Annotated in this window: 106 protein-coding genes, 7 tRNA genes and 1 other RNA gene (2 of these 114 running past the window's edge); 65 read left to right on the top strand and 49 right to left on the bottom strand. The window is 70.8% G+C overall.

What is annotated here, in order from left to right; all coding sequences use genetic code 11:
• From F6B42_RS09140 to F6B42_RS09125, 4 genes are all read right to left on the bottom strand, one after another.
• Positions 1-316, bottom strand: partial view of a FecCD family ABC transporter permease gene (locus F6B42_RS09140; protein WP_150419307.1) — the beginning only. The gene continues 734 nt to the left of window position 1, outside the view; 316 of the gene's 1050 nt are visible here — the first part of the coding sequence; it begins with the start codon at positions 314-316; its stop codon lies beyond the left edge, outside the window.
• Entirely contained in the window at positions 313-1362 is a 1050-nt protein-coding gene (locus tag F6B42_RS09135; protein ID WP_150419306.1) for a FecCD family ABC transporter permease, read from the bottom strand. The genes F6B42_RS09140 and F6B42_RS09135 overlap by 4 nt, the downstream gene beginning before the upstream one ends.
• Before the next feature lie 25 nt (positions 1363-1387).
• Positions 1388-2428 carry an iron-siderophore ABC transporter substrate-binding protein gene (locus F6B42_RS09130; RefSeq protein ID WP_150419305.1) on the bottom strand — a complete coding sequence of 347 codons (1041 nt, stop codon included), beginning with the start codon at positions 2426-2428 and terminating at the stop codon, positions 1388-1390.
• A 162-nt stretch (positions 2429-2590) separates the two neighbouring features.
• Entirely contained in the window at positions 2591-3220 is a 630-nt protein-coding gene (locus F6B42_RS09125; protein ID WP_150419304.1) for a biotin transporter BioY, read from the bottom strand.
• 222 nt (positions 3221-3442) lie between these two features.
• Between F6B42_RS09125 and F6B42_RS09120 the strand changes: the two genes are divergently transcribed.
• Positions 3443-5041, top strand: a complete 1599-nt coding sequence (locus tag F6B42_RS09120; RefSeq protein ID WP_150419303.1) for an ABC-F family ATP-binding cassette domain-containing protein — start codon at positions 3443-3445, stop codon at positions 5039-5041.
• An 11-nt stretch (positions 5042-5052) separates the two neighbouring features.
• Here F6B42_RS09120 and F6B42_RS09115 read toward each other — a convergent pair whose 3' ends face one another.
• The 4 genes from F6B42_RS09115 to F6B42_RS15070 are packed head-to-tail and all read right to left on the bottom strand — an operon-like array spanning position 5053 to position 7075.
• Positions 5053-5997 carry an SURF1 family cytochrome oxidase biogenesis protein gene (locus F6B42_RS09115; RefSeq protein ID WP_150419302.1) on the bottom strand — a complete coding sequence of 315 codons (945 nt, stop codon included), beginning with the start codon at positions 5995-5997 and terminating at the stop codon, positions 5053-5055.
• Positions 5994-6215 (bottom strand): hypothetical protein, encoded by a 222-nt coding sequence (locus tag F6B42_RS09110; protein WP_150419301.1) that lies wholly within the window; start codon positions 6213-6215, stop codon positions 5994-5996. Before F6B42_RS09110 ends, F6B42_RS09115 begins: the two co-directional genes overlap by 4 nt.
• Positions 6212-6556, bottom strand: coding sequence for a DUF3099 domain-containing protein (locus tag F6B42_RS09105; protein WP_150419300.1), 345 nt, complete (start codon positions 6554-6556; stop codon positions 6212-6214). The genes F6B42_RS09110 and F6B42_RS09105 overlap by 4 nt, the downstream gene beginning before the upstream one ends.
• 42 nt (positions 6557-6598) lie before the next feature.
• The gene (locus F6B42_RS15070) at positions 6599-7075 is read right to left on the bottom strand and encodes a DUF4190 domain-containing protein (protein ID WP_150419299.1); all 477 of its coding nucleotides are present in this window, start codon (positions 7073-7075) and stop codon (positions 6599-6601) included.
• A gap of 135 nt (positions 7076-7210) precedes the next feature.
• Between F6B42_RS15070 and F6B42_RS09095 the strand changes: the two genes are divergently transcribed.
• Positions 7211-7921, top strand: coding sequence for a beta-ketoacyl-ACP reductase (locus F6B42_RS09095; RefSeq protein WP_150419298.1), 711 nt, complete (start codon positions 7211-7213; stop codon positions 7919-7921).
• A 36-nt stretch (positions 7922-7957) separates the two neighbouring features.
• Here F6B42_RS09095 and F6B42_RS09090 read toward each other — a convergent pair whose 3' ends face one another.
• From F6B42_RS09090 to glgC, 3 genes are read right to left on the bottom strand one after another with little or no spacing between them, the layout of a single operon-like run.
• Positions 7958-8650, bottom strand: a complete 693-nt coding sequence (locus tag F6B42_RS09090) for an alpha/beta fold hydrolase (RefSeq protein ID WP_150419297.1) — start codon at positions 8648-8650, stop codon at positions 7958-7960.
• 44 nt (positions 8651-8694) lie between these two features.
• A complete protein-coding gene (gene serB, locus F6B42_RS09085) occupies positions 8695-9330 on the bottom strand; it encodes a phosphoserine phosphatase SerB (protein ID WP_150419296.1) in 636 nt (211 codons plus the stop codon).
• 25 nt (positions 9331-9355) lie between these two features.
• Entirely contained in the window at positions 9356-10600 is a 1245-nt protein-coding gene (gene glgC, locus F6B42_RS09080; RefSeq protein WP_150419295.1) for a glucose-1-phosphate adenylyltransferase, read from the bottom strand.
• A 47-nt stretch (positions 10601-10647) separates the two neighbouring features.
• On the opposite strand from glgC, the gene glgA reads away from it, so the two are divergent.
• The 3 genes from glgA (at position 10648) to F6B42_RS09065 (ending at position 12968) form a co-directional block, all read left to right on the top strand.
• Complete coding sequence (gene glgA / locus F6B42_RS09075) at positions 10648-11841, top strand: glycogen synthase (protein ID WP_150419294.1); 1194 nt, start codon at positions 10648-10650, stop codon at positions 11839-11841.
• A gap of 9 nt (positions 11842-11850) precedes the next feature.
• The gene (locus F6B42_RS09070; RefSeq protein ID WP_150419293.1) at positions 11851-12636 is read left to right on the top strand and encodes an ABC transporter ATP-binding protein; all 786 of its coding nucleotides are present in this window, start codon (positions 11851-11853) and stop codon (positions 12634-12636) included.
• Positions 12637-12716: 80 nt separating this feature from the next.
• Positions 12717-12968: a type B 50S ribosomal protein L31 gene (locus F6B42_RS09065; RefSeq protein WP_018186539.1), complete on the top strand. Its 252-nt coding sequence runs from the start codon at positions 12717-12719 to the stop codon at positions 12966-12968.
• 98 nt (positions 12969-13066) lie between these two features.
• Here the strand turns inward: F6B42_RS09065 and F6B42_RS09060 are convergent, their stop codons facing one another.
• Positions 13067-13753: a trimeric intracellular cation channel family protein gene (locus tag F6B42_RS09060; RefSeq protein ID WP_150419292.1), complete on the bottom strand. Its 687-nt coding sequence runs from the start codon at positions 13751-13753 to the stop codon at positions 13067-13069.
• Between the two features lie 36 nt (positions 13754-13789).
• Here F6B42_RS09060 and recO point away from each other — a divergent pair, with 36 nt between their 5' ends.
• The 3 genes from recO to F6B42_RS09045 are packed head-to-tail and all read left to right on the top strand — an operon-like array spanning position 13790 to position 16083.
• A complete protein-coding gene (gene recO / locus F6B42_RS09055; protein WP_150419291.1) occupies positions 13790-14518 on the top strand; it encodes a DNA repair protein RecO in 729 nt (242 codons plus the stop codon).
• Positions 14519-14562: 44 nt separating this feature from the next.
• On the top strand, positions 14563-15366 hold the full coding sequence (locus tag F6B42_RS09050; RefSeq protein WP_150419290.1) for an isoprenyl transferase: 804 nt from the start codon (positions 14563-14565) through the stop codon (positions 15364-15366).
• 36 nt (positions 15367-15402) lie between these two features.
• Positions 15403-16083 carry a DsbA family oxidoreductase gene (locus tag F6B42_RS09045; protein WP_150419289.1) on the top strand — a complete coding sequence of 227 codons (681 nt, stop codon included), beginning with the start codon at positions 15403-15405 and terminating at the stop codon, positions 16081-16083.
• 6 nt (positions 16084-16089) lie between these two features.
• Here F6B42_RS09045 and F6B42_RS09040 read toward each other — a convergent pair whose 3' ends face one another.
• On the bottom strand, positions 16090-16590 hold the full coding sequence (locus F6B42_RS09040) for a glutathione peroxidase (protein ID WP_150419288.1): 501 nt from the start codon (positions 16588-16590) through the stop codon (positions 16090-16092).
• A gap of 57 nt (positions 16591-16647) precedes the next feature.
• Here F6B42_RS09040 and dusB point away from each other — a divergent pair, with 57 nt between their 5' ends.
• From dusB to F6B42_RS09015, 5 genes are all read left to right on the top strand, one after another.
• Positions 16648-17811 (top strand): tRNA dihydrouridine synthase DusB, encoded by a 1164-nt coding sequence (gene dusB, locus F6B42_RS09035; RefSeq protein WP_150419287.1) that lies wholly within the window; start codon positions 16648-16650, stop codon positions 17809-17811.
• Positions 17804-19174 carry a deoxyguanosinetriphosphate triphosphohydrolase gene (locus F6B42_RS09030; protein WP_150419286.1) on the top strand — a complete coding sequence of 457 codons (1371 nt, stop codon included), beginning with the start codon at positions 17804-17806 and terminating at the stop codon, positions 19172-19174. Before dusB ends, F6B42_RS09030 begins: the two co-directional genes overlap by 8 nt.
• Positions 19174-21033, top strand: coding sequence for a DNA primase (gene dnaG / locus F6B42_RS09025; RefSeq protein WP_150419285.1), 1860 nt, complete (start codon positions 19174-19176; stop codon positions 21031-21033). The genes F6B42_RS09030 and dnaG overlap by 1 nt, the downstream gene beginning before the upstream one ends.
• 137 nt (positions 21034-21170) lie before the next feature.
• Positions 21171-21941, top strand: coding sequence for an ATP-binding cassette domain-containing protein (locus F6B42_RS09020; RefSeq protein WP_150419284.1), 771 nt, complete (start codon positions 21171-21173; stop codon positions 21939-21941).
• Between the two features lie 72 nt (positions 21942-22013).
• Positions 22014-22086 (top strand) — tRNA-Asn (locus tag F6B42_RS09015).
• A 129-nt stretch (positions 22087-22215) separates the two neighbouring features.
• Here F6B42_RS09015 and glsA read toward each other — a convergent pair.
• Together glsA and def are read right to left on the bottom strand one after the other, a co-directional pair.
• On the bottom strand, positions 22216-23145 hold the full coding sequence (glsA, locus tag F6B42_RS09010; RefSeq protein WP_150419283.1) for a glutaminase A: 930 nt from the start codon (positions 23143-23145) through the stop codon (positions 22216-22218).
• Positions 23146-23149: 4 nt separating this feature from the next.
• Positions 23150-23716 (bottom strand): peptide deformylase, encoded by a 567-nt coding sequence (gene def / locus F6B42_RS09005; protein ID WP_150419282.1) that lies wholly within the window; start codon positions 23714-23716, stop codon positions 23150-23152.
• A 43-nt stretch (positions 23717-23759) separates the two neighbouring features.
• On the opposite strand from def, the gene F6B42_RS09000 reads away from it, so the two are divergent.
• Both F6B42_RS09000 and F6B42_RS08995 read left to right on the top strand, forming a co-directional pair.
• Complete coding sequence (locus F6B42_RS09000) at positions 23760-24749, top strand: DMT family transporter (protein ID WP_150419281.1); 990 nt, start codon at positions 23760-23762, stop codon at positions 24747-24749.
• Between the two features lie 35 nt (positions 24750-24784).
• Positions 24785-24858: transfer RNA gene (locus F6B42_RS08995), tRNA-Ile, on the top strand.
• 105 nt (positions 24859-24963) lie between these two features.
• On the opposite strand, the gene F6B42_RS08990 is transcribed toward F6B42_RS08995, so the two are convergent.
• The 3 genes from F6B42_RS08990 to F6B42_RS08980 are packed head-to-tail and all read right to left on the bottom strand — an operon-like array spanning position 24964 to position 28129.
• Complete coding sequence (locus F6B42_RS08990) at positions 24964-26523, bottom strand: tripartite tricarboxylate transporter permease (protein WP_150419280.1); 1560 nt, start codon at positions 26521-26523, stop codon at positions 24964-24966.
• The gene (locus F6B42_RS08985; protein WP_150419279.1) at positions 26511-27164 is read right to left on the bottom strand and encodes a tripartite tricarboxylate transporter TctB family protein; all 654 of its coding nucleotides are present in this window, start codon (positions 27162-27164) and stop codon (positions 26511-26513) included. The genes F6B42_RS08990 and F6B42_RS08985 overlap by 13 nt, the downstream gene beginning before the upstream one ends.
• Positions 27161-28129 carry a Bug family tripartite tricarboxylate transporter substrate binding protein gene (locus F6B42_RS08980; RefSeq protein ID WP_223878440.1) on the bottom strand — a complete coding sequence of 323 codons (969 nt, stop codon included), beginning with the start codon at positions 28127-28129 and terminating at the stop codon, positions 27161-27163. The genes F6B42_RS08985 and F6B42_RS08980 overlap by 4 nt, the downstream gene beginning before the upstream one ends.
• 156 nt (positions 28130-28285) lie before the next feature.
• Between F6B42_RS08980 and F6B42_RS08975 the strand changes: the two genes are divergently transcribed.
• Together F6B42_RS08975 and F6B42_RS08970 are read left to right on the top strand one after the other, a co-directional pair.
• Entirely contained in the window at positions 28286-29563 is a 1278-nt protein-coding gene (locus F6B42_RS08975) for a sensor histidine kinase (protein WP_150419277.1), read from the top strand.
• On the top strand, positions 29560-30312 hold the full coding sequence (locus tag F6B42_RS08970) for a response regulator (protein ID WP_223878425.1): 753 nt from the start codon (positions 29560-29562) through the stop codon (positions 30310-30312). Before F6B42_RS08975 ends, F6B42_RS08970 begins: the two co-directional genes overlap by 4 nt.
• A 13-nt stretch (positions 30313-30325) precedes the next feature.
• Here F6B42_RS08970 and F6B42_RS08965 read toward each other — a convergent pair whose 3' ends face one another.
• Positions 30326-30508, bottom strand: a complete 183-nt coding sequence (locus F6B42_RS08965) for a hypothetical protein (protein ID WP_150419271.1) — start codon at positions 30506-30508, stop codon at positions 30326-30328.
• A 162-nt stretch (positions 30509-30670) separates the two neighbouring features.
• Between F6B42_RS08965 and F6B42_RS08960 the strand changes: the two genes are divergently transcribed.
• Entirely contained in the window at positions 30671-31174 is a 504-nt protein-coding gene (locus tag F6B42_RS08960; RefSeq protein ID WP_150419263.1) for a DUF3145 domain-containing protein, read from the top strand.
• Between the two features lie 159 nt (positions 31175-31333).
• Here F6B42_RS08960 and F6B42_RS08955 read toward each other — a convergent pair whose 3' ends face one another.
• From F6B42_RS08955 to aceE, 6 genes are all read right to left on the bottom strand, one after another.
• Positions 31334-32572: a beta-ketoacyl-[acyl-carrier-protein] synthase family protein gene (locus tag F6B42_RS08955; RefSeq protein ID WP_150419256.1), complete on the bottom strand. Its 1239-nt coding sequence runs from the start codon at positions 32570-32572 to the stop codon at positions 31334-31336.
• Positions 32573-32624: 52 nt separating this feature from the next.
• A complete protein-coding gene (locus tag F6B42_RS08950) occupies positions 32625-32873 on the bottom strand; it encodes an acyl carrier protein (RefSeq protein WP_150419251.1) in 249 nt (82 codons plus the stop codon).
• Positions 32874-32947: 74 nt separating this feature from the next.
• Positions 32948-33949, bottom strand: a complete 1002-nt coding sequence (locus F6B42_RS08945) for a beta-ketoacyl-ACP synthase III (protein ID WP_150419245.1) — start codon at positions 33947-33949, stop codon at positions 32948-32950.
• A complete protein-coding gene (locus tag F6B42_RS08940; RefSeq protein ID WP_150419240.1) occupies positions 33946-34878 on the bottom strand; it encodes an ACP S-malonyltransferase in 933 nt (310 codons plus the stop codon). Before F6B42_RS08940 ends, F6B42_RS08945 begins: the two co-directional genes overlap by 4 nt.
• Before the next feature lie 83 nt (positions 34879-34961).
• Complete coding sequence (locus F6B42_RS08935; protein ID WP_150419239.1) at positions 34962-36164, bottom strand: PucR family transcriptional regulator; 1203 nt, start codon at positions 36162-36164, stop codon at positions 34962-34964.
• 8 nt (positions 36165-36172) lie between these two features.
• Complete coding sequence (gene aceE, locus F6B42_RS08930; protein WP_150419238.1) at positions 36173-38902, bottom strand: pyruvate dehydrogenase (acetyl-transferring), homodimeric type; 2730 nt, start codon at positions 38900-38902, stop codon at positions 36173-36175.
• Positions 38903-39039: 137 nt separating this feature from the next.
• On the opposite strand from aceE, the gene F6B42_RS08925 reads away from it, so the two are divergent.
• The 3 genes from F6B42_RS08925 (at position 39040) to F6B42_RS08915 (ending at position 41554) form a co-directional block, all read left to right on the top strand.
• Positions 39040-39113: transfer RNA gene (locus F6B42_RS08925), tRNA-Val, on the top strand.
• 1 nt (position 39114) lies between these two features.
• On the top strand, positions 39115-39846 hold the full coding sequence (locus F6B42_RS08920; RefSeq protein ID WP_150419237.1) for a zinc ribbon domain-containing protein: 732 nt from the start codon (positions 39115-39117) through the stop codon (positions 39844-39846).
• Between the two features lie 7 nt (positions 39847-39853).
• Entirely contained in the window at positions 39854-41554 is a 1701-nt protein-coding gene (locus F6B42_RS08915; protein WP_150419236.1) for a bifunctional 3'-5' exonuclease/DNA polymerase, read from the top strand.
• A gap of 24 nt (positions 41555-41578) precedes the next feature.
• Here the strand turns inward: F6B42_RS08915 and F6B42_RS08910 are convergent, their stop codons facing one another.
• Together F6B42_RS08910 and F6B42_RS08905 are read right to left on the bottom strand one after the other, a co-directional pair.
• Positions 41579-43303, bottom strand: coding sequence for a DUF4012 domain-containing protein (locus F6B42_RS08910; protein WP_150419235.1), 1725 nt, complete (start codon positions 43301-43303; stop codon positions 41579-41581).
• Positions 43304-43353: 50 nt separating this feature from the next.
• On the bottom strand, positions 43354-43992 hold the full coding sequence (locus tag F6B42_RS08905) for an LPXTG cell wall anchor domain-containing protein (protein ID WP_150419234.1): 639 nt from the start codon (positions 43990-43992) through the stop codon (positions 43354-43356).
• A 115-nt stretch (positions 43993-44107) separates the two neighbouring features.
• Between F6B42_RS08905 and rnpB the strand changes: the two genes are divergently transcribed.
• An RNA gene (gene rnpB / locus F6B42_RS08900) (RNase P RNA component class A) lies at positions 44108-44467 on the top strand.
• A gap of 126 nt (positions 44468-44593) precedes the next feature.
• On the opposite strand, the gene ppgK is transcribed toward rnpB, so the two are convergent.
• The gene (ppgK, locus tag F6B42_RS08895) at positions 44594-45418 is read right to left on the bottom strand and encodes a polyphosphate--glucose phosphotransferase (RefSeq protein ID WP_150419233.1); all 825 of its coding nucleotides are present in this window, start codon (positions 45416-45418) and stop codon (positions 44594-44596) included.
• A 79-nt stretch (positions 45419-45497) separates the two neighbouring features.
• Here ppgK and F6B42_RS08890 point away from each other — a divergent pair, with 79 nt between their 5' ends.
• Genes F6B42_RS08890 through F6B42_RS08875 form a run of 4 tightly spaced genes read left to right on the top strand, consistent with a single transcriptional unit; the run spans position 45498 to position 50996 of the window.
• Entirely contained in the window at positions 45498-45719 is a 222-nt protein-coding gene (locus F6B42_RS08890) for an SPOR domain-containing protein (protein WP_150419232.1), read from the top strand.
• Between the two features lie 34 nt (positions 45720-45753).
• Complete coding sequence (locus tag F6B42_RS08885) at positions 45754-47091, top strand: glutamine synthetase family protein (protein WP_150419231.1); 1338 nt, start codon at positions 45754-45756, stop codon at positions 47089-47091.
• Positions 47092-47095: 4 nt separating this feature from the next.
• Positions 47096-50086 carry a bifunctional [glutamine synthetase] adenylyltransferase/[glutamine synthetase]-adenylyl-L-tyrosine phosphorylase gene (locus F6B42_RS08880; RefSeq protein WP_150419230.1) on the top strand — a complete coding sequence of 997 codons (2991 nt, stop codon included), beginning with the start codon at positions 47096-47098 and terminating at the stop codon, positions 50084-50086.
• A gap of 10 nt (positions 50087-50096) precedes the next feature.
• Positions 50097-50996 carry a DUF808 domain-containing protein gene (locus F6B42_RS08875; RefSeq protein WP_150419229.1) on the top strand — a complete coding sequence of 300 codons (900 nt, stop codon included), beginning with the start codon at positions 50097-50099 and terminating at the stop codon, positions 50994-50996.
• On the opposite strand, the gene F6B42_RS14815 is transcribed toward F6B42_RS08875, so the two are convergent.
• Complete coding sequence (locus tag F6B42_RS14815; protein WP_191089318.1) at positions 50997-51152, bottom strand: hypothetical protein; 156 nt, start codon at positions 51150-51152, stop codon at positions 50997-50999.
• 135 nt (positions 51153-51287) lie between these two features.
• On the opposite strand from F6B42_RS14815, the gene F6B42_RS08870 reads away from it, so the two are divergent.
• Both F6B42_RS08870 and F6B42_RS08865 read left to right on the top strand, forming a co-directional pair.
• The gene (locus F6B42_RS08870; protein WP_150419228.1) at positions 51288-52079 is read left to right on the top strand and encodes an alpha/beta fold hydrolase; all 792 of its coding nucleotides are present in this window, start codon (positions 51288-51290) and stop codon (positions 52077-52079) included.
• Positions 52079-52747, top strand: coding sequence for an esterase/lipase family protein (locus tag F6B42_RS08865; RefSeq protein WP_150419227.1), 669 nt, complete (start codon positions 52079-52081; stop codon positions 52745-52747). Before F6B42_RS08870 ends, F6B42_RS08865 begins: the two co-directional genes overlap by 1 nt.
• Positions 52748-52759: 12 nt before the next feature.
• On the opposite strand, the gene F6B42_RS08860 is transcribed toward F6B42_RS08865, so the two are convergent.
• Both F6B42_RS08860 and glnA read right to left on the bottom strand, forming a co-directional pair.
• Positions 52760-53128 (bottom strand): hypothetical protein, encoded by a 369-nt coding sequence (locus F6B42_RS08860; RefSeq protein WP_150419226.1) that lies wholly within the window; start codon positions 53126-53128, stop codon positions 52760-52762.
• A gap of 138 nt (positions 53129-53266) precedes the next feature.
• A complete protein-coding gene (gene glnA, locus F6B42_RS08855) occupies positions 53267-54691 on the bottom strand; it encodes a type I glutamate--ammonia ligase (RefSeq protein ID WP_150419225.1) in 1425 nt (474 codons plus the stop codon).
• A 134-nt stretch (positions 54692-54825) separates the two neighbouring features.
• On the opposite strand from glnA, the gene F6B42_RS08850 reads away from it, so the two are divergent.
• Positions 54826-55260 (top strand): RDD family protein, encoded by a 435-nt coding sequence (locus F6B42_RS08850; RefSeq protein WP_150419224.1) that lies wholly within the window; start codon positions 54826-54828, stop codon positions 55258-55260.
• A gap of 44 nt (positions 55261-55304) precedes the next feature.
• On the opposite strand, the gene F6B42_RS08845 is transcribed toward F6B42_RS08850, so the two are convergent.
• The gene (locus F6B42_RS08845) at positions 55305-56015 is read right to left on the bottom strand and encodes a DUF4191 domain-containing protein (RefSeq protein WP_150419223.1); all 711 of its coding nucleotides are present in this window, start codon (positions 56013-56015) and stop codon (positions 55305-55307) included.
• A gap of 121 nt (positions 56016-56136) precedes the next feature.
• Between F6B42_RS08845 and F6B42_RS08840 the strand changes: the two genes are divergently transcribed.
• Positions 56137-57558, top strand: a complete 1422-nt coding sequence (locus tag F6B42_RS08840; RefSeq protein WP_150419222.1) for a hypothetical protein — start codon at positions 56137-56139, stop codon at positions 57556-57558.
• A 14-nt stretch (positions 57559-57572) separates the two neighbouring features.
• Here F6B42_RS08840 and sucB read toward each other — a convergent pair whose 3' ends face one another.
• The 3 genes from sucB to F6B42_RS08825 form a co-directional block, all read right to left on the bottom strand.
• Positions 57573-59318 carry a 2-oxoglutarate dehydrogenase, E2 component, dihydrolipoamide succinyltransferase gene (gene sucB / locus F6B42_RS08835; RefSeq protein WP_150419221.1) on the bottom strand — a complete coding sequence of 582 codons (1746 nt, stop codon included), beginning with the start codon at positions 59316-59318 and terminating at the stop codon, positions 57573-57575.
• A 64-nt stretch (positions 59319-59382) separates the two neighbouring features.
• Positions 59383-60750, bottom strand: a complete 1368-nt coding sequence (gene lpdA, locus F6B42_RS08830; protein WP_150419220.1) for a dihydrolipoyl dehydrogenase — start codon at positions 60748-60750, stop codon at positions 59383-59385.
• A gap of 2 nt (positions 60751-60752) precedes the next feature.
• Positions 60753-62219: a leucyl aminopeptidase gene (locus F6B42_RS08825; RefSeq protein ID WP_150419219.1), complete on the bottom strand. Its 1467-nt coding sequence runs from the start codon at positions 62217-62219 to the stop codon at positions 60753-60755.
• Positions 62220-62302: 83 nt separating this feature from the next.
• On the opposite strand from F6B42_RS08825, the gene F6B42_RS08820 reads away from it, so the two are divergent.
• From F6B42_RS08820 to F6B42_RS08800, 5 genes are all read left to right on the top strand, one after another.
• Entirely contained in the window at positions 62303-63226 is a 924-nt protein-coding gene (locus tag F6B42_RS08820) for a proteasome assembly chaperone family protein (protein ID WP_150419218.1), read from the top strand.
• 201 nt (positions 63227-63427) lie between these two features.
• On the top strand, positions 63428-64741 hold the full coding sequence (locus F6B42_RS08815) for an RNA polymerase sigma factor (RefSeq protein WP_150419217.1): 1314 nt from the start codon (positions 63428-63430) through the stop codon (positions 64739-64741).
• Positions 64738-65436, top strand: coding sequence for a coenzyme F420-0:L-glutamate ligase (locus F6B42_RS08810; RefSeq protein ID WP_150419216.1), 699 nt, complete (start codon positions 64738-64740; stop codon positions 65434-65436). Before F6B42_RS08815 ends, F6B42_RS08810 begins: the two co-directional genes overlap by 4 nt.
• Before the next feature lies 1 nt (position 65437).
• Positions 65438-66460, top strand: coding sequence for a sugar-transfer associated ATP-grasp domain-containing protein (locus F6B42_RS08805; RefSeq protein ID WP_150419215.1), 1023 nt, complete (start codon positions 65438-65440; stop codon positions 66458-66460).
• 46 nt (positions 66461-66506) lie between these two features.
• A complete protein-coding gene (locus F6B42_RS08800) occupies positions 66507-67514 on the top strand; it encodes a sugar-transfer associated ATP-grasp domain-containing protein (protein WP_150419214.1) in 1008 nt (335 codons plus the stop codon).
• Between the two features lie 69 nt (positions 67515-67583).
• On the opposite strand, the gene F6B42_RS08795 is transcribed toward F6B42_RS08800, so the two are convergent.
• On the bottom strand, positions 67584-67805 hold the full coding sequence (locus F6B42_RS08795; protein ID WP_150419213.1) for a DUF7455 domain-containing protein: 222 nt from the start codon (positions 67803-67805) through the stop codon (positions 67584-67586).
• Positions 67806-67985: 180 nt separating this feature from the next.
• Between F6B42_RS08795 and F6B42_RS08790 the strand changes: the two genes are divergently transcribed.
• Positions 67986-70055 carry a DNA gyrase/topoisomerase IV subunit B gene (locus F6B42_RS08790; RefSeq protein WP_150419212.1) on the top strand — a complete coding sequence of 690 codons (2070 nt, stop codon included), beginning with the start codon at positions 67986-67988 and terminating at the stop codon, positions 70053-70055.
• A 50-nt stretch (positions 70056-70105) separates the two neighbouring features.
• Here the strand turns inward: F6B42_RS08790 and F6B42_RS08785 are convergent, their stop codons facing one another.
• A complete protein-coding gene (locus tag F6B42_RS08785; RefSeq protein ID WP_150419211.1) occupies positions 70106-72565 on the bottom strand; it encodes a DNA gyrase/topoisomerase IV subunit A in 2460 nt (819 codons plus the stop codon).
• A 58-nt stretch (positions 72566-72623) separates the two neighbouring features.
• Between F6B42_RS08785 and F6B42_RS08780 the strand changes: the two genes are divergently transcribed.
• Complete coding sequence (locus F6B42_RS08780; RefSeq protein WP_191089316.1) at positions 72624-73751, top strand: alkaline phosphatase family protein; 1128 nt, start codon at positions 72624-72626, stop codon at positions 73749-73751.
• Between the two features lies 1 nt (position 73752).
• On the opposite strand, the gene sepH is transcribed toward F6B42_RS08780, so the two are convergent.
• Entirely contained in the window at positions 73753-74820 is a 1068-nt protein-coding gene (sepH, locus tag F6B42_RS08775; RefSeq protein WP_150419210.1) for a septation protein SepH, read from the bottom strand.
• Positions 74821-75049: 229 nt separating this feature from the next.
• Here sepH and F6B42_RS08770 point away from each other — a divergent pair, with 229 nt between their 5' ends.
• Entirely contained in the window at positions 75050-75343 is a 294-nt protein-coding gene (locus tag F6B42_RS08770) for a DUF4193 domain-containing protein (RefSeq protein ID WP_150419209.1), read from the top strand.
• A gap of 46 nt (positions 75344-75389) precedes the next feature.
• On the opposite strand, the gene F6B42_RS08765 is transcribed toward F6B42_RS08770, so the two are convergent.
• The gene (locus F6B42_RS08765) at positions 75390-75860 is read right to left on the bottom strand and encodes a DUF3093 domain-containing protein (protein ID WP_150419208.1); all 471 of its coding nucleotides are present in this window, start codon (positions 75858-75860) and stop codon (positions 75390-75392) included.
• A gap of 12 nt (positions 75861-75872) precedes the next feature.
• Here F6B42_RS08765 and dut point away from each other — a divergent pair, with 12 nt between their 5' ends.
• The 5 genes from dut (at position 75873) to dxs (ending at position 82800) form a co-directional block, all read left to right on the top strand.
• Positions 75873-76325, top strand: coding sequence for a dUTP diphosphatase (gene dut / locus F6B42_RS08760; protein WP_191089315.1), 453 nt, complete (start codon positions 75873-75875; stop codon positions 76323-76325).
• Positions 76322-76900 (top strand): DUF3710 domain-containing protein, encoded by a 579-nt coding sequence (locus F6B42_RS08755; RefSeq protein WP_150419207.1) that lies wholly within the window; start codon positions 76322-76324, stop codon positions 76898-76900. The genes dut and F6B42_RS08755 overlap by 4 nt, the downstream gene beginning before the upstream one ends.
• Complete coding sequence (locus tag F6B42_RS08750) at positions 76897-77670, top strand: DUF3159 domain-containing protein (RefSeq protein ID WP_150419206.1); 774 nt, start codon at positions 76897-76899, stop codon at positions 77668-77670. Before F6B42_RS08755 ends, F6B42_RS08750 begins: the two co-directional genes overlap by 4 nt.
• A gap of 167 nt (positions 77671-77837) precedes the next feature.
• Complete coding sequence (locus tag F6B42_RS08745; RefSeq protein WP_150419205.1) at positions 77838-80696, top strand: aconitate hydratase; 2859 nt, start codon at positions 77838-77840, stop codon at positions 80694-80696.
• A gap of 91 nt (positions 80697-80787) precedes the next feature.
• Entirely contained in the window at positions 80788-82800 is a 2013-nt protein-coding gene (gene dxs, locus F6B42_RS08740; protein WP_150419204.1) for a 1-deoxy-D-xylulose-5-phosphate synthase, read from the top strand.
• Positions 82801-82810: 10 nt separating this feature from the next.
• On the opposite strand, the gene F6B42_RS08735 is transcribed toward dxs, so the two are convergent.
• Positions 82811-83530 carry a TetR/AcrR family transcriptional regulator gene (locus tag F6B42_RS08735; protein WP_150419203.1) on the bottom strand — a complete coding sequence of 240 codons (720 nt, stop codon included), beginning with the start codon at positions 83528-83530 and terminating at the stop codon, positions 82811-82813.
• 65 nt (positions 83531-83595) lie between these two features.
• Between F6B42_RS08735 and pepN the strand changes: the two genes are divergently transcribed.
• The gene (gene pepN / locus F6B42_RS08730) at positions 83596-86112 is read left to right on the top strand and encodes an aminopeptidase N (RefSeq protein WP_150419202.1); all 2517 of its coding nucleotides are present in this window, start codon (positions 83596-83598) and stop codon (positions 86110-86112) included.
• A gap of 116 nt (positions 86113-86228) precedes the next feature.
• Here pepN and F6B42_RS08725 read toward each other — a convergent pair whose 3' ends face one another.
• From F6B42_RS08725 to F6B42_RS08710, 4 genes are all read right to left on the bottom strand, one after another.
• Positions 86229-88373, bottom strand: coding sequence for a 3-hydroxyacyl-CoA dehydrogenase NAD-binding domain-containing protein (locus F6B42_RS08725; protein ID WP_150419201.1), 2145 nt, complete (start codon positions 88371-88373; stop codon positions 86229-86231).
• A gap of 11 nt (positions 88374-88384) precedes the next feature.
• Complete coding sequence (locus F6B42_RS08720; RefSeq protein ID WP_150419200.1) at positions 88385-89599, bottom strand: thiolase family protein; 1215 nt, start codon at positions 89597-89599, stop codon at positions 88385-88387.
• Positions 89600-89671: 72 nt separating this feature from the next.
• Entirely contained in the window at positions 89672-90868 is a 1197-nt protein-coding gene (locus tag F6B42_RS08715) for a ribonuclease D (protein WP_150419199.1), read from the bottom strand.
• Entirely contained in the window at positions 90861-91451 is a 591-nt protein-coding gene (locus F6B42_RS08710; RefSeq protein WP_150419198.1) for a DUF3000 domain-containing protein, read from the bottom strand. The genes F6B42_RS08715 and F6B42_RS08710 overlap by 8 nt, the downstream gene beginning before the upstream one ends.
• Positions 91452-91476: 25 nt before the next feature.
• Here F6B42_RS08710 and F6B42_RS08705 point away from each other — a divergent pair, with 25 nt between their 5' ends.
• Positions 91477-92691, top strand: coding sequence for an alpha/beta hydrolase family protein (locus F6B42_RS08705; protein WP_150419197.1), 1215 nt, complete (start codon positions 91477-91479; stop codon positions 92689-92691).
• Here F6B42_RS08705 and F6B42_RS08700 read toward each other — a convergent pair.
• Positions 92639-93328 carry a dihydrofolate reductase family protein gene (locus F6B42_RS08700; RefSeq protein ID WP_223878424.1) on the bottom strand — a complete coding sequence of 230 codons (690 nt, stop codon included), beginning with the start codon at positions 93326-93328 and terminating at the stop codon, positions 92639-92641. The two genes, F6B42_RS08705 and F6B42_RS08700, sit on opposite strands and share 53 nt — an antisense overlap.
• Positions 93329-93385: 57 nt before the next feature.
• Between F6B42_RS08700 and zapE the strand changes: the two genes are divergently transcribed.
• From zapE to F6B42_RS08685, 3 genes are all read left to right on the top strand, one after another.
• Entirely contained in the window at positions 93386-94414 is a 1029-nt protein-coding gene (gene zapE, locus F6B42_RS08695; protein ID WP_150419196.1) for a cell division protein ZapE, read from the top strand.
• 166 nt (positions 94415-94580) lie between these two features.
• A complete protein-coding gene (locus F6B42_RS08690) occupies positions 94581-95849 on the top strand; it encodes an ammonium transporter (protein WP_150419195.1) in 1269 nt (422 codons plus the stop codon).
• Between the two features lie 102 nt (positions 95850-95951).
• A complete protein-coding gene (locus F6B42_RS08685) occupies positions 95952-96491 on the top strand; it encodes a type II toxin-antitoxin system PemK/MazF family toxin (RefSeq protein WP_150419194.1) in 540 nt (179 codons plus the stop codon).
• Positions 96492-96599: 108 nt separating this feature from the next.
• Here F6B42_RS08685 and F6B42_RS08680 read toward each other — a convergent pair.
• Positions 96600-96673, bottom strand: a tRNA-Val gene (locus tag F6B42_RS08680).
• A gap of 152 nt (positions 96674-96825) precedes the next feature.
• Between F6B42_RS08680 and F6B42_RS08675 the strand changes: the two genes are divergently transcribed.
• The 5 genes from F6B42_RS08675 to F6B42_RS08655 all read left to right on the top strand — a co-directional run bounded on the left by F6B42_RS08675 (position 96826) and on the right by F6B42_RS08655 (position 98064).
• Positions 96826-96897: transfer RNA gene (locus F6B42_RS08675), tRNA-Gly, on the top strand.
• 55 nt (positions 96898-96952) lie between these two features.
• A tRNA-Cys gene (locus tag F6B42_RS08670) sits at positions 96953-97023 on the top strand.
• Positions 97024-97050: 27 nt separating this feature from the next.
• A tRNA-Val gene (locus tag F6B42_RS08665) sits at positions 97051-97122 on the top strand.
• Between the two features lie 89 nt (positions 97123-97211).
• Positions 97212-97718 (top strand): glycine cleavage system protein R, encoded by a 507-nt coding sequence (locus tag F6B42_RS08660; protein WP_150419193.1) that lies wholly within the window; start codon positions 97212-97214, stop codon positions 97716-97718.
• A gap of 16 nt (positions 97719-97734) precedes the next feature.
• A complete protein-coding gene (locus F6B42_RS08655; RefSeq protein ID WP_150419192.1) occupies positions 97735-98064 on the top strand; it encodes a DNA alkylation repair protein in 330 nt (109 codons plus the stop codon).
• Positions 98065-98091: 27 nt separating this feature from the next.
• On the opposite strand, the gene F6B42_RS08650 is transcribed toward F6B42_RS08655, so the two are convergent.
• On the bottom strand, positions 98092-99255 hold the full coding sequence (locus F6B42_RS08650; protein WP_150419191.1) for an SLC13 family permease: 1164 nt from the start codon (positions 99253-99255) through the stop codon (positions 98092-98094).
• Positions 99256-99459: 204 nt separating this feature from the next.
• Here F6B42_RS08650 and thrS point away from each other — a divergent pair, with 204 nt between their 5' ends.
• From thrS to F6B42_RS08635, 3 genes are all read left to right on the top strand, one after another.
• A complete protein-coding gene (gene thrS / locus F6B42_RS08645; RefSeq protein ID WP_150419190.1) occupies positions 99460-101520 on the top strand; it encodes a threonine--tRNA ligase in 2061 nt (686 codons plus the stop codon).
• A complete protein-coding gene (locus tag F6B42_RS08640) occupies positions 101517-102074 on the top strand; it encodes an HIT family protein (protein WP_191089313.1) in 558 nt (185 codons plus the stop codon). The genes thrS and F6B42_RS08640 overlap by 4 nt, the downstream gene beginning before the upstream one ends.
• Positions 102075-102190: 116 nt before the next feature.
• Positions 102191-102787: a hypothetical protein gene (locus F6B42_RS08635; RefSeq protein WP_150419189.1), complete on the top strand. Its 597-nt coding sequence runs from the start codon at positions 102191-102193 to the stop codon at positions 102785-102787.
• Between the two features lie 93 nt (positions 102788-102880).
• Here F6B42_RS08635 and pdxY read toward each other — a convergent pair whose 3' ends face one another.
• Positions 102881-103732 carry a pyridoxal kinase PdxY gene (gene pdxY, locus F6B42_RS08630; protein WP_150419188.1) on the bottom strand — a complete coding sequence of 284 codons (852 nt, stop codon included), beginning with the start codon at positions 103730-103732 and terminating at the stop codon, positions 102881-102883.
• Positions 103733-103736: 4 nt separating this feature from the next.
• On the bottom strand, positions 103737-105071 hold the full coding sequence (locus F6B42_RS08625; protein WP_150419187.1) for an aminotransferase class I/II-fold pyridoxal phosphate-dependent enzyme: 1335 nt from the start codon (positions 105069-105071) through the stop codon (positions 103737-103739).
• Between the two features lie 84 nt (positions 105072-105155).
• On the opposite strand from F6B42_RS08625, the gene pdxS reads away from it, so the two are divergent.
• From pdxS to secF, 9 genes are all read left to right on the top strand, one after another.
• Entirely contained in the window at positions 105156-106052 is an 897-nt protein-coding gene (pdxS, locus tag F6B42_RS08620) for a pyridoxal 5'-phosphate synthase lyase subunit PdxS (RefSeq protein ID WP_150419186.1), read from the top strand.
• A gap of 4 nt (positions 106053-106056) precedes the next feature.
• On the top strand, positions 106057-106668 hold the full coding sequence (pdxT, locus tag F6B42_RS08615) for a pyridoxal 5'-phosphate synthase glutaminase subunit PdxT (protein ID WP_263405891.1): 612 nt from the start codon (positions 106057-106059) through the stop codon (positions 106666-106668).
• 9 nt (positions 106669-106677) lie between these two features.
• Complete coding sequence (locus F6B42_RS08610) at positions 106678-107436, top strand: YebC/PmpR family DNA-binding transcriptional regulator (RefSeq protein WP_150419185.1); 759 nt, start codon at positions 106678-106680, stop codon at positions 107434-107436.
• A 124-nt stretch (positions 107437-107560) separates the two neighbouring features.
• Positions 107561-108121 carry a crossover junction endodeoxyribonuclease RuvC gene (gene ruvC, locus F6B42_RS08605; RefSeq protein WP_150419184.1) on the top strand — a complete coding sequence of 187 codons (561 nt, stop codon included), beginning with the start codon at positions 107561-107563 and terminating at the stop codon, positions 108119-108121.
• 68 nt (positions 108122-108189) lie between these two features.
• On the top strand, positions 108190-108807 hold the full coding sequence (ruvA, locus tag F6B42_RS08600; RefSeq protein ID WP_150419183.1) for a Holliday junction branch migration protein RuvA: 618 nt from the start codon (positions 108190-108192) through the stop codon (positions 108805-108807).
• Positions 108800-109825 carry a Holliday junction branch migration DNA helicase RuvB gene (gene ruvB, locus F6B42_RS08595; protein WP_223878423.1) on the top strand — a complete coding sequence of 342 codons (1026 nt, stop codon included), beginning with the start codon at positions 108800-108802 and terminating at the stop codon, positions 109823-109825. The genes ruvA and ruvB overlap by 8 nt, the downstream gene beginning before the upstream one ends.
• A gap of 78 nt (positions 109826-109903) precedes the next feature.
• Positions 109904-110395: a preprotein translocase subunit YajC gene (locus F6B42_RS08590; protein WP_150419181.1), complete on the top strand. Its 492-nt coding sequence runs from the start codon at positions 109904-109906 to the stop codon at positions 110393-110395.
• A 45-nt stretch (positions 110396-110440) separates the two neighbouring features.
• A complete protein-coding gene (gene secD, locus F6B42_RS08585) occupies positions 110441-112159 on the top strand; it encodes a protein translocase subunit SecD (RefSeq protein ID WP_150419180.1) in 1719 nt (572 codons plus the stop codon).
• A protein-coding gene (gene secF / locus F6B42_RS08580; RefSeq protein WP_150419179.1) for a protein translocase subunit SecF crosses the window boundary here: on the top strand, positions 112159-112609 show its 5' end (the start). Its footprint extends 539 nt past the window's final position; the window shows 451 of its 990 coding nt (coding positions 1-451); the start codon lies at positions 112159-112161; its stop codon lies beyond the right edge, outside the window. The genes secD and secF overlap by 1 nt, the downstream gene beginning before the upstream one ends.

Genomic DNA, 112609 nt, shown 5'->3' with positions numbered 1-112609 from the left:
CGAGCGGGTTGCGCAGCATCGTCTGGAAGACGGCGCCGCCCATGCCGAAGCACAGCCCGGTGAGCAGCGCGACGGTCGCGCGGGGGAGCCGCAGCTCGCCGACGGTGAACGATGCGCCGGGCACGGTCTGACCGGTGATCACGCCCCAGACCTCGGCGGGGGTGTAGAAGGTCTGGCCGACCATCAGCGAGAGGAGGTAGGTGGCTGCGACCGCGATCGCGAGACCGCCGACGACGAGCAGCCGGCGTCGGCGCCGGCGCGCGCGTCCGCGCGCGACAGCGCCGAGGGTGGCCGGTGAGGGCACGGTGACGGTCACAGGGCACGCATCCTCTGCCGTCGGACGATCGCGATGAAGAAGGGTGCGCCGATGAGGGCGGTCACGATGCCCACCTCGATCTCCTGCGGGCGGGCGATCACCCGGCCGACGACGTCGGCGAGGGTCAGCAGGCCGCCGCCCACGACGGCGCTCACGGGCAGCAGCCAGCGGTGGTCCGGGCCGACGATCAGGCGGCAGACGTGCGGCACGATCAGTCCGACGAACCCGATCGGTCCGGCGACGGCGGTCGCCGCGCCGCACAGGATGACGGCTCCGGCGGCCGAGACGAGCCGTGCGATGCGGATCCGCTCGCCGAGGCCGGCGGCGAGCTCGTCGCCGAGAGCCAGCGAGTTGAGCGCGCCGCTGGAGCCGATGCAGACGAGGACGCCCACGAGGAGGAACGGGGCGACGAGGGCGATCTTCTCGAACGTCCCGCCGCCGACGCCGCCGATCTGCCAGAAGCGGAAGACGCTCATGACGTCGATGCGGGGGAGCAGGATCGCGCTGATGAGAGACGTGAAGGCCACCGCGGTGGCGGCGCCGGCGAGGGCGAGCTTGAGCGGGCTCGCACCGCCGCGCCCGAGCGAGCCGATGGTGTAGACGAAGACGGCGGCGACGGCGGCGCCGAGCATGGCCAGCCAGATGTAGCCGAAGGCACTCGTCACGCCGAAGAATGCCAGTCCGATGACGACGGCGAGGGAGGCGCCGCCGTTGATGCCGAGGATCTGCGGGTCGGCGAGCGGATTGCGGGTCACGCCCTGCATCACGGTGCCGGCGACGGCCAACGCGGCGCCGACCAGAAGGGCGAGGATCGTGCGCGGAACGCGCTTGGCGACCGCGGCGGCCGATGCGCTGTCGATGTCGCCTCGAAGCCCGTCGACGATGTCGCCGATGCCCACGGCGCGCGTGCCGAAGGTCACCGACAGCGCCGCGATGGCGGCGACGACCACGATCAGGATGACGAGCCAGACGGCCTTCCGCCGCCGCGAGTGGCGTCGAGAGGACGCTGTCGCGGCGGCGGGGGCCGGTGCGGTGAGGGTGCTCACGGCATCCGGATCGCGGGGGATCCGGTCACGAGGCGACCTTCTGCGCGGCAGCGCCGATGAGGTCGATGTACTCGGAGGTGAGTGCGTTCGGGATCGACAGCGGGCTGGGGTTCGCGGCTGCCGAGAGCGGCGCGTTGGCGATGGGCAGGATCACGACGGCGCCGTCGGCCACGGCGGGGATCCGCGAGAGCAGCGGGTCGGCCTGCATCGCCGCGAGCGTCGTGTCGTCGCCGTAGGTCACGAGCAGCTGGAGGTCGTCGAAGCGCTCGATCTCCTCGGTGCTGTTGGTGATCCAGAACTGGTCGGTGCTCTGCGACTGCTCGGCGACGGTCGACGCGGGCGTCAGCCCGAGGTCCTCGAGGAAGAGGGGGCGCGGGTCCTCGGTCGAGTAGAACCCGATCTGGCTCAGGTCGGTCGCGTCGAACGAGCTGAAGAGCGAGGTCTTGCCCGCGATGTCGGGGAAGGCGCCGGTGAGGTCGGCGAGGTGCGTCGTCAGGTCGGCGACGAGGGCCTCCGCCTCCGTCTCGAGCCCGAGCGCCGTGCCGTTGATGATCGTGAGGTCCTGCCAGCTCGTGCCCCACGCGACGTCGGGGTAGGCCACGACGGGTGCGATCTTGCTCAGCGTGTCGTAGTCCTGCTGGGTCAGTCCCGAGTAAGCGGCGAGGATGACGTCCGGCTGCGTGTCGGCGACGGCTTCGAAGTCGATGCCCTCGGCCTCGTCGAAGAGGACGGGGGTCTCGGCGCCGAGCTCGTCGAGCTTGTCCTTGACCCACGGCAGGATGCCGTCGCCGTCGTCGTCGCCCCAGGTGACGGCCGGCATGCCGACGGGCACGACGCCCAACGCGAGAGCGGCTTCCTGGTTGCCCCACGAGACCGTGGCGACACGGGTGGGCTTGCTGTCGATCGTCGTCTCGCCGAACGCGTGATCGATCGTGACGGGGAAGGCGTCGCCGGACGCACCGCCGTCTGCTGCGGGGGCGTCGGCGGGTGCGCTCGACGTGGCGCAGCCGGCGAGGAGAAGGGATGCCGCGGCGAGCGCGACGAGGGCGGTGCGAGTGCGACGCACGATGCCTCCAAGGGGCGGTGAGTAAGGGCAGGCTTACTTTACGTCGCGGGTGGCCATCGCGCGAATCCGCTGCAGTCGCGCTGAAGGTGGAGACGCCGACGGCCCCGGCCGCGGATGCGGCGGCCGGGGCCGTGAGGGAGGTGGCGGCGGTGCAGCGAACCGTCAGCGACGGGTGCGACGCTCCGCGAGGCGGACCAGACCCCAGGCCGCGGGGACCAGTGCGGCGGCCGCGGCCGCTTTGATGAGGCCGGGGACGATGAAGGGCCACACGCCGGCGTCGAGCACGCCCGCGAGGGTCACGTCGACTCCCGCGATGCCGAGCATGACCGCGAGGTAGGGGACGCCGATGAGGAACGGGATGATCGAGGCGGCGACGAAGCCGACGAAGGCGAGCACCGGCTTCCGGTCCCACGCGCGCTCGGCGAACCAGCCGGCGACGAAGGCCGCCGGGATGAAGCCGAGGACGAAGCCGAACGAGGGGAGCAGCGCGTAGGCGGGGCCGGCGGTGAGACCGGCGAAGACCGGCGCGCCGGCGAGACCCGCGAGCAGGTACGTCGTGAGGGCTGCGGCGCCGCGTCGGGCGCCGAGGGCGGCGCCGACGGCGATGACGCCGAGGGTCTGCCCCGTGATCGGCACCGGCCCGATGAAGAACGCGACCTTAGCCAGAAGTGCGACGAGGGCCGCGCCGGTCAGCACGAGGGCGACGTCGAGGGCTCGGGCCCGTGCGATGGCGGCGGGGCGGCCGAGGACGTCGGCGAGGACGCGACGAGAGGGGGCGCTGGCGATCGACATGGGGCTCCTTCGGGACGGGGGAGGGCCGAGAGGCGCCCTCGCTCGATCAGCCTATGGCTGGGCCTGCGGAGCGCTGGGTGTCGATTGTCGACAAAGCAACACGGGAATCGATGGAGGTCGTCGATCGTGCTGCGAGGCTTCCGGCGCGCGGGGCCGAGCGACCGGGGATAGGATGGGAGGCTGGCCGATCGGCCGCCTCTCCCCGACGAATGGACCTCTGCTGTGCTCTCCGTGCACGATCTCGAAATCCGCGTGGGCGCGCGAACGCTGATGTCGGACGTGTCGTTCCGGGTGACCGGCGGCGACAAGATCGGGCTCGTCGGCCGCAACGGCGCGGGCAAGACGACGCTGACGAAGGTCCTCGCCGGCGATCTGCTGCCCGCGGAGGGACGGGTCGACCGGTCGGGCGAGCTCGGCTATCTGCCGCAGGACCCGCGCTCCGGCGATCCCGAGATGCTGGCGCGCACCCGCATCCTCGACGCGCGAGGACTCGGAACCATCGCCGTCGACATGCAGACGGCATCCCTCGAGATGGCATCCGACGACGCGACGCTCGCCGCCAAGGCGATGCGGCGCTACGGCAACCTCATGGAGCGCTTCGAAGCCCTCGGCGGCTACTCCGCCGAGGCCGAGGCGGCATCGATCGCCCACAACCTGTCGCTGCCCGACCGCATCCTCGACCAGCCCCTCAAGACGCTCTCCGGCGGACAGCGCCGCCGTATCGAGCTCGCGCGCATCCTGTTCTCCGATGCGCAGACGATGATCCTCGACGAGCCGACCAACCACCTCGACGCCGACAGCGTCGTGTGGCTCCGCGAGTTCCTCAAGGGGTACAAGGGCGGGCTGATCGTCATCAGCCACGACGTCGAGCTCGTGGGCGAGACGGTCAACCGCGTGTTCTACCTCGACGCGATGCGCCAGGTCATCGACGTCTACAACATGAACTGGAAGAACTACCTGCGCCAGCGCGTCGCGGACGAGGAGCGCCGCAAGAAGGAGCGGGCGAACGCCGAGAAGAAGGCGACGTCGCTGCAGCAGCAGGCCGCGCGCTTCGGCGCGAAGGCGAGCAAGGCCGCCGCCGCCCATCAGATGGTCGCCCGAGCTGAGAAACTGCTCTCCGGCCTCGACGAGGTGCGCCAGGAGGATCGCGTCGCGAAGCTCCGCTTCCCGAAGCCGGCACCGTGCGGCAAGACGCCGCTCATGGCGTCGGGACTGTCGAAGTCGTACGGCTCCCTCGAGATCTTCACGGATGTCGATCTGGCGATCGATCGCGGTTCGAAGGTGGTCATCCTCGGTCTCAACGGTGCGGGGAAGACGACGCTCCTGCGCATCCTCGCCGGCGTCGACCAGCCCGACACCGGCGTCCTCGAGCCCGGCCACGGACTGCGCATCGGCTACTACGCCCAGGAGCACGAGAATCTCGACGTCGCACGCTCGGTGCTGCAGAACATGATGTCGTCCGCTCCGGACATCACCGAGACCGAAGCGCGCAAGGTGCTCGGCTCGTTCCTGTTCACCGGCGACGATGTGCTGAAGCCGGCCGGCGTGCTCTCGGGAGGCGAGAAGACGCGTCTGTCTCTCGCGACGCTCGTCGTGTCCTCGGCGAACATGCTCCTGCTCGATGAGCCCACGAACAACCTCGATCCGGCCTCCCGCGACGAGATCCTCGGTGCGCTCGCCCACTACGAGGGCGCGGTAGTCCTGGTCTCGCACGACGAGGGGGCGGTGGAGGCGCTCAATCCCGAGCGCGTCCTCATCCTGCCCGACGGCGTCGAGGACATCTGGGGCCGCGATTACCTCGAGCTGATCACGCTCGCCTGACCGCGGCCGCGTCAGCTCCGCGACGAGTCGAGGATCGCGTCCTCGTCCTGCATGTCGCGGTCGCGCTTGCCGCCACCGCGCCGACGCAGGCTCGGCGGGACCACGGATGCCACGACCGGCACGCGCGGCCGGTCCGCCGCGTCCGGGGCTCCCGTTCCGATGGAGGCGGACGAGGTCTTCGCGGGCGCGGTGTCCGCCATGGCCGCCGCCTCCGCCGCGTCCTCGCGACGGTGACGCACCTCGGTGCGGATCATGTACCAGATGAAGACGAAGCCCATGATGGCGAAGAGGATCCACTGGATCGCGTACGAGAGGTGCGGACCCGGGTCCTCTGTCGGCGTCGGGAGAGCGCCGGGAACCGTCTCGGGTGCGGGGTCCTCCGACACGAGCTGACCGTACGCCGAGGTGACCGTCTCGTCGCCGAGACCCGCCTCGGCGACGACCAGATCGAGGTTGATGGTCGGGACCTGACCCGCCGGGGCGGATCGACCCGACGTCGGGGCGGCCTCGACGGGCTTCAACCGTGCCACGACCGTCGCGGCGCCCGACGGCGGCGCCGGAACCGCTGCCGGGTCGGGGCTGTCGGTTGCGGGCGGTACCCAGCCTCGATCGATGACGAAGACGCGTCCGTCCTCGGTGCGGAACGGCACGAGCACCTCGAAGGCGGACGTGCCGCCGTGCGGACGGTTGCGCACGAGCACCTGCTGATCGGGCAGGTACTCGCCGACCAGCTCGACGGGGCGCCATTCGTCCGCGGGCGAGAACTCGCCGCCCGCGGCGATGAGATCGCCCACGGGTACCGGGGCGGCGTCGTAGTTCGCCTCGACCAGCGCGAGCTGCTCGCTGCGCGATTCGTTGCGTGTGAACTGCCAGTTCGACAGGAACGCGCAGGCGATCGCGAAGGCGACAGCCACCGCGACGTAGCCCGACCAGCGCAGCGCGGTGCGACCGTTCATCGCGGAGCCTCCGCCGGTCCCGATCCGGCACCGGCTCTCGCCTCGACGGCGACCGGGAAGTCGCGCGCGGCCAGGAACTCGCGCAGGTAGGCGACATGCTCGTCGCACGCCAGCCACACCTTGCGCCGATCGGGGGTGTGGATCCGGGGGTTCCGCCAGACGACCTGCCACGCGGCCGTGGCGCGGCATCCCGCACGGGAGCAGACGATCTCGCTCACTCGGGTCGTGTCTCGCGCACTTCGATCACGTTCGGTCGTTGCGGAAGCGGCTCGGCCGGGCGCGGCGGCTCGGCCGTCAGCGCCTGCAGGGGCGATTCCGCATCCGGCTCGTGGACGTCGTCGCCGACATTCGCGAGCACGACCGCGACGTAGGGGAGGAAGACCGCGCCGACCGCGAAGATCGCCGTCTGCCAGCCGTACGGCGTGATCACGACCATGAGGATGAAGCACACGACGCGGATCGCCATCATGATGAAGTACTTCGTCATGCGGCGATTCGACGAGTCGCGCGGCGCGCGCGGCAGCGACGTCGCGGAGGGGGTGCCGGTCTGGTGTTTCACGGTCCCTCCAGGGTACGCCCGCCGGAGGGTGCAGGGACGGGATCAGAACCCTGAGGAGTAGCTGCTGTAGCTGGAATCCTGCTGGACCGCCCATCCGATGAACGAGGCGAACAGGATGATGCCCAGCACGGCGAACGCGAGGCCCGCGTAGCCGATGATGAGGCCCGCGAGCGCCATCCCGCGGCCCTTCTCGGCCGTCCGCTTGATCTGCGCGAGCGAGATGTGGCCCATGATCACGCCGGCGATCGATCCGATGATCGGCAGGATGAAGACGATGCCCACGATCGACGCGATCATCGAGATGATCGCGAGCACGTTGGTCTTCTGCTGCTGGTAGGCGCCGTATGCACCGCCGTAGGCGGGGGCCGGGTAGGCGGCGGGCTGGTAGCCGCCGGCGGGAGCCGAGTAGCCGGAGGGCGGCGCCGATGCGTACGGCGGGGCCGCGGGCGGCGCCGGCGGGGTGTAGGGAGCGTCCCCGGAGGTCGGCTGCGGCTGCTGCGGCGGGTTGGTGTCGCTCACATCTGCTCCTTCTCGACGTTGCCGCCCAGCCTATCGGGGGAGCGGCGCGTGCCTCGTGCAGGTCGGAGAGCCGGGCGCCAGGGACGCTGCCCGCTAAGCTTGCCGGGTTCACCGCCCCCGTCCCTGGAGAGCTGCATGTCCGAGTCCCGCGTCGTCCTGGTCACCGGTGGAAACCGCGGCATCGGCCGCGCCATCGCCGAGCGCTTCGTCGCCGACGGCCACCGTGTCGCCGTGACCGCGCGGTCCGGCGAGGGCCCTGAGGGGACGCTGACCGTTCGAGCGGACGTCACCGACGCGGCCTCGATCGATGCCGCCTTCACGCAGGTCGAGAACGAGCTCGGCCCGGTCGAGGTCGTCGTGGCGAACGCGGGGATCACGAAGGACACGCTCCTGCTGCGCATGAGCGAGGACGACTTCGACTCGGTCGTCGCCACGAACCTGGGCGGCGCCTTCCGCGTGGTCAAGCGCGCCTCCAAGGGGATGCTGCGCGCACGCTGGGGCCGGGTGATCCTCATCTCCAGCGTCGTGGGCCTCTTCGGGTCGGCCGGCCAGATCAACTATGCGTCGTCGAAGGCGGGTCTGGTGGGTTTCGCGCGATCCCTCACCCGTGAGCTCGGCGCCCGCGGCATCACGTCGAACGTCGTGGCTCCGGGGTTCATCGAGACCGATATGACCGCCGCCCTCCCGGAGGAGACGCAGGCCGAGTACAAGCGGAGCATCCCCGCGGCCCGCTACGGCTCCGCGGCGGAGGTCGCCGGCGCCGTCGCGTGGCTCGCCTCCGACGACGCGGCCTACATCTCCGGCGCCGTCATCCCGGTCGACGGCGGCCTCGGCATGGGTCACTGACCGAGCGGCATCCTGACCTCGCGCCCGCGGGCGATCTCACCCGAGCGCATCGACGATCGCCCGCGTGAGGGCCTCGGGCTGCGAGAACTGCGGCCAGTGTCCGCTGCCGAGGCGCGTGACGGCGCGATCCTCGATCGCCTCGAACTCGCCGAGGAACGGCGGCCATCCCGCGAGCATGTCGAGCAGAGCGGCATCGTCGGCTGCTCCCGACAGCACCCGCACGGGAACGTCGAACCGACGCGCGTCCTCGAGCACGATGGCATCGGTGGGGACGCGCGCCGGCACGGTGTGCGTGCGCGCGGCCCAGCGCTCGCGCGTCGGTGCGTCGAGGTCGGCGACGTCGGGCTCGTCGAACGAGTCCCAGCCCGGGAAGGGGACGACGCCGTCCACGACCGGGAACTCCGATATCTCCGCTCCCGGAGCGGGTGGCACCGAATCGACCAGCACCACTCGGGCGACGCGGTCGGGCCGTGCCGACGCGGCGCCCCATGCGACGTTGCCGCCGCCGCTGTGGCCGACCAGGGCGACCGGCGCGGGCAGCTCGTCGATGCGAGCCACGACGTCGGCGATCCAATCGGCGAGACCGATGTCGGCGCTCTCGCTCGCCGTGGCTCCGACACCCGGAAGGGTGACGGGGTGGGGAGTGTGGCCGGCCGCTCGCAGACCGGGGACCACATCGTCCCACGAGGAGGCGTCGAGCCACAGGCCCGGGATCAGAATCAGTTCCATGGCGCCGACGCTAGACCTCGCCGCCGACATCCGACAGGGCGGCGTCAGGGCAGGAGCGGAATGAGTTCGCGCAGGTCGACCGGATCCACGACGAGGTCGGCCTGACGCCGTACGGCGGGCTTGGCGTTGAAGGCGACGCCGAGGCCGGCGGCCGCCAGCATCCGCAGATCGTTCGCACCGTCGCCTACGGCGATGGTCGAGCGCAGCGGGACACGTCGGTCGTCTGCCCACTCTCGCAGTGACGCGGCCTTGGCCTCGGCGTCGACGACGTCGCCCGAGACGGTGCCGTCCAGCCGGTCGTCCGCGACGGAGAGCCGGTTCGCCCGCCAGACGTCGACGCCGAGGTCCGGGGCGATCGTGTCGAGCACCTCGTGGAATCCGCCCGAGACGACGGCCGCCACGCCGTCGCGGGAATGGATCGCCTCGATCAGCTCGCGCGCGCCCGGGGTCGGCTCGACCCGCGCGATGACACGCGGGAACGCCGTCAGCGGCACGCCGCTCAGGGCGTGGACGCGGGAACGCAGGCTCGTCGCGAAGTCCACCTCGCCGCGCATCGCCGCCTCGGTCGCGGCTGCGACCTCGGCCCCGCGACCGGCCTCGTCGGCGATGAGCTCGATGACCTCGTTGCGCAGGAGGGTGGAATCGGCGTCGAAGACCACCAGGAAGCGGGGATGCGGCATCCCTCCACGCTAGCGGCCGGCAGGCTCAACGATCGACGCGGACGTTCTTGCCGACGATCGTGATGCCGCTGTCGGTGACGGTGAAGCCCCGGGCGATGTCGCGGTCGCGATCGACACCGACGGTCGCGCCGTCCTCGAGCACGACGTTCTTGTCGAGGATCGCTCGGTTCACCCGGGCGCCGGCGCCGACGCTCACGTAGTCGAACAGCACCGAGTCGGTGATCGTCGCGCCGCCGCCCGACAGGGTCCACGGACCCACGACGCTGCGCTCGAGGTGGGTGCCCGAGAGCACCGAGCCGAGCGAGACGATCGAGTCGATCGCGTTGCCCATCCGTCCGACGCTGTCGCGCACGAACTTGGCGGGCGGCGAGTTCACCGACTGCGAGTGGATCTGCCAATCGGTGTTGTAGAGGTTGAACACCGGCAGGGTCGAGATGAGGTCCATGTGCGCGTCGAAGAACGACTCGATCGTCCCCACGTCGCGCCAGTAGTTGCGATCGCGCGGGGTCGAGCCGGGGACGTCGTTGCGCTTGAAGTCGTAGACGGCCGCCTCGCCCCGGTCGACGAAGTACGGGACGATGTCGCCGCCCATGTCGTGGTTCGACGTCGGCAGCTCGCCGTCCGTCTCGACGGCCTCGATGAGCGCGTCGGTGTCGAAGATGTAGTTGCCCATCGAGGCGAGCACCTCGTGCGGCGAGTCGGGCAGGCCCGCGGGGTCCTGCGGCTTCTCGAGGAAGGCGCGGATCCGGGTGTCGTCGGCGGGGTCGACGTCGATGACACCGAACTGGTTCGCGAGCGAGATCGGCTGGCGGATGCCGGCCACCGTCGCGCGGGCGCCGGAGGCGATGTGCGCATCGAGCATCTGGCGGAAGTCCATGCGGTAGACGTGGTCGGCGCCGATGACCACGACGATGTCGGGCTTCTCGTCGTTGATGAGGTTCAGCGACTGCAGGATCGCGTCGGCCGACCCCGAGAACCACCGCTTGCCCAGGCGCTGCTGCGCCGGGACCGATGCGACGTAGGAGTCGAGGAGCGCCGACATCCGCCAGGTCTGCGAGACGTGTCGGTCGAGGCTGTGCGACTTGTACTGGGTCAGGACGACGACCTGGCGCAGGCCCGAGTTGATGAGGTTCGAGATCGCGAAATCGATCAGGCGGTACTGGCCGCCGAACGGCACGGCGGGCTTCGCGCGATCGGCGGTCAACGGCATCAGGCGTTTCCCCTCGCCGCCCGCGAGAACGATTCCGAAGACCTTGGGCGCTGCTGGCATGGCACCACACTAGGCCCGCGGATCGCTCCTGTACTAGCGTTCGAGCCATGCGTGTAGACATCGTCTCGAAGGAGTATCCTCCCGCGATCTACGGCGGCGCGGGGGTGCACGTCACCGAGTTGGTCCGTGCCCTCCGGGCGTCGCTCGAGGTGCGGGTGCGGGCGTTCGGCGCCGAGCGCGACGAACCCGGGACGACCTCCTACGACACCCCGGCCGAGCTCGCCGCTGCCAACCCCGCCGTCCAGACCCTCGGCGTCGACCTGGGCATGGTCGACGACATCGCCGGGGCGGACGTCGTCCACAGTCACACCTGGTACGCGAACTTCGCCGGTCACCTCGCGTCGCTGCTGCACGGCATCCCGCACGTCATCACCGCCCACTCGCTCGAGCCGCTGCGACCCTGGAAGGCGGAGCAGCTGGGCGGCGGGTACGCGGTCTCGAGCTACATCGAGAAGACCGCCTACGAGAACGCCGCCGCGATCGTCGCCGTGAGCGACGGCATGCGCCGCGACATCCTCCGCAGCTACCCGGCGCTCGACCCCGAGAAGGTCTCGGTCATCTACAACGGCATCGACGTCGAGTCGTGGCGTCCCGTCGACGACCCGGCCGTACTCGAGCGATTCGGCATCGATCCGACCCGGCCGTCGGTCGTGTTCGTCGGACGCATCACGCGCCAGAAGGGGCTGCCGTACTTCCTGCGCGCCGCGCGTCTGCTCCCGGCGGATGTGCAGGTCGTGCTGTGCGCCGGAGCGCCCGACACCCCCGAGATCATGGCGGAGGTGCAGGGCCTCGTGCGCGAGCTCCAGGCCGAGCGCTCGGGTGTCGTCTGGATCGAGGAGTTCCTGGCGCGCGACGAGCTGTGCGCGATCCTCACCGCGGCGACCACGTTCGTCTGTCCGTCGGTGTACGAGCCGCTCGGCATCGTCAATCTCGAGGCGATGGCCTGCGGGGCCGCCGTCGTCGGGACCGCGACCGGCGGGATCCCGGAGGTCGTCGTCGACGGCGAGACCGGGCGCCTGGTGCCGATCGACCAGCTCGAGGACGGCACCGGCACGCCGCGCGACCCCGAGCGGTTCGTCGCCGATCTCGCGGCCGCGCTCACCGAGGTCGTCAGCGACCCGGAGCGCGCACGGGAGTACGGACGCGCGGGGCGCGAGCGTGCCGCGACGGCTTTCAGCTGGCGCTCGATCGCCGACGAGACGGCCGCGTTGTACGCCAGGGTGGCGGGGGCCGGCCGCTAGGCTGGACGCATGCCGCAGGTCCTGGAGTTCTCCGACGTCGTCGTCCGCCGAAACGCCCGGAACATCGTCGACGGTGTCGACTGGGCGGTCTCGGACGACCAGCGCTGGGTCGTGCTCGGCCCGAACGGCGCCGGCAAGACCACGGTTCTCCAGCTGGCGGCGAGCCTGCTGCACCCGACGTCGGGCGTCGTCGAGATCCTCGACGAGCGCCTCGGCCGCACCGACGTGTTCGAGCTGCGCCCCCGCATCGGATTCGCCTCGTCGGCCATGGCCCGTCGCGTGCCCGCCGAAGAGACCGTTCTGGATGTCGTCCTCACCGCGGCGTATGCGGTCACCGGTCGCTGGCGCGAGGAGTACGAGGACATCGACGAGCGCCGCGCGATGCGCGTCCTCGCCGAGTGGAAGCTCGACGGATTGGCGGACCGGACGTTCGGCACCCTCTCCGACGGCGAGCAGAAGCGCGTGCAGATCGCGCGCGCCGTCATGACCGATCCCGAGCTGCTGCTGCTCGACGAGCCGACCGCGAGCCTCGATCTCGGAGCCCGCGAGGAGCTCCTGGGTCTGCTCGGCGGCTACGCCCGGGCGGCGAGCACCCCGGCCATGATCATGGTGACGCACCACGTCGAGGAGATCCCCGTCGGCTTCACGCACGTGCTCCTGCTGCGCGAGGGCGGCGTCGTCGCGGCCGGTCCGCTGGCGGAGGCCCTCACGGCCGAGAACCTCACGGCGACCTTCGGCACCCCCATCACGCTGAGCGAGGCGGACGGCCGCTACGCGGCTCGAGCCGCGAGCTGAAGCTGGTAAGATCGCTGGTTGGTGCGCCGCACCGCAGACCTTCGCCCTGGCAAAATCCAGGGCACCACGTGAGGAATCCCATGAAGACTGACATCCACCCCGAGTACCGTGCCGTCGTGTTCCGCGACCTCGGCTCCGGCGAGACCTTCCTGACCCGTTCGACGGTGTCCAGCGACAAGACGATCGAGCTGGACGGCGAGACCTACCCGGTCATCGACGTCGAGATCTCGTCCGCGTCGCACCCGTTCTACACGGGCAAGCAGCGCATCATGGACTCGGCCGGCCGCGTCGAGAAGTTCAACCAGCGCTTCAAGAACTTCGGCTCCAAGTAAGCCGTTCTTCGATCGAGGCCCCGCTCCGGCGGGGCCTTCGTCGTTCCCCGACGGCCCCGGTGCGGCCGCTCGTCCGCTGCGCGTCCGGGATTGACTCGTCAGGGCTTGACGATGGGGATCGACGAGGTCTCGACCGCGACCTTCCGGCGGTGCAGCGCCCGCTGCTCGGGGAGCGAGATGTCGAAGACGACGGCGAGCAGGCGGATGACGGTCGTGACGGCGATGCCGACGATCGCCGCGACCACGATCGGTGCGCCGAGAGCGGTCGCGCCGGCCAGGACGGCGCAGCCCACGGCGGCGGCGACGGCGTAGAGCGAGCCGACGTGCATGATCGCGACCGGGAGCCCCATGATGACGTCGCGCAGGATGCTGCCGCCGACCGCCGCGCACGATCCGATGAAGATCGCCGGGACGATCGGAAGGCCGAGCACGAGCGCCTTGCTGGTGCCGAACGCGCCGAACAGGCCGATGACGACGGCGTCGAGGCCGATGATCGCGGCGTTCAGGCGCTGGAAGATGTTCGACAGCAGCATCCCGACGAGAGCCGCCGACGTCGCCGTCATGAGGTACCAGTTGCTCTGCAGCGTCACCGGCGGGACCCCGAGCAGCAGGTCGCGGATGAGACCGCCGCCCATCCCGATCAGGATGCCGATGATGACGACGCCGAGCGGGTCGAGGCGCTGTCGACCGCGGAAGCCCGAGGCGAACAGCGCGCCCTGCACACCGCCGAGCCCCACGGCGGTGAGATCGGCCCAGAGCGGGATCACGAACTGCGGTTCCGTCACGGATCCATTGTCGCCGGTGCGCGGGATAATCGATGCGTGCCCACTTACCGCGACGAGGTCGTGATCCTCCGCACCCACAAGCTGGGTGAGGCGGATCGCATCGTCACGATGCTCAGCCGGCGCCACGGCAAGCTGCGGGGCGTTGCGAAGGGGGTGCGTCGGACCTCGTCGAAATTCGGAGCACGCCTGGAGCCCTTCATGGTCGCCGACGTGCAGATGTACAAGGGCCGTTCGCTCGACATCGTCCAGCAGGCCGAGTCGCTGGGGTCGTACGGGGCCGACATCGCCACCGACTACGACCGGTACACCTCGGCGTCGGCCATGGTCGAGGCCGCCGATCGTCTCAACGAGGCCGAGACGACGCCGCAGCAGTACCTGCTGCTCGTCGGCGGGCTCCGGGCGCTCGCCCGCGGCGATCACGACTCGCGCGCTGTGCTCGATTCCTATCTGCTGCGCGCGATGGCGCTCTCCGGGTGGGCGCCGTCGCTGCTGGCCTGCGCCCGGTGCGGCGTGGACGGGCCGCACGCGGGTTTCGCCGCTCCCCTCGGCGGGAGCGTGTGCGATTCCTGCGCGCCCGTCGGCTCGCCCCGGATCGCCGGCGAGACGGGCGATCGCCTCCGCGCGCTGATGGCGGGGGAGTGGGACATCGTGGATGCGGGCTCGCCGCACTCTGCGGCGTCGGCCTCCGGGCTCATCGCCGCCTATGCGCAGTGGCACCTCGAGCGCGGCATCCGATCGCTCGGCGCGATCGGCTCGATGCGCTGACGTGCGGGAGGTGGGCTGCGGCCGGACGGCTTAGGCTCGTCTCGATGAGCCCGAAGCCCTACACCCACCGCGACGCCGTTCCCTACCGGCCCCTCGACTGGACCGGCATCCATCCGCCCGCGTTCCCACGCGGCGGCGTGCCGAGCCACGTCGCGATCGTGATGGACGGCAACGGACGGTGGGCGAACCGGCGAGGGCTCACCCGCATCGAGGGGCACCGGGCCGGCGAGGAGGTGCTGCTCGACGTCGTGGCGGGCGCCATCCAAGCCGGGGTCAAGCATCTCAGCGTCTACGCGTTCTCGACCGAGAACTGGTCGCGCTCGCCCGACGAGGTCCGCTTCCTCATGGGGTACAACCGCGACGTCCTCCACCGGCGCCGCGATCAGCTCAACGAGTGGGGCGTCCGCGTGCGCTGGGCCGGCCGACGGCCGCGCCTGTGGGGGTCCGTGATCAAGGAGCTGCAGTACGCCGAGCAGCTGACGGCCGGCAACGACGTGCTGACGCTGACCATGTGCGTGAACTACGGGGGACGCCTGGAGATCATCGACGCGATGCGCGCGATGGGCGAGCAGATCGCCGCGGGACGTCTGAAGCCCTCGGCCATCAGCGAGAAGACCCTGCGCCGCCACCTCTACGTCCCCGACATGCCGGACGTCGATCTGTTCGTGCGCTCGAGCGGTGAGCAGCGCACCTCGAACTTCCTGCTCTGGGAGGCCGCCTACGCCGAGATGGTGTTCCTCGACACGCTGTGGCCGGACTTCTCCCGGACCGACCTCTGGGGTGCCATCGAGCTCTACCTCTCGCGCGATCGCCGCTTCGGCGGCGCGATCGACGTACCGACCTCCTGAGGAATACCGCCGGCGCGCTCGAGCGTTGCACCCCGTGTGACGGACGCAATCAAGATCGACGTGTGGAGCGACATCGCCTGCCCGTGGTGCTACATCGGCAAGCGGAACCTCGAGACGGGACTCGCGGCGACGGCGGAGGACCCCGACGCCCCGGTCGTGGAGGTGACCTTCCACTCGTTCGAGCTGTCGCCCGACACCCCCGTCGACTTCGACGGCGACGAGCTGGACTTCCTCTCGACCCACAAGGGGATGCCGCGCGATCAGGTGCGTCAGATGCTCGAGAACGTGACCGGGGTCGCGGCGAAGGCGGGTCTCGACTACCACTTCGACATCCTCAAGCACACGAACACCGTGAAGGCGCACGAGCTCCTGCATTTCGCCCGGGAGCACGGGCGGCAGAAGGAGATGACCGAGCGTCTGATGTCGGCGTACTTCACCGAGGGGAAGCACGTCGGCCGCATCGACGACCTCGTCGCCCTCGCGGCGGAGGTCGGACTCGATGCGGATGCCGCGCGCGAGGCGCTCGTGTCGGAGCGCCACCTCCCCGACGTGCGCGCCGATCAGGATCAGGCGCGCGCCTACGGCATCACGGGCGTGCCGTTCTTCGTGGTCGACGGCAAGTACGGCGTCTCGGGTGCGCAGCCGCCGGAGGCCTTCGCGCAGATCGCGCGCCAGGTCTGGTCGGAGCGTTCCGGGGCCGAGGTCGACGCCGGCTGACGCGGGTCAGCGGGGGAGGCTCGCCTCGATCGCGGCGATGACCTCGGGTGCATCGGGCTTCGTCTGCGGACGGAACCGGTGCACCTCACCGGACGGGGTCACCAGGAACTTCTCGAAGTTCCACATGACCGGTCCCTTCGCCCCCTCGGCGTTGCGCGCCTTCTTGAGCGCCTTGTAGACCGGGGCTGCGTGGGAGCCGTTGACGCGGATCTTATCCATGACCGGGAAGCTCACGCCCCACGTCATCGCGCAGTAGTCGAGGATCTCCTCCATCGACCCCGGCTCCTGTCCCATGAACTGGTTGCAGGGGAATCCGACCACCTGCAGACCGCGCTCGCCGTAGGTGCGCTGCAGCTGCTCGAGCTGCTCGTACTGCGGCGTCAGACCGCACTTGGAGGCCACGTTGACGACGAGCACGGCGCTGTCGCCGAAGTCGCCCAGCGTCGCGGGTGTGCCATCGGCGGTCGAGAAGGGGATGTCGCGGATGTCGGTGGTCGCATCGGTCACCTCCACAGGCTACGCCGCGCCGGGTACGGCAGCTCGTCCGTCTGGAAGAATGATCCGGTGAGTTCCGTCGTCAGCACCGCCCCGCCCCTGCGGATCGGTCCGCACACCCTCGACGCTCCCGTCGTGCTCGCGCCGATGGCGGGGATCACGAACACGGCCTTCCGCCGACTCTGCCGCGAGTACGGGGCCGGGCTGTACGTCAGCGAGATGATCACCACGCGCGCTCTCGTCGAGCGCAACGCGGCCACCATGCGCCTCATCACCCATCACGAGTCCGAGACGCCGCGCTCGATCCAGCTCTACGGCGTCGATCCGGCGACCACCGAGGCCGCCGTGCGGCTGCTGGTGGACGAAGACCGTGCTGACCACATCGACCTGAACTTCGGCTGCCCCGTGCCCAAGGTCACCCGCAAGGGCGGGGGAGCGGCGCTCCCGTGGAAGACCGGGCTGTTCCGCGACATCGTCACCCGGGCCGCTCGCGCCGCCGGCGACGTCCCGCTCACGGTCAAGATGCGCAAAGGCATCGACCTCGACCACCTGACGTATCTGGATGCCGGGCGCATCGCCGAGGACGCCGGCGTCGCCGCCGTCGCGCTCCACGCCCGCACCGCGGCGGAGTTCTACTCCGGGCAGGCCGACTGGTCCGCGATCGCGGCGCTCAAAGAGGCGGTCACGAGCATTCCGGTGCTGGGCAACGGCGACATCTGGTCGGCGGACGATGCCGTGCGGATGATGCGCGAGACCGGCTGCGACGGTGTCGTCGTCGGACGCGGCTGCCTCGGACGTCCGTGGCTGTTCGGCGATCTCGCGCGCGCCCTGGGAGCGCCGGGCTCGGCGGGTCCCGAGGTCGATGCGACCCTCGGCTTCGTCGCGCGGGCCTTCCGGCGGCACGCGGAGCTGCTCGTCGAGTTCTTCGACGACGAGGGCCGCGGCTGCCGCGACATCAGAAAGCACGTCGCGTGGTACTTCAAGGGCTACCCGGTGGGCGGCGACACGCGCGCGCGGCTCGCGACGGCATCCAGCCTCGACGAGATCGACGAGATCCTGGCGACCCTGGACCTCGCGTCGCCCTACCCGGGCGCGGCGGCCGAGGGTCAGCGCGGCCGCGCGGGAACGCCGAAGCGTCCCGCGCTGCCCGACCGCTGGCTCGAGTCGCGCGACCTGAACGCCGCCGAGACCACGGCGATCGCCGACGCGGAGCTCGAGAACAGCGGTGGCTGAGCTCACGAGCGGCGTCGGCGTCTCGGCGGGCCGGCCGACCGGGTACGACGATCACGACGCCGAACGATTCCACCCCGAGCAGCACCGCTCGCGCCGCGACAGCTTCGCGCGCGACCGGGCGCGGGTGCTCCACTCGGCGACCCTGCGCCGGCTCGCATCCAAGACGCAGGTGCTCAGCCCCGCGAGCCCCGCCGATTTCGCCCGCAACCGCCTGACGCACTCGCTCGAAGTCGCCCAGGTCGGTCGCGAGCTCGCGATCGCCTTGGAGCTCTCACCCGACGTCGTCGACACCGCCTGCCTGTGTCACGATCTCGGTCATCCCCCCTTCGGGCACAACGGCGAGCGCGCGCTCAACGACTGGGCCGCCGATATCGGCGGCTTCGAGGGCAATGCGCAGTCGTTGCGCATCCTCTCCCGCCTCGAGCCCAAGGTCGTCGACGCATTCGGGCGGAGCGCGGGGCTCAATCTCACCCGCGCGAGCCTCGACGCGACGTGCAAGTACCCCTGGACCGTCGAGCACGCCATCCCCGACCCCGGCGGGCGGCAGAAGTTCGGCGTCTATCCCGAGGACGAGGCCGTCTTCCGCTGGATGCGCGAGGGCGCGCCCGGTCGGCTGCGCTGCATCGAGGCCGAGGTCATGGACCTCTCCGACGACATCGCGTACTCGGTGCATGACTTCGAGGACGCCATCCTCAACGGCTACCTCGACCCGAAGCGTCTCGCCGACACCCGCGAACGGGAAGCGCTGCTGACGGCGATCCAGAGCTGGGTCGGCTACGGCTTCACGAAGGACGAGCTCGGCGATGCGCTGTACCGGCTGACCCGCCTGCCGGAATGGCTCGAGGAGTACGACGGCTCGCGCGCCGCGATGGCAAGGCTCAAGAACCTCACCTCCGATCTGATCGGGCGATTCGCACGCGCCGCGACGGCGGCGACGCGCGAGCACTACGACATCCCGGTGCTCACCCGCTTCCGGGGACGGGTGATCGTTCCGCGTGTCATCGAGGTGGAGATGGCCGTCCTCAAGGGCGTCATCGGGGCGTTCGTGGTCTCGATCGACGGGCGCAAAGGCCTCTACAAGGAGCAGCGCCGCGTGCTCGCCCGTCTCGCCGACGCCTTGATCGAGCGTCCGGAGAACCTCGACGCGCTGCACGCCGAGGACTTCGCCGCAGCGGTGACCGATGCAGCGCGCCGCCGCGTCATCGTGGACCAGGTCGCGACCCTGACGGATCGCTTCGCGATCGAATGGCACAGTCGCCTCGTCGGGCCCGTGGATCTGCGCGAGCTGGGACTGTGGTCGAGCGATGGACGGGCCACCGCCCCCAGTCATTTCGCGCTGCCAGAGCCCCTCGAGGGACTCTGATGGCACGCATCCGTCAGGCGGACGTCGAAGAGGTCAAATCGCGCACCAACATCGGAGACATCGTCGGTGAGCGCGTCGCGCTGAAGTCGGCCGGCGTCGGATCGCTCAAGGGGCTCTGCCCGTTCCACGACGAGCGCAGCCCGAGCTTCCACGTGCGGCCGCAGGTCGGGTTCTACCACTGCTTCGGGTGCGGCGAGTCGGGCGACGTCTACTCGTTCCTGCGCGCGATGGACCACCTCTCGTTCACCGAGGCGGTCGAGCGCCTCGCCGCGCGCATCGGCTATCAGCTGCACTACGAGGACGGCGCCCCCACCCCCGAGACCGGTGGCCGTTCGCGCCTGTACGCCGCACACACCGCGGCGGCCGAGTTCTACCGGTCCCAGCTGTCGTCGCCGGACGCGCAGCTCGCGCGCCAATTCCTCGGCGAGCGGGGCTTCGACGCGGGAGCTGCGGCTCATTTCGGGGTCGGCTATGCGCCGCAGGGGTGGTCGGCGCTGCGCGATGCGCTGCGATCGCAGGGGTTCAGCGACGAGGAGATGGTGAACGGCGGGCTCGTGTCGCGCGGTCAGCGCGGCGTCTACGACCGCTTCCGCGGCCGCCTGGTTTGGCCGATCCGCGACGTCGCGGGTCAGACGATCGGGTTCGGTGCTCGGCGCCTCTTCGAGGACGATCAGGGGCCGAAGTACCTCAACACCCCGGAGACCCCCATCTACAAGAAGGCGCAGGTGCTCTACGGACTCGACCTCGCCAAGAAGTCGATCTCCCGTGAGCGCCGCGTCGTGGTGGTGGAGGGCTACACCGACGTCATGGCCTGCCACCTCGCCGGCGTGACCGGCGCGATCGCGTCGTGCGGCACCGCCTTCGGATCGGACCACATCACCGTGCTCCGGCGGGTGATGGGCGACAGCGAAGGCAGCTCGGGCGAGGTCGTGTTCACCTTCGACCCGGATGCCGCGGGCCAGAAGGCGGCGCTGCGCGCCTTCGGCGACGAGAAGCGCTTCGCCGCCCAGACCTACGTCGCCGTCGCGCCGGAGGGACTCGACCCGTGCGATCTCCGCCTGGGCCGCGGCGACGGAGCGGTACGCGCCCTGATCGAGGCCAAGGCGCCGATGTTCGAGTTCGTCATGGACCAGAGGCTCTCGACCTACGATCTGTCCACCGTCGAGGGCCGCATCGGCGCGCTTCGCGCCGCCGCCCCGATCGTCGCCGACATCCGCGACTCCGCGTTGCGTCCCGGCTACACGCGGGTCCTCGCCCGCAAGCTGGGCCTCGACATGTCCGAGGTGCAGCCCGAGGTCGATCGCGCCGCCCGTCGCGGCAGCGACCCGGCGCCCGCTCGCGAGCGTTCACAGCACCGCGCGCCCGAGCCCGGCGCAGCGTCCGAGATGCCCGTCCGGGTGACCCTCGCGTCCCTCCCGCCGGCGCTCGAGCTCGAGAAGCGCGCCCTCATGGGTGTGCTGCAGTACGGCCATCTGCTCGACAAGCAGACGGTGGACGTCGCACTGGGCCTCCCGATGCCGCATCCCGGTCTCGAGGCGGTGCGCCAGGCCGTCTCGATGCAGCCCGATCTCACCCGACCCGGATGGACCTCGGCGGCCGTCGATGCGACGCGCGAGCCGTACCGGACGCTGGCGATCGAGCTCCTGACGGCCGACTTCCCGGCCGGAACCGAGCGCATCGCGCAGACCACGGCGACCGAGTCGCTGCGCGGCCTGCGGCTGCGGGCGCTCGATCGCGAGAAGGCCGAACTGCTCGGCGCGATGCAGCGGCTCGCCCCGGCATCCGACGAGTTCCGGCGCGTCGGGATCGCGCTCCGCGACATCGACGCCCGGCGCCGCGCGCTCATCGAGACCGAATAGCGCCGCTCCCGCGTCGGGCGCGGGTCCGGGCACCGCGCGCGGACATCCCCGCGCTCGACGCGCGACGGTGCGCCCGATCGCCCCGAGCGCCGGCGGCCGGGTGGCGCCCGGCGGTCGAAAGCGGCAGGATGAAGCGCATGTCCCGACGACCCGACGCGGAGATCGCCGTGCGCTGCGACGATCTGTCCATCGCACGCACCGGCGACATCGAGCGCGTCGTCGACGGCGTCAGCGTCACGGTGCGCGCCGGTGAGGCGCTCGCCGTCATGGGAGCGACGGGTTCGGGCAAGTCGACTCTCCTGTCGGTGCTGGCCGGCGCGGCTCCGGCGGAGGTCGGTGTCGTCGGGGGAGTCGCGGAGGTCGCGGGCATCTCGGCACGCAAGGGCGGGCGCTCGCGACGCATGCTCACGTACTACGCGGGTCACATGCCGCAGGCCGCCGGGGCGGCGTTGCCGGCCCGCCTCACGGTCGCCGAGGTGATCGCCGAGCCCATCACCTCCCGTGACCGCCGGGTCAGTCCCCGAGCCCTCTCGCTGCGCGTCGCCTCGCTGCTCGACGAGCTCCACCTGCCGCTCGGGGCAGCGTCGCAGTATCCGTACGAACTGAGCGCCGGGATGCGGCAGCGCGTCGCGCTCGCTCGCGCTCTCGTTCTCGATCCGAAGGTCTTCATCGGCGACGACCCCTACGCCAATCTCGACATCGAAGTGCGCATCGCCGCCCGCGAGGCGCTGCTGTCGCGGCGCGACGACACGGGCATGGCGATCGTCCTGGCCACCAACGACATCGAGACGGCCGAGGAGCTCGACGCGGCGGCACTCGTCCTCCACGGCGGCCGGCCGGTGGGCTACGGCGCCCGGGCATCCGAGCTGGCGTGGACGCCCGACGGGCACGGGCACCGCGTGTCGTGACCCGCCGGTGTTCGAAGCACCCCTGGAGCTTTGCTAAGATGGACGGGTTGCCCGGCGCAAGCGGGTGACTGATCCTCGGTAGCTCAATTGGCAGAGCAATCGGCTGTTAACCGATAGGTTCTTGGTTCGAGTCCAAGCCGGGGAGCGAGAGACTCGCGTCATCTACCGCGACTCTCACCGAAGGCCCGGGCTTCCACCCCGGGCCTTTACCTTTGGCCGGAGCCGCCGTGCGCCGCCCCGAGACGCGCTCGCGCGATGACGCGACGCGGGCGGGTCAGCCGAAGACGTGCAGCCCGAGATCAGCGGCGAGCGCTTCGCTCGCGAGCCGGCCACGCACGCTCGTCCCCTGCTCGTCCAGCGGTGGGCTGATGACGGCGGCGCCGAGGATCCCCGGCGCCGAGAGGACGATCGCACCCGAGACGCTGGACTTGGCCGGAACGCCGACCGACCGCATCCACCTGCCCGATCCGTCGTAGACGCCGCACGTCGCCATCACGGCGACGACGTCTCGCGCGACGGATGCCGGCACCACCCGCTCGCCGGAGACGGGGTTGACGCCGCCGAGGGCGAGGGTGGCGCCCATGACCGCGAGGGTCGCGGTGTCGACGAGGACGGCGCACGCGCTGGCATAGACGGCCACCGCGTCATCGGCGGTCGCGGAGAGCGTCCCCTCGGCGCGCATCAAGTGCGCGAGCGCGTGGTTGCGGTCGCCCAGCAGATGCTCGCTCCGCGCGACGTCGTCGTCGATGTCGAGCGGCCGCCCGGCGAAGGCGGAGAGGCCGGTTCGGATGCGGCGGATCCGGGCCGCCGGGTCGTCGCCGTCCACGAGGGCGCACGTCAGGATGGCGCCGGCGTTGACCATCGGATTGGGAGGCCGTCCGGTGTCGCTCTCGAGCTTGATGGCGTCGAAGGCCTCTCCGGTCGGCTCGATGCCGACGCGTCCGAGCGCCTCGCCGTCCGTGTCGACCAGCGCGAGGGCGAAGAGGAACGGCTTCACCGCCGATTGGATGCTGTAGGGCACATCGGCGGCCGCGCTGGCGCGTACGGTGCCGTCCGGCAGGGCGAGGGCGACCGCGCACAGGTCCGGATCGGCGTCGGCCAGCTGGGGGATGCTCGTGGAGCGCTCTCCCTCGCGCTCCGGGAGGAAGCGCTCACGGAGCGCGTCGAGGTCGTAGTCGTCCGGATCGACGCGCTCGGGGGACACGGGGTCAGGCGTCCAGATCGTCGACGCCCGGCATCCACGCGCTGCCCGGGCGTCCCCACCCGCGCTTCTTCGCGATCTTCTGCGTCGTCTTCCAGTCGCCGTCGTCGAGACGGTCGATGTAGAGGATCCCGTCGAGGTGGTCGAACTCGTGCTGCATGATGCGGGCACGCCATCCGTCGACGCGGAGCTCGACGCGTGCCCCCTCGAGGTCGGTGCCCGTGACCAGGACCTCGTCCGAACGGCGGAGCGGGAACCGCTCGCCGGGGAACGACAGGCAGCCCTCGGACTCCTCGTCGGGATCGGGGTCGCCCGGCTCCATCGGGCGCATCCACAGCTCGGGGTTGATGATCTCGCCGCGCCACGGTGCGCCGTCGTCGTCCTGGTAGGTGTAGACGTAGATCCGCAGTCCGACCCCCACCTGCGGTGCCGCGAGACCGACGCCGGGTGCGGCATCCATCGTGTCGTACATGTCGGCGACGAGCTGACGGATCTCGTCCGTGATCTCGGCGACGGGGGAAGCGGGAGCGTGCAGCACGGGATCGCCCATGATGCGAATCGGAAGAACGGCCACGTTTCGAGCCTAATCGAGCGAGTCCGGACGTTATGGTCGGTACGTGGTCCCCTTCGTCGCGTCCATCGAAGACGTCACCGATCAGCTCGTCGGCGTCTTCCGCGACCCCGCGATCCTCGTCGGCATCCCGCTCGCGCTCCTCGGAGCCGTCTTCATGTCGTTCGGGGCGCTGTACCAGCACCGGGGCGTGCAGAAGGTGGAGCGCCTGACCAGGTCGTCCGGGAGCGCGGGCCTGAGCGGGGCGCAGCTGTTCAGCCTGCTGAAGCGACCGTCCTGGGTCGTCGGAACGGTGATGCTCGGCCTCGCCATCGTGTGCCAGCTCGCCGCGCTCGCCTTCGCGCCGCTGATCCTCGTGCAGCCGCTCGGCGCCGTCTCGCTCGTGATCACGACGCTGCTCAACGCCCGCATCACGGGTGTGAAGCCCACGAAACGGTCCGTGCGCTCGATCATCGCGTGCGTCGGCGGCATCTTTGCCTTCGTCACGATCGCCGCGTTCGTGGCGACCGAGAAGCCGATCGACCAGGCGCAGCTGATCACGATCCTCGCGCTGCTCGCCGGCGTCCTGCTCATCTCGGGTGCGGTGTGGCTGCTCGTCCGCAAGGGCGCCAAGCCCCTGTTCTACATCGCCGCCTCGGGCATCATCTACGGCTTCGTCGCCACGCTCGCGAAGGTCGTCATCAAGCGGATCCAGGCCGGCGACTTCGAGTGGCTGACGCTGCTGTGCCTCGTCGCGCTCGTCGTCGCGACCGCGATCGGCGCGTACTTCGTGCAGACCGCCTACTCGGTCGGGCCGCCCGACCTCGTGATCGCGGGCCTCACCGTCATCGATCCCATCGTCGCCGTCATCATCGGCATCGTCATCCTGCAGGAGGCGGCCACGGCGCCGGTGGCCGCGCTCATCGGCTTCGTCATCGTCGGAGCGGTCGCCGTGTACGGCGTCACCTCGCTCGCCCGCAACCACCCGCAGGTCGTGCTCGACAGCCAGCAGCTGCCGATCCCGCGAGGAAGCGGCAAGCGACCCATCGAGGACTGACCCGGCGGGCGCACCGCGATAGGCTCGGTCTCCGAGGGGCGGTGGCCAAGCTGGTCAAGGCAGCGGGCTCATAACCCGACGATCGTGGGTTCAAGTCCCACCCGCCCTACCGCCGTCCGCGCTCCGCTTCGGTGCGGACACCGCGAGACGTCGACGGGCCCGGCGATCCGTTCGGATCAGCCGGGCCCGTCGACGCGTCGGGGCGTGCGTCGCGTCAGCGTGCGGGCCCGCCGACGCTCTCGCGATCGGGTGCTCCGGAGGGCGCCGCGTTCGTGCGGGCCCGGTGGCGCATGTGCTGCACCACGCTGACGGCGACGATGATCGCGAGCAGCGCGTAGAGCACCAGCGTGATGGGCGTCGACACGAGGATCGTCGGGTCGCCTTCGGAGACGGCCAGTGCGCGGCGCAGCTGCGTCTCGGCCATGGGACCGAGGATCGCCGCGATCAGCACCGGCGCGAGCGGCAGCGAGAAGTGACGCATGGCGAACCCGATGATGCCGATGCCGAGTGCCATCCAGAGATCGACCGTCCGCGAGGCGATCGCGTAGATGCCGAGCATCGCGACGACGGTGATGCCCGCGTACAGGTAGTGGCGGGGGATGAGCAGCAGCTTCGCCCACACGGCCGCGAAGGGCAGATTGATGATGAGCAGGATGATGAGCCCGAGGAACAGGCTCGCCAGCAGCGGCCAGACGAGGTCTCCCGAGCGTTCGAACAGCAGCGGCCCCGGCTGCATCCCATACTGCTGGAAGGCGGCGATCATCATGGCGGCCGTCGCCGAGGTCGGCAGCCCGAGCCCGAGCAGCGCACCCATCGCCGAGCCCGCTGTCGCGTTGCCGGCCGCCTCGGGGCCCGCGACACCCTGGATCGCGCCGCGCGTTCCGAAGTCGCGGTCGCCGCGGCGACGCGCGAGGCGCTTCTCGGTGCCGTACGAGAGGAAGGTCGGCACCTCCGAACCGCCCACCGGGATGGCGCCGAACGGAACGCCGAACGCGGTGCCGCGCAGGAACGCCGGCAGTGCCTGCCGCCACTCGCGCCGATTCAGCAGCGGCGAACCCGTCGGAGCGACGATCCTGCCGGGACCGCCCGAGCGGCGGATGTGCGTCGAGACGTACAGCACCTCGCCGATCGCGAGCAGACCGACCGTGATGACGATGATCGAGATGCCGTCGAACAGCACGGGGCTGCCGAGCGTGAAGCGCTCGGCTCCGGTCATCCCGTCGATGCCCACGAGGGCGAGGGCGAAACCGAGGCCGAGCGAGACGAGCCCGCGGACGACCGAGTCGGCGACGACCGCCGAGATCGCGACGAAGGCGAAGACCGCGAGGGCGAAGTACTCCGCGGGACCGAAGATCGTCGCGAGGCGCACGATGTAGGGCGAGAAGAACACCACGAGCACGCACGCGATCGTGCCGCCGATGAAGGCGCCGATGGCAGAGGTGCCCAGCGCCTTGGCGGCGCGACCGTCCTTCGCCATGCGATGGCCCTCGAAGGTCGTCGCGATCGCGGAGGAGTTGCCGGGGGTGTTCAGCAGGATGCCGGCGGTCGAGTCGCCGAACAGGCCGCCGAAGTAGATGCTCGCGAACATGATGAACGCGCCGGTCGGATCGAGGCTGAAGGTCACCGGCAGCAGCAGAGCGACGGCCATGGCCGAGCCGAGGCCGGGGAGCACGCCCACGGCCGTGCCGAGGATCGCGCCGATCACGAGGAAGAGGAGGTTCTGCGGCGTGAAGGCGACCGTGAAGCCGTCGAGCAGGTGGATCAGCTGATCCATGAGAGCACTCCTTCGAGGATGCCGGCGGGGAGCGGAAGACCGAGCCCAGCACCGAATGCGAGCTGCAGGATGGACGATGCGATGACCGCGACGCCGATGTCGAGGAGCGGACGGCGGCTGCCGAACGCCCACGCGAGGACCCAGAACAGGGCCGCCGCCGAGATGAGCCAGCCGAGGATCGGCAGCGCGACGATGAAGAGCGCGAGCGCCGCGACGACGATGAGGAGCGTCCGGACATCGAGTCCGCCGCGGTCGGAGGTCGCGGGCACCGTGACGGCTTCGGGGGAGACGACCCGGATCTCGCTCGTGGCGTCGATGCCGCCGAGGTCCTGCAGCATCTCGTCCGAGATCTCGGTCGGGTCCTCGGCGACGTGGCTGCGCTTCGGCGAGCGCAGGACGTCGATCGCGAGCGCGACGCCGACCGCGTAGAGGAAGACCGACACGAGGATCGGGAAGAACGTCGGCCCGGGGAAGGCCGCGCCCTCGGGCACCTCCATCGTCACCGTGCCGACGGTGAGGGCGCCGGCCAGGAGCAGCACTCCGGCGACGATGATCAGTTCGCTGCGGCCGGTGTACCAGCGCGGGAGGCGCTGCACGCGCAGCGCGCCCGTGGTCAGCGTCGGCGGTTCCTCGATGCTCACAGCCCGAGCTCCTTCACGATCTCTTCGGTGCGTTCGGTCTCTTCGCGCAGGAAGGTGTCGAACTCCTCGCCGACCATGAAGCTGTCGACCCAGCGGTTGCGCTCGAGCACCTCCCGCCAGGCCTCGGTCTCACGGAGCTCCGTGACGATCGCGATCAGCTCGTCGCGAACCTCGTCGGAGATGCCGGGCGGAGCGACGTAGCCGCGCCAGTTCGACATCTCGACGTCGACGCCCTGTTCGCGGAACGTCGGCACGTCGATGCCCTCGACGGGCTCGGCGGCCGACACCGCGAGGGCTCGGAGGTTGCCGGACTCGATCTGATCGCGGAACTCGTTGTACCCCGACAGGCCCGCCTGCGCGGTGTGCGAGAGGATCGAGGTCACGACCTCGCCGCCGCCGGGGTAGGCGAGGTAGTTGACGGATGCCGGGTCGGCGCCGACCTCGCGGGCGAGCATGCCGGCCAGCAGGTGGTCGATGCCGCCGAGCGAGCCGCCGGCGATCGCGGTGCCGCCGGGGTCGGCGGCGAGCGCCTCCGCGAAGTCGCCCAGGGTCTCGTACGGCGAGTCGCCGGGGACGACGAGGACGTTGAAGTCGTCGGCGAGGCGGGCGATCGGAACGACGTCCTGCAGGCTGACCTGGGACCCGTTGATGATGATGCCGCCGACCATGACGCCGCCGGTGATCATCATGAGATCGTGCCGGTCTCCCATCTCGGCGACCTGACCGAGACCGATCGTGCCGGAGGCGCCCGGCACGTTGACCACCTGCACACCGCCCACGATCCCCTCGGTGCGGAGCACCTGCTGACCCTCGCGGCCGAAGGCGTCCCAGCCGCCTCCGGGCGCCGCGGGGGCGACGAGGGTGAGTTTTGATCGCGGTGTCGCACCGCTGGCGGTTCCCGCCGTGCTGATCGCGGCTGTCGCGAACAGCGCGACCGCCACCACCCCGACGATCGTCCCGGTCATCACGCGTCGCATCTTCGCCTCTCCGCAGCGACCACGTCGACGCTGCACACGTGCGCAGTAGACTGGCAGATCTCTATCGCCGCCCACCCCTGCGGGCGGATTGCGCTCTTTGATGATCACGATGCGCTCTCTCATGACGACGAAGCGGAGGTGTCGATGACGACGTCGCCGGTGACCGGATCACCGGACGCGCGCACCCGCATCCTGCCGGTGCTGCTGCTCCACTGCCTCGTCGTGCTCACGTGCGTCCTCACGACGACCCTCATCGCGACCGCGGTGCAGGAGCGCAGCATCCGCGAGGCGACCGAGCGCCGGGTCCTGGACGTCGCGACCTCGCTCGCCGACCTCGAACAGGTCCGTGCTGCGCTGCGACTCGACCGCGCGTCGGCGACGGCCGAGCTGCAGCCGGTCGCCGACCTCATCGAGGAGGCGGCGGGTGTGGACTACGTCGTCGTGACGGATGCCGCCGGCATCCGCATCACCCATCCGACGCCCGACCAGCGCGGGCTCGTCGTCTCCACCGACCCGTCGGACGTGCTGGCGGGGCAGAGCTTCGTGGGCACGGAGACGGGGACCCTCGGCCCCACGCTGCGCGCGAAAGTCCCCGTGCTCGACGGGGACGCGGTCATCGGCACGGCATCGGTGGGGATCCTCGAGAGCGACATCGCGGCGGACTTCTCGAGCGCGGTCACGACGCTCATCCCGTGGGTGGTGGTGTCGATCCTCGTCGGCTGCGTCGTCAGCGCGGCGGCGACGACGGCGATGGGGCGGCGGGTGCGCGCCCTGGAGAACCGCGCCCGGTGGCTGCAGACCCAGCAGCAGGTCGCGGATGCCCTCCGCGATCAGACGCACGAGTTCCACACGCGCCTGCACGTCATCCGCGGCCTCGTCGCCGAGGGCGAGACGGATGCCGCGCTCGACTACATCGGCCGGGTGGCGCCGGTCACCACCGCTGCCGTCGGCGCCGGCGACATCGCCGATCCGGCGCTCCGAGCGGTGCTCGAGGCCGAAAGCGCGCGCCTGCGGGAACGTGGCGGCGCGCTCGCCGTGGACCCCCTCTCCGTCGTCCCGCGCGACAGTCTCGACGATGACGACATCACCGTGGTCGCAAACCTTGTGCGAAACGCCGTCGACGCCGCGTCCGCCCACGTCGAGGTCCTCGTCACGGCCGCCGACCGCGCCGTGCACGTCCGTGTCGACGACGACGGGCCCGGCGTCGCGCCGGCCGACGTCGCGCGCATCTTCCAGCGAGGCGCCTCATCGAAGGGCGCTCAGCGCGGCGTGGGTCTCGACCTCGTCCGCCGGCTCGTGAGCGCACGGGGCGGCACTATCACGGTCGAGCGTTCGGCCCGCGGCGGGGCCCGGTTCGTGGTCGACGCACCGCAGCACGAATCCCGTCCGCGCGATGCGCGCGACCGGGGGGTGACGCGGTGAGCGTCGCGGGAGGCGTGCGGGCGGGCAGCGACGGCGCGCCGGCCGCACGCATCCGCACGCTCGTCGTGGACGACGACGAGGCGGCGGGACGCTTGCACGCGGGCTACGTCGCAGCGCTCGAGGCATTCACGGTCGTCGCGCGGGTCGGGACGGGTGCGGCCGCCGCGCGGCTCGTCGCCGCGGGCGAGGTCGACCTGCTGCTCCTGGACATGAACCTGCCGGACTTCAGCGGCGTCGAGGTGCTCCGCCGCCTGCGAGCGACGTCGGGGACGCAGGTCGACGTCCTGGTGATCAGCTCAGCACGCGATCCTCTCACCGTGCGGCAGGCCCTGGCGGGCCACGTCGTCGGCTACCTCGTCAAGCCGTTCACGAAGGAGGCGCTGCTCGCCCGCCTCGCGGACTACGCCGCCGGCGCGGCGGAGCGCGTCGCCGAGACCGCCGTGCCGCTCGGTCAGGGTGAGATCGACGGTCTGCTGCGCGGCGCCGCGCCGACGGGAACGACAGCCGTGGTGGCGGCCGACGCGCCGCTGCCCAAGGGCATCGCATCGAGCACGCTGACCTCCGTCCGCGACGCGCTCGATCACCGGGAGGCCCGCAGCGTCCAGGATGTCGCCGCGCGCTCGGGCGCTTCGCGGCCGACGGCACGGCGCTATCTCGACCATCTGGTCCGAACGGGCGAGGTCGACGTCTCCCATCGGTTCGGGGGACGCGGCCGGCCCGAAGTGCTCTACCGGCTGGCGCCGGGCTGACCGCGCCGCCCGATCACGGGTGCGTGATCGATGGATCCTGCGGGAACGACGTGTTGTCGTCGGGGCCGGCCAGGTCGTCCTCGGCGCCCGCGCGCGCCGCGTCGGCCTTCACCTCGTCGCTCACCGCGTCGGTCGGTGCGCCGTCGTCGGCGTGCGCGTCGTCGGCATCCCGGTGGTGGGGGGTCGTGTCGCTCATCGGAGCTCCTCTCGTTCGTCCCAGGCTCCGCCGCGGCAGCCGATCGGACGACACGGTTGTGGTCCGCGCCGCAGATGGGCGATAATCGACGCGACAATCGAAGATGACGCCGGTGCCCGGCTCAGGTCGTTGGGGAAGACGAACCTGAAGAACGGAGCAGTCATGGCGACACCACACGCGCGCGGAGTGATCTACATCCACTCCGCGCCACGCGCGCTGTGCCCCCACCTCGAGTGGGCGGCGGGGCGCGCCCTCGGTCGTGCGGTGAACTTCGATTGGGACGACCAGCCCGTCCTGGAGGGCAGTCGGCGCGCGGAGTTCTACTGGGACGGCCCCGCCGGCACGGGTGCGGCGCTCGCGACCGCCATCCGCGGGTGGGAGCACCTGCGGTTCGAGGTGTCCGAGGACCCGACGCCCCGCAGCGACGGCGGCCGGTGGATGCACACGCCGAGCCTCGGCATCCACTACGCCCAGACCGATTCGTCGGGCAACGTCGTGATCGGCGAGGACCGGCTGCGGTACGCGATGGAGATCGCGGCCGGCGACGCTCTCGAGCTGCAGCGCGAGCTCGACGTCGCTCTCGGCTCGGCATGGGACGAGGAGCTCGAACCGTTCCGGCACGCCGGCGACGATGTGGCCGTGGTCTGGCTGCACAAGGTCGGCTGACCAGCGGACGGAGGCCCCGACTTCAGGCGGCTCCTGCGCCGGTACCGCAGCTCGGTGTTCGCACCCGGGAGGCGAGGAAGCGTACGCATCGCCTGACACGAGCGAAGCCCCCGGGATCCCGGGGGCTTCGCCATGTGCGCGCGGGCGCCGAACGGGCTGTCAGGCCGAACGGAACGCCACGACCGCGTTGTGGCCGCCGAAGCCGAACGAGTTGCTGATGGCCAGAAGATCGCCGGAGCCGAGGTCCTGGGTCTCGCCGGTCACACGGAACGGAACGGCGGGGTCCTGCTCCGTGATGTTGATCGTCGGGGGAGCGATCCGCTCGCGGAGGGCGAGGATCGTGAAGATCGCCTCCAGCGCACCCGTGCCGCCCAGGAGGTGGCCCGTCGACGCCTTCGTCGCCGACACCGGGATGTCGTCGATGCGGGAGCCGAAGACGCTCTTGAGCGCCTGATACTCGTTCGGGTCGCCGACGGGTGTCGACGTGGCATGCGCGTTGATGTGATCGACGTCGTCGGGCGAGGCGTCGGCCTGCTCGAGCGCGGCGCGGACCGCACGGGACGCGCCGGTGCCCTCGGGGTCGTTCGCGGTGATGTGGTATGAATCGGCGGTGACGCCGCCGCCGACGGCGTAGGCGTAGATCTTCGCTCCGCGCGCCTTGGCGTGCTCCTCGGTCTCGAGGATGAGGACGCCGGCACCCTCGCCCATGACGAAGCCGTCGCGGTCGATGCTGGTCGGCCGCGACGCGGTGCCGGGATCGTCGTTGCGACGCGACAGCGCCTGCATGGACGCGAAGGACGCCATCGTGATCGGGTGGATCGCCGACTCGGTTCCGCCCGCGATCACGACGTCGGCGAGCCCGTCCTGGATGTGCTCGATCGCATTCACGATCGATTCGGTGCTCGACGCGCACGCGCTCGCCACGGTGCGCGCGAACGCGCGCGCCGTGAAGTGCAGCGACAGGTTTCCCGCCGCCGCGTTGGGCATGAGCATCGGAACCGTCATCGGGAGGACGCGTCGCGCCCCCTTCTCGCGCAGGGTGTCCCACGCGTCCAGCAGCGTCCACACGCCGCCGATGCCCGTCGCGAAATCGACGCCGAGGCGATCGGGGTCGACGTCGGGGCTCCCGGCATCCGCCCACGCTTCCATCGCCGCGACCATCGCGAACTGCGACGCGGGGTCGAGCCGTTTCGCGACGGGGCGGTCGAGGATGGTATCGGGCCGCACGATCGCCTCAGCGGCGAACGAGACGGGGATCTGGTACTTCTCGATCCACTCGTGCTCGAGGGTGCGCGCGCCGGACCGGCCGGCCAGCAGGCCGTCCCAGCTCTCGGGGGCGGTGCCGCCCAGGGGCGACGACGCGCCGATACCGGTGACGACGATACGCGGGGTGCTCATTGTTCTCCTCGGTGAACCCCGGCGGGGGCGATGCGCCCCCGCCGGCATCGGGTTACGCCTGGTTGGACGTGATGTAGGTGACGGCGTCGCCGACGGTCTTGAGGTTCTTGACCTCTTCGTCGGGAATCGTGACGCTGAACTTCTCCTCGGCGTTGACGACGATCGTCATCATCGAGATGGAGTCGATGTCGAGGTCGTCGGTGAACGACTTCTCCAGCGCGACCTCGTCGGCCGAGATGCCGGTCTCGTCGGTGATCAGCTCGGCGAGTCCGGCGAGGACCTCATCGTTGGTGAATGCCATGGGTGTCTCCTTGTTTCTCTGGACGCGACCCGGGCGCGGGCCGCTGTTCAGTCTAGGCGGGGGCGTGCGGCGGATCAGGGAAGGACGACGACCTGCGCGCCGAAGACCAGACCCGCGCCGAACCCGATCTGCAGGGCGAGGCCGCCGCTGAGCTCGGGGTGCTCCTCGAGCAGGCGGTGCGTGGCGAGCGGGATGGATGCCGCGGAGGTGTTGCCCGTCGTCTCGATGTCGCGGCCGACCGCCACGGTGTCGGGCAGGCCGAGCTGCTTGGCGAACTCGTCGATGATGCGCATGTTGGCCTGGTGCGGGATGAACGCGGCGAGATCCGTGGCCTGGATACCGGCCTCCTCGATCGCGCGCCGCGCGACCTTGACCATCTCCCACACCGCCCAGCGGAAGACCGTCGGGCCCTCCTGACGGAGCGTCGGCCACGGAGCGGTGCCGTCGCGGAACTCGACGAGCGTGTGGTTCATGCCCACGGCATCCGCCTTCGAGCCGTCCGAGCCCCAGACCGTCGGTCCGATGCCGGGAGTGTCGCTCGGGCCCACGATGACCGCGCCGGCGCCGTCGCCCAGGAGGAACGAGATCGTGCGGTCGGTGGGGTCGACGATGTCGCTGAGCTTCTCGGCGCCGACGACGGCGACGTAGCGGGCCGCTCCGGCGCGGATGAGCGCATCGGCCTGCGTCACACCGTACGAGAACCCCGCGCACGCCGCGTTGACGTCGTACGCGGCCGCCGGGTTGGCGCCCACGCGATCGGCGACGATGGCCGACACCGACGGCGTCTGCTTCGGGTTGGAGATGGTGGAGACGATGACCGCGTCGACCTGCTCGGCGGGGACGCCGCTGCGCTCGATCGCCTCGGCCACGGCGTCGGCCGCGAGGTCGATGACGGTCGTGCCGGCATCGGCGCGCACGCGCGTCACGATGCCCGTCCGCTGACGGATCCATTCGTCGCTGGAGTCGATCGGGCCGACGATGTCGTCGTTGGGGACGGCGTTCTCGCCCCGGGCGGCGCCGTAGGAGTAGATGCGGGTGTGGGCCGGCCCGGTGGGCTGGCGGATCGCGGCGGTCATGCGTTGTCTCCGGAGATGAGGGCGGCGGCGGCGTCGAGGTCCGCGGGCGAACTGACGGCGACCGAGGGGATGCCGCGGAGCGACCTCTTGGCGAGGCCGACGAGCGTGCCGGCCGGGGCGAATTCGACGATGCCCGTGACAGCTCGGCTCGCGAAGGCCTCCATGCAGAGGTCCCAGCGGACCGGCGAGGCGATCTGAGCGACGAGGCGGGCGACGGCGTCGCGGCCGTCCGCGACGATCGCGCCGTCGCGATTCGACCACAGCGGAAGCGTCGGATCGGCGATCGCCGCGTCCGCCGCAGCGGCCTCGAGAGCCGCGACGGCGGGAGCCATGTAGTCGGTGTGGAACGCGCCGGCCACCGGCAGGGGGATGACGCGGGTCCGGGGCACCGGGTCGGACGCGAGGGCGTCGAGCGAGGCGCGGGCGCCGGCGGCGACGATCTGACCTCCGCCGTTGTAGTTCGCGGGGGTGAGGCCGAGCTCGTCGAGACGCGCGACGACGGCCTCCTGGTCTCCGCCGAGGACGGCGCTCATGCCGGTCTCGGTGAGGGCGGCGGCATCCGCCATCGCCCGGCCGCGGATGCCGACGAGGCGCATGCCGTCCTCGTCGCCGAGGACACCGGCCGCGACGAGCGCGGCGACCTCGCCCACGGAGTGGCCGGCGACACCGTCGGGGGTGAGGTCGGGCGCACCGTCACCGCGCCGGGTGAGTGCGGCGAATGACACGAGGCTCGCGGCGACGATGAGAGGCTGAGCGACGCGGGTGTCGCGGATGCGGTCGGCATCCCACGTCGTCCCAGCGGCGACGAGATCGAGCTCGGCCAGGTCGGAGTACCGCTCCAGGCGCTCGCGCACCCCGTCGAGCTCGAGCCACGGCTCGAGGAATCCGGGTGTCTGCGAGCCCTGTCCAGGGAACACGGCGATGATCACTGTTCCATCCTTCCGATTCTGCCCTCGGGACCTGTGGCGATCAGCGCACAAGAATCCCGCGGACGTTTGTGTCGACCGTACAGTCAGACCCGCCGGGAGGCGGGAGAGCGGCGCCGAGTGAGGTCGGTGCCGATCGATCCGAGGATGAGCGCCGTCTGCAGGATGAGCGCTTCGCGCGGGCCCGTCGCGTCCCATCCGATGACGTCCGAGACGCGCTTCAGGCGATAGCGCACGGTGTTCGGGTGCACGAAGAGCTCGCGCGCGGTGGCCTCGAGCGACCGGCCGTTGTCGAGGTAGCTCCACAGCGTCGTGACCAGATCGGTCGAGTGCGCGTGAAGCGGCCGGTAGATCCGGTCGACGAGGGTCGCCTTGGCGACCGGGTCCCCGGCCAGTGCCCGCTCGGGGAGGAGGTCGTCGGCGTCCACCGGCCGGGGTGCGTGGCGCCATGCGCCCGCGACGGCGAAACCGGCGAGCGCCGCACGCGCGCTCTGGCTCGCCTCGACCAGCGCGGTGACCGTCGGCCCGAGAACGAGGTGACCCGGGCCGAATCCCGGCTCGAGGCGACGTGCGATCTCCGAGAACGGCAGCTCGACGGTCGGTTCGGTGCGCCCGGACAGCTCGGCCCGCCCGATCACGAGCACGAGGCGCATACCCTGCACGCCCACGAGCACGTCGACGCCCATCTTGCGGGCGGCGCGGCGCAGCTGGTCGACGTCGAACTGCGGCGGGGTGGTGCCGACCAGGACGGCGACGGCGCCGTGGCCGTGCCAGCCGAGGGCCGCGATCCGGCTCGGCAGTTCGTCGTCGGTCTCGCCGGTGAGGATGGAGTCGACGACGAGCGCCTCGAGGCGCGCGTCCCACAGCCCACGCGCCTCGGCCGCGCGGGCGTAGACGTCGGCCGCTGCGAAGGCGACGTCCCGCGAATAGAGGAGGATCGCCTCCCGGACGTCATCGCCGCGCCCGGCGACCCGTTCCTCGGTCACCTCGACGGTGACCTTCACGAGCTGCAGGGTCTGGGTGAGACTGACGCTCCGCAGCAGCTCGCGCGGAGCCGCCGCGAAGATATCCGCGGCGATGCGCGGGGTCGAGGTGGGGTCCTCGTACCACTGGATGAACGACGTGATGCCCGCCTGCGCGACCAGCCCCACGGAGGAGCGTCGCGCAGGCGGCATCTCGGCGTACCAGGGGAGCGTGTCTTCCAACCGCTTGATCGTGGCGGTCGCCAGATCCCCTGAGATGCGACGGAGCCAGGTGAGGGTCTCCGCCTTCGTGCGTTCGTCGGTCACAGACCGGGTCAGCTCTCTCCGCCCGCGTTGCCGCTGGTGCCGGCGGTCACGTCGTGCAGACGGTACCGCTCGATCGCCTGAACGGAGAGGTTGCGATCGACGACGCCGTCCTGGGCCAGCGCCTGCAGCGTGCGGACGACGATCGAGGGCCCGTCGATCTTGAAGAAGCGGCGCGCGGCGGGGCGGGTGTCGGAGAAGCCGAAGCCCTCCGCGCCGAGCGTTGCGAATCGACGCGGGACCCACGGCCGGATCTGGTCCTGCACGGCGTGCATGAAGTCGCTGACGGCGACGACGGGGCCGTCGGAGTCGTTGAGCTTCTCCGTGACGAACGCGGTGCGCGGCTCGGCCTCGGGGTGGAGGAAGTTGTGCTCGTCGACGGCGAGACCGTCGCGGCGCAGCTCCGTCCAGCTCGTCACCGACCAGACGTCGGCGACGACGCCCCAGTCCTCGCGGAGGAGCTTCTGGGCCTCGTGCGCCCACAGCACACCCACGCCGGAGGCGAGCAGCTGAGCACGCGGCCCGTCGCCCTCGCCGACGCTGATGCGGTGGATGCCGCGGATGATGCCCTCGACATCGACGTCCTCCGGCTCGGCCGGCTGCACCAGCGGCTCGTTGTAGAGCGTGATGTAGTACATGACGTTCGGGTCGGGGTGGTTGCCGCCGTACATCCGCTCGATGCCCGAGCGGACGATGTGCGCGATCTCGTAGCCGTAGGCGGGGTCGTACGAGACGGTCGCCGGGTTCGTCGCGGCCAGCAGGTGCGAGTGTCCGTCGGCGTGCTGGAGACCTTCGCCGGTCAGGGTCGTGCGACCGGCGGTGGCGCCCATGATGAACCCGCGGGCCATCTGGTCGCCGGCGGCCCACTGGGCGTCGCCGGTGCGCTGGAAGCCGAACATCGAGTAGAACACGTACACCGGGATGAGCGGCTCGCCGTGGGTGGCGTAGGACGTGCCGACCGCGGTGAAGGCCGCGACGGCGCCCGCCTCGTTGATGCCGACGTGCAGGATCTGGCCCTGCGGGCTCTCCTTGTAGGCGAGCAGGAGCTCGCGGTCGACCGAGGTGTAGTTCTGACCGTGCGGGTTGTAGATCTTCGCGGTCGGGAAGTAGGCGTCCATGCCGAACGTGCGCGCCTCGTCCGGGATGATCGGCACGATGCGGTGGCCGAAGTCCTTCGCTCGGAGCAGATCCTTGAGCAGACGCACGAAGGCCATCGTGGTGGCGATCTCCTGCGTGCCGGATCCCTTCTTCGGCAGCGCGTACGAGGCGTCGCCGGGAAGGGTCAGGGGCGCGTGCGTCGTGCGTCGCTGCGGCAGGAAGCCGCCGAGCGCACGGCGACGATCGAGCATGTAGCGGATCGTCTCGTCCTCGGCACCCGGGTGGTAGTACGGCGGGAGGTAGGGGTTCTCCTCGAGCTGCGCGTCGGTGATCGGGATGCGCATCGAGTCGCGGAACTGCTTGAGGTTCTCGAGCGTCATCTTCTTCATCTGGTGGGTCGCGTTGCGGCCCTCGAAGTGATGACCGAGACCGTAGCCCTTGATGGTCTTCGCGAGGATGACGGTCGGCTGACCCTTGTGGGCGGCCGCCTGCTGATAGGCGGCGTACACCTTCTGGTAGTCGAGGCCGCCGCGGCGGAGCTTGCCCCAGATCTCGTCGTCGGACCAGTCCTTCACGAGGTTCGCGGTGCGCTCGTCGCGGCCGAAGAAGTGCTCGCGGATGAACGCGCCGTCCTCGGCGCGGTAGGTCTGGAAGTCGCCGTCGGGGGTCGTGTTCATCAGGCGCACGAGGGCGCCGTCCTGGTCCTGCGACAGGAGCTCGTCCCAGCCGCGGCCCCAGACGACCTTGATGACGTTCCAGCCGGCACCGCGGAAGTAGGCTTCGAGCTCCTGCACGATCTTGCCGTTGCCGCGCACCGGGCCGTCGAGGCGCTGGAGGTTGCAGTTGATGACGAAGGTGAGGTTGTCGAGTCCCTCGTTCGCCGCCACCTGGAGCTGACCGCGGCTCTCGACCTCGTCCATCTCGCCGTCACCGAGGAACGCCCAGACGTGCGAGTCGGAGAGGTCTTTGATCCCGCGGTTGGTGAGGTACTTGTTGTTCATCGCCTGGTAGATGGCGTTGATCGGGCCGAGGCCCATCGACACCGTCGGGAACTGCCAGTACTCCGGCATCAGACGGGGGTGGGGGTACGAGGGGATGCCGTCCGCCCCCTTCGACGCCTCCTGGCGGAATCCGTCGAGCTGGTCCTCGCTCAGCCGGCCCTCGAGGAACGAGCGCGCGTAGATGCCGGGGGAGGCGTGACCCTGGATGAAGATCTGGTCGCCGCCGGACGGGTGGTCCGGTCCGCGGAAGAAGTGGTTGAAGCCGACCTCGTAGAGCGACGCCGACGAGGCGTAGGTCGAGATGTGACCGCCGACGCCGATGCCGGGGCGCTGGGCGCGGTGAACGGTGACCGCGGCGTTCCAGCGGATCCAGCGGCGGTAGCGGCGCTCGAGCTCCTCGTCGCCGGGGAACTCCGGCTCGTTCTCGGGGGCGATCGTGTTGATGTAGTCCGTCGTCGGGACCTGCGGCACGTTCAGCTGCAGCTCGTGCGAGGCCTGGAGCAGGCTCAGCATGATCTCGCGGCCGCGACCCGAGCCCTTCGCGTCCACCAGCTGGCGGAGCGACTCCTGCCATTCCCCGGTCTCTTCCGGATCGCTGTCCAGGGCGTCCTGGGAGTACGGGTCTTGATCGTTGACAGTCACGGGCGACCTTTCTTCAATGGCAGATCGTGCCAGGTGATTCCCATGGGCGGCGCGCCGTTCGTTGTCGACGCGCGCGAGCACCACAGGACAGCCTACTCACGCTCAGGAGGGCGCGCGCTCTCGTAGACTCATCGCAGGGGCCTATAGCTCAGTTGGTTAGAGCACCTCGTTTACACCGAGGGGGTCGGGAGTTCGAGTCTCTCTGGGCCCACATGAACGCCACCCCCGCCGACCAGCTGCTGCTGCTCGATCTCGTCCGTCTCGACGCTCAGGCGCGCGGCGCCGAAGCGGCCAAGCGCAATCCCGCACAGGCCGCGCGCGTGAAGGAGCTGCTCGCGCAGCGGCAGGAGCTGTCGGTCGAGCTGACCCGCTTGCTCGGTCTCCGCGACGACGTGCAGGCCGAGCTCGGCCGCATCGTCTCCGACATCGGCGTCGTCGACGCGCGCGCTGCTCGGGACGAGCAGCGCCTGTCCGCGACCTCCAGCGCGAAGGATGCGCAGGGTCTCGAGCACGAGATCGCATCGCTGGCGCGTCGCAAGAGCGAACTGGAGGACGGACAGCTCGCCGCGATGGAGCGGCTCGAAGACCTCGAGACGCAGGTGCGGGCGCAGGAGGCGCTCGTCGCCGAGGTCAACGCGGAGGGCGGCCGGCTGAGCGCGGAGGGCAAGGCGGCCGTCGCGGACGCCGATGCGAAGCTGGATGCCGCGACCCGCGACCGTGCCGCCGTGGCCGCCCGGATCCCGGGCGAGCTGCTCGCACGCTACGAGACGCTCGCTCAGCGCACGCCCGGCGCCGGGCTGCTGCAGCGGCGGACCTGCGGCGGCTGTCACATGGAGCTGGCCGGCTCGGATCTGAAGGCGATCGGGCAGGCGGCCGCGGACGAGGTCGTCACCTGCCCGGAATGCGGGTGCATCCTCGTGCGCACCGACGAATCCGGTCTGTGATCCGCCGATGACCTCCCCGCGCGCCCGGTGGCGCGCGGTCGGGAGAGCCGGCGGCGGCATCCGCCTCGGCGAGATCGATGCCGCCGGTCGGCTCCGGGACGAGCGCGACGCGCGAGCCGCGGACCTCGCGGCCGAGGTCGCCGCCGACCCGGAGGCCCGATGGGTCTGGTCCGACACCGGCTCCTGGTATCCGCAGCTGCTGGCGGCGGGCGTCCGCGTCGCGCGGTGCCACGACCTGCGACTGTGCCACGCGATCCTCCGCTCCAGCGTGCTCGTCGGTGACGACGCGTCGACGCTGCGTGAGGCGACCGCCTGGGACGAGCCGCCGCCGGAGCCGGACGGCCGAGGCCAGGCGCTGTTCGACCTCGATGGAAGCGCCGCCGGCGTGCCGCATGATCTGCGCGAGGTCGCGGCGGAGTTCGCGCGGCAGAACGCCGCTCTCGAGGGGGCGAGCGAGCCGGCTCGCCTCCGCCTGCTGCTCGCCGCCGAATCGGCGGGCGCCCTCGTCGCGGCCGAGATGCACGCTGCGGGCGTGCCGTGGAGCCGCGGGGTCCACGACGGCATCCTGACGCAGGCGCTCGGTCCGCGGCCCCGCACGGGCGAGCTGCCCGCGCGGCTGGCAGCCCTCGCGGAGGAGGTGCGCGCCGCTCTCGGCGATGCTGGCGCGAGCCTCGACTCGCAGCCGCGGCTGCTGCGCTCGCTTCACCGTGCCGGGGTCTTCGTCGACTCCACGAGCCGATGGGAGCTCGCGCGTCACGAGCATCCCGTCGTCGCGCCGCTCCTCGCGTACAAGAAGGCGATGCGCCTGCTCACCGCGAACGGCTGGGCCTGGATGGACGAGTGGATCCCGCGCGACCGGTTCCGCCCCGTCTACGTCCCCGGCGGCGTGGTGACCGGTCGCTGGGCGTCGTCGGGCGGCGGTGCCCTTCAGCTCCCGCGCCTGCTGCGCCCGGCCGTTCGAGCGGACCCCGGGTGGCGTCTCGTCGTCGCCGACGTGGCTCAGCTCGAGCCACGCATCCTCGCCGCGATGGCGGGCGACCTCGCCCTCGCCGATGCCGCGCGCGGCACGGACCTCTACGCGGGGATCGTGAGCCGCGGCATCCTCCCGACGAGACAGGACGCGAAGATGGCCCTCCTGGGGGCGATGTACGGTGCGACGACCGGCGACAGCGGCCGGCTCGTGCCGGTGCTGCGTCGCGCGTATCCGCGCGCCATGGGTCTCGTCGATGCGGCCGCACGGACCGGTGAGAGCGGCGGTGTGGTCCGGACCGTGCTCGGACGCTCCTCACCGCGGCCGTCGGAGGCCTGGCGCGACGTGCAGAGCGGAGCGTCCGACGAAGGGGCCGATGAGCGCACCGCGGCTGCGGCGCGGTCGTTCGCGCGCGAGCGCGGGCGGTTCACCCGCAACTTCATCGTCCAGGGAACCGCGGCCGAGTGGGCGCTGGCGTGGCTCGCGGACGTGCGGACCCGCTTGGCGGCGCTGCCGTCGGCGACGTCGGGCAGCCCCGCCGACGGCGTCGCCGACCGGGCGCATCTGGCCTTCTTCCTCCACGACGAGATCATCGTGCACACGCCCGAGGAGCAGGTGGATGCCGCCGTCGCCGCCGTGCGCGACGCGGCCGCCACCGCGGGGCGGCTGCTCTTCGGCGGCTTCCCGATCGATTTCCGGCTCGATCTGCGGGTGTCGGAGTCGGCGGATAAGGACTGAATCGATCCTCCGAGGTCGCGCGCTTCAAAGGCACTGCCCCACGCTCGCGACCGAGCCGACGTCGCTGAGCAGCGGCGTGTGAACGAGCGTCGGTTCGACCGGGTCGGCGTCGGGCGCGACGAAGCGGAACTGGAGCGTGCTGGTCGCGCCCGGAGACAGCGTGACGCGGGCGGCGCTCGTCGGCAGGCCGCCGTCGACGACGAGACGCGAGGGCACGCTGTCGCCGTCCTGCGCCACGGCGCCGAAGAACCAGCCCTCCGGTGCGACGGCGGCGACATCGGTGACGAGGTCGCCCGGCGACGCCGGGTTGTATCCGCCGGTCATGCTCGGCGGGTACGTCGCGGCCTCGGCGGGCGCCGTGTTCGTCAATCGGACGGTCACCGAGACCTCGTCGCGATCGTCGCCGCGGCAGTTCGAGACGGTGGATCCGACGTCCATGCGGAGCCAGGAGTCGAGTTTCGCCGTCGTCGCGTCGTTGAGGAGGACGGCGAAGGCGTCCTCGCCCGCGGCGAGCTGGCGCGCGCGCATGCCCGCGACCGCTGATCCGTCGAGGTGGCGCTGGACGGCCGGGTCGGGGCTCCAGATGCTGATGCGTCCGGCACCGAGCGCCTCGCCCAGGCCAGAGATGAGGGCGCGGGCATCGAGCGGGCCGCCGAGCGCGCGCTGCACGACGGCCGTGGTGACACCGCGCTGGTAGACGCTCTGCTCCGGGCCGGACAGGTCGAGATACGGCTTCACGAGCAGCGTGTCGATGAGGCTGTCGGCCGTGAGCGACGTACCGTCCTCCAGCGCGACGGGACCAGTGGCCGCGAGCAGCGTCCGCAGCACGATCGGGTCGATCGAGACGACGGCGTCGGGTGCGCGGTCGGAGTGCCGAGACCACCATGCCGAGAGCAGCTGCGCCGACAGCGAGAAGTCGGCGGTCATCGTCGCGTTCTGCACGTAGGTGCCGACGACATCGCCGTAGAGGGCGCGCGTGGTGTCGGGGATCTCCCCGACGGGTTCGCGCGACACCGGGAAGTCGCCCGAGTCGACCTGGTCGGCCAGTGTCACCGTGCCCCGGTCGAAGGTCACGAGCAGGAAGCTGCCGGTGAGCCCGCCACCGGAGCGCAGTTCGGCCGAGTTCTGGAGCGCGACCAGCACGCTCCGCGGACCGTCGGCTCCCAGCATCCCCGGCACCCACTGCGCCGCGTCCGCGGCTCCCGCAAGCCAGGACGCGACCGGGGTGACGGTCTCGTCGAGTTGGGCGACCCCGTCGCGAACAGGACCGAGCAGGGCGTCCGTGTCGATGGTGTCGATGGTGGCTGCCGCGCGCCCCGCGCTCGCGGACGCGTCGTCGAGGAGCGGCCCGGCGTCGGCGAGCAGCGTCAGCGCCGTCGACAGGTCCAGCCCGCCCGAGAGCGTCGATCCGAGGTCCGACGCCAGCAGCGGCTGGGCGCCCGACCCGAGCTCGGCGACGGATGCCGCAGCCAGCCGCACCGCGGCGGCGTTCGGGCCGATGCCGGGCAGCACCTCCGCCGCACGCCATACCGGGTCATCGGTCAGCGAGCGAGCCGCCTCGGCGTGCGCCGTCGCCTCGGTCACAGCCTGACGCAGCGCGGGCAGGTCGCGTTCGGCGGCGGCGCGCTGGACCTGCGCAGCCGACGCGCGCAGGGCGCCGAGCTCACGCGCGGCGAGCGCGCCGCGCACGCCCAGCCACGCGACGACCGCGACGAGGACGAGCGCCACGACGGCGCACGCGAGGACCACAGCTCGTCGCCGTGCCCCCGGCCGCGTCGCGCGAACCGGGATCGCCACCGTCAGGACCGGCGGCGGCGGGCGACGACGAGACCGGCGCCCGCGAGGACGGCGAAGGCTCCGACGCCCGCGACGGCGAGCGGCATCGCCGGGTTCGACCCGGTCGCCGGCAGCTCGCCGGCGACCGCCGCGGCGGAACCGCGCGGCGCGGTGGCGCAGTCCGGCGACGACATCGGGTAGTGCAGCGGCACCGCCAGCGACGGGCTCGCCTGGAGCGTGGCGGTGATGTCGCCGCGGGTCCACGCGTAGCCGCCGTCGGTCGGCACCCACGTGCCGCCGCGCTGCTCCCAGCCGGGCCAGCCGTTGCCGCGCCCGTTCTCGTCGACGCTGGCGCCGGGCCACAGAACACGCCCCTGGAGCCGGCCCTCGTCGAGGGAGCCGAGCGGCACCGTCACGGAGTTCGCGCCGTCGGCGAGCACCAGGGACACCGGCGCGGACTGGTCGGCCGCCGGGCCGTCGGTCAGGACGACATCGAACGAGATGTAGGCCGCGTCGTCACGACAGGCCCCGGTCGCCACCGAGCCGGCGAGGCTCGGCTCTCCCGGATTCGGCGGGGCATAGGTGTCTCCCGCGCTCGCTGCGGCGAGCGGAGACGATGCCAATGCACCGATCAGGACAGCAAGAAAAACAGTGCTACGCATAGCGCCCTCCCCAATGGGCTCTTCGACGTCGACTCCCCAGAAGACGTCAGTGGCCACACGCTAGCACTCGCCGACGGTCGGCGCGAGCGGCGCGCGGTAGACTCGGCAGCGCGAATGGGTCGGCTGGACGGTCGCGTGGCGGGTCTCCCGCACCGAGGAACGTCCGGGCTCCACAGGACAGGACGGTGGGTAACGCCCACCCGGAGTGATCCGCGAGACAGTGCCACAGAGAGCAGACCGCCGGCGTCCGCGCCGGTAAGGGTGAAAGGGTGGTGTAAGAGACCACCGGGGTCGTGGTGACACGATCCGCACGGTAAACCTCGTCCGGAGCAAGGTCAGACAGGGGATGCAGACGCGGTCCGCCGAGTCCCCGGGTAGACCGCTGGAGCGGCACGGCAACGTGTCGCCGAGAGAGATGGCCGTCCACGGGGCTCACGCCCCCGGACAGAACCCGGCGTACAGGCCGGCCCATTCGCACCGCCGGCCCGGCCGTGCGAGCTTCGGGCGCACTTGCGCGCGTGGGGCGCGGGTATTTCCGCGCCCCACGTCAGAAAGTGCGCCGCATCCGCCACCGCATCCGGCAGCGGCAGCCGGGCCCGCCTCAGTGGGCGGTGCGGTCCGCGAGGTCCTCGGTCGTGTCGTCGAGGATGCCGCGGCGCTCGCCCGCCAGCGCGAGTGCGGCAGCGCCGATGATGCCCGCGTTGTTGCGGTGCACCGCCGGCACGATGTCGGTCTTCAGGTCGAGGAGCGGCAGGAACTTGTCGGAGTGCTTCGAGACGCCGCCGCCGACGATGAAGAGGTCGGGGGAGAAGAGGAACTCGATGTGGCTGTAGTACCACTGCAGCCGTTCGGCCCATTCGGGCCAGCTCAGCTCGTCCCGCTCCATCGCCGAGTACGCGGCCCAGGCCTCGGCATCCTTCCCGTGCTTCGCGCGGTGCACGTGGCCGAGCTCCGAGTTCGGGATGAGCACCCCGTTGTAGATCATCGCCGAGCCGATGCCGGTGCCGAGGGTCGTCAGGATGACGAGGCCGTCGCGGCCCTGCGCCGCGCCGTAACGCATCTCGGCCACTCCGGCGACGTCGGCGTCGTTGGCGAAGTGGATCTGCCGGCCGAGACCGTTCTCGAAGAACGTCTCGGCTTCGAAGTCGATCCAGCTGTCCGAGACGTTCGCGGCCGACAGGGTGCGGCCGTTCTTCACGATCGCGGGGAAGGCGACGCCCAGCGGCACGTCGGCGGCATCCGACACCTCGAGTCGCTGCAGCACCTCGCGCACCGCTCCGAGGACGTCGTCGGGCTCGGCGCCGCGCGGGGTCGGGACCTTGATCCGGTCGGTCAGCAGCTCGCCGGTGGACAGGTCGACGACCGCCCCCTTGATGCCGGTTCCGCCGATGTCCACGCCGACGGCCCGCGTCGCATTCGCACTCATGCGCCCAGCCTATCGAGCGCGGTGCGAGCGCCATTAGGCTCGGGCTGAGCGCCCACCTCCGGCGCAGACGGGAGCGGTCATGACAAGCGGTGACGGCGAGTTCTGGTACAACCTCAGCACCCACGAGGTCGAGCGCGGCAAGCAGTCGCCGGGCGCCGATCGAGCCGGCCCCTTCGCGACCGCCGAGGAGGCGGCCCGAGCGCCGCAGATCCTCGTCGAGCGGTCTCGTCAGTGGCAGGAGGACGAGGAGCACGAGGACGAGTGGGGGACCCCGCCGTCGGGCGGCGGCGCGCGCCAGTAGTCTGGTCTCTGAACCCTGTCTCGGAGAGGACGCGATGGACAAGCAGCGGGACTTCGTACTGCGCACGATCGAGGAACGGGGCGTCAAGTTCGTCCGCCTCTGGTTCACCGACGTGATCGGCACGCTGAAATCCGTCGCGATCGCCCCGGCCGAGGTCGAGGGCGCATTCGCCGAGGGCCTCGGGTTCGACGGCTCGGCGATCGAGGGGCTGACGCGCACCTACGAGTCGGACCTGCTCGCGCACCCCGACCCCACCACGTTCCAGACGCTTCCCTGGCGTGGCGAGATCGACCCGACGGCGCGCATGTTCTGCGACATCACGACGCCCGACGGGCAGCCGGCCGTCGCCGACCCCCGTCACGTCCTGAAGCGGACCCTCGCCAAGGCCGCCGACGCGGGCTTCACGTTCTACACGCATCCCGAGATCGAGTTCTACCTGCTGAAGTCCTCGAGCTACGGCCCCGACGGGCCCGAGCCGGTCGACTCCGCCGGCTACTTCGACAACGTCCCGGGCGGGACGGCCCACGACTTCCGCCGCCGCTCGGTCCGGATGCTGGAGGACCTGGGCATCTCGGTCGAGTACAGCCACCACGAGGGCGGCCCGGGGCAGAACGAGATCGACCTGCGCTACGCGGACGCCCTCGCGACGGCCGACAACATCATGACCTTCCGCACCGTCGTCAAGGAGGTGGCGATCGAGCAGGGCGTGTACGCGACCTTCATGCCGAAACCCCTCGGCGGCCACCCGGGCAGCGGCATGCACACGCACATGTCGCTCTTCGAGGGCGAGGTGAACGCCTTCTACGAGGGCGGTGCGCAGTACCAGCTGTCGCAGACGGGCCGTCAGTTCATCGCGGGCCTGCTGCGCCACGCGAACGAGATCTCGGCGGTCACCAACCAGTTCGTCAACTCGTACAAGCGGCTCTGGGGCGGCGACGAGGCCCCGAGCTTCATCACGTGGGGTCACAACAATCGCTCGGCGCTCGTGCGCGTGCCGATGTACAAGCCGAACAAGAGCGGCTCGTCGCGCGTCGAGTACCGGGCGCTGGACTCGGCCGCCAACCCCTACCTGGCGTACGCGCTCCTTCTCGCGGCCGGGCTGAAGGGCATCGAGGAGGGCTACGAGCTCCCGCCCGAGGCCGAGGACAACGTGTGGTCGCTGACCGACGCCGAGCGTCGTGCGCTCGGCTACGCGCCCCTGCCGGCGAGCCTCGATCACGCACTGGAGTACATGGAGGAATCCGAGCTCGTCGCCGAGACGCTCGGTGAGCAGGTGTTCAACTACGTGCTGCTCAACAAGCGACGCGAGTGGCAGAACTACCGCGCGCAGGTCACGCCCTTCGAGTTGAAGAGCAACCTGGAGATGCTCTGACCTCATGACGCGCGATCCTCGCTCGTCCGGTCTCACGGGCCTTGCTCGCGCCGGGTTCGACGACCTCGGCCACGCCGACGCGCAACTGTCCGAGCTCGCCGAGCTGACCGGCATCCCGCGCGCGGAGCTCGTCGCGTCGGCCGAGACCGCCGCCGACCCCGACGGCGCCGTCACAGCGCTCGTGCGGGTCGCGCGACGGGATGCGGCGGCGGTGACGTCGGCGCTGGCTCGTCGCCCCGAGGCGGTATGGGCGGTGCTCGGCGCCTCCATCGGCTTCGCCGACTTCTACCTCCGGCATCCCGAGGAGCTCGCCGACCTCGTCTCGGCGGGAGAAGGCCTGCCGAGCCGGGACGACCTGGACGCGGCGCTGCGCGAGAGCGTGGGCGAGGTGGACGGCTTCGCCGCCACCGCGGCCGACGAAGCCTGGATCGCCCTGCGCGTGCGATACCGGCGCATGGTCGCGCGCATCGCGCGCTTCGATCTCGGCTCGTCCGACCCCGCGCTCATCCTGCACGCGGTCGCGGCCGCGCTGGCGGATGCGGCCGGCGCCGCCCTCGAGGCCTCGCTCGCCGTGGCGCGGGCACGGCTCGTGGCGGGAGTGCCCGGTGCCGGCCGGTTCTCGCGCGACGAGGTGGCCGCCACCCGGCTGGCCATCATCGGCATGGGCAAGGCCGGCGCGCGCGAGCTCAACTACGTCAGCGACGTCGACGTCATCTTCGTGGGCGAGAGCGGCGACGAGGAGGTCGTCGACGACAGCCGCGCGATCGAGATCGCGACGCGGCTGGCGACGCAGACGATGCGCGGGATCTCCGAGGTCGAACGCGAGCCGGCACTGTGGGAGGTCGATCCGAACCTCCGGCCGGAGGGCAAGCAGGGCGCGCTCGTGCGGACCCTCGGCTCTCACGTCGCGTACTACGACCGGTGGGCGAAGAGCTGGGAGTTCCAGGCGCTCCTGAAGGCGCGCTGCCTGGCGGGCGACACCGAGCTGGGCGACGCGTTCGTCGCGGCGGTCGAGCCCAAGGTGTGGGCCAGCGGCTCGCGCGAGAACTTCGTCGAGAGCGTCCAGCGCATGCGCGAGCGCGTCACCGACCACATCCCTCCCGCCGAGGTCGCTCGTCAGTTGAAGCTCGGCCCCGGCGGCATCCGCGACGTCGAATTCACCGTCCAGCTGCTGCAGCTCGTCCACGGCGTCACCGACGAGCGGATCCGGGAACGCTCCACCCTCGATGCCCTCGATGCCCTCGTCTCGGAGGGGTACATCGGACGCGAGGACGCCACGCGCTTCGCGCTGCACTACCGGCGCCTGCGCGTCATGGAGCACCGGCTGCAGCTGCGGGAGCTGCGTCGGACCCACCTCATGCCCGAGGACGGGCGCTCACTGCGCGTCCTCGCGCGGGCCGCCCGGCTGGGCGACGGCGGCGACCGCGTGGTCGCGGCGTGGGAGGACATCAAGCGCGAGGTGCGCGAGATCCACATCCGCCTCTTCTACCGGCCACTCCTCTCCGCCGTCGCGGCACTGCCTGCCGACGAGCAGTCGCTCTCGCCGAACCAGGCTCAGGCCCGGCTGGCGGCGATCGGCTTCCGCGACCCTGCCGGGGCGCTGCGCCACATCGGCGCGCTCACGAGCGGGCTGAGCCGCAAGGCGGTCATCCAGCGCCACCTCATGCCCGTCATGATCCGCTGGTTCGCCGACGGCGTCGACCCCGACTACGGCCTGCTGGCCTTCCGTCGGATCAGCGAGCGGCTCGGCGACACCCCGTGGTTCCTGCGGATGCTCCGCGACTCGTCCGGGGCCGCTGAGCGCGTGACGCGACTGCTGTCGGGCTCGCGCTACGTCGGCGAGCTGATGGAGTGGATCCCCGAATCCATCGCGTGGCTCGACTCCGCCGATCAGCTGCGGCCCCGCCCCGGATTCGTGCTGCAAGAGGAGGCCCGCGCGATCCAGACGCGCCACGCGTCGATCGACGACGCGATGTCGGCGGTCCGGGCGCTTCGACGCCGCGAGCTCCTCCGGCTCGCGATGGCGGCCGTCGTCGGCGACCTGTCGATCGAGCAGCTCGCCGAGGGGCTGACGACGATCAGCGAGGTGACGATCCAGGCCACGCTCCGTGCGGTCCGTCGAGAGGTCGTTCCGCCCGAGGACGATGCGCTCGACTTCTCCGTCATCGCGATGGGGCGTTTCGGAGGTGCGGAGCTCGGCTTCGGGTCGGACGCGGACGTCATGTACGTCTACGAACCGAACGGCCTCGATCCGCAGCGCGCGCAGGAACTCGCGGTGCGGCTGGTCCACGGCCTCCGCCGCTTCTCCGAGGACCATCGCCTGCCCTTCGATCTCGATGCCGATCTTCGCCCCGAGGGACGCAACGGACCGCTGGCGCGATCGCTCGCCGCCTACGCGGAGTACTACCGCCGGTGGTCGCTGTCGTGGGAGGCGCAGGCGCTCCTGCGCGCCCGCGGCGTCGCGGGCAGCGTCAGCCTCATCCGGCGGTTCCTCGATCTGGCAGACGACGTGCGGTATCCGGAGGCGCCGGACGCGCAGGGACTCCGTGAGATCAAGCGCATCAAGGCGCGCGTCGAGACGGAGCGCCTCCCGCAGGGGCAGGACCGCTCACGCCACCTGAAGCTCGGGCCGGGCGGTCTCTCCGACGTGGAGTGGTTCGTGCAGCTCCTGCAGCTGCAGCACGCGCACCACGTGACGGGGCTCCGCACCACCTCGACGATGGACGCGCTCGCCGCGGCCGTAGAGGCCGACCTGGTACCCGCGGATGCCGCCGAGAAACTCGCGAGCGCCTGGCGTCTCGCGAGCCGGTTGCGCTCGGCGAATACGCTGCTGTCGGGTCAGACGAGCGATGTCCTGCCCTCGGATCGAGGGCGACTCGACGGCATCGGTCGTCTGCTGGAGTACCCGCCGCACTCGGCCACCGAGGTCGAGGAGGAGTGGATGCGCACCGCGCGCCAGGCCCGCCGGGTCTTCGAGAAGCTGTTCTACGGCTGAGGGGAATCACATGTCCGTTGGTCTGCTGGCTGTCGTGGACGACATCCTGACCGCGGCGCTGCGAGCGTCGGCGAAGTCAGCGGGTGTCGTCATCGACGACGCCGCCGTCACTCCGCAGTACGTGCAGGGCATCACGCCGGCGCGCGAGCTGCCGGTCGTCGGCAAGATCGCCCTCGGGTCGATCGCGAACAAGTTCCTCATCATCATCCCGCTGGCGCTCTTGCTGACCGCCTTCGCGCCGGCGGTGCTGCCGTTCCTCCTCATCCTCGGAGGCTGCTTCCTCTGCTACGAGGGGGCCGAGAAGGTGCTGGAGTGGTTCGGTGTGCACCACGGCGCGGCCGACGACGGACCGCGCGACGAGAAGAAGCTCGTGCTCGGAGCCGTCCGCACCGATCTGATCCTCTCGGCTGAGATCATGCTGATCTCGCTGTCGAACATCGACGACGGTCTCGACATCTGGCAGACGCTCGCCGTGCTCGCCGTGATCGCGCTGCTGATGACCGGGATCGTCTACGGCGCGGTCGCGCTCCTGGTGAAGATCGACGATGTGGGCCTTCGGATGGCCAAGAGCCCGTCGCGCCGCGTCCGCCACACCGGAACGCGCATCGTCCGATCGATGCCCGCCGTGTTCCGCGTCATCAGCGTCATCGGCACGGTCGCGATGCTGTGGGTGGGCGGGCATCTCGTGCTGCAGAACCTCGGGGAGGTCGGCCTGGGAGCGAGCCTCGAGCTGCTCCACGGCGTCGAACACCTGCTGCATCCGCTCGGCGCCGTCGTGGCGTGGACGGGCGAGACACTGGTGTCGGCGATCGCCGGCCTGCTGGTGGGGCTCGCGATCGTCGGCGTGATCGCCGTGATCCGGCGCCTCCGCTCCGGCGGTCACCGGGCGGAGGGCGCCGGAGCTCACTGATCAGTCGTCGCGGGAGGTCGCATCGTCGATTCGGCTCTCCTCCTGCTCGACCGGGTCCTCGGCGAGGTCCGGGACGATCGAGGTGTCGTCCCGATCGGTGCGCTGCGCGGCCGGGTCGGCGATGGGCTGGTGTCGGTCGTTCGTCGCGTCGGTCATGGGGCGAGTCCACCGCGTGCGGCGACGCTCGTCACGCCGGTTGACAGCGCCCTCTCGGCTCGGAACGTTCGTGGTCCGGGGCGCCGCGTCAAGACTCGTGTGACGGCGGGGCCCGGTGCGTACGCTGGCGCGGTGATGGACGGACGGAACCGAGCCGCTGCGGGCGGCTCGCGAGCGCGCGGACGCGACGAGACCGTCGACGGCCTGCGCTTCCGCGTCTGGAGCACGGCGCGCTCGAGCGGCATGAGCTACGTGCTCCTCCACGGGGTCGGGATGTCGCATCGCTCCTATCGCGACCTCCACGGCGTCCTCGCGACGTCGGGCGCGGTGCACAGCATCGACCTGCCCGGCTTCGCCGGCTTGCCGGCCCCGGTCGACGACGTCCCGGTGGAGCGGATGGCGGATGCGCTCGCTGCGGTCATCGCCTCGCTCACCGATGCGCCCGTCGTCCTCGTCGGTCACTCCATGGGCGCGCAGTGGGCGGTCGAGATCGCGCGACGCCGGCCGGCGGCGGTCGCCGGCCTCGCGCTGATCGGCCCGGTCGCGGATGATCGTCATCGCACACTGCGCGCGCAGGGCACAGCCCTCGCCCGCGACGGGTTCCGCGAACCGCCGCGCGTGAACGCCCGGGTCTTCGCCGACTACCTCCGCTCGCGCAAGCGTTGGTTCCTCGCGCAGGTCGGATGCATGCTCGCCTACCCGACGGAGGAGCGGCTGGCGGATGCTGCCGTGCCCGTGCTGCTGGTACGCGGCGGTCGCGACCCGATCGCCGGAGACGCATGGCTCGCGCGCCTGGCCGGGCGCGCCCACCGGGCGAGCGTCGTCGTCGTGCCCGGACACGGACACCACGTCGAGCGCACGGCGCCGGAGGCCGTCGCCCAGGCGATCCTCGAGCACCTCGTCGGCGCCGGCAGCAGGCGGCCGTGATGCCGCATCCGATCCGGAACGCGCTCTGGTGGGTCGCCGACTACGCCTACGCCGTCACCTGGCAGGTGCGCGCGTTCTTCTCGCGCACCGGACCGGCGTCGTTCGGCGCGGGGGAGCGGCAGCCGATCGTGGTGCTGCCCGGCATCTACGAGACCTGGCGGTTCATGCAGCCGCTCATCACCGAGCTGCACGAGCGCGGGCATCCGGTGCACGTCGTCACCGCGCTCGGCCGCAACCGCTGGCCCGTGCCGCGCGGCGCACGGCACGTCGCCGACTACCTGCGCGAGCAGGATCTGCGCGACGTCATCCTCGTCGCCCACAGCAAGGGCGGTCTCGTCGGCAAGCAAGTGATGACGGATGCCGAACTGGCACCGCGCGTGCGCGGGATGGTCGCCGTCGCGAGTCCGTTCGGAGGCTCGTTCTACGGGCGCCTCATGCTCCTGCCGTCGCTCCGCGCCTTCTCACCCGGCGCGCCGATCATCCGGGCGCTCACCCGGGAGCTGGTGCCCAACGAGCGGATCGTCTCGGTCTATGGCCGGTTCGATCCGCACATCCCGGGTGGCAGCGAGCTCGCGGGTGCGCGGAACGTGCGCCTCGACACCGGCGGTCACTTCCGCATCCTCGCCCACCCCCGCGTCGTCGCCGAAGTAGAGCGGGTGACGGAGTGATCGCGCGATCGTTCAGCGCAGGCCGCTCATCCGATCCCACTCGAGCGATTTGAACTGCAGGAACGTGCACAGGCTTCCGGCGAGAGCGACCTCGGACGCGAGTCCGATCATCTCGTAGGGACTCAGCGCCAGGTCGTTCTCACGCGCGGTGAGCGTCGCCTCCCAGCGCGGTTCGTCGAAGCCGACCGGCTGCATGTAGATGTCGGCGGGCGCGTGGGTGAGATGGAGGATGACGAGGCCGGTGTCCGATCCGTCGGAGCCGTCCTGGATGGCGACCTTCACGGACAACCGCTCGTTCGGCCCCTGATCGAAGAATTCGGCGACCCAGGTCTCCAGGAGCGTCTTCGAGCGCACCGGAACGCGGGGCAGGTCATCACTCATCTCGCCCATCATCGCACGGCATCCGATTCGCTCGATGCGCATTCCCGCCGCGCCGCGCGGGGGAGGATGGTTAGCCGACGCGGCTCGGGTGTGACGAAGCCCCCGTGCCGATGGCGCGGGGGCTTCGTCACGCGAGGATCAGACGCCGAAGTACAGCTCGTACTCGTAGGGGTGAGGGCGGGCGTTGATCGGCTGGATCTCATTCTCGATCTTGTACTCGATCCAGGTTTCGATCAGCTCGGGTGTGAAGACACCGCCGGCCAGCAGGAACTCGTGGTCGTTGCGCAGCGCCTCGAGGGAGTCGAGCAGCGAGTTCGGAACCTGCGGGATGTTCTTGGCCTCCTCGGGCGGCAGCTCGTAGAGGTCCTTATCGACGGGCTCGTGCGGCTCGATGCGGTTCTTGATGCCGTCGAGGCCCGCCATCATCTGTGCGGCGAAGGCGAGGTACGGGTTTCCCGAGGCGTCCGGTGCGCGGAACTCGATGCGCTTGGCCTTGGGGTTGGTGCCCGTGATCGGGATGCGGATCGCAGCCGAGCGGTTGCCGGCCGAGTAGACCAGGTTCACCGGCGCCTCGTAGCCCTTGACCAGACGCTTGTAGGAGTTGAGCGTCGGGTTGGTGAACGCGAGCACGGCCGGGGCGTGCTTGAGCAGGCCGCCGATGTACCAGCGGGCGAGGTCCGACAGACCGCCGTAGCCCTGCTCGTCGTAGAAGAGCGGCTCGCCGTTCAGCCACAGCGACTGGTGGGTGTGCATGCCCGAGCCGTTGTCGCCGAACAGGGGCTTGGGCATGAAGGTCGCGACCTTGCCCCACTCCTCGGCCGTGTTCTTGACGATGTACTTGAACTTCAGGATGTCGTCCGCCGAGTGCACCATGGTGTCGAAGCGGTAGTTGATCTCCTGCTGGCCACCGGTACCGACCTCGTGGTGGGCGCGCTCGAGCACGAGGCCCGACTCGATGAGCTTCAGCGAGATGTCGTCGCGGAGATCGGCGGTCTTGTCGACCGGCGAGACGGGGAAGTAGCCGCCCTTGTACGGGGTCTTGTTGGCGAGGTTTCCGCCCTCTTCGACACGGCCGGTGTTCCAGGCGCCCTCTTCGGAGTCGACGGCGAAGAAGCTCGAGTTCTGCTTCACCTCGTAGCGGACGTCGTCGAAGATGTAGAACTCCGCCTCGGGTGCGAAGAACGCGGTGTCGGCGATGCCGGTCGAGGCGAGGTACTTCTCGGCCTTCTTGGCGACCTGACGCGGATCCTTCGCGTAGATCTCGCCGTTGCGCGGGTTGTAGATGTCGAAGATCATGATGAGCGTCTTCGCCTCGCGGAACGGGTCCACATACGCCGTGGAGACATCCGGGATCAGCTGCATGTCCGACTCGTGGATGTTCGCGAAGCCGCGGATCGATGAGCCGTCGAAGAGCTGGCCGACCGTGAAGAACTCCTCGTCGACGGTCGAGGCCGGGATGTTGAAGTGCTGCTGGACACCGGGGAGATCCGTGAAACGGATGTCGAGGAACTTGACGTCCTCGTCCTGGATGAACTTGAGCACCTCGGAAGAATCTTTGAACATGGAGTCTCCAAGATCGGGTGAGGAACAGCCTGGAATCGATCCAGACCTCTTCGAACCTATCGGCATCCAGTTGCTCGGCAGTATCCCGGATGTTTCCGGGATGTTACGCGAGCGGCCCCGTTTAGGCTGGAGGAGTGTCCGATCAGGCCTTCGTCAACAGCTATCCGGGTGAGCGTCTCGGAAGGCCCGAGAGGGGGCCGGGAAGCATCGGACGCCTCGGCCGTCGCGCCGGAGCACTGCTCATCGACTACGCCGCCGCCACGCTGATCGCGACGGCCTTTCTCGGCTACGACCAGTTCGCGCTGCCCGGCGAGGCCGGATGGACGCTCTTCGCGCCTCTCCTCGTCTTCGCCGCACTGCAGATCGTCTTCATCCCGTTCATCGGCGGCAGCCCGGGGCACCGCATCGTCGGGATGCGGCTCGAGCTCGAGACCGGGGGATGGGTGGGGCTCTGGCGTCCGATCGTCCGGACGCTGCTTCTCGTCCTCGTGATCCCCGCCGTCGTCTTCGACCCCGACCAGCGCGGGCTCCACGACAAGGCGGCCCGGACGATCCTCGTCCGGGCCTGACCTCGAGCGTTCGACGACGAGCGCGTGCGCTCGATCCGCCGGATTCAGCGCGGGCGCTGCGCGCGAGCCTTCATCGGGTCGACGCCCTTGGGGATCGGGAGGGACGTCACCGACTGCGACACCGATTCGATGCGCTTGATCACGGCCGCCATCGTCGTGCGGTCGATCGCCTTCGGAAGGGCCTTGATGGTCGGTGCGAGCTTCGCGATCGGGACGTCGTCGTCGCCGTGGCCGACGTACAGGACGTGGACGGGCACGCCCGAGGCGACGCGCTTGACCTTCGCGCGCTCGTCGTTGATCAGGCGGGTGAGTCGCCCGCGGGCGCCCTCCCCGATGATGACGACGCCGCCGCGACCGACAGCGCGGTAGACGGCCTCCTGCGTCTTCGGGTTCACACCGACGGGCATCTCGGATGCCTGCCAGCGCCGACCGAGATTGGTGGAGATGATGTGGCCGGTGGCGCCCGGCATCCCGTCGATACGCTTGTACATCGCGCGCGTGGCGAGGCGCGTCATCGTCATCATCGCGCCCAGGATGCCGACGAGCAGACCCGTGAAGCCCCAGAGGATGACGCTCCAGATGGCGCCGGGTGGGATGAGGAAGCCGACCAGGACCCCGATGCCGATGCCCGCGACCAGGATTCCGGCGAGCGCCCACGGCAGCCAGCCGTAGTACTCCTTCGTGAACGTGAAGAGGGAGCGGAGCTGCGAGAAGAAACCGGGCCGCTTCTCGGGGGCGGTGCTGCGGGACGACATGCCTCCAGCCTACCTTTCACCGCCCCGCGGCGACGTCTGCACAGATGCGCTTGCCCCGCGGCTCTCCGCCGACGCCGGACGCGGCGCGCGCGGCGCCCGCGCACCGTCCGACGATGAGCAGATGCACACCGCCATCGCCGCTCCCGCGCTCGCTCTGCGAGCCGTCGCTCCTCCGGAGGTTCCCTTCCCCGGCGTGCTCTCGGCCACGCATCCGGTTCGCTACCGCGTGATCGCCGGCGACGCCCCGGCCGTCGTGGCGATCGCGTCGGCCGGCGGCCACGTCCTCGCCGCGGAAGACGTCGACGACGTCGACGGCTCCGCCGTTCTCGTGCTGCCGCCGCTCCGCGGACGGCTCGCATATGCGCCCGGTGTCGCGCTCGACGACGCGGGCGTCGCGGTCACCCTCCTGGTCAGCGTGCTGCGGGGAGTTCGCGAGGCGGACCGCTGGGGCATCGCTGTCGGCGAGTGGTGGGTGACGGACGACGGACGGCCGGTGCTCGTTCCGCGGGGAGAAGAGAGCGTCGAGACGGTCTCACGTCGTCTCGTCGCTCCGCTCGTCGACTCGGCGGCGTGCGGCGAGGTCGTGGCGGATGCGCTCGGCCGCCTCGTCGAGGGTGAGCTGGACGATCGGACGCTCGCCGAGCTCGAGGAGCGCCTGTTCGCCATCGCGGCACCGGAGCCGCTGCCCGCGACCGCGGCCGCGACCGCGACCGACACGGGGGCTGCGGCGCCGGGACACGGACACGTCGATCGTCGTCGCGGAGAGCCGTCGACCACCACCCGCCGCACGGAGCGTGTCCGCCGGGGGAGCGGCCACGGGGTGACGCCGGCCGATCCCGGCAGAGCACTCGCGCACGGTGTCGGAGCGCTGGTGGCACGGGGATGGGATCACGACCTCGGCCGTCGTGCGGCCGAGTCGTCGGACATCGTGCTCCGCGCCCTCCGGCGTGCGTCGGCGGCGCGCCGCTTCGCAGCCTCCCGCTCCGCCGCGCGGCGCCCGGCGGGCCGGCCACGGCGCCGGATGCGGCTCGCCGTCACGGCCGTCGCCGCGATGGGGGTGACGGTGGCGCTCGGTGTGGCGGTCACCACCGAGCCGACCGCGGGCGCGGGTGAGGCGGCGCCGCCGGTCGTCACGACGGAGGCGGCCCCGTTGGAGGACCCACCGGTCGAGCGCGTCCCGCCCGGTGTCCCGGCGGCCGAGCGCGGCCCGACGACGGATGCCGGCATCGACCCCGCGGTGGGGACCGACCTCGACCCCGCGGCGGGGGCGCATCGTGCGATCGCGGAGCTGTCGCGCTGCCACGCTGCCGAGGAGGCGGCCTGCCGAGCGCGGATCCTCGAACGTCCGGATGCAGTGATCCCGCCGGGGCTGGTGACCGATGGCGATCAGTGGGTCGTGACCCTCCTCGACGACCTCGGCGGCGTCACGGTCGTCCGCGTCGAAGACGCCGAGGGCGTCCGGCCGCCGCAGATCGTCGTCCTCGTCGATCACGACGGAAAACGGCTGGTCCGCGACGTGTACGACGTCGCGGACCAGCCGTGAAGGGCGTCAGCCGGTCAGTAGCCGAGCTGCCCCTCGAACTGCGCGGCCTCGAGGCGGGCCTTCATAGCGCTCAGGAAGCGAGCCGCGTCGGCGCCGTCGATCGTGCGGTGGTCGTACGACAGGGCGAGGTAGACGTACGAGCGCACCGAGATCGCGTCCTTGCCGTCGACGGTCACGACACCGGGGCGCTTGTAGACGATTCCGGTGCCGAGGATCGCGGACTGCGGCAGGAACACGACCGGGGTGTCGAACAGCGCGCCGCGCGAACCCGTGTTGGTGATCGTGAAGGTGCCGCCGGCCAGCTCGTCGGGCTTCAGCTTGTTGTCGCGCGTGCGGGCCGCGAGGTCGGCGATGTCCTGGGCGATCTGGGCGAGGTTCTTGTCGCCCGCGTCGCGCAGCACGGGCGTGAGGAGCCCCCGCTCGGTGTCGACGGCGATCGAGATGTTCTCGGTCGCCGGGTACACGATCTCTTCGCCGTCGACCGTCGAGTTGACGATCGGGAAGGCCTGGAGCGCCTCGGCGGCCGCGAGCGCGAAGAACGGCAGGAACGACAGCTTCGCTCCGGTCTTCTCGTTGAACTCGACCTTGGTCTTGTCGCGGAGCACCGACAGCTTGGTCACGTCGACCTCGACGACGGTCGTGAGCTGAGCGGTCTGCTGCATCGACTCGACGGCGCGCTTGGCGAGCACCTTGCGCAGGCGCGACATCGGCGCGCGCGTTCCGCGGAGCTCGGAGACTTCGACCGGGGCGGGCGCGGCTGCCTTCTCGGCGGGCGCCGCTGCTGCCGACGACGATGCCGCCTCGGCGGCCTTCAGCACGTCCTCCTTGCGGATGCGTCCGCCGACGCCGCTGCCGGTGATCGTCGACAGGTCGACGCCCTGCTGCTGGGCGAGGCGACGCACGAGCGGCGTCACGTACGTCACGCCGTCGTTGCCGGCCGGAGCCGACTCCTCTGCGGCGGGCGCAGCCTGCGCGGCCGGGGCGGACTCCTGCGGAGCCGGGGCCGCCGGGGCGGCCTCCTGCTCGGGAGCCGACTCCGGTGCGGCGGGGGCGGACTCCTGCGGAGCCGGGGCCTCCGGCGCCTCCGCGGCGGGGGCGGGCTCGGCCGGGGCCTCTGCGGGAGCCGCGGCCGGGGCGCCGGAGCCGATGCGCGCGAGCGCGGAGCCGACCTCGACGGTCTCGTCCTCCTGGACGAGGATCTCGACGAGCGTGCCGGCGAAGGGCGCGGGGATCTCGGTGTCGACCTTGTCGGTCGAGATCTCGAGGAGCGGCTCATCGACGGCGACGTCGTCGCCGACCTGCTTGAGCCAGCGCGTGACGGTTCCCTCGGTCACGCTCTCGCCGAGCTCGGGGAGCACGACGTCCTTCGCGTCTCCGGATGCCGCCGGCGCACTCTGCTGGGGGGCCTCGGCCGCCGGGGCCTGCTCCGCGGGCGCTGCCGCGGCCGGAGCCTCGGCTGCGGGAGCTGCGCTCTCTTCGGCGGGAGCCTCCTGGGCGGGAGCGTCATCGGCCGGGGCGCCGGAGCCGTCGCCGATCTTCGCGAGGATGGCGCCGACCTCGACGGTCTCGTCCTCCTGCACGAGGATCTCCTCGATGACACCGCCCACGGGCGACGGGATCTCGGTGTCCACCTTGTCGGTCGAGATCTCCAGCAGGCCCTCGTCGGCCTCGATGGTGTCACCGACCTTCTTGAGCCAGCGGGTGACCGTTCCCTCGGTGACGCTCTCTCCGAGCGCGGGGAGGACCACGGAAGTGCTCATGAATCTGTCTCCTTCAAGAAATGCCGATGTCTGTTTAGCTTACTGATTCGCATCGGGTGACCGGTCAGAGCGCGTGGAGGGGTTTTCCCGCCAGCGCCAGGAATGCCTCGCCGAGAGCTTCGCTCTGCGTCGGGTGGGCGTGGATGAACGGGGCGATGTCCTCGGGGTGGGCCTCCCAGCCCACGGCGAGCTGCCCCTCGGTGATGAGCTCGCCGACGCGGTCGCCGACGAGGTGGACGCCCAGGATCGGACCGTCGACGCGGCGGACGACTTTGACGAGTCCGGCCGTGCCGATGATCTCGCTCTTGCCGTTGCCGGCGAGGTTGTACTCGGCGACGGCCACGGCCTCGCCGTGCTCGGCGCGCGCCTGCGCCTCGGTCAGGCCGACCGAGGCGACCTCCGGGCTGCTGTAGGTGACCTTCGGCACGAGGGCATCGGGCACGATCGTCGGATGCAGCCCGGCGATCTCCTCCGCCACGAAGATCCCCTGCTGGAAGCTGCGGTGCGCGAGCTGCAGGCCCGGAACGACGTCCCCTACGGCCCACACGTTCTCGCGCGTCGTGCGGAGGCGCTCGTCGACCCGGACGAAGCCGCGGTCGAGCTCGACGCCGGCTGCCTCGAACCCGAGGTCCGCGGTCGCCGGGCCGCGACCCACGGCGACGAGGAGGACGTCGGCCTCGAGGGCGGTGCCGTCCTCGAGGCCGACCGTGACGCCGTCGGCAGTCCGCGTGGCGCCCGCGAACCGCACGTCGGTGCGTGAGACAATGCCGCGCTTTCGGAACGCGCGCTCGAGCGCCTTGCTTATGGCGGCATCCTCTGCCGGAACGAGCCGATCGAGCGCTTCGACGATCGTGACCTCGGCCCCGAAGGAGCGCCAGATGCTGGCGAACTCGACGCCGATCACCCCGCCGCCGAGGATCACCGCGCGGCGGGGGACCTCCGGCAGGCTCAGGGCCTGGTCGCTCGTGACGATCCGGTCGTCGAGCGTCAGCCCCGGCAGCACGCGGCTGTACGATCCGGTCGCGATGACGACGTTCCGCGCGCGGTAGACGTCATCGCCGACCGGCACGGTGCCGTCGGCGTCGAGGCGCCCGGCACCACGCACGATCTCGATCTTCCGCGCGGCGAGGAGTCCCTCGAGGCCGCGGTGCTTCTTCGTGACGATGCCGTCGCGGTAGGCGTGCACGGCCGCGATGTCGATGCCCTCGAAGCTGGCCGAGACCCCGACGGCGCCGGAGTCGCGCACGTTGTCGGCGACCTCGGCGGAGTGGAGCAGGGCCTTCGTCGGGATGCAGCCGCGGTGCAGACAGGTGCCGCCGACCTTGTCCTTCTCGATCAAGACGACGCGAGAGCCGAGCTCGGCGGCACGCAGGGCGGCGGCATAACCTCCGCTGCCGCCTCCGAGGACGACGAGATCGGTGTCGACGAGCACGCTCAGGCCTCCCCGCGGATGAACTCGACGAGCGAGCGCACGGTCGCGCCGGTGGGACCCTTGTCGGTGGCGCCGAACGCCGCCTTCGTGGTTCCCGATCCCGCGATGTCGAGGTGCACCCAGGGGATCCGGGACGCCGTGTCGTCATCGTCGCGACGACCGACGAAGCGCTGGAGGAAGAGTCCCGCGAAGAGCGACCCGCCCGAGGGGTCGCCGATCTTCGCATTCTGCATGTCCGCGATCGGCGAGTCGAGCTCATCCGCCATGTGGGCGGGCAGCGGCAGGTGCCAGGCCGGCTCGCCGGCCTTCTCGGCGGCGGCCAGGTAGCGGGCGACGGCCTCGTCGTCGCCCATGACGCCGGTGTGCCGGTGACCGAGCGCGACGATGATGGCGCCGGTGAGGGTCGCGACGTCCACGAGCACGTCGGGACGGGTGCGGCTGGCCGCGACGAGACCGTCGGCGAGGACGAGCCGGCCCTCGGCATCCGTGTTGAGGACCTCGACGGTCGTCCCGTCGAGCATCCGCAGCACATCGCCCGGCCGGGTCGCCCGGCCCGAGGGCATGTTGTCGGCGAGGCAGAGCCACGCCGAGACGCGCACCGGCAGCTCGAGGGATGCCGCGGCGAACACGGCGGCGAGGGTCGTGGCCGCGCCGGCCATGTCGTACTTCATGCCGACCATGCTCGCCGCGGGCTTGAGCGAGAGGCCGCCGGTATCGAAGGTGATGCCCTTGCCGACGAGCGCCACGTGCCGCCCCGCGCCGGCCGGCGCATAGTCCAGGCGCACGACACGCGGGGGGCGATCCGACCCCTGGCCGACTCCGAGCACGCCCCCGAAGCCCTGCGCTGCGAGCTCGTCCTCGTCGAGCACCTCGACCTCGACGGGGAGGCCGGCGACGGCCTCGGTCGCGCGTTCGGCGGCATCGGCGGGGGAGAGCCATTCGGCGGGGATGCTGACGAGGTCCTTCACCAGGGCGACGGCGGCGCCGATCGCTCGGACTGCCGCCATCTCCGCGGCCGGCACCTCGAGGTCGGCGTGGATCGTGACCCGCTCGGCGCGGGGCTTCGGAGCCTCGCTCTTGTACCCGGCGAACCGGTAGCCGCCGAGCACGGCGCCTTCGGCTGCGGCGGCCCACAGCGCGGCGGGTGCCAGCGGGGCGGACACCGCCAGGCTGGCGAAGCCGGTCGTCGATCGGACGGCGGCGCCCACGGCGTCGCGGATGGCGCTCTCATCGGGTGCGGCGCCGCTGCCCGCGACGATGACGGGGACGGAGGCGATCGCCGGGAGGAAGACACGCGAGACCGAACCTCGCGCACCGGTGAATCCCACGGCCGTCAGCATCTCGGCGATGCCCGGCCAATCGTCGGGCGGGGAGACGTCGTCCCCGAGAGGCGGGAGGACCAGGACCAGGGCATCGGCGGGGGACTCGGTGATCGGAGCGCGGGTGTGCGCGATCTCGGGGAACGGCATCCCTCCATCCTAGGTTCGTCACGTTCGCTGTCAGCGAGGGCTCGCGCGCGCCCCGCCCCGACACGGCCTCGTAGAGTTGGCGTATGCCTCTGTCCGGACCGTTGTACGCACGCGCCGAGGGCTCGCCCCCCGTGCCGACCGGCCTGCCGCTCGTCATCGCGCTGACCGGCTTCACCGACGCGGGCGGCGCGGTCTCGCGCATGGTCGAGTACTTCCGCGACGAGTTGGACCCGTCGACGGTCGTGAGCTTCGACAACGACGTCCTGTTCGACTACCGCGCCCGCCGGCCCGTCATCACCTTCGACGAGGACCACCTGACCGACCTGCGGCCGCCCCGGCTCGAGCTCGCGCTCGCGCACGATTCGCTCGGGCAGCCGTTCGTGCTCCTGTCGGGTTACGAGCCGGACTTCGCATGGGAGGCGTTCGCCGAGACGGTGATCGGCCTGGCCGAGGGGATGCAGGTGGCCTCGGTGACGTGGGTGCACGCCATCCCCATGCCGGTGCCGCACACCCGCCCCATCGGCACGACGGTCAGCGGCACCCGGAAGGATCTGACGGCGGCGCACTCGGTCTGGAAGCCGCGGACGCAGATCCCCGCGACGGCGGGACACCTCCTGGAGCTGCGGCTCGCCGCCACCGATGCGCGCGTCGCGGGTTTCGCGCTCCTCGTCCCGCACTACCTCGGCGATACCGAGTACCCGGGCGCGGCGATCGCCGGCCTCGACAGCCTGAGCGTCGCCACGGGACTCGTCTTCGACAGCGACATCCTCCGCGGTGAGAACCGCGACTACCTGCAGAAGGTGCAGGACCAGGTCACCGCGAGCGACGAGCTGACGACGATGCTGCACACGCTCGAGGAGCGGTACGACTCCTATATGGCCGGGGCCGGCCTCGGGCAGCCCATCATCCACACCGGGGATCTTCCGAGCGCGGACGAGCTGGCGGCGGAGCTGGAGCGTTTCCTCGCGTCGCGGCCTCCCGGCGACGACGACAAGTGGGGTCGTTGAGGCGGGGAATGGGCGATCGGCGGTCGGCGTTCTCATAGGGGGGAGCTCTTGCGCCGGGGTAGCGCAGGAGATATGAGACAATGAAGGACCTGACCCGTTGTCGATCCATCCGCACCTCGCTCGTCGAGGGGCACGAGGACTTGACAAGGGTCTTACTAGTGTCCGAGAACCCGATGCGATCGCATCGGTGAGAGGCTAACCGTGACGTCAGGCACGAAGACCACACGCACCCGCGCGAGCGAGGACACCGAACTCGTCGAGGACGCCCCCGCTCAGGAGTCGGCTGCCGCCAAGCCGGCCGCGAAGAAGGCGACCGCCAAGAAGCCCGCCGCGAAGAAGGCCGCGCCCGCGAAGGCCTCCAAGGCGAAGGCGGATGACGACGAGGACGAGGAGGATCTCGACGAGGACGTCGCGGTCGACTCCGACGACGACACCGCCGACGAGGCGGCTCCCGCCGCGGCATCCGAGAAGGGTGACGACGAGGAGGACGACGCGGAGACGACGAAGCCGGCGTTCACCGAGCCGCTTCCCACGGGCGCGATCGTCATCTCGACGAGCGATGAGGAAGACGTCCCGGTCTACTCGACGCAGATCACCGGCGCCACGGCCGACCCGGTCAAGGACTACCTGAAGCAGATCGGCAAGGTCCCGCTTCTGAACGCGGCCGAGGAGGTCGAGCTCGCGATGCGGATCGAAGCCGGTCTGTTCGCGGAGGAGAAGCTGTCGCACATGTCGGCGGCTGAGAAGTCGAACCAGCTCGGGCTCGACCTGCAGTGGGTCGCGCGCGACGGACAGCGCGCCAAGAGCCACCTGCTCGGTGCGAACCTGCGCCTCGTCGTGTCGCTCGCCAAGCGCTACACCGGTCGCGGCATGCAGTTCCTGGACCTGATCCAGGAGGGCAACCTCGGCCTCATCCGCGCCGTGGAGAAGTTCGACTACACCAAGGGCTTCAAGTTCTCCACGTACGCGACGTGGTGGATCCGTCAGGCGATCACCCGTGCCATGGCCGACCAGGCCCGCACCATCCGCATCCCGGTGCACATGGTCGAGGTCATCAACAAGCTCGCCCGCGTGCAGCGCCAGATGCTTCAGGACCTGGGCCGCGAGCCCACGCCCGAGGAGCTGAGCCGCGAGCTCGACATGACTCCCGAGAAGGTCATCGAGGTCCAGAAGTACGGCCGCGAGCCCATCTCGCTGCACACCCCCCTCGGTGAGGACGGCGACAGCGAGTTCGGCGACCTGATCGAGGACACCGAGGCGGTCGTCCCCGCCGACGCGGTGGGCTTCACGATGCTCCAGCGTCAGCTCGAGTCGCTCCTCGACTCGCTCAGCGAGCGCGAGGCGGGTGTCATCCGCATGCGCTTCGGCCTCGGCGACGGTCAGCCCAAGACCCTCGACCAGATCGGCGACACGTTCGGCGTCACGCGTGAGCGCATCCGCCAGATCGAGTCCAAGACGATGGCGAAGCTCCGCCACCCGTCGCGTTCGCAGTCGCTGCGGGACTACCTCGAGTGACCGGCGCGGCCAACGAGGGCAAGGCCCTCGAGGTCGTCGTCGACGGCACGTCCTACGCGCGGATCCCGATCCGAACGCGGGTGGTCATGCCCGGCGACGACCTCGACGCCGTCATCTCGGAGTACGCGGCATCGGTCGTCCAGCCGGGTGACCTGCTGTTCGTGACCGAGAAGATCGTCGCGATCACGCAGGGCCGCTCCTACCGGCTCGACGAGATCACGGTGCGCCCGCTCGCGCGCACGCTGTCGAAGTACGTCACCCGCACGCCGTACGGCATCGGGCTCGGCATGCCCGAGACGATGGAGATGGCGCTGCGCGAGTGCGGCACGCCGCGCATCCTGCTCGCCGCCGCGGTCAGCGCGGTGACGAAGCTCTTCGGGCGACGCGGCGATTTCTACCGCGTCGCCGGCGACAAGGCGCGCGCGATCGACGGCCCGACCTCGGGCACGATCCCGCCCTACAACCAGGCCGTCGTCCTGGGACCGACCGATCCCCGCGGTGTCGCGGCACGCGTCAAGGCGCAGCTGGGGGGCGTCGCCGACGTCGCCGTCGTGGACATCAACGACATCGGCGGCAACATCCTCGGTTCGACGCTCGACCGGGCGGGGGAGCAGCGCCTCGTGCGCATCCTCCGCGACAACCCCCTCGGTCAGGGCCACCAGTCCACGCCGCTCGGCGTCATCCGCAAGGCCTGACATGGGGACGGTGAACCGGCTCTACCGCCGCGCCCGCTTCTTCGTTCGGCGTGTCGTCTCCTTCGACCGCGAGCGCGTCATGCAGTTCGCCCGCCAGTCCGCAGTGCTCTCGAAAGCGCCCGTGTGGTGGGTCGCGCTCGACATGGCCTGGTGCGCTGTGCGGTACGAGACGACGTTCGAGAACTACTCGGAGTGGGACTTCCGCATCCTCTCGCGGCGCGAGCGGCTCACGTACATGACCGACCCGAAGTCCTTCCACCTCTCGCGGCGGCTCAACGACGACTCGGTGCGCGGCATCTTCGACGACAAGCTGCAGTTCGCCCGGCGTTTCGGAGAGGACCTCGGTCGCGCGTGGCTCGACGTGTCGATCTCCGATGCCGCCGCGCTGGCCGCCTTCGTCGAGGGTCGTGAGCGGGTCATCACGAAGAATCCCGGCGGCGTCGGCGGCAACGGCATCACGATGCGCGACGTCGCGACGATCAGCGACATCGACGCGCTCCGCGAGGAGCTGCTCGCTTCGGGCGAGACCCTCGTCGAAGAGGTGCTCGTGCAGCATCCCGAGATGGCGCGGCTCTACCCGGGCAGCGTCAACTCGCTGCGGGTGGTCACCTACCGCGACCCCGACGACGTCGTCCACGTGCTCGCCTCCGTCCTGAAGGTCGGCAACGGCGGCGTCATCGACAACTTCTCCAACGGCGGGATGTACACGATGCTCGGCGAGGACGGGCGGGCGCTCCACGCGGCGAGCGACGAGGAGGGGCACCCGTTCGAGGTGCACCCCATCACCGGCGTGCCGATCACGGGCTACCAGGTCCCGTTGTACGCGGAGATCCTCGACCTCGTCGACCGCCTCGCGCGCCGCGTCCCCGAGATGCCGTACATCGGCTGGGACGTCGCCATCACACCCGAGCGCCCCGTCGTCATCGAAGGCAACCACAACACGGGCGTGTTCCAGTCGAAGCCGTCGGTGTCGGGCATCCGACGGGGGCTCCTGCCCCGCTACCGCGCCGCCATGCGGTTCTGACGCCGTCGGCGTCGGAACGCGGCATCCGATCGAGGGAGAACGAGCAATGGGTCGAGCACGGGTCCGGCTGGGCTATCTGGTCAATCGGGCGCGGAACATCCGCGTCGGCAACCTCGTCGAGTTCGCACGGCAGGTGCAGAAGGTCTCGCGGGCGCCGCTTCCGGTGATCATCGCGGACATGCTCTGGTGCTCCGTGAAGTACGACATGGGGTTCCGCGACTACGCGGTCTGGGACATCCGACTCCTGAACGCGCGCGAACGCGCGACCTGGATGACCCACCCGAAGTCGTTCCGCATCACCCGCATGCACAACACCCCGGAAGGCCGGGCGAAGCTCGAGGACAAGCGACGCTTCGCGCGGGAGTACGCCGACCTTCTCGGCCGCGAGACCGTCGACCTGCGCGACATCGACGACGTGCAGCTCGCGGCCTTCCTCGAGCGCCACCCGAAGGTGCTGGCGAAGCCTCTCGACGGACACGGCGGCGGGGGTATCACCCTCCATGAGAACGTGACGGATGCCGCGGCCTTCCGTGCCGAGGCGGAGGCCGCTCGCCAGTCGATCGTCGACGAGTTCATCGTCCAGCATCCCGAGATGTCCTCGCTGTACCCCGACAGCGTCAACACCGTGCGGCTCATCACCTTCCTCACTCCCGCGGGCGACGTGCGGCTCCTGGCCGCCGTCCTGCGCATCGGCAACGGCGACGTCATCGACAACTTCGCCTCGGGCGGGATGTACACGATGCTCGACGACGCCGGCGTCGCCCTGTACCCCGGGGTCGACAAGAACTCGAACGTCTATCGCGAGCACCCGGTCACCGGCACGGCGATCGTCGGCTTCGCGGTTCCGCGCTACGACGAAGTGCTCGCGCTGACCGAGGCGCTCGCCCGTCGGACGCCCGAGGCGCCCTACGTCGGGTGGGACCTCGCGATCACCCCGAACGGGCCCGTCGTGATCGAGGGCAACCACAACTCGAGCGTGTTCCAGCCCAAGCCCAGCGCGTCGGGCGTGCGCACCGGTCTTCTTCCCACCTATCAGGCGGCCGTCGGCTTCTGACCGCTTCCTCCGCAGACGCGGAACGCCCCCGGCTCGTGGCCGGGGGCGTTCCGTCGTGTGGGCGGTGGGTCAGATGGCGGTCGCGAGACGCGAGGTCTCGTCGTGCCAGCTCGTGGCGACGGCGCGGAGCTTCTCTTCGTACTTGCGTCCGTGGTGGGCGCAGAAGAGCAGCTCGCTGCCGTTGACCTCGGCCGCGATGTAGGCCTGGGCGCCGCAGGAATCGCAACGATCGGCCGCCGTCAGGCGGTGCTCGAGGACGGCGGTGCTCTCGGTGGTCGTCGACGTTGTCATGGTGTGTGCCTCCTCGGTCGTTCGGGTTCTGCAACTGAGTGCCTTCGATACAACCATGCGCGGGCGGGGGTATGCCCCATTTGACGTGCATTTCGCTCAGCGCGTACGCTCCGGCGCCGCATCGCTGCCGGTCGAGTGTCCTCCAGCCGATGTCCACGGCCGCGGATACGCTTGGAGACCGTGACCGCAGAGTATTCAGCCCATCATCTCCAGGTGCTCGAGGGACTCGAGGCGGTTCGCAAGCGTCCCGGCATGTACATCGGGTCCACCGACTCCCGGGGCCTCATGCACTGCCTGTGGGAGATCATCGACAACTCGGTCGACGAGGCGCTCGCGGGCCACGGCTCGCGCATCGACATCGTGCTCCACGCCGACGGCAGCGTCGAGGTGCGCGACCGCGCCCGCGGCATCCCGGTCGACATCGAGCCGCGCACCGGCCTGTCGGGCGTCGAGGTGGTCTTCACCAAGCTCCACGCGGGCGGCAAGTTCGGAGGCGGTTCGTACGCGGCATCCGGCGGCCTCCACGGCGTCGGCGCGTCGGTGGTCAACGCGCTGTCCGAGCGCCTCGACGTCGAGGTCGACCGCGGCGGCAAGACCCACGCGATGTCGTTCCATCGCGGCGAGCCCGGCCTGTTCGCCGGTGACGCACCGGATTCCGCCTTCACGCCGTTCGAGCGCTCGTCCGAGCTCCGCGTGGTCGGCAAGGCCCCGCGGGGCACATCGGGCACCCGCATCCGCTACTGGGCGGATCGTCAGATCTTCACGAAGGACGCCGCCTTCACCCTCGACGAGCTCGTGCAGCGCGCGCGGCAGACCGCGTTCCTCGTGCCGGGGCTCGAGATCGTCATCGCCGACGAGCGGGGCGAGGAGCGCACCGAGACGTCCTATCGGTTCGACGGAGGCCTCTCGGAGTTCGCGGACTTCCTGGCGCCCGACGCCCCCATCACCGACACGTGGCGGCTCCAGGGCTCGGCGACGTTCACCGAGACGGTGCCGGTCCTGCAGGCCAACGGCGCGATGGTGCCGACCGAGGTCGAACGCTCGTGCGAGGTCGACATCGCCCTGCGATGGGGGACCAGCTACGAGACGGTCACCCGTTCGTTCGTCAACATCATCGCGACCCCCAAGGGCGGGACCCACCAGCAGGGCTTCGAGCAGGGACTGATGAAGGTCGTCCGCGGCCAGGTCGAGCAGAACGCGCGACGCCTCAAGGTGGGCACCGACAAGCTCGAGAAGGACGACATCCTCGCCGGTCTCACCGCGGTGCTGACCGTGCGCGTGCCCGAGCCGCAGTTCGAGGGGCAGACGAAAGAGGTGCTCGGCACGCCGGCCGTGCGCCAGATCGTCGCGAACGTCGTGGGCCGCGAGATGGCGGCGAAGTTCGCCTCGCCCAAGCGCGACGACAAGGCGCAGACGGCGCAGCTGCTCGAGAAGGTGGTCTCCGAGATGAAGGCGCGCATCTCGGCGCGCACCCACAAGGAGACGCAGCGCCGGAAGACCGCGCTCGAGTCGTCCTCGCTGCCCGCCAAGCTCGCCGACTGCCGCACGAACGACGTCTCCGAATCGGAACTGTTCATCGTCGAGGGCGATTCGGCCCTCGGTACGGCCAAGCACGCGCGCAACAGCGAGTACCAGGCGCTCCTGCCGATCCGCGGAAAGATCCTGAACGTCCAGAAGGCGTCGGTGAGCGACATGCTCTCCAACGCCGAATGCGCCGCCATCATCCAGGTGATCGGCGCGGGCTCCGGGCGCTCGTTCGACATCGCGTCGGCTCGCTACGGCAAGGTCATCCTCATGAGCGACGCCGACGTCGACGGCGCGCACATCCGCACCCTGCTGCTGACGCTCTTCTTCCGCTACATGCGGCCGCTGATCGAGGAAGGGCGGGTGTTCGCGGCGGTGCCTCCGCTGCACCGTGTGGTCGTCGTCAACCCGGGGTCCAAGCCGAACGAGACGATCTACACCTACTCCGAGGCCGAGCTGCACGGACTGCTGACGAAGCTCCGCAAGGCGGGCCGCCGGTGGCAGGAGCCGGTGCAGCGCTACAAGGGCCTCGGCGAGATGGATGCCGATCAGCTGGCGACCACGACGATGGATCGCGCGGGTCGTACCCTCCGGCGCGTGCGTGTCGAGGATGCCGATGCCGCCAATGCGGTGTTCGAGCTGCTCATGGGCAACGAGGTGGCGCCCCGCCGCGACTTCATCATCACCTCGAGCGATCGCCTCTCGCGCGAGGCGATCGACGCCTGACCCGACCCGACCCGTGAGTCGAACCGGATGACTCGCGGGGCGCGAGGGCGTCAGGCGATGACGGTGCCGACGGCGCCGACGACGCCCTCGAGGGGCTGGCCGGACGCGTCGCGTTTCGCACCCGTCGGGGGCAGCGCGCGCGCTGCGCCGTCCGGACCCACGGCGCGGGCGTCGTCGCCGACCCAGGCGAGGGTGAGGCCGTCCTCGCCGCGGAGGAACCGCTGGGCGCGCACGCCGCCCGTGGCACGCCCCTTCGCCGGGAACTCCGTGAACGCCGAGACCTTGCCGCTGCCGGCGTCGGCTCCGGCCAGCGACTGGCTCGATCCGGCGATCGTGACGACGACGGTCTCGTCGGATGCCGTGACCGCGGCGAACGCGATGACCCGCTCGCCCTCGGCGATGCGGATGCCGGCCATGCCGCCGGCCGCGCGTCCCTGCGGCCGCACCGACGCGGCGTCGAAGCGCAGCAGCTGAGCGTCGGAGGTGACGAAGACGAGTTCGGCGCCGTCCGCGGCGAGCCCCGCTCCGACGACGCGGTCACCGGGCTTGAGCGAGATGATCTCGGCGTCCGGCTTGCCCGGGGCGAGCTCGGAGGCGGCGACGCGCTTCACGACGCCCTGAGCGGTGCCGAGCGCGATCGGCGGCTCAGCCGTGAGCGGCACGACGGCGACGACGTGCTCGCCGGCGGGGAGTCCGAGGTACTGGTCTGCACGGGTGCCGGCCGCCAGCTGGACACTGTTGCCGGGCACCGAGGGGAGGTCCACCGGTGAGAAGCGCACGAGACGGCCGGCACTCGTGACGACGCCGAGGTCGCCGCGCACGGTGCCGTCGGCGGCCGAGCCGATGGCGTCGTGCTTGCTCCGTCGCGCGGGCGGCACGATCCCGCTGCCGAGGAGATCGTCGCCGAGCTCGGCGCGCACCATCCGCCCCGTGGCCGAGAGGAAGACGCGACAGGGCCCGTCGGCGATCTGCAGATCCGCGACCGCCTTCCTGCCCGAACGCGCGGTGACGGGACCGCCGTTCAGGAGCAGGGTGCGGCGCGGCGTGCCGTAGGTGTCGGATGCCGCCTCGAGCTCGCGCGCGACCTGTGCGCGCAGCAGCACGTCGCTCGCGAGAAGCTCCTCGAGGTGCGCGATCTCGGCCCTCAACTGATCGCGCTCGGTCTCGAGCTCGATGCGCGAGAACTTGGTCAGCCGGCGCAGGCGCAGTTCGAGGATGTACTCGGCCTGCAGCTGCGAGAGGTCGAAGACGTCCATGAGGCGTCCCCGCGCCTGCTCGCCGTCGTCGGAGGCCCGGATGACTTGGATGACCTCGTCGATGTCGAGGATGGCGATGAGGAGCCCCTCGACCAGGTGCAGGCGCTCCTGCTTCCGGGCGAGCCGGTAGCGGCTCCGGCGCGTGACGACCTCGATGCGGTGGTCGAGGTAGACGCGCAGGAGCTCCTTGAGGCCGAGCGTCTGCGGCTGCCCCTCGACGAGGGCGACGTTGTTGATTCCGAACGAGTCCTCGAGGGGGGTCAGTCGGTAGAGCTGATCCAGGACGGCCTGGGGATCGAACCCGGTCTTGATCGTGATGACCAGGCGCAGACCGTGGTTGCGGTCGGTGAAGTCCTGCACATCGGCGATGCCGGTGAGCTTCTTCGCATTCACCGCATCCTTGATCTTCTCGATGATGCGCTCGGGGCCGACCATGTAGGGCAGCTCGGTCACGACGAGCCCGGTGCGGCGGGGGCCGAGGGATTCGACGGCGACCTTCGCCCGGGTGCGGAAGGTGCCGCGACCGCCCGCGTAGGCATCCTTGATGCCGTCGAGTCCGACGATCACCCCACCCCCGGGCAGGTCGGGGCCGGGGACGAACTCCATCAGCTCGTCGAGGGTCGCCTCCGGATTGTCGAGCAGGTGCACGGCGGCCGCGACGACCTCGATGAGGTTGTGCGGGGCCATGTTCGTCGCCATGCCGACGGCGATGCCGGTCGTTCCGTTGACGAGCAGGTTGGGGTAGGCCGCGGGCAGGACCGCGGGCTGCTGGAACTGGCCGTCGTAGTTCGGGATGAAGTCGACGACGTCCTCGTCGAGGTTCTCGGTCAGGGCGAGAGCCGAGGGGGCGAGTCGCGCCTCGGTGTAGCGCGCCGCCGCCGGCCCGTCGTCGAGCGACCCGAAGTTGCCGTGGCCGTCGACGAGCGGCACCCGCAGCGCGAAGTCCTGCGCGAGGCGGACGAGCGCGTCGTAGATGGCGGTGTCGCCGTGCGGGTGGAGCTTCCCCATCACCTCGCCGACGACGCGGGCACTCTTGACGTGACCCTTGTCGGGCCGCAGGCCCATGTCGGCCATCTGGAAGAGGATGCGGCGCTGCACCGGTTTGAGGCCGTCCCGGGCGTCGGGCAGGGCGCGCGAGTAGATGACCGAGTAGGCGTACTCGAGGAACGAGCCCTGCATCTCCGCGGATACGTCGACGTCCTCGATGCGCTCGGGCTCGGCGGGAACGGATGATGCGGTGCGGGAAGCGGCCATGAAGCTGTGCGGACCTCGTCGGGATCGGGTGGGACGGCCGTGTGGAAGACTGGCCGCGATGCCTCTCAGCCTACCGATCGACCCGCCGTCGGCCCGGAGCCTCACCGGGGTCGTGCCGCAGCTGATCGCCTCGGTCTCCGGCCGTCCCGATTGGTTCGCCGCGGCGCAGTCGGCGATCGTCGTCGTCGCCGACGGTCTCGGGCGGGCGAACCTGTCGTCGCGAGCCGGCTACGCGCGATTTCTCACCGAGCGCATGACGAAGCGGGATGCCGCGCGCACGGTCTTCCCGTCGACGACGGCGGCGGCGCTCACGAGCCTCCTGACCGGCACCGCTCCGGGCGAGCACGGCATCCTGGGATATCGCGTGCGCGTCCCGGGAACGGCGGTCGCCGCGAATCAGCTCACGGGGTGGGAGGGCGACGGACTCGACCCGCTCGTCTGGCAGCGCGCGCAGCCGCTGTTCGAGCGCGAGAGCGCCGCCGGCCGGCCGTGCTTCGTGGTGAGCCGCCCCCAGTACGCCGACACGGGGTTCTCGACGGCGACCGTCCGGGGAGCGCGATTCCTCGGCGCCGAGGACGTCGCCGAGCGCTTCGCCCTCGCCGAGGCGGTGGCCGCCCAGCATCCCGGCGCCCTCGTCTACCTCTACGTGCCCGAGCTCGACGTCATCGGGCACGCCCGCGGCAGCCAGAGCGATGCCTGGGCCGCCGAGCTCGAGCGCATCGACGCGATCGTGCGCCGGTGGGACGCTCAGCTCGGCCGGGGGATCGGCGCCGTGCTGACGGCCGACCACGGCATGGTCGACGTCGCCGCTCACCGGCACGTCCTGCTGCGCGAGGGCGACGAGCTTCTCGCGGGGGTCTCGATCGTCGCCGGCGAGCCCCGGATGCTGCACCTCTACACCGAGCCGGGCGCGGCGGGCGAGGTCGCCGACCGCTGGCGCGCGTCGGAGTCGGGGCGATCGTGGGTCCTCGAACGCGACGAGGCCGTCGACGCCGGGCTCTTCGGGACGGTCGATCCCGCGGTGGCCCCGCGTCTCGGCGACGTCCTCGTCGCGGCGCGGGCAGCGGTCGCGTACTACGACGACCGGCCGAGCGACAAGCGGCCGCAGCGGATGATCGGCCAGCACGGCTCGCTGACGGACGAGGAGCGGATCGTGCCCCTCATCCGTCTCGGCGCATTCGCCTGAGTCAGGCGTCCTCGCTGCGCGCGCCGAACACGATCTCATCCCACGAGGGCATCGAGGTGCGGCCGCCCTTGCGCCGGGTCTCGGTCGCGGCGGTGTCCTCGGCGACGGTGTCCGCGGCCACGGGGGCCTCTTCGGCGGGAGCCTCGGGCTCGGTGTCCGACCGGCGCGCGGCGCTCTGCTGGATGGCCTCGAAGAGCGAGACCGGCGACGAGGGACGCTGCGGCTCGGTGCGGCTCTCGGTCGGCATCGGCTCGCGCTGACCGCGGCGACGGCGGAGCGCCTCGAGCAGGTCGGCGGTCTCCGCCGAGGTGACGACCGGCTCGGGTGCGCGTTTGATCGCGGCATCCTGCGCCGTCGTCGCGGCCGACCGTGCATCGCGGGTGCCGGCGGTGCTTCCGCCGTCTGCGGGATCGGCCAAGGGGCGCCGCGGACCGAACGCGCCGCTGTCGAAGCGCGAGTCGTCTTTCGCGGGGGCGGTGTCGAGCGCGCGCAGGCGGGGGATGAGTCCCTCGGGGAGGGAGCCTTGCCGCGACAGCTGCGTGGCGTCGGAGTTCAGCGGTGCGAGCGACGAGCGCCGGGGATCGAAGGACCAGCGGGCGTCGTGGTCCACGCCGCCCGCGGTGAACTCGAGCTTGACGACCCAGCCCTCCGGCTCCCGCCAGCTCGTCCACCGCTCGCCCGAGGCGCCCGCCTCGGCGAGCTTCGCCCGCACGGCGGTCCCGAAGGTCGGCTGCGCGTCGGGCTCGAGCTCGCCGGCCATGAGGACCGGCACCGCCAGCGCCTGACCGACGACGTGCTCGCGCTCGGCGATGATGGGCCGCTCGTACCGCACGACGTCCTCGACGCGGACGCCGAGCAGGTTCGCGACGTCGGTCGCGGTCATTCCGGCACGGATGTGCGACTGGATCTCGCGGGGACTCGGCTTGTTGGCGCGCGGCTCGCCGACGGGCCGCGCGGTGCGCAGCTGCGCCCGCAGGGTGTCGGTGACCGGCAGCGCGAAGCGCTCACCGGACTCGGTGGCGAGGACGAGGATGCCCTCCTCGGTCCCGATGACCTTGAGCTGTTCCATGCGCAGAATCCTCCCAGCGAAGACGTGTGCCGTCATGGTGTCACAGCGTCCCGCGGGTCGCGGGAATATCCCGGGCGCGCCGCCGGTTTGGAGGGGCGATGCGGAGGTTCGCATCGCATCTCGGAAGCATTCGTCGCGACGTTTTGCGAAAACTGCGCCCGTCATGCAAACTATCGCCGCCCCACACGGCGCGGCAACCCGGCAACACCTGGAAGTAGAGACGTTCGACATGGCTACGGATTACGACGCCCCCCGCAAGACCGAGGACGACAGCGAGTCGATCGAGGCCCTGAAGGAGCGCGTTCCCGACAAGTCGTCGGGCTCGATCGACAACGAGGATGCCGACAACCCCTCCGGGTTCGAGCTTCCCGGCGCCGACCTCTCGGACCTCGAGCTCGACGTCGTCGTGCTGCCCCCGCAGGAGGACGAGTTCACCTGCGTCGAGTGCTTCCTCGTGAAGCACCGCACCCAGATCGATCACGAGACCTCGGTCGGCGCCATCTGCACCGAGTGCGCGCACTGACCTCGGAGCGACGAACTTCCTGACCCCCGGCGCCGAGCGTCGGGGGTCAGCTGTGTGCGGCCCGGACGAGCGCGACGATGCGCTCCGGGGTGCGCGAGGAGAAGACCCAGTGCGTCACCGGATCGTCGGCGTCGTCGATCGCCACCCGCACGATGCCGTCGATTCCGCCGCGCAGCAGGTGCCAGGACGCGGGGGAGAGTCCCGGACCGCGCGCGTGGCGCGCCTCTTCTCCGGTCATCGCTTCGACCGCGCCGAGATAGTGCAGCTCGATCCGCGCCCGGCCCACGTGGAGGTGCGTGGGCGAGACCGCCACGACCGGCGACGCCGCCACGAGGAGCGCGACGACCGCGATGCCGACCGCGGCGCCGACGAGGAGTCCGACGACGGCGTCGAGAGGCGCGAGCACGAGCGCGACCATGGGCCCGCAGACGGCGGCGCTGGCGAGCGCCCACAGCGACGGGCTGAGCCGCTCGCGATAGGTCGCGGTGGACAGAGTGGCGGGCGCTGAACTGTGCATTAGCCTCGTGGGGTGACCGAATCCGTGGACGTCCCCATTATCGCCGCTGAGGTACCCGCGTACGCGCACCCCGGCGACGCGGGCGCCGACCTCGTCGCGGCCGAAGCCGTGCACCTGGCCCCCGGGCAGCGGGCGCTCGTCGGCACCGGCGTGCGCATCGCCCTGCCCGAGGGGTACGCGGCGTTCGTGCTGCCGCGCAGCGGCCTGGCGGCCAAGCACGGCATCACGATCGTCAACGCACCGGGCACGATCGATGCCGGCTACCGCGGCGAGATCAAGGTGGCGCTGCTGAACACGGACGCCGCCGAGGCCTACGACGTCGAGCCGGGAGCGCGCATCGCGCAGCTCGTCGTCATGCCCGTTCCGCGGGCGCGTTTCGTTCCGGTCGACGAACTCCCCGCCAGCGTGCGCGGCGACGGGGGCTTCGGGTCGACCGGGTACCAGCAGACAGGAGTCAGCGCATGAGCGACGAGATCACGTCGGCCCCGGTCGACCGGGCCACGAGCGGCCCGTTCGACGAGTCCGAGGCCAACCCGGTGCGGCCCTACATCGATCTGGGCGGCATAAAGGTCCTCCCGCGCGAAGGTCTCAACCTGCGTCTCGAGGTCGAGGAGCAGACCAAGCGCATCGTCGCCGTCGGCCTGGACTATGCCGGTTCGACCCTGCAGGTGCAGCCCTTCGCGGCCCCGCGGTCGACCGGGCTGTGGGAGGAGACGCGCGAGCAGATCCGCCAGCAGATCCGTCAGCAGGGCGGTCGCGTCGAGGAGCGCGAGGGTCCCCTCGGTCCGGAGCTTCTCGCCGAGGTTCCGGTCGTCGCCGGCACCGACGGCAGCAGCAAACGCCTCGCCCGCTTCGTCGGCATCGACGGCCCGCGCTGGTTCCTGCGCGGCGTGATCGGCGGCGCCGCCACGAGTGACATCGACGCGGCGGCGCAGGTCGAGGACCTGTTCCGCTCGCTCGTCGTGGTGCGCGGCGGGTCTCCCATGCCGCCGCGCGACCTGATCGCGCTGAAGATGCCCGCCACCCCCGGCTCGGCGTGAGCGACGCTCAGCACGCGGACCGCGAGCCCGAATCCGGCAGCGCGCGCCCGTCCGTGACTCCTCCGGAGGCCGCGTCGGCGTCCGGAGTGCTCGGCGCCGCGCTCGGCGAGGCCGCCCGCAAGGCCGGCTTCGACCCCGAGGCCGGCGCCTCGACCGGTGGCGTCGTCTGGAAGGCCATGGGGGGAGTGCGCGGCATCCTCGAAGCCGTCCTGCCCGGTCTCGTCTTCATCGTCGTCTTCACCCTCACCACCGATCCCGTCACGCGCGAGGCCGATCTCTGGCTGTCGCTGGGGCTCTCCGTCGGCGTCGCCGCGGTCTTCACGGTCATCCGCCTGATCCAGCGGGGTCCCGCCGGAGCGGCGATCGGCGGGCTCATCGCGACGGCCGTCGCGGCGGGGCTCGCCCTCTTGACCGGGCGCGGTCAGGACAACTTCGTCCCCGGCCTCATCACCAACGCCGGATACGGCACGGCGTTCCTCGTCTCGGCCCTCGTCGGGTGGTCGCTCATCGGACTGGCCGCCGGCTTCCTCATGAACGAGGGAGTCGCATGGCGGCAGGACCGGCGCAAGCGCCGGGTCTTCTTCTGGCTCGCGATCGCGTGGTCGGCGCTGTTCTTCCTGCGTCTCGGCGTCCAGCTGCCCCTCTACTTCGCCAACGAGGTGGCGCTGCTCGGCACCCTCAAGCTCGTCATGGGGCTGCCGCTGTTCGCGCCCCTCGCCGCCGTGACGTGGCTCGCCGTGCGCGCTCTCTACGTCCAGCGCCCCGAGTGATATATTTATCTCGACGTCAAGATAAATTTCCCCCGCACGACGACACGTTCGGACGGCGCCCCCGCCTCCTCGACGACTAAGGGTCGCCTCACTGGATCGACGGCTGTGGCGCGGGGATGATGGAACCGTGCGCGCGAGCGCCGGCCCGCCGATGAAGGAGAGCAGACGTGTCAACTGTTGACAGCTTCGGAGCCAAGAGCACCCTGACGGTCGGCAGCACCGACTACGAGATCTTCCGGATCGCCACGGTCGAGGGGTACGACCGCCTCCCGTTCAGCCTCAAGGTGCTCCTCGAGAACCTGCTGCGAACCGAGGACGGTGCGAACGTCACGCAGGAGCAGATCCGCGCGCTCGGCTCGTGGGACTCGCAGGCCGAGCCCAGCACCGAGATCCAGTTCACGCCCGCCCGCGTTGTGATGCAGGACTTCACCGGCGTGCCGTGCATCGTCGACCTCGCCACCATGCGCGAGGCCGTCACGGCCCTCGGCGGCGACCCCAAGCGCATCAACCCGCTCTCGCCGGCCGAGATGGTCATCGACCACTCCGTGATCGCCGATCTCTTCGGATCCGAGAACGCGCTCGAGCGCAACGTCGAGATCGAGTACGAGCGCAACGGTGAGCGCTACCAGTTCCTGCGCTGGGGCCAGGGCGCCTTCGACGACTTCAAGGTCGTGCCCCCGGGCACCGGCATCGTCCACCAGGTGAACATCGAGCACCTCGCGAAGGTCATCTACGACCGCGACGTCGACGGTGTGCTGCGCGCCTACCCCGACACGTGTGTCGGCACCGACTCCCACACCACGATGGTCAACGGCCTCGGCGTGCTCGGCTGGGGCGTCGGCGGCATCGAGGCCGAGGCCGCGATGCTCGGCCAGCCTGTGTCGATGCTGATCCCGCGCGTGGTCGGCTTCAAGCTGACCGGCGAGATCCCCGCCGGCGTCACCGCGACCGACGTCGTCCTCACGATCACCGACATGCTCCGCAAGCACGGCGTCGTCGGCAAGTTCGTCGAGTTCTACGGCGCCGGCGTCGGCTCGGTGCCGCTCGCGAACCGCGCCACCATCGGCAATATGAGCCCGGAGTTCGGGTCGACGGCCGCGATGTTCCCGGTCGACGACGTGACGCTCGACTACCTGCGCCTCACCGGCCGCGACGAGCAGACGGTCGCCCTCGTGGAGGCGTACGCGAAGGAGCAGTCGCTGTGGCACGACCCCGCGAACGAGCCGAGCTTCAGCGAGTACATGGAGCTCGACCTCTCGACGGTCGTCCCCTCGATCGCCGGTCCGAAGCGCCCCCAGGACCGCATCCTGCTCTCGGAGTCGAAGGAGCAGTTCGCGAAGGACATCCTGAACTACGCGACCGCTGCCGACGAGCCCGTCGAGGTCGAGGGCACCTTCCCGGCCTCCGACCCGGGCACCGCCCCCGGTGTCGAGCACGAGACGCTCTCGGACGACACCGTCTCGCACCAGCACGATCACGCGCACGCGGGCCTGCTCTCGAGCGGTGCGCGTCACGCGGCATCCAACCCGGTGAAGGTCACCCAGCCCTCCGGCGAGAGCTACATGCTCGACAACGGCGCGGTCACGCTCGCGGCCATCACCTCGTGCACGAACACGTCGAACCCCTCGGTGATGATCGCGGCCGGTCTGCTGGCGCGCAAGGCTGCCGAGCGCGGCCTCACGCGCAAGCCGTGGGTCAAGACGACGCTCGGCCCCGGCTCGAAGGTCGTCACCGACTACTACGAGAAGTCCGGACTCGACAAGGACCTCGAGAGCCTCGGGTTCTACACCGTCGGCTACGGCTGCACGATCTGCATCGGCAACTCCGGCCCCCTCATCGAGGAGGTCTCGGCAGCGATCAACGAGAACGATCTCGCCGTCACGGCGGTGCTCTCGGGCAACCGCAACTTCGAGGGCCGGATCAGCCCCGACGTCAAGATGAACTACCTCGCGTCGCCGCCGCTCGTCGTCGCCTACGCCCTGGCCGGCTCGATGAACTTCGACTTCGAGACCGACGCGCTCGGCACGGACTCCGACGGCAACGACGTCTTCCTGAAGGACATCTGGCCCGCCACCGACGAGGTGCAGGAGATCATCGACTCCTCGATCTCGCGCGAGCAGTTCATCAAGCAGTACGCGACGGTCTTCGACGGCGACGAGCGCTGGAAGAACCTCCCCACCCCGACCGGACCGGTCTTCGAGTGGAACGAGGACTCCACCTACGTCCGCAAGGCGCCGTACTTCGACGGGATGCAGATGGAGCTGACCCCGGTCGCCGACATCACCGGCGCCCGCGTCATGGCCGCGCTCGGCGACTCGGTGACGACCGACCACATCAGCCCCGCAGGGAACATCAAGGCCGGCACGCCGGCTGCGCAGTACCTCACGGAGCACGGCGTCGCGCAGAAGGACTTCAACTCCTACGGCTCGCGCCGCGGCAACCACGAGGTCATGATCCGCGGCACCTTCGCGAACATCCGCCTGAAGAACGAGCTCGTCGCCGCCGTCAACGACGGACAGGTCGTCGAGGGTGGGTTCACCCGCGACTTCACCCAGGAGGGCGGCCCGCAGTCCTACATCTACGACGCGAGCCAGAACTACCAGGCCGAGGGCACCCCGCTGGTGATCTTCGGCGGCAAGGAGTACGGCTCGGGTTCGTCGCGCGACTGGGCGGCCAAAGGCACGAGTCTGCTGGGCGTCAAGGCCGTCATCACCGAGAGCTTCGAGCGCATCCACCGCTCGAACCTCATCGGAATGGGCGTCGTCCCGCTGCAGTTCCCCGCCGGCGAGAGCTGGAAGTCGCTGGGTCTCGACGGTACCGAGGTCGTCTCGATCACCGGACTCGAGCAGCTCAACGAGGGAGTCACGCCCAAGACCGTGAAGGTCGTCGCCGAGCCGAGCGAGTTCTCGCCCGAGGGCAAGCAGACCGTCGAGTTCGACGCGGTCGTGCGCATCGACACGCCGGGTGAAGCCGACTACTACCGCAACGGCGGCATCCTGCAGTACGTTCTGCGCTCGCTCGTCTGAGCGATCATCGACGGAGGCCGGGGCGTGCAGCTCCGGCCTTCGTCGTATCCGGCTGATTAGACTGGCGCCACGTCGTCGGAAGGAGGCGCAGATGTCTCTGCTCCCCGGTATCGCGCACCCGCGTGATCTCGATCGCCTGTCGATCCGCGAACTCGAGGCTCTGGCCGCCGAGATCCGGACCTTCCTCGTCGAGAACGTCGCCCGCAGCGGCGGTCACCTCGGACCCAATCTGGGCGTCGTCGAGCTGACGCTCGCGATCCACCGCGTCTTCGATTCGCCGAACGACCCGATCGTCTTCGACACGGGCCACCAGTCCTACGTTCACAAGCTCGTGACCGGCCGGCAGGACTTCACCCGTCTGCGCTCGCGCGGCGGTCTCGCCGGCTATCCGCAGCGCGCCGAGAGCGAGCACGACGTCGTCGAGTCGTCGCACGCGTCCAGCTCGCTGAGCTGGGCCGACGGCATCTCGCGGGCATTCGCCCGGACGGGGCGAACCGACCGTCACGTCGTCGCGGTCGTCGGCGACGGCTCCCTCACCGGCGGGATGACATGGGAGGCGCTCAACAACATCTCCGACGACAACGACCGCAACCTCGTGATCGTCGTCAACGACAACGGGCGCTCGTACGCGCCGACCATCGGGGGCATGGCGCGCTTCCTCAACAAGGTGCGGACGACGGAGGGCTACCGGTCGCTGCACCAGGGGTCGGCCTCCCTCTTCGGGCGGCTCGGGCCGGCGGCGCGCGCGGTGTATCGCGGACTCCGCGGCGGAACGCACGGATTCCTCTCGCGCTTCGTGAACAACGAAGCCCTCTACTCGAATCTGGACATCAAGTACCTCGGGCCCGTCGACGGGCACGATCTCGAAGCCATGATCGAGACGCTGCGCCTCGCGAAGTCGTACGGCGCCCCGGTCATCGTGCACGCCATCACCGAGAAGGGGCGGGGGTACGCCCCGGCCCGCGAGGACGAGGCCGATCAGTTCCACGCCGTCGGGAAGATCGATCCTCTCACCGGGCGTTCGGTGAGCTCGGCGGCATCCACCAGCTGGACCGACGTGTTCGCCGCGGAGCTCGTCCGAGCGGGCGAGGAGCGCCCGGACGTCGTGGCGATCACCGCCGCCATGCTCCGCCCCACGGGTCTGCAGCCGTTCGCCCAGCGCTTCCCCGACCGGGTGCTCGACGTGGGCATCGCCGAGCAGCACGCCGTGGCCGCCTCGGCCGGCCTCGCCTTCGGCGGCCTCCACCCCGTCGTCGCCATCTACGCGACGTTCATGAACCGTGCGTTCGATCAGGTTCTGATGGATGTGGCGCTCCACCGCGCCGGCGTGACCTTCGTGCTCGACCGCGCCGGCGTCACGGGTCCCGACGGCCCCAGCCATCACGGCGTCTGGGACCTCGCGATGCTGCAGTCGGTCCCGAACATCCGGATCGCCGCACCGCGCGACGCGGAGCGCCTCCGCGAGGTGTTCCACGAGGCCATCGCCGTCGATGACGCCCCCACGGTGGTCCGCTACCCCAAGGGTTCGGTCGGCGACGAGCTTCGCGCGCTCGAGCGCCTCGACGACGGCACGGACGTCCTCGCTCGCGGCGAGACGCCGGATGTCCTCCTCGTCGGGATCGGGCCGATGGCGCGGATCGCCGTCGAGGTGGCCGACCGGCTTCGCGCCCAGGGCATCGGAGCGACCGTCGTCGACCCCCGCTGGGTCGTGCCGGTGGCGCGCTCGATCGTCGAGCTCGCCGCGGAACACCGCCTCGTCATCACGATCGAGGACGGCATCCGCGTCGGAGGCGTGGGCACGCGGATCCGTCAGGTGCTCCGCGAGGCAGGGATCGACACCGCCGTCGACGAGCTCGGGCTGCCCGCCGAGTTCATCGATCACGCCGAGCGCGACGAGATCCTCGAGGACGCCGGTCTCACGGCATCGAAGATCGCTCACGACGTCGTGGCCCAGGTGCTCGGCACCCGCATCCCGATCGCCCGCCCGAGCGTCGGCGCCGAGCACGACTGGGCGGATCTCGGTGACGAGGAACCGCCTGCCGACGCGCCGCCACGCTCCCGAGCTGACGCCACGGACGGCGAACCTCAGCCTCGGGGCCGCTGATCCGCGCCCATCACCCGACAGCGCTCGTCGGGGAGGTGGAGCGCGCCTCCGCGATGAGGTCGATGAGCTCCCGCAGCGGCCGTCGCAGCACCGGGAGACGGGTCAGCGGGAGTGTCACCGCGAACAGTGCCAAGCCCTTGTCGAGCAACCGGCGGGTCTTCGCCTGGTCGTCGGTATCGTCGTAGACCCAGTACATCGCGAGCAGCAGATGCGCGAGCACGAGCGCGCCGGGCAGCGCTTCGGCGATGTCCCTCGGGAGCTTGTGGTCGGCACCGTCGACGGCGGTGCGGAAGAGGTCCTCCACGATCACGAGCGAGGCGTTCGACTCGGACGACAGCGGGTTGATCGACGACCGGGGCGAGACGGCGGCCGTCAGGAACTCGGGCGCGTGCCCATGCGTCGGCGTCAGTTGGTCGAGCCCGGTATGGAAGACGATCGCGAGTCTCTCCTTCAGATCGCGCACCGACTCGAGTCGGGGGAGGGCGGCCGCGCGATGGGCCCGCTGCACCTGGAGGTAGAACTCCTGGACGAGCTCGTTCTTCGACGAGAAGTGGTAGTTCGTCGTCCCGACCGAGACGCCGGCCTCCGATGCGATGCGGCGAATGGTGGTCGCGTCGTAGCCTCGTTCGCGGAACGAACGCAGTGCCGTCGCGACGATCAGGGCACGCGTGCGGTCGCGCTTCGACTCGGTCGGCTCGGTCGGCTCGGTCGGCTCGGCGGTGCTGAACATGTTCAGAGGCTAACCCACTGCCACTCCCGGCCACCTGTTCCGCGCCCGCGTGAAAGCATGGCGGGATGACCGGCGACAACCTGACCCGTACCGACGCCCAACGGCGTGCAGCCGAGATCCGGCTCCACACCGCCGAGGTGTCCCTCGATGTGCGCGACGCGGCCCGCGCCGCTGAGACGACATTCCGTACCCGCGCGATCCTCTCGTTCGATGCGCGCGTCGGCGGAGAGACCTGGGTCGACTTCCTCGGTTCGACCGTCGACGCGGTGACCGTGAACGGCGAGAGTCGGCCGGTGGAATGGGACGGCGCGCGCATCCGCATCGACGGTCTCGCTGCGGCGAACGTCGTCGTCATCGAGGCACAGGGCGTCTACAGTCGCTCGGGCGAGGGGCTGCACCGTTTCGTCGACCCGGTCGACGGGGCTGTTTATCTGTACACCCAGTACGAGCCGGCCGACGCCCGACGTGTCTACCCCTGCTTCGAGCAGCCCGACCTGAAGGCGCGCTGGCGGATGCTGGTGCGCGCGCCGCACGGGTGGCAGGTGCTGTCGAACGGGGTCGAGACCGATCGACGCGAGATCGACCGCGGCGTGGAGGTCCGCTTCGCCGAGACACCGCCGATCTCCAGCTACATCACGGCGGTCGCCGCCGGCCCCTACCACCGGGTCGACGCGAGCTGGGACGGGCCCGAGGGGCCCGTGGCGCTCGGCGTCCTCTGCCGCTCGTCGCTCGCCGACCACCTCGACGCCGAGGAGATCGTCGACATCACCCGGCGAGGCCTGGACTACTTCGGTGGTGCCTTCGGTCTGAGCTACCCGTGGGGGAAGTACGACCAGATCTTCGTGCCCGAGTACAACCTCGGCGCCATGGAGAACCCGGGCCTCGTGACCTTCACGGAGTCGTACGTCTTCCGCGGCGCCGCGACGACCGCGCAGCACGCCGCGCGCGCCAACACCGTCCTCCACGAGATGGCCCACATGTGGTTCGGCGACCTCGTCACGATGCGCTGGTGGGACGACCTGTGGCTCAAGGAGTCCTTCGCCGACTTCATGGGATCGCACGCATCGGTGGCCACCGGGCTGTATCCCGACGCCTGGGTGAGCTTCGCGAGCAGGCGGAAAGGGTGGGCCTACGAGCAGGACCAGCTGCCGACGACGCATCCGATCGTGGCGGACATCCCGGACCTCCAGGCCGCGAAGCTCAACTTCGACGGCATCACATATGCGAAGGGTGCGTCGGTGCTCAAGCAGCTCGTGGCCTACGTCGGCGAGGACGCCTTCTTCGCGGGCACCCGGCGGTATTTCGCCGACCATGCGTACGGCAATACGTCCCTCGACGACCTGCTGCGGGCGCTCGAGCAGGAATCGGGCCGTGACCTGCGGGAGTGGAGCCGGGAGTGGCTGCTGACGACGGGGATGTCGGATCTGGCGGTCGTGCCCGATGGCGGGGGCGATGCGGAGGTCGTCCTGACGGACCCGCGACCGCACCGTGTGACGATCGGGCGGTACACCGAGAACGACGGTCGACTCGAGCGGCGCGACGGGGTCGGACTCGATCTCACGAGCGCTCGCACGCCCCTGCCCGGCGGGACCGGCGGCGGCGCCGGCATCCCTGTGGTGATCCCGAACGACGACGACCGGACGTACGCGAAGGTGCGCCTCGACGTCGCGACGACGGATGCGCTCGAGCGCGGCCTGTCGACGATCGCCGATCCGCTCGCGCGCTCGGTCGCCTGGGCGGCGCTGTGGAATGCCGCTCGCGACGGCGAGCTCGGTGCCGAGCGCTACATCGGCATCGTCGCACGGCACGCGACGTCCGAGACGCACATCGGCCTCCTCGCCGACGCGGTCGCCCACGCCGGCGCCGCTGCGGCGCACTACGTCGCCCCGGACCGCCGGACGGCGGTCGCGGCACGCTGGCTCGAGACGGCGTGGGCCGCCCTCGCCATGGCGGAGCCCGGCAGCGACGGCCAGCTCGTGTGGGCGCGGACCGTCGGGGCCGCTGCGACGGCGCACGCCGGGCGGGCTGTGGATCTCCGCGGCATCCTCTCGGGCGACCTCCCCGCACCGGCCGGGCTCGTGCTCGATGCCGACCTGCGCTGGGCCTGGCTGTTCGCCCTCGCGACCACGGGAGCCGCCGCCGAGGCCGACATCGACGCCGAGCTGACCCGCGACGACACGTCGACGGGACGTCTGGCGCACCGGGCGGCGCTCGCCGCGCGACCGGATGCCGGCGTCCGCCGTGACGCGTGGACCGCGGCCTGGAGCGACGGGACACTGTCGAACGACGAACTCGACGCCACGATCTCCGGCATCCGCTCCGGTGGTCGTCGAGACCTCATCGCAGCGCTCGACGCCGACTACTACGCACGCATCGCGGACGTCTGGGGCTCACGCAGCATCGAGATCGCGCGGCGCCTGGTGCGCGGTCTCTTCCCGTTCCGGGACGACCTGACGATGAGCGGCGCCTGGCTCGAGGCGCATCCGGATGCCCCGGCCGCCCTCCGTCGCATCGTGGTCGAGCAGCAGGACGCGCTCGCCCGCGCGCACCGCGTCCAGCGCGCCCAGAGCACGCTCGCCTGACCGCGTTCGCTGCCGCCCCGCACCCGCGGCACAGCACTTTCGCGCCGAGACCGCGGGGCGAGCCCACGGTCCCGGCGCGAAGACGATGTCTCGCGGACCTCGCGCCGCGACGCCCGTCAGCGGTGCACGATCCCGCGGATCGGCGGGTGGTGGAACGTGTCGCCGAACGCCCGCTCGGACGCGCCCTCGCGGTCGAGATAGGGCGACGCGCCGCCGTCGATGAACGGCCAGCCGGCGCCGAGGATGAGGCACAGGTCGATGTCCTGCACCTCGGGGACCACGCCCTCGTCGAGCATGAGCCTGATCTCCTGCGCCAAACCGTCCTGCACGCGCTGGAGGATCGTCTCGGCCGCGACCGGCGACGAGCCCGTCGCCTTCTTCGCGATCTTCTCGGCGGCTCTGGTGAAGCCGGTGACGCGCCCGCCCTTGTCCTTCTCGACGACCTCGGACAGCTCCGCGAGTCGGTGGAAGTTCTCGTTCGCGTAGAAGCGCTCGGGGAAGGCCGCCGTCATCGTGTCCTGCACGTGCGCGGCGACCTTCCAACCGACGAGGTCGATGAGCTGGAACGGTCCCATCGGCAGCCCGAGGGGCGCGAACGCCCTCTCGACATCGGCGACCGGTGTGCCCTCGTAGACGGCGCGTGCTGCCTCGCCCATGACCTTCGCGAGCAGGCGGTTGACGACGAAGCCCGGCGCATCGGCCGTCAGGACGGCGTTCTTGCCCAGCCCCTTTGCGACGACGAACGCCGTCGAGAGGGCGGCGTCCGCCGTCGCGGGCGTCTTCACGATCTCGATGAGCGGCATGACGGCCACCGGGTTGAAGAAGTGGAAGCCGACGAGGCGCTCGGGGTGTGCGAGCTTCGCCCCGATCTCCTCCACCGACAGCGACGAGGTGTTCGTCGCCAGGATGGCATCCTCTGCGATGATCTTCTCGATCTCGCCGAACACCTGCTGCTTGACACCGACCTCCTCGAAGACCGCCTCGATGACGAAGTCGCAGTCCGCGTACTCGCTCTTGTCGACGGTGCCGTGGATGAGCGAGCGGAGCTTTCCGGCCGTGTCGGAGTCGAGGCGGCCCTTCGCCTCGAGCTTGCCGATCTCCTCGTGGATGTAGGCGATCCCCTTGTCGACGCGAGCCTGATCGAGGTCGGTGATGAGCACGGGCACCTGGAGCTTGCGCACGAACAGCAGCGCGAACTGACTGGCCATGAGTCCGGCGCCGATGATGCCGACCTTCGTGACCTTCTTGGCCAGGGCCTTGTCGGGGGCGCCGACGGGGCGCTTCGCACGCTTCTGCACGAGATCGAACGCGTACATCGATGCCGCGAACTGATCGCCCGAGATGAGCTCGGCGAGCGTGTCGTCCTCGCGCGCGAACGCCTCGTCGCGGCTGCCGCCGCGTGCCTTCTCGAGCAGGTCGAGGGCGCGGTACGGTGCGACGGGGACGGTGCCGATCTTCGATTCCAGCATGCCGCGAGCGACCTTGACCGCGATCGGCCACTTCGTGAGCCGCTCGATCTTGCCGGGCTCGTTGCGGCGGACGACCTTCTCGACGCCCGTCAGCACGCGGTCCGCCCAGCGGAGGGAGTCCTCGAGGTAGCTGACGGCGGGGAACACCGCGTCCATGATGCCGAGGTCGAAGGCCTGCTGCGGCTTGAGCACGCGATTCTGCTTCAGCGGATTGCTGATCACGACCTCGAGGGCGTTCTCGATGCCGATCAGGTTCGGCAGGAGGTAGGCGCCGCCCCAACCCGGGATCAATCCGAGGAACACCTCGGGGAGAGCGATCGCCGCGGCCGAGGCATCGACCGTGCGGTACGTGCTGTTCAGTGCGATCTCGAGCCCGCCGCCCAGGGTGAGGCCGTTGACGAAGGCGAACGAGGGCACGCCGAGCCGGGAGAGCCGCCCCAGCACCTGGTGTCCGCGCTGCGCGACGAGCTTCGCGATCTCCGGCGAGGGCAGGCGCGAGACATCCGAGAGGTCCGCACCCGCCGCGAGGATGTACTTCTTGCCGGTGATGCCCACGGCGTCGATCTCGCCGGCCGCAGCGCGCGTCGCGAGCGTTTCGAGCACGCCGCCGAGCTCCGCGAGGGTCGCCGGCCCCAGGGTGTTGGGGCGGGTGTGGTCGCGACCGTTGTCGAGCGTGATCAGCGCGAGCGTGCGCCCCGAGGCGAGCCGGACGTCGCGCACGAGCGCGTGCGTGACGACCTCGTCGCCGGCGAGCGCGTCGAGGGGCGAGAAGTCGATGTCGTCGTAGGCCATAGCGGCATCCCTCACTTCTTGGTCTTCTTCTTGCCGGTGTAGTGCGGGTTCTCCCAGATGACCGAGCCGCCCTGACCGAGGCCGACGCACATCGCGGTCAGGCCGTAGCGGACGTCGGGACGCTCCGCGAACTGCGCCGCGAGCTGGATCATCAGGCGCACTCCGGATGCCGCGAGCGGATGACCCACGGCGATGGCACCGCCCCACGCGTTGACGCGCTCGTCGTCGTCGGAGATGCCGAAGTGGTCGAGGAGCGAGAGCACCTGCACGGCGAAGGCCTCGTTCAGCTCGAACAGGCCGATGTCGTCGATCGAGAGACCCGCCCGGGCGAGCGCCTTCTCGGTCGACGGGATCGGGCCGATGCCCATGACCTCCGGCTGCACGCCGGCGAAGGCGAACGAGACCAGGCGCATCTTCGGGGTGAGGCCGAGTTCCGTGACGGCGCGCGAGCCGGCCAGGAGGCTCATCGTCGCGCCGTCGGTCAGGGGCGAGGAGGTGCCGGCGGTGACGCGGCCGTGCGGGCGGAACGGCGTCTTCAGCTGCGCGAGTCCCGCCATCGTCGTCTCGGGGCGTCGTCCCTCGTCCTCGGTCGCGAGTCCCCACGCGCCGTCGGCCGAGGTCACGGCCACCGGCACGAGGTCGGGCTGCAGCTTTCCGGCGTCGTATGCCGCCTGCGCCTTGTGCTGGCTGCGCATGCCGAAGCGGTCGGCGCGCTCCTTGGTGAGGGCCGGGAACCGATCGTGCAGGCGCTCGGCCGTGATGCCCATGTTGAGGGCGTCAGGGCTGACGAGCTTCTCGGTGAGGAACCGGGGGTTCGGGTCGGTATCACCGCCGCCGAGCGGATGCCGCCCCATGTGCTCGACGCCGCCCGCGAGCGCGAGGTCGTACATGCCCATGCCGATCGAGCCGGCCATGGTCGTGACACTCGTCATCGCGCCCGCGCACATGCGGTCGATGGCGAAGCCCGGAACGCTCTGCGGGAGCCCGGCGAGGATGGCCGCGGTGCGGCCGAGCGTGAGGCCCTGGTCGCCTTCCTGCGTCGTCGCGGCGATCGCCACGTCGTCGATGCGGTCCAGCGGCACGTCGGGATTGCGTTCGATCACGCCGCGGATCGTCTTGACGACCAGGTCGTCGGCGCGCGTGTTCCAGTACATGCCCTTCTCGCCGGCGCGCCCGAAGGGCGTGCGCATTCCGTCGATGAAGTAGACGTCCGAGATCTCGGCCACTTTGCCTCCAATAGATGGGATCCGAACCAGCCTAGGGAGCGGCGGAGCGCGGCGAAATCGGTTGGGTCGAATCTACGAACCGGCCTCGGAGCGCTCCTCGGGCGAATGCACGGAATCGACAAAGGCCTGGGCGATCAGCTGTGCGGTCTGCGCAACCTGCCACTCGCGTGCGCCGAGCTCGCGCAGGGCGTCGCCGAGGGCGGCCGCGGAAGCGTCGGCGGGCGGGGCCCACGCCACCCGGCGCAGCAGCTCAGGGGTCAGCAGGTTCTCGGTCGGCATCCCGAGCTCTTCGGCGCGCTGCTCGACGAGCGGCTTCGCGGCCTTGAGCCGGGCATCGGCCGGCGGGTTGCGATCCGCCCACGCCCGCACGGGAGGAAGGCCCTCGCCGGGGAGGCGGTCGGGCGGCAGCGACTCCTCGGCGCGACCGGCCTCGAATGCCGCCCACCACCGGTCGAGCTGGGTGCGGCTCGCCCGACCCGTGAAGTCCTTCACCCGGGCGAGGTCCTGTTTGGTCTTCGGGTCGGCGGCGAGCGCGGCCACGAGAGCGCGGTCGGGGACGAGGCGTCCGGGCGCGACGTCCTGCTCGCGGGCGTACTCCTCGCGCGCCGTCCACAGCGCGCGCGCCACGGCCAGAGCGCGCCGGCCGCGGATCGTGTGCAGCCCGCTCAGGCGCCGCCAGGGATCTTCGCGCGGCGGCTTGACCGGGCGATCGAGGACGGCGTGGAACTCCTCGGCCGCGAACTCGGTCTTGCCTTGCGCTGCGAGCTCGGCGACGAGGGCGTCGCGTACGTCGATGAGGTGCTCGACGTCGAGAGCGGCGTACTCGAGCCACGACTGCGGCAATGGCCGGGTCGACCAGTCCGCCGCCGAATGCGCCTTGGCCAGGACGATACCGAGCGTGTCCTCGACGACGGCGCCGAGACCCACGCGGGCGTGGCCGAGCAGACGCGCGGCCAGTTCGGTGTCGAACATGACGCGCGGCTCGAGGCCGACCTCGCGGAGCGAAGGCAGGTCCTGGCTCGCCGCGTGCAGCACCCACTCGGCGTCGCCGATCGCCTCCTGGAGCGGGGCGAAGTCGGTGATCGCCGGCGGGTCGAACAGGAAGACGCCCGCCTCGCGCCGAAACACCTGGATCAGATAGGCGCGCTGCGAGTAGCGGAAGCCGGAGGCCCGCTCGACATCGACGGCGACGGGACCGGTGCCGCCGGCGAGCTGCGCCACGGCGCGCCCGAACTCGGCGTCATCGGCGATGACGGTGTATTCAGCCACGGTTCCCCCGGCGTCCCCCGAGCGAGGCGACGCCCTCCGACCCCGGAGGAAGGCCGGCGAGCATGCAGGTCAGTTCCGCCCAGGCATCGACGTGAGCGGTGATGTCTCCGGCGGGGGTCCACGACGCACGCAGTTCGATCTGCGCGCCGTCTCCCTCGGCCGCGAGCGTGCCGAATCCCGTCGAGAGCGTCTTCGTCGACGTCCCGGACTCGGAGTGGAAGGCCGCTCCACGAGCGGCGAGCGCGTCCATGAGCCACGACCACGCCACGTCGGCCAGGAGCGGGTCGATCCCGATCTCGGGCTCGAGCGGAGCCTGCGCGAAGGCGACGATGCGCCAGGCTCCGCCCCACGCGTCGGGTTCGGCCGAGTCGTGCAGCACGACCAGGCGCCCGGTGCCGTAAGGGGAGTCCGTGGCGTGCTCCTCGGGGCGGACGTCGGCGGCGAGTGCGAAGGCCTCGGGTGCGATCCCGCTCGGTGCGGGGATCTCTCGCACGACGAGGTCGTCGCGGAACGCCATCGTCAGCACCGCGTCCCGGACGGCGTCGAACGGCGCCGCATCGAGAGGAGGACGGTGGTCGGCCACGTGGTCAGACTAGAGTGAGGCCTCGATGATGGGTTCCAGGCGCGCCGGTACCGGCGATGCAACACCCGCCGCGGCGCCGGCGGTGAGAGCGGCGATCGTCACGATCGCCGGTGCCCTCGGGCTGTCGCTCGCGATGCTCGGCACCGTCTCGATGCGCGTCGCGCGCCGGGTCGTCACCCCCGCCGGCCGCGTCCCCGACACGGAGATCCGGACGGTCGACGTCGCCGCCCAGACGATGACGCTCGCGCGCTCGCCCGACACGGAGCTGCCCGGCCGCTACGGCGTCTTCACCACGGGCACGCAGTCGTACGTCAAGGTCGGAGCCGTGCTCTCGGCCGACGCGTCATCCGTGAAGCGGAAGCTCCTCACCCACGTCACCGCCGACGACAGCCTGTCCTCGGCTGCCGCGTTCAGCGGCTGGTACTTCTCCTCGCCCGATGAATTGCACGTCCCGTACGCGATGGAGCTCATCGGCTCGCCGCTCGGTCCCTGCCCGGCGTGGATCTTCCCGGCCGAGACCGACACGCACACCTGGGTCATCCAGGTGCACGGTCGCGGCACCACCAAGGCGGAGGCGCTGCGCGCGGTCCCGGTGTTCCGCGCCGCGGGCGTGACCTCGCTTCTGGTGTCGTACCGCAACGACGGCGAGGCGCCGCGCAGCCGCAGCGGCACCTACACGCTCGGTGCGACCGAATGGCGCGACGTCGATGCGGCCATCGGGCTCGCGCGCCGTCGCGGCGCGAAGCGCGTCTTCATCATGGGATGGTCCATGGGCGGCGCGATCGCGCTGCAGCTCGCCCTGAACTCGGCCCACCGCGACCTCATCGCGGGACTCGTCCTGGAGTCGCCGGTGATCGACTGGCGCATCGTGCTCGACTATCAGGCTCGGATGCTGGGCATCCCGACCCCCGTCGCGTCGGCGGCCGTGCAGGCACTCGACAGCGACTGGGGCACGCGCCTCATCGGCGCCCGCGGCCGCATCCCCTTCGACCGGCTCGACGTCGTCGCGCGGGCGGCGGAGCTGCGGCATCCCATCCTCGTCCTGCACAGCGACGACGACGGATTCGTCCCTTCGGACGCCTCGCACGCGCTCGCCGAGGCGCGGCCCGATCTCGTCGAGCTCGAGGTCTTCGCCGTCGCCCGGCACACGAAGCTGTGGAACTACGACTCGGAGCGCTGGTCCGCGGTCATCGCCGATTGGCTGCGCCGCCACGGCGCGCCCGCAGCCGGAGATAGCTGAAGCCCGCCTCGTCGACGATCATCCCGGCGACGTCCGTCTCGACGTGCGTGCCGAGGGGGAGGAACGGTCGCTCGGCAGGCGTGAGCGAGGGCGCGACCGTCACGCAGTACTCGTCGATGAGGCCTGCTGCGGCGAACTGCGCGGCCAGAGCGGGACCGCCCTCGCAGACCACGCGCCGCCACCCCCGCTCGGCGAGAGAAGCGAGCACCTCGCGGGGAGCGATGTCGGGGCCGGGTCCGACACGCACCACCTCCACGCCCTCCGGGGGGGACGCGGCGGCGGATTCCGGCACGAGCAGGACGACCCGCCCGACCGAGGCCGCCGCCAGCCGGTGACCGTCGATCCGACCCGTCCGCGACACGATCGCGAGCGACGCCGTGCGGGGGACGACGTACCCCTCCGCCCGGACCGTCGCCGCGCCGACCACCACGACGTCCGCGGCTCGGCGGATCACGCCGAGGACGGTGCGGTCGGTCGGGCTCGTGATGCTGTCGCTCGTGCCGTCCCCGCCGGCGGCCGCCCCGGTGAGCGTCGCGACCATGTTCATCCGGACGAATGCCGGCCGATCGTCGGCATAGCGCGCGGTCAGCCAGGCGCGGCCCTCGTCGGTTGCGGCATCCGCGCTCTCGGCGGTCACGGGCACTACCTCGGTCACACGCACGGCGTCATCCTTTCACGCGGTTAGGGTTGATCCGTGACGAGCACATCCGCCGGAATCCTGCGCCTGAGCGACCGACGTCCCGACGTCTCCGGCGCCGAGATGCTGGCGGCTCTCGTGCCACCGCCGCAGTTCGATCGCGCGACGTTCGACTCGTACCGCGCCGATCCGCAGTACCCCTCGCAGCAGGAGTCGAAGGACCTGCTCGAGACGTTCGCCGGCGGCGGCGCTCCCGCCGCACGCGGTGGATTCTTCCGCCGGGCGAAGAAGGCTCCCGAGACGAAGCCCGGCGTCTACCTCGACGGCGGCTTCGGCGTCGGCAAGACGCATCTGCTCGCGGCGATCTACCATGCGATGCCTGCTCGCCGGAAGTACTTCGGCTCGTTCATCGAGTACACCGCCCTGGTCGGTGCCGTCGGCTACCAGAACACGGTGCAGCTGCTGCGCGGGGCGGACCTCATCTGCATCGACGAATTCGAACTCGACGACCCCGGCGACACGATGGTGATGACCCGGCTGCTGGGCGAGCTCGTGACCTCAGGGACGCGCCTGGCGGCGACGTCCAACACTCCGCCGAACGCGCTCGGCGAGGGACGCTTCGCGGCGCAGGACTTCCTCCGCGAGATCCACGCCATGGCCGCGAGCTTCGAGACCATCCGCATCGACGGCACCGACTACCGCCAGCGCGCCGTGGACGGGCACGCGATCGTCCTCGACGCCGAGACCTACCGGGGCGAGATCGACGCGGCATCCCGGACCGGCGCGGTCTCGGACGACGCGTTCGCCGACGTCGTCGCCCACCTCGCGTCGGTGCATCCGTCGCGGTACATCCGCCTGATCGACGGCGTCGAGGTCATCGGCCTGCGCGAGGTCGCCCAGCTCACCGACCAGTCGGCGGCGCTGCGCTTCGTCGCCTTCATCGACCGCGCCTACGACGCGCAGATCCCGATCCGCGCGACCGGCCGCGCGCTCGACGAGGTCTTCGGCGACGACATGCTCGCGGGCGGATACCGCAAGAAGTATCTGCGCGCCATCTCGCGACTGGTCGCTCTCACCCACTCCTGAGCGGACGCACGGCGCCCGCCCGGCGCCGCGAAACCTGATGTTTACCGGATGCCGCGTTCCGTAACGGACTGGAAACACAGCGGGGCCGTCGGGGGAAACCGGCCGCCACAACACTGAGGGGACCCGACGCTACACCTGCGTCCCTGCAGAGAGGTTTCCCTTCGAGATGGATCAAGGCAACACCGCATTCATACTCATCGCGGCCGCGTTCGTCCTGCTGATGACGCCCGGACTCGCGTTCTTCTACGGCGGCCTCGTCAAGGCCAAGAGCGTCATCAGCATGATGATGATGAGCTTCGGCGCGCTCGGCCTCATCGGCGTCCTCTGGGTCGTCTTCGGCTACGCGATCGCCTTCCCGGCCGCCGAGGGCACCGTCTTCCCGTGGGCGATCGACTGGAGCGCCATCGGCCTCACGAGCCTCCTCGAGACTCCCGAGGACGCAGCCTTCCCGCCGATGGCCTTCGTGTGCTTCCAGGCGACGTTCGCCATCCTCACCGTCGCCCTCGTCTCGGGCGCGATCGCCGACCGCGCGAAGTTCGGCGCGTGGATGCTGTTCGCCGGCATCTGGGCGACTGTCGTCTACTTCCCGGTCGCCAGCTGGGTGTTCAACTTCGGCCTCGCCGATGACGGTTCGTTCGAGTACGGCGGTTGGATCACCAAGGGCCTCCAGGACGTCTTCGGCGTCGGCGCGATCGACTTCGCCGGCGGCACCGCCGTGCACATCAACGCCGGTGCCGCAGCACTGGCTCTGGCCCTCGTCCTCGGCAAGCGCGTCGGTTTCCAGAAGGGCGTCCACGTCCCCCACAACCCGCCGTTCGTGCTGCTGGGTGCCGGTCTGCTGTGGTTCGGCTGGTTCGGCTTCAACGCCGGCTCGGAGCTCGCCGCCGACGGCACCGCAGCGCTCGCCTTCATCAACACGATCGCCGCTCCTGCCGCGGCTCTCCTGGCCTGGCTGCTCGTCGAGAAGATCAAGGACGGCAAGCCGACGTCCGTCGGTGCCGCGTCGGGCGCCGTCGCCGGTCTCGTCGCGATCACCCCGGCCTGCGCCTCGCTCGACCCGATCTGGGCGATCGTGCTCGGCTTCATCGCCGGCGCCGCCTGCGCCCTGTCGATCGAGCTGAAGTACAAGTGGGGCTTCGACGACTCGCTCGACGTCGTGGGCATCCACCTCGTCGGCGGCCTCATCGGAACCCTCTACCTCGGCTTCTTCGCGAACGGCACCGGCCTGTTCATGGGCGGCGACGCCAGCCAGCTGATCGTCCAGGCGATCGCAGCCTTCGCGGTGCTCGCCTACTCGTTCGTGCTCGCCTACGCCATCGGCTTCGCGATCGAGAAGACGATCGGCTTCCGGGTCAAGAACGAGGACGAGATCGCCGGCATCGACACGGTCGTGCACGGCGAGGTCGGCTACACCCTGTCCGACGCCAAGGTCTGATCGGGTCCATCCCTCGCACACGGGCGGGGCGCCGCGGAGAGATCCGCGGCGCCCCGCCTTCGTCGTGCGTGGCGGCCGGACGCGCTGAGTTAGCGTGTCGGCATGGGTGTGCTCTCTCGCGTCTGGGATCTGCTGCGACCTCGGCGGTCGTCACCGTCTCCGGGAACGGTGCGCGTCCCGTCTCCGTCTCCCCGCGCGGGCGGCACGGCGCCCAGGAGAACGGATGCGGCATCCGTGGTCGAGGTCGCCCTCCCGCCAGCCGGCGGGCTCTCGCTGGCCTACCGGCCGCGGCCCGACGTGCTGCCGGACCCGGGGGAGGTCGTCTGGGCCCGGGTGCCGTACGCCGAGGATCCGTCGCAGGGCAAGGACCGGCCGCTCCTCGTGCTCGCGCGCGCCGACGCGGAGAGCAGCTGGGCCATGAAGCTGACGAGCAGGCCCCATGCCGGTCATCGCGATCATCTGCCCCTCGGAGCGGGGGAGTGGGATCGCGAAGGACGGCCATCCTGGCTCGACGTCGACCAGATCTACCTCGTGCCGGCCGGGGCGATCCGCCGCACGGCCGGCGCCGTCGACCGCTCCGTGTATCTACGCGTCGCGGGCCAGCTCGCACAGCGTTACGGCTGGCGGGTCGCGGGCCGCTGAAGCGCGCGGGAGCAGGCGCTCGAGGTCCCGGCGCCGGACGCCGCCGCTGAGCCCCCCGCGGCAATGACGAAGGCCCCGCGGCGATCCGCGGGGCCCTTGTTCCTTCGGTGGGCGATGCGGGACTCGAACCCACGACCTCTTCCGTGTGAAGGAAGCGCGCTAACCAACTGCGCCAATCGCCCGAAGCAGGCCCCGAAGGGCCGAGATACGAGCATACCGGATGCCGGGTGCCGCCACGCACGCGGCGGGAGACACGCGCGGGACGCCATCGGTTTTGCGCTCCTGCGATCGTCGGCTAATGTTTAACAAGTGCCGGAGGGATCCGGAACGAAATGCGGATGTAGCGCAGTGGTAGCGCATCACCTTGCCAAGGTGAGGGTCGCGAGTTCGAATCTCGTCATCCGCTCGAGTGCGAGGATCTCCCGTCAGGGAGATCCGGCACGTGGGTCAGAACCACACACGGTGGCGTGGCCGAGCGGCTAGGCACCGGCCTGCAAAGCCGTTTACACGGGTTCGAATCCCGTCGCCACCTCGCCTCACAACTGAACAGCCTGTATAGGCGCGATTGGCGCAGCGGTAGCGCGCTTCCCTGACACGGAAGAGGTCACTGGTTCGATCCCAGTATCGCGCACTGTGAAACCCCCGGATCTCCGGGGGTTTTGTCGTTTCGGGCACCGTCCGCCCCGCGGCCCGAACCAGTGCCGGGCTAGGCTCGGCGCCATGACTCAGCTGGTACTCACCGTGGTCGGCGACGACCGGGTCGGGCTCGTCCGCACGCTCGCCGACACCGTGGCCGCGCACGGCGGCAACTGGGAGCGCAGCGAGCTCGCCGAGCTCGCCGGAGCGTTCGCCGGCATCGTCCTGGTCGAGATTCCGACCGACCGGGCGGCCGCGCTCGTGGAGGCGTTGGAGCGCCTGGAGGGTCTCCTCCGTGTGACGACGCACCGTCCGCTCGCCCCGACCGAGGCGACGGGTCAGGCGCTCCGCTTCTCGATCCTGGGCAACGACCATCCGGGGATCGTCCGCGAGATCAGCGACGCGGTCGGGGCTCACGCCCTCAGTATCGACGCGCTCACGAGTCGCACGCTCGACGCCCCGATGGCCGGCGGCACGCTGTTCGAAGCGACGCTCGTCGTGCGCCTTCCCGCCGGCTTCGACACCGACGAGGTCATCGCCGACCTCGAGCGTCTCGCCGGGGAGATCCAGGTCGACCTCACTCTCGCCTGAGACCCGCGCCGCCGCCATGAGCGCCTCGCACCTCGCCGACGAGATCCGTGCGAAGCTGCGCGCCGCGGCCGATCCGGCGCGCGCCGCGCGGCAGCAGGCCTACATGAAGTCCGCGATGCCGTTCCTCGGCGTCCGGGTGCCCGAGGCGCGGCTCATCGCGCGCACCGCGGCAGCGGCGGGGGAGAGCGACGCCGACGCGCTTCGCGAGACGGCACGGGGACTGTGGGATGCGGCATCCCACCGGGAGGAGCGATACGCCGCGATGGCGCTGCTCGCCCTGCCGTCCGTCCGGGGGAATGCGGCATCCGCGCCGCTCGTCGAGAGCACGCTCAAGCATCTGCCGTGACGGGCGCGCATCGCGGCGCACCGGTCGTCAGCGCAGCACGAGCGGCACGACCGCGAGCGCGACGACGAGAGGCGCCGCTATGAGGCCCCACAGCACGAAGCGCCGCCACGGAACCTCGACGCCGACCGACGTCAGCCGCTCGTGCCAGAGCAGGGTCGCCAGCGACGCCCACGGGGTGATGAGCGGGCCGGCGTTGACGCCGACCAGCAGGGCGCCCAGTCGCTCCGGGGTGTTCGCCGTCGACTCCAGCAGCAGATACGCCGGCAGGTTGTCGACGGCGTTGGCGGTGACCAGCGCCGTGCCGGCGAGGCGCCAGAGCTCGGCCGGTCCGCCCGCCTCACCCGCGACGACTTCGACGACGACCGCCGATCCGAGCGACTCCAGGGCGCTCATCGCGGTGAACAGTCCTGCGGCGAAGACCAGCAGCTGCCACGGCACCAGCCGGGGAGTGAGCGCGCGCGGCGAGCGCCATGCGAACAGCGCCACGAGGGCCACCGCGGCGATCGTCGCCGGGATCCAGGGCTCGACCCCGCTCACGAGCGCCGGCATGAGGACGACCACGACGATCGACGCCGCGACCAGCTGCACCCGGTCGGTGGCGCGCGGTATCGGCGCCGGGAGGAACCGGCCGGCGAGCGAGCGCCGGTGGATGAGGAACAGCAGCCCCACGGTCACGACGATCGCGACGGCGGCCGACGGACCCATGAGCGCGATGAACGCCGCCGGGCCGCCCTCGGGCAGTCTTCCGAGCGCCAGGAGATTCGTGAGATTCGACACCGGCAGGACGAGCGACGCGGTGTTCGCGAGCCAGACGGTCGTGAACGCGAACGGCAGGGGCGGCAAGCCGTTGGCCCGCGCGACGGCGACGACGACGGGTGTCAGCAGCACGGCCGTCGTATCGAGGGACAGGAACGCCGTGGCGACCACGGCCAGCGCCACGATGAGCAGCCAGAGCACCGTCGTCCGGCCGCCCGATGCGCGCGCCAGCCATCCGGCGGCGACATCGAAGACACCCGCCCGCGCAGCGAGCTCGGCGACGATCGTCACGGCGACGACGAAGCCGAGGATCGGCGCGACCCGCTCGGCGATACCGACCAGCTCGGCCGGGGGGAGGATGCCGGCAGCCACCGCTCCCGCCGCCACCAGCAGCAGTGCGGCTCCGGCGATCGCGAGCTTCACGGCATCCATCATGACCCCTCGGCCGCAGGCCGGGTCGCACCGATGGCCGCCGGTAGGATCGACGTATGGAACTCCGTCGGATCCGGCCGCGCTGCGGCGCGTCGGTCGCCGTCATAGCCGCCGCCTCGCGAACGCTCTCCGCCTGAGCGGGCGGGGCGCGGCATGCGTCCGAAGCTGAGTAGCCTTGATCCGAGCCACCCACCTGGAGATGTTCCTGTGACTGACGTTCTCACCCCGTCGGATGTGTCCTTCCCCGCCGACGGCTTCGCCCTCTTCCCCGACCGCTCGGTCGTCGCGCTGCGCGTGAACGGCGAGCTGAGGGATCTCGCGACGGTCGTGTCCGAGTCCGACGCCGTCGAGCCCGTCACCGTGTCGAGCCCCGACGGTCTCGCGATCCTCCGCCACTCGACGGCGCACGTGCTGGCGCAGGCCGTGCAGCGCATCCGGCCGCAGTCGAACCTCGGCATCGGCCCCCCGATCGAGAACGGCTTCTACTACGACTTCGGCGTCGACGAGCCCTTCACCCCGGAGGACCTCAAGGCGATCAAGAAGGAGATGGAACGGATCGTCCGTGAGAACCAGCGGTTCGTCCGCCGGGTCGTCACCGCCGATGAGGCGCGCGACGAGCTCGCGAACGAGCCGTTCAAACTCGAACTCGTCGACCTCGCCGGCGGCCCCGGCTCGGGCGCCGACGCCGCCGAAGGCGCCTCGGCCGAGATCGGCGCGGGCGAGCTGACCATCTACGACAACGTCACGCGCGACGGAGAGACCGCGTGGAAGGATCTCTGCCGAGGGCCCCACGTCCCCGGCACCCGCCTCGTCGGAAACGGCTGGGACCTCACCCGCGTGGCGGCCGCCTACTGGCGGGGCAGCGAGAAGAACCCGCAGCTGCAGCGCATCTACGGCACCGCCTGGCCGACGAAGGACGAGCTGCGCGCCTACCAGGAACGGCTCGCCGAGGCCGCCCGCCGCGACCACCGCAAGCTCGGCGTCGAGCTCGACCTGTTCTCGTTCCCCGATGAGATCGGGCCGGGGCTGTCGGTCTTCCACCCCAAGGGCGGCATCATCCGCTACGAGATCGAGCGCTACATGCGCGAGCGGCTGCTCGCCAACGGCTACGACGTCGTGAACACCCCCCACATCACCAAGGGCGACCTGTTCATGACGAGCGGCCACCTCCAGTGGTACGCCGACGGCATGTACCCGCCCATGAAGCTCGACGAGACCGTCGACGCCGAAGGCAACGTGACCCGCCAGGGCCAGGAGTACTACCTGAAGCCCATGAACTGCCCCTTCCACAACCTGATCTTCCGCTCGCGCGGACGCAGCTACCGCGAGCTGCCGCTGCGCCTCAGCGAGTTCGGGTCGGTCTATCGCTACGAGAAGAGCGGCACGCTGTCGGGTCTCACGCGCGTGCGCGGGATGACGCAGGACGACACCCACATCTACGTCACGGCCGATCAGGTCGAGGGCGAGCTGGTGCACAGCCTCGAATTCGTGCTGCAGACGCTGCGCGACTACGGGCTGAACGACTTCTACCTCGAGCTCTCGACGAAGGAGGAGGGCAACCCGAAGTTCATCGGCGACGACACCCTCTGGCAGCAGGCGACCGAGACGCTGCGACGCGTGGCGGAGGGTTCGGGCCTGGAGCTCGTGCCCGACCCGGGCGGGGCGGCCTTCTACGGCCCGAAGATCTCGGTGCAGGCCCGCGACGCCATCGGTCGTACGTGGCAGATGTCGACGATTCAGCTCGACTTCAACCAGCCGGAGCGGTTCGAGCTGGAGTACACGGGTCCGGACGGCGAGAAGCACCGTCCGGTCATGATCCACCGCGCGCTGTTCGGCTCGATCGAGCGGTTCTTCGCGATCCTCCTCGAGCACTACGCGGGGGCCTTCCCGGTGTGGCTCGCGCCCGTGCAGGTCGTCGCCATCCCGGTGGCCGAGGACTACGCGCCGTACCTCGAGACGATCGTCGCGCGCCTGCGGCAGTCGGGCGTCCGGGCCGAGCTCGACCGTTCCGATGACCGGATGCAGAAGAAGATCCGCACCCACACGACCCAGAAGGTGCCGCTGCAGCTCATCGCGGGGGAGCAGGACCGTGCCGGCGGCACCGTCTCGTTCCGCTTCCGCGACGGCACGCAGACCAACGGCGTGCCCGTCGACGAGGCCGTCGACCGGATCGTCTCGGCGATCGCGAACCGCACGCTCGTCGACACTGCGGAGCAGCTGACGGGCACTGCGGAGCAGCTGATGGGCACTGCGGAGCGGCTCGCGTGACCGACGCGCCGGACACCCCGCGCCGGGTGGATGACGCCGCGCACCTGGCCGGGGTGCCCGACGAGTTCCAGCGGCTGTGGACGCCACACCGGATGGCCTACATCCAGGCCGGTCCCGAGCCGCTGCGGGACGAGTGCCCCTTCTGCGCGGCGCCCGGCAAGACGGATGCCGATGGGCTCATCGTCGCCCGCGGACGCACGGCATTCGTGCTGCTCAACCTCTTCCCCTACAACTCCGGCCATCTGCTGGTCTGCCCGTACCGGCACATCGCGACCTACGACCTCGCCACCGCCGAGGAGGTCGCGGAGATCGGCGCCCTGACCCAGACCGCCATGCGCGTGCTGCGGGAGGTCTCGCGGTGCGACGGGTTCAACCTCGGCATGAACCAGGGAGCGGTTGCCGGCGCCGGTGTCGACGGGCACCTGCATCAGCATGTCGTGCCGCGCTGGGCGACCGACGCCAACTTCTTCCCGATCATCGCGAAGACCAAGGCGCTGCCGCAGCTGCTCGGCGAGGTCCGCGAGGCCGTGGCGGCCGCCTGGCCGAGCGACTGATCGTCCTCCCGACGAGGCGCGGCGCGGCATCCGTCCCCCGATGCGGGGAGCGGCTGTCAATCCGGGTCGGTGCGGCGCGGTATCCGGATAGCCTGGGCGCCCACCGAGGAGGCGCCATGTCGAACACCCCTGCCGTCCGCACACCGATCGCAATCGCCGCATCCGTCGCGGCGATCCTCGCGGTGAGCGGCTGCGCTCCCGCCGCGCCGGATGCCGCCCCCGCGTCGTCGCCGCCGACCGCAGCGCCCACGTCGTCGCCGTCGGGAACGTCGGGCGGGAGCGTCGACGACGCCGCCGAGGAGTCCGCGGTCGACGGCGACGTCCTCGCGGAGCGCGACGCCTTCATCGCGGATCAGCAGCAGCCCGTCGGCCAGGCGAACCTCACCGCGCGCACGCCCGCCCAGCGAGAGCTCGTCGCCCAGCAGCGCGCGTATCTGGAGGAGAACGGCGGGCAGTGGTCGGAGCAGGCCGAGACCGTCACGCTCGCCCTGGCGCTCGACGCGTGCGAGACCTCGATCCTGAACGGCCATGAGATCGACCTCGCGTCGTTCCGCACGCACGTGGCGACCTCGCCCCTCATCGACGGCCTCGCGGTCGACGACGCCTCGCGCGCCGGAGCCGTGAGCATCATGGTCTTCGGCACCGGCTTCCTCTGCCCCGCCGACGCTCCGCAGTGGGAGCAGGCGATGGCCGACGCCGCCGGTCAGTTCTGACCCGCGAGACAGCAGCGGAGCCCCGAGACAGCGCCTGCCGGCTGCTGTCTCGGGGCTCCGTCGCTGTCTCGCGAGCGCGTATGGGGGGCGAGGTCAGCGCACCTGCTCGACCGCGAACTGCATGCGGGGGTGGGCGTAGGCTTCCTGGCTCTCGATGAGCTGCAGCTCGCGCTCGCCCGACTCGTGCGTGCGCGTGAGCAGGTCGAACACGCTGGAGGTGGTGCGGGCGAGCGCGTCTGCGGCGCTGCCGGTCGAGCGGTAGTGCGCCGTGAAGAGCGCCGCCGTCACGTCGCCCGAGCCGTTCGCCTTCATCGGGATGTGCGGGGTGCGGACGATCCAGGCGCCGGCGTCGTCGACGGCGAGCATCTCGATCGTCCCCGCGGGACGCTCCGGTCGCTCGACGCTCGTGACGAGGACGGTGCGGGGGCCCATCGCGCGTGCGGCGTCCACCGACGCCAGGGTCGATGCGAGGTCGGTCGGGTCGGTCTCGGTGAGGAAGCCGAGCTCGAACTGGTTCGGCGTGATGATGTCGGCGGCGGGGACGACGCGCTCGCGCAGCAGGATCGGGATCGCCGGGGCGACGAAGCAGCCGGATCGAGCATTGCCCATCACCGGGTCGCACGCGTAGACGGCATCCGGGTTGGCCGCCTTGACCTTCGCGACGGCGTCGAGGATGACATCGGCGATCCCCTCGCCGCCCTGGTAGCCCGAGAGCACGACGTCGATGGTCGGGAAGGCGCCGCGATCCTCGATGCCGGCGATGACCGCGCTGACGTCCTCGGGGCTGATCATCGGTCCGCCCCATGCGCCGTACCCGGTGTGGTTGGAGAAGTTCACGGTGTAGACCGGCATCACCTCCACGCCGATGCGCTGCAGGGGGAACACCGCCGCGGAGTTTCCGACGTGGCCGTACGCGACGGCGGACTGGATCGAGAGGACTCTCATCGGGTCATACCTTTCGGGGAGGGAGCGAGGAGGCGGCGGCGAGATCGCGGACCAGGAGCGCCGCGTCGTCGTCGTCGAGGTCGTGCACGGTCAGTCGCAGGTGACGCGACGGCTCGTCGGAGGAGAGGCGGAACTCGTCGCCGGTGCGCGCGAGCCAGCCGCGGCGCATGAGCGCGTCGGCCACGGCGCGACCGGTGCCCGGCACCTCGACCCAGAGGCTCAGTCCGTCACCGGGTGAGCAGGGGAGACCCGCTCGGGTGAGATCGGCGGCGAACGCCGCGTTGCGGTCGGCGTAGTGCTCACGAGCCTCGGCGATGGTCGAGGCGGCGGCCTCGTCGGTGGCGAGCGCATGGGTCAGCCGCTGCAGCAGGTGACTCACCCAGGTCGTGCCCGAGCCGAGCCGCAGTGCGAGCCGTTCGGCGGTGGTGGCGTCGGACGCCGTGACGGCCAGGCACATGTCGGGTCCGAGGAACTTCGACACCGATCGCACGCGCGCCCAGCGCTCGTGCCCCTCGCCGATGACCGAGCGATACGGCTGAGTCGAGAGGAGGGAGAAGTGGTCGTCCTCGATGACGAGGACGTACGGGTGGTCGGCGAGCACCGTCCGCAGCGCTGCGGCGCGCTCCTGCGACAGGCTCGAACCGGTCGGGTTCTGGGCGCGGGGGGTGATGACGACGGCGCGCGCCCCCGCCTCGAGGGCGGAGCGGAGTCCGGCGACCGTCATCCCCTCGGCGTCGACCGCCACCGGGACGGCGCGGTACCCGGCGAGGCGCACGGTGTGGATGCTCGCGAGGAAGCAGGGATCCTCGAGGGCGACGGCATCGTCACGCGTCAGGGCCTGGGCGAGCAGCCGCTCGACGGCATCCACGGCGCCTCCGGTGACCGTCAGATGGACGTCCTCGTCGGCCACGGAGGCGTCCGCCGCGAACCACTCCCGCGCCCACGACGCGAGACCGCTGTCGATCACGGGCGCTCCGTAGAGCACCGGCGATCCTGCCACGCGGGCGAGCACCGACGCCGGGTCGGGGATGCGCGTCGGATCGGGATTGCCCGATCCGACGTCGCGGAGGACGGTGTCGGACGCCATGCCCTCCGACGCGATCGGGGCGACGTCGGCGATCCGCGTGCCGCCGCGTCCGCGCGCGACGACGATGCCGGCCTGCGCGAGGAGGCGGTACGCAGCGACGACGGTGTTGCGGTTCACACCCAGCTGCTCGGCGAGCGTGCGCACGGGCGGCAGCGCGTCGTCGGCGCGCAGCGAACCGCGCTCGAGCAGCATCCGCACGCTGTCGGCGATCTCGCCGGCGGTGTGGCCGGTGATGGTTTCGCGAGACGTCATCGCGTCGATCTTATGACGGATGCCATGCTAGCTTTTGGCCTAGGTCGTAATCGCTCCCGACGCGGCGACCGGATCGGAGCCGACGTGTCCCACGACCAGCCCGCCACGGGCACCTCCCGCGTCAAGCGCGGTCTCGCCGAGATGCTCAAGGGCGGCGTCATCATGGACGTCGTCACGGCCGATCAGGCGCGCATCGCCGAGGACGCGGGCGCCGTCGCCGTCATGGCGCTCGAGCGCGTCCCCGCAGACATCCGCGCCCAGGGCGGCGTGGCCCGCATGAGCGACCCCGATCTGATCGACGACATCATCGCCTCGGTCTCCATCCCGGTGATGGCGAAGGCGCGCATCGGGCACTTCGTCGAGGCGCGGGTGCTGCAGGAGCTCGGCGTCGACTACATCGACGAGTCCGAGGTGCTGTCGCCGGCCGACTACGTCAATCACATCGACAAGTGGGGCTTCACCGTCCCGTTCGTGTGCGGCGCGACGAACCTCGGCGAGGCCCTCCGCCGCATCACCGAAGGGGCGGCGATGATCCGCTCGAAGGGCGAGGCGGGCACCGGAGACGTGTCGGAGGCGACACGGCACATCCGGACCATCACCGCCGAGATCCGCGCGCTGCAGGCGAAGAGCCCCGACGAGCTCTACGTCGCCGCGAAGGAGCTGCAGGCGCCGTACGAGCTCGTCGCCGAGATCGCGGCGACGGGGTCGCTGCCGGTCGTGCTGTTCACCGCGGGCGGCGTGGCGACCCCCGCCGACGCGGCGATGATGATGGAGCTGGGCGCGGACGGCGTATTCGTCGGCTCGGGCATCTTCAAGTCCGGCGACCCGGCGCGGCGGGCGGCCGCGATCGTGAAGGCCACGACCTTCCACGACGATCCCGCGATCGTGGCTCAGGCCTCTCGTGGTCTCGGCGAGGCGATGGTCGGCATCAACGTGTCGGACCTGCCCGCGCCGCACCGCCTCGCCGACCGCGGCTGGTGAGCCGGTGAGCGCTCCGGCCGCGCCGCGGGTGGGTGTGCTGGCGTTGCAGGGGGACGTCCGCGAGCACGTTCGCATGCTCACGGATCTCGGCGCCGCGGCATCCCTCGTCCGCCGGCCCGCCGACCTCGAGGACGTCGACGGGCTGGTGCTGCCCGGCGGCGAATCGAGCGTCATCGACAAGCTCGCGCGGGCGTTCGGGATGCAGCAGCCGATCCGCGACGCGATCGGGCGCGGGATGCCGGTGTACGGCACATGCGCCGGGCTCATCCTCCTCGCCGACCGGGTCGAGGGCGCGATCGCGGGGCAGGAGACGTTCGGCGGACTGGACGTGACGGTGCGGCGGAACGCGTTCGGCGGGCAGTCGGAGTCGTTCGAGACGGACCTGACGGTGCCGGGGTGGGAGGGGCCCGTGCGGGCGGCCTTCATCCGCGCGCCTCTCGTGACCGCCGTCGGCGCGGACGTGCGCGCACTCGCGGCCCTCGCCGACGGCGCCGTCGTGGCTGTCGAGAGCGGCGTCCTGCTGGCCACCGCCTTCCACCCCGAAGTGTCGGGCGAGCGCCGCTTCCACGAGCGCTTCCTCGCCCACGTCCGGAACGCGTCGCCGCTCGCCCGGTAGGATCGAGGCATGTCCGGTCACTCCAAATGGGCCACGACGAAGCACAAGAAGGCGATCATCGACTCGCGCCGTGCCAAGTCGTGGGCGAAGCTCATCAAGAACATCGAGGTCGCGGCGAAGCTGGGCGGTGCCGATCTGCAGGGCAACCCCACGCTGTTCGACGCCGTCCTCAAGGCGAAGAAGACGTCGGTCCCCAAGGACAACATCGACCGCGCCATCAAGCGCGGCGCCGGCATCGGCGGCGAGTCGGTCGAGTACTCGTCGATCATGTACGAGGGCTACGGGCCGAACGGCGTCGCGCTCATGATCGAGTGTCTGACCGACAACAAGAACCGCGCCGCGGCCGAGGTGCGCACGGCCCTCACCCGCAACGGCGGCACGCTGGCCGACCCGGGCTCGGTCGCCTACAACTTCCACCGCAAGGGCGTCATCGTCGTCTCGAACGAGAACGCCTCCGAGGACGACCTCATGCTCGCGGCGCTCGAGGCCGGTGCCGAGGAGATCGAGCCGCACGCGCAGGGCTTCGAGGTCGTCACCGACCCGTCCGAGCTCGTCGCGGTCCGCACGGCGATCCAGGAGGCGGGTCTCGAGTACGAGTCCGCCGATGTCGAGTTCGTGCCCTCCCTCAAGGTCGAGATCGACGCCGAGACGGCGCGCAAGATCTTCCGGCTCATCGACGCGCTCGAGGACAGCGACGACGTGCAGAACGTCTTCAGCAACTTCGACCTCACCGCCGAGGTCCAGGCCGAGCTCGAGAACGACGAGTAACGAGCCTCCGACCGGTCGCCGTTCCCGGCATCCCGCGCGGATACTCTCGCGCCGGATGCCGGGAACTGCGCCGTTCTCGGGCTGTCGCGCGTCCGGCCGCGCCGACGGCGCCTAGCGTGGAGGAGTGACCTCCCCGCTGCGCGTCCTCGGCGTCGATCCCGGTCTGACCCGCTGCGGTGTCGGAGTCGTCGATGTGTCGCGCGACCGCTCCGCGCGGCTCGTGCACGTCGGCGTCGTCCGGTCCGACCCCGAGCTGCCGATCGAGCAGCGCCTCGCGACGATCGCGGCGGGCCTGCGCGCCGTCGTCGCCGAGCACCGGCCGGACGTCGTCGCGGTGGAGCGCGTGTTCTCGCAGCACAACCGCTCCACCGTCATGGGGACGGCGCAGGCGAGCGGCATCGCTCTGCTGGTCGCCGCCGAGCACGGTCTCGCCGCGGCCACCCACACGCCCTCGGAGGTGAAGGCCGCGGTCACCGGCTACGGCGCCGCCGACAAGCTGCAGGTGCAGACGATGGTCGCCCGCGTCCTCCGCCTGGACGCCCTGCCCAAACCCGCCGACGCGGCGGACGCCCTCGCCCTCGCGCTCTGTCACGCATGGCGCGGCGGTGCCGCGGCCGCAGCGCGGACGACGCTCACCCCGGCGCAGCAGGCGTGGGCGGCGGCCGAGCGCACCGGCCGACGCTGATCCGCGCGCTCACCGGGCCGATGCGTGTCGCTCGAACATAGCTGCGAAGGCGCCTCTAGGCTGGACGCATGATCTCCTCGCTGCGCGGCTCGGTGCTGCACCTCGGTTCCGACAGCGTCGTCGTCGATGTCGGCGGCGTCGGCTTCTCCGTCGCGGTGACCCCGGACATCCCGCGCACCTACCACGTCGGCGACGAGATCGTGCTGCACACGAATCTCGTCGTGCGCGAGGACTCGCTGTCGCTGTTCGGGTTCGAGTCGCGCGACCAGCTGGGCGTCTTCCTGCTGCTCATCGGTGTCACCGGGGTCGGCCCGAAGTCGGCCCTCGGCGTGCTGGCCTCGCTGAGCGTCGAGCAGGTGGCCGAGGCGGTGACGACGGAGGACGACGCACCGTTCCGTCGCGTCTCGGGCATCGGGCCGAAGACGGCGAAGCTCATCGTGGTGCAGCTCGCGGGAAAGCTGGCGGCGCCCGTCGTCGGCGCGAGCGCACCCGCAGCCGGGGCCGACCGCTCGCTCGCCGGGCAGGTGATCGCGGCCCTCGTCGCCCTCGGCTGGAGCGAGCGGGTCGCGGCCGACGCCGTGAGTCAGGTCGTCGCTGCCGGGGATGCGCCGGGCACCGTCCCCGCGCTGCTCAAGCTCGCGCTCGCGCACCTCGGCCCCGCCCGCTCGGAGCGCTCCGGTGGCTGACGCCCACAGCGAAGCCGCCGACGACTCCGAGCTCGCGGTCGAGGGAGCGCTGCGGCCCACCTCGCTCGCCGAGTTCGTCGGTCAGCAGAAGGTGCGCGGTCAGCTCGAGCTGCTGCTCCAGGCGGCGCGGATGCAGGACCGGCCCGCCGACCATATCCTCCTGTCGGGTCCGCCGGGCCTCGGCAAGACGACGCTCGCGATGATCGTGGCGCACGAGAGCGGACGCCCGCTGCGGCTGTCGAGCGGTCCGGCGATCCAGCACGCGGGAGATCTCGCGGCGCTGCTGTCGAGCCTCGTACCGGGCGAGGTGCTCTTCATCGACGAGATCCACCGGATGGCGCGATCGGCCGAGGAGATGCTCTACCTCGCGATGGAGGACTTCCGCATCGACATCATGGTGGGCAAGGGCGCCGGGGCCACCAGCATCCCGCTCGAGCTCGCTCCCTTCACCCTGGTCGGCGCGACGACGCGATCGGGCCTGCTGCCCAACCCGCTCCGCGACCGCTTCGGCTTCACCGCGCACATGGAGTACTACGAGCCGGACGAACTGGAGCGCGTCATCCGGCGCTCGGCCGGTGTCCTGGCGGTCGACGTCCCCCCGGCGGCGCGGGCCGAGATCGCGCGTCGCTCGCGCGGAACCCCCCGCATCGCGAATCGGCTGCTGCGCCGGGTCCGGGACTTCGTCATCGTCCACGGCGACCAGGATGCCGGGGCCACCGAGGCCGACGTCGCGGCCGCGCTCGAGCTGTACGACGTCGACCCGATCGGCCTCGACCGTCTCGACCGCGCCGTGCTCGATGCGCTCGTGCGCCGGTTCCGCGGCGGGCCGGTCGGACTGAACACCCTCGCCGTCACGGTGGGGGAGGAAGGGGAGACGATCGAGTCGGTCGTCGAGCCGTACCTGGTGCGCATCGGGTTCATCGGACGCTCCCCGCGCGGTCGCATCGCCATGCCGGCCGCCTACGCCCACCTCGGCATCCCGCGGACCGATGGGGCGTTGGAGATCGATGACCTATAGTGGCTGAAGGCATCTCGCCGACGAATCCCGAGGGTGCGCCCGTCTGCGTGCCGACCCGCGAAAGGCGCTTCGACCTCCATGCACTTCCTGGACACCACTCCGACCAACGCCCAGCCGGTCAACCCGCTCCTGCAGTTCTTCGCGGAGTACGGCCTGCTGATCATCCTCGCGCTGCTGATCGTCTTCATGTTCTACAGCCAGCGCCGTCGCGCGCAGCGGATGAAGGCGGAGCAGGCCGAGAAGGCCAAGCAGCTGCTGCCGGGCGCGAAGGTGCTCCTCCAGGGCGGCTTCTACGGCACGATCGTCGCCTACGACGGCGAGGACCTGTCGAAGTCCGCGATCGTGGAGCTCGCCCCCGGCGTCGAGGTCGAGGTGCACAGCCAGGCCGTCCTGCGTGTCGTCGACCCCACCGAGGGCTCGCTGACCGAGGACGAGTACATCGAGGCCGAGGAGCACCACGACGAGTACGTCGCGGACGTCGAGCAGGGTCTCATCACCTCGGTGAGCGACGACGAGGCCCGTGCGAAGGCCGCCGAGCGCACCGACAAAGACGACAAGCACCAGGCCTGATCCCCGCCGCCTCGCGCGCGCCGCTCGACGAAAGCTGACCTTCCCGTGGCCACTTCCACTCCCGTGCGCCGTGCCTGGCGCGCGCTGACCGGACTGCTCGTCCTGACAGCTCTTCTGTTCGGCATCAACGCTGTCGGTGTGTACGTCTTCAAACAGAGCTCCTGGGCGCCCGAGCTGGCGCTCGACCTGCAGGGCGGCACGCAGATCATCCTCGAGGCGCAGTCCGACGGAGCGACGCCGACGACGGAGCAAATGAACCAGGCGGCGACGATCATCCGCCAGCGCATCGACGCCTCGGGCCTCGTCGAGGCAGACGTCGCGACGCAGGCGGGCAATCAGATCGTCGTGCAGCTGCCCGGCGAGGTCGACGACGAGACGCGTGCCCGCATCGAGGCGTCGGCGCAGCTGCAGCTGCGTGCGGTGCTCTACGCCGGCGCCCCCGCCACGACCTTCGTGGGTGAGGACGGCACCGAGACGCCGTACCCCACGCCCGACCCGGCGCTCCCCGCGACGCCCTCGGTGGCGCCCACCAACGGCAGCGACCCCGCGTGGATCACCGAGGCGCTGCAGGCGCGATTCCTCGCGTACGACTGCGCCGACGAGGCCAACGACCCCGCCAGCGCGCCGTCCGATCAGCCCCTCATCACGTGCGACCAGACCAACGCGGTGAAGTACATCCTCGGACCGGTCGAACTCGACGGCTCGTCGATCACCGACGCGACCAACGGGCTCGAGCAGCAGACCGGCCGCTGGGCGGTCAACATCACGTTCAACGACCAGGGCACGCAGACCTTCGGGCAGATCAGCCAGCGTCTCTTCGGCCAGCAGCCGCCGCTGAACCAGTTCGCGTTCGTCCTCGACGGCAGCGTCCTGTCGGCTCCGTCGATGGATGCCGTCATCCTCACCGGCAAGCCGTCGATCACCGGATCGTTCGATCAGGACTCGTCGAAGGTTCTCGCCGACCAGCTCAAGTTCGGCGCCCTGCCGCTGAGCTTCGAGGTGCAGAGCACCAACACCATCTCGGCGACGCTCGGCTCGCAGCAGCTGCAGATCGGCCTCATCGCCGGCCTCATCGGCCTCGCGCTGGTCGCCATCTACTCGCTCGTCGTCTACCGGGCACTCGGCACCGTGATCATCGCCTCGCTCGTCGTGATGGCCGTGCTCACCTACGCGGCGCTCGCGATCCTCGCGTGGCGTATGGGCTTCCGCCTGTCGCTGGCCGGTGTGGCCGGTCTGATCGTGACGATCGGCTTCACCGCCGACTCGTTCATCGTCTACTTCGAGCGGATCCGAGACGAGCTCCGCGACGGCAAGTCGATCACGAGCGCGGTCGAGGACGGCTGGTCGCGCGCCAAGCGCACGATCTTCATCTCGAAGTCGATCAACATCCTCGCCGCCGTCGTGCTGTACGTCCTGGCCGACGCCACCGTCAAGGGCTTCGCGTTCACGCTGGGTCTGACGACGGCGATCGACATCCTGATCTTCATCCTCTTCACGCACCCGACTCTCCAGCTGCTCGTGCGCACCCGCTTCTTCGGCTCCGGTCACCGGCTGTCCGGACTCGACCCGGACGCGCTCGGCGCCGTCTACCGCGGTCGCGCTCAGTTCCGGGCGCCGGCGGCCGCCGACGCGAAGACCGGCGCGGCTCGCCGAGCGACCAAGTCGCGGGGCGAGGCCGAACGACGACAGACCATCGCGGAGCGCAAGCGCGCTGAGCTGGGGACCGGCGCCGATACGCGCCGCGCGACGGAAGGCGACGACTGATGCGCTTCTTCAACCGATTCGGCAACGACCTCTACACGGGCAAGCTCTCCTTCCCGTTCGTCGCCCGCCGCACGCTGTGGTTCATCATCGCCGCGGCGCTCATCCTCGGCTCGGTGCTGGTGCTCGTCGTCAAGCCGCCGCAGTTCTCGATCGAGTTCACGGGCGGGTCGCAGTTCACCGTCACGAACGTCGCGAACACCGACCAGCAGCTCGCGACCGATGCCGTCCAGGCCGTCGTGCCGGGCGCGGCCACCAAGGTCACCACGATCGGCGACGACGCGGTCCGCGTTCAGACCGATCAGATGTCCGACCCCGAGACCCGCGACGTCACGGCCCGCCTCGCCGACGCCTACGAGGTGCCGAGCGCCGAGGTGAGCTCGTCCTTCATCGGTCCCAGCTGGGGCCAGGACGTCACCCGCCAGTCGCTGTGGGGTCTCGCGATCTTCCTCG

Origin of the sequence: Microbacterium radiodurans (genome assembly GCF_008710705.1) — a bacterium.
Classification (GTDB): Bacteria; Actinomycetota; Actinomycetes; order Actinomycetales; family Microbacteriaceae; genus Microbacterium; species Microbacterium radiodurans.
The sequence above is the reverse complement of the archived record's forward strand: the minus strand, read 5'-3'. Positions and strand labels throughout refer to the sequence as shown.

What these genes read in the sequence shown, in the direction of transcription:
- F6B42_RS08975 (WP_150419277.1), top strand. Translation starts at nt 28,286, where the DNA reads ATGACGACGTCGCCGGTGACCGGATCACCGGACGCGCGCACCCGCATC.
- F6B42_RS09065 (WP_018186539.1), top strand. Translation starts at nt 12,717, where the DNA reads ATGAAGACTGACATCCACCCCGAGTACCGTGCCGTCGTGTTCCGCGAC.
- F6B42_RS08610 (WP_150419185.1), top strand. Translation starts at nt 106,678, where the DNA reads ATGTCCGGTCACTCCAAATGGGCCACGACGAAGCACAAGAAGGCGATC.
- F6B42_RS09115 (WP_150419302.1), bottom strand. Translation starts at nt 5,997, where the DNA reads ATGAACGGTCGCACCGCGCTGCGCTGGTCGGGCTACGTCGCGGTGGCT.
- F6B42_RS08865 (WP_150419227.1), top strand. Translation starts at nt 52,079, where the DNA reads ATGCCGCATCCGATCCGGAACGCGCTCTGGTGGGTCGCCGACTACGCC.
- sepH (WP_150419210.1), bottom strand. Translation starts at nt 74,820, where the DNA reads ATGGAACAGCTCAAGGTCATCGGGACCGAGGAGGGCATCCTCGTCCTC.
- serB (WP_150419296.1), bottom strand. Translation starts at nt 9,330, where the DNA reads ATGCCGCATCCCCGCTTCCTGGTGGTCTTCGACGCCGATTCCACCCTC.
- dnaG (WP_150419285.1), top strand. Translation starts at nt 19,174, where the DNA reads ATGGCACGCATCCGTCAGGCGGACGTCGAAGAGGTCAAATCGCGCACC.
- F6B42_RS08870 (WP_150419228.1), top strand. Translation starts at nt 51,288, where the DNA reads ATGGACGGACGGAACCGAGCCGCTGCGGGCGGCTCGCGAGCGCGCGGA.
- F6B42_RS08795 (WP_150419213.1), bottom strand. Translation starts at nt 67,805, where the DNA reads ATGACAACGTCGACGACCACCGAGAGCACCGCCGTCCTCGAGCACCGC.
- F6B42_RS08800 (WP_150419214.1), top strand. Translation starts at nt 66,507, where the DNA reads ATGGGTCGAGCACGGGTCCGGCTGGGCTATCTGGTCAATCGGGCGCGG.
- F6B42_RS08950 (WP_150419251.1), bottom strand. Translation starts at nt 32,873, where the DNA reads ATGGCATTCACCAACGATGAGGTCCTCGCCGGACTCGCCGAGCTGATC.
- F6B42_RS08860 (WP_150419226.1), bottom strand. Translation starts at nt 53,128, where the DNA reads ATGAGTGATGACCTGCCCCGCGTTCCGGTGCGCTCGAAGACGCTCCTG.
- F6B42_RS08965 (WP_150419271.1), bottom strand. Translation starts at nt 30,508, where the DNA reads ATGAGCGACACGACCCCCCACCACCGGGATGCCGACGACGCGCACGCC.
- F6B42_RS08905 (WP_150419234.1), bottom strand. Translation starts at nt 43,992, where the DNA reads ATGCGTAGCACTGTTTTTCTTGCTGTCCTGATCGGTGCATTGGCATCG.
- F6B42_RS08725 (WP_150419201.1), bottom strand. Translation starts at nt 88,373, where the DNA reads ATGGCCTACGACGACATCGACTTCTCGCCCCTCGACGCGCTCGCCGGC.
- ppgK (WP_150419233.1), bottom strand. Translation starts at nt 45,418, where the DNA reads ATGAGTGCGAATGCGACGCGGGCCGTCGGCGTGGACATCGGCGGAACC.
- F6B42_RS08820 (WP_150419218.1), top strand. Translation starts at nt 62,303, where the DNA reads ATGCCTCTGTCCGGACCGTTGTACGCACGCGCCGAGGGCTCGCCCCCC.
- F6B42_RS08840 (WP_150419222.1), top strand. Translation starts at nt 56,137, where the DNA reads ATGCACACCGCCATCGCCGCTCCCGCGCTCGCTCTGCGAGCCGTCGCT.
- F6B42_RS08920 (WP_150419237.1), top strand. Translation starts at nt 39,115, where the DNA reads ATGAACGCCACCCCCGCCGACCAGCTGCTGCTGCTCGATCTCGTCCGT.
- F6B42_RS08755 (WP_150419207.1), top strand. Translation starts at nt 76,322, where the DNA reads ATGAGCGACGAGATCACGTCGGCCCCGGTCGACCGGGCCACGAGCGGC.
- F6B42_RS09020 (WP_150419284.1), top strand. Translation starts at nt 21,171, where the DNA reads ATGTCCCGACGACCCGACGCGGAGATCGCCGTGCGCTGCGACGATCTG.
- glgA (WP_150419294.1), top strand. Translation starts at nt 10,648, where the DNA reads ATGCGTGTAGACATCGTCTCGAAGGAGTATCCTCCCGCGATCTACGGC.
- F6B42_RS09090 (WP_150419297.1), bottom strand. Translation starts at nt 8,650, where the DNA reads ATGGAACTGATTCTGATCCCGGGCCTGTGGCTCGACGCCTCCTCGTGG.
- glnA (WP_150419225.1), bottom strand. Translation starts at nt 54,691, where the DNA reads ATGTTCAAAGATTCTTCCGAGGTGCTCAAGTTCATCCAGGACGAGGAC.
- F6B42_RS08635 (WP_150419189.1), top strand. Translation starts at nt 102,191, where the DNA reads ATGTCGAACACCCCTGCCGTCCGCACACCGATCGCAATCGCCGCATCC.
- F6B42_RS08655 (WP_150419192.1), top strand. Translation starts at nt 97,735, where the DNA reads ATGAGCGCCTCGCACCTCGCCGACGAGATCCGTGCGAAGCTGCGCGCC.
- F6B42_RS08980 (WP_223878440.1), bottom strand. Translation starts at nt 28,129, where the DNA reads ATGACCGGGACGATCGTCGGGGTGGTGGCGGTCGCGCTGTTCGCGACA.
- F6B42_RS08845 (WP_150419223.1), bottom strand. Translation starts at nt 56,015, where the DNA reads ATGTCGTCCCGCAGCACCGCCCCCGAGAAGCGGCCCGGTTTCTTCTCG.
- F6B42_RS08960 (WP_150419263.1), top strand. Translation starts at nt 30,671, where the DNA reads ATGGCGACACCACACGCGCGCGGAGTGATCTACATCCACTCCGCGCCA.
- F6B42_RS09070 (WP_150419293.1), top strand. Translation starts at nt 11,851, where the DNA reads ATGCCGCAGGTCCTGGAGTTCTCCGACGTCGTCGTCCGCCGAAACGCC.
- F6B42_RS08875 (WP_150419229.1), top strand. Translation starts at nt 50,097, where the DNA reads ATGTCCGTTGGTCTGCTGGCTGTCGTGGACGACATCCTGACCGCGGCG.
- F6B42_RS08785 (WP_150419211.1), bottom strand. Translation starts at nt 72,565, where the DNA reads ATGGCCGCTTCCCGCACCGCATCATCCGTTCCCGCCGAGCCCGAGCGC.
- F6B42_RS09050 (WP_150419290.1), top strand. Translation starts at nt 14,563, where the DNA reads ATGAGCCCGAAGCCCTACACCCACCGCGACGCCGTTCCCTACCGGCCC.
- glgC (WP_150419295.1), bottom strand. Translation starts at nt 10,600, where the DNA reads ATGCCAGCAGCGCCCAAGGTCTTCGGAATCGTTCTCGCGGGCGGCGAG.
- pepN (WP_150419202.1), top strand. Translation starts at nt 83,596, where the DNA reads ATGACCGGCGACAACCTGACCCGTACCGACGCCCAACGGCGTGCAGCC.
- ruvA (WP_150419183.1), top strand. Translation starts at nt 108,190, where the DNA reads ATGATCTCCTCGCTGCGCGGCTCGGTGCTGCACCTCGGTTCCGACAGC.
- pdxY (WP_150419188.1), bottom strand. Translation starts at nt 103,732, where the DNA reads ATGAGAGTCCTCTCGATCCAGTCCGCCGTCGCGTACGGCCACGTCGGA.
- F6B42_RS08885 (WP_150419231.1), top strand. Translation starts at nt 45,754, where the DNA reads ATGGACAAGCAGCGGGACTTCGTACTGCGCACGATCGAGGAACGGGGC.
- F6B42_RS08625 (WP_150419187.1), bottom strand. Translation starts at nt 105,071, where the DNA reads ATGACGTCTCGCGAAACCATCACCGGCCACACCGCCGGCGAGATCGCC.
- F6B42_RS08770 (WP_150419209.1), top strand. Translation starts at nt 75,050, where the DNA reads ATGGCTACGGATTACGACGCCCCCCGCAAGACCGAGGACGACAGCGAG.
- F6B42_RS08765 (WP_150419208.1), bottom strand. Translation starts at nt 75,860, where the DNA reads ATGCACAGTTCAGCGCCCGCCACTCTGTCCACCGCGACCTATCGCGAG.
- F6B42_RS08705 (WP_150419197.1), top strand. Translation starts at nt 91,477, where the DNA reads ATGATGGGTTCCAGGCGCGCCGGTACCGGCGATGCAACACCCGCCGCG.
- F6B42_RS08990 (WP_150419280.1), bottom strand. Translation starts at nt 26,523, where the DNA reads ATGGATCAGCTGATCCACCTGCTCGACGGCTTCACGGTCGCCTTCACG.
- F6B42_RS08780 (WP_191089316.1), top strand. Translation starts at nt 72,624, where the DNA reads ATGCCTCTCAGCCTACCGATCGACCCGCCGTCGGCCCGGAGCCTCACC.
- F6B42_RS09125 (WP_150419304.1), bottom strand. Translation starts at nt 3,220, where the DNA reads ATGTCGATCGCCAGCGCCCCCTCTCGTCGCGTCCTCGCCGACGTCCTC.
- F6B42_RS08955 (WP_150419256.1), bottom strand. Translation starts at nt 32,572, where the DNA reads ATGAGCACCCCGCGTATCGTCGTCACCGGTATCGGCGCGTCGTCGCCC.
- F6B42_RS08690 (WP_150419195.1), top strand. Translation starts at nt 94,581, where the DNA reads ATGGATCAAGGCAACACCGCATTCATACTCATCGCGGCCGCGTTCGTC.
- F6B42_RS09095 (WP_150419298.1), top strand. Translation starts at nt 7,211, where the DNA reads ATGTCCGAGTCCCGCGTCGTCCTGGTCACCGGTGGAAACCGCGGCATC.
- dxs (WP_150419204.1), top strand. Translation starts at nt 80,788, where the DNA reads ATGTCTCTGCTCCCCGGTATCGCGCACCCGCGTGATCTCGATCGCCTG.
- F6B42_RS08685 (WP_150419194.1), top strand. Translation starts at nt 95,952, where the DNA reads ATGGGTGTGCTCTCTCGCGTCTGGGATCTGCTGCGACCTCGGCGGTCG.
- F6B42_RS08890 (WP_150419232.1), top strand. Translation starts at nt 45,498, where the DNA reads ATGACAAGCGGTGACGGCGAGTTCTGGTACAACCTCAGCACCCACGAG.
- F6B42_RS08880 (WP_150419230.1), top strand. Translation starts at nt 47,096, where the DNA reads ATGACGCGCGATCCTCGCTCGTCCGGTCTCACGGGCCTTGCTCGCGCC.
- F6B42_RS08660 (WP_150419193.1), top strand. Translation starts at nt 97,212, where the DNA reads ATGACTCAGCTGGTACTCACCGTGGTCGGCGACGACCGGGTCGGGCTC.
- F6B42_RS08945 (WP_150419245.1), bottom strand. Translation starts at nt 33,949, where the DNA reads ATGACCGCCGCGATCCGCCAGCCCACCGGGCCGGCCCACACCCGCATC.
- F6B42_RS08590 (WP_150419181.1), top strand. Translation starts at nt 109,904, where the DNA reads ATGCACTTCCTGGACACCACTCCGACCAACGCCCAGCCGGTCAACCCG.
- F6B42_RS14815 (WP_191089318.1), bottom strand. Translation starts at nt 51,152, where the DNA reads ATGACCGACGCGACGAACGACCGACACCAGCCCATCGCCGACCCGGCC.
- F6B42_RS08915 (WP_150419236.1), top strand. Translation starts at nt 39,854, where the DNA reads ATGACCTCCCCGCGCGCCCGGTGGCGCGCGGTCGGGAGAGCCGGCGGC.
- F6B42_RS08650 (WP_150419191.1), bottom strand. Translation starts at nt 99,255, where the DNA reads ATGATGGATGCCGTGAAGCTCGCGATCGCCGGAGCCGCACTGCTGCTG.
- sucB (WP_150419221.1), bottom strand. Translation starts at nt 59,318, where the DNA reads ATGAGCACTTCCGTGGTCCTCCCCGCGCTCGGAGAGAGCGTCACCGAG.
- F6B42_RS08805 (WP_150419215.1), top strand. Translation starts at nt 65,438, where the DNA reads ATGGGGACGGTGAACCGGCTCTACCGCCGCGCCCGCTTCTTCGTTCGG.
- F6B42_RS08735 (WP_150419203.1), bottom strand. Translation starts at nt 83,530, where the DNA reads ATGTTCAGCACCGCCGAGCCGACCGAGCCGACCGAGCCGACCGAGTCG.
- F6B42_RS08825 (WP_150419219.1), bottom strand. Translation starts at nt 62,219, where the DNA reads ATGCCGTTCCCCGAGATCGCGCACACCCGCGCTCCGATCACCGAGTCC.